This is a genomic window from Desulfarculaceae bacterium, from assembly GCA_020444545.1.
Lineage (GTDB): Bacteria > Desulfobacterota > Desulfarculia > Desulfarculales > Desulfarculaceae > Desulfoferula.
Window position 1 is genome coordinate 112,086 of the sequence record JAHLKT010000004.1, and the last position, 111,442, is coordinate 223,527.

Below are 111,442 nucleotides of genomic sequence, written 5' to 3' on the forward strand. Positions count from 1 at the left end.
ATGAAGTCCTGGGCCGAAACCTCCACCGCGCGGCCGAAGTACTCCGCCGCCCGCTCCATGTTGCCCAAACGGCCGTGGCACACCCCCAGGCTGTTAATCACATTGGGCTCGTCGGCCTGGAGCAATAGCGCCTTCTCGTACTCGGCCACCGCCTCGCTCAGGCGGCCCGCGTTGTACAGGGTGTCGCCGGAGACGTTGAGGCTCACCGCGTCGCAGGCCACCGCCGAGTAAGGCTCCAGATAGCCTGCATGCACCAGGGCCTTGGCCGCGTGGTCCATGGCCTCGCCCTTGGCGAATCCCTCGCGGGGATGGGCCGCTACCCCGGCCCGCACCGGCCGCCCGCCCGAGCTGCGCATGGCCTCCAAGGCCTCGCCGGCGGCAGCCAGGGCCGCCTCCGCGTCCAGGCCCGGAGCCAGCACGGCCAGGGCCTCGGGGGAGTAGCGCCCCACCACGGCCTCGGGCCCGAAGCTCTGGCGCGCCGCCGAGGTTAGGGCGGCCATGAGCGTTTCCGCCCCTACCCGGCCCACCACCTCGGCCATGCCCTCCAGGCCCTCCACGCCCAACACGGCCACGGCCAAGGGTTCCTCGCCCGTGCACAGGGCCGAGTAGGCGGCCATGAGAGAGCGCCGCTCCAAGGCCCCGCTGGCCTGCTCCAGGGTTACGGCCACCTCGCCGCCCCCCAGGGCCAGGGTCTGGCGGCGGCCCGGCTCCTCGGAGGGCGCCTCCTGGGGAGCCAGGCGGTGCAAAACGTCGCCTGGCCGGAGCAGGCTGGCCGGGGAGTTCAGCTCCACCACCTCGGCCAAGGATTCTTCGGAGCCCAGCTTGCTCACCGCCACCGAGGCCTTGGCCTGCTCCGGGCCCTTGTCCGGGTCGCTCACCGCGAAGCGCTCGCCCTCGGTGAGGCCGTGGGCCCGGCCCAGGTTGATCAGCACCCGGTCCAGGGGCATCACCTCCTGCACCCGTCCGGCCCGCGCCGCGATCTGGTAGAAAAAGAGCAATTCCTCCAGCCCGGCCCGCTCCGCCGCCTGGCGGGCGCGCTGCACCCGCAGCTTTAAAAGCGCCCCGGTCTCCACCGCCGGGCGGTTGCCCCGGTGCTCCAGACGCGCCGCGCCCATGGCCAGGCTCACCGGCCACACCGGCCCGCCGTTGCCCTCGGGGCTAAGCTGGGCCGCGCGCCCGGCGATGCTCTCGGCCGCTTCCTGGGCGCGTTCCTCGCCGCCGGGCAGGAGCACGTAGAACACCTCGCCCACCCGGGCGCGCAGGGCCGCCCCGGGCGCCGCCTCCTTGGCCAGGGCGGCCAGGCCCCGGAGCACCTGCTCGCTGAAGCGGCGGCCGTGGCGCTCCTGCCAGGAGGCCAGGCCCCGGGGCGAAAAGGCCAACAGGGTCAGCCCCCCGCCCTCGTCGTCATCCAGGGTCAGGCGGCCTTGGGCGGACGCGGCGGGCAGGCGGGCCACCTCGGTGCTGAGCGCCGCGTCCAGGGCGGCCTCGTTGCCCAGGCCGGTGAGCCCGTCGGTCTCGGCGGCCAGGCGGTAGCGCACCAGGGACAAAGCGGTGTCCACCAGCGAGGCCAGGAAGGGATGCACCTGGCTGGGCAGCTGCTCCAGGCTCACCCCGTTGACGGCCAACAGGCCCAGGGGGCGGCTGCCGTCCAGCAAGGGGATGAGCAAACGGCGGTTGCCGCTGTCGAATACGGCGCGGCCTTTGCCCAGGGCCTCGCTGAGCACCTGGTGATTGGGGTCTTGGGGGCCGGGCGGAGGCAAAAGGTCGATGCGCGCGCTGCCCAGGGCCTTGCGGAAGGGGGGCTTGAGAATCTCCTCGCAACGGGAAAGGTCGCCGAAGCTCAGCTCGGCGGATGGCGCTGGGGGCAAGGGCTTCCTCCTCAGGCGGCCAGGGCGGCCAGGGCGCGGGCAATGGCCGCGGCGTCGCCGTCCTGAAGGGTGCGGGGATCGATGAGCAGGTGTCCGTCTTCCAGGCGGCAGATTATGGGCGGGTCGCCCCCGCGCAGGGCCTGTTCCAGGCGAGTGGGGCTCATGCCCTCCACCTCCACCTGCACCAGACGGGTGCGCGGCGCGGACAGGGGCATGGCGCCTCCGCCCACCCGGCTCACCCCCTCGCGGGTGCTCACCTTGAGCCGCTCCAGGCCCAGGCCCTTGAGCCGCCGGGCCAGGCGCGCGGCCCGGCCCGAGAGGCGCTCATAGGGCGCGGTGATCATGGCCAGGGTGGGTATCTCGGCCAGGGCCTTCTCGGGCTCGCGGTAGAGCTCCAGGGTGGCCTCCAGGGCGGCCAGGGTCAGCTTGTCCACCCGGAGGGCGCGGTTGGTGGGGTTCTTGCGGCAGCGCTCCACGTACTCGGCCTTGCCCAGGATCACCCCGGCCTGGGGACCGCCCAGGAGCTTGTCGCCGCTGAAGGTGACCAGGTCCACGCCCTCGGCCAGGGCCTGCTGCACCGTGGGCTCCTTGGGCAACCCATAGGGCGAGAAGTCAACCAGGCTGCCCGATCCCAGGTCCTCCATCACCGGCAAATGGTAGCGGTCTCCCAGGGCCTTGAGCTCGCTCAGGGAAACTTCCTTGTGAAAACCCACCACCGCGAAGTTGGAGGTGTGCACCTTGAGCAGCAGCGCGGTGTTGGAGGTGATGGCGTTCTCGTAGTCGTGCAGATGGGTCTTGTTGGTGGCCCCGACCTCGCGCAGGATGGCCCCGGAGCGGGCCATCACGTCCGGGATGCGGAAGGAGCCGCCGATCTCCACCAGTTGGCCCCGGCTCACCACCACCTCGCGCCCCGCGGCCAGGGTTTGCAGGCTGAGCAGCACCGCGGCCGCGTTGTTGTTCACCACCAGAGAGGCCTCGGCTCCGGTGAGCTCGCAGAGCAGCCGGTCCACATGTACGTAGCGGCTGCCCCGGGCGCCCTGGGCCAGGTCGTACTCCAGGTTGCTGTAGCCCTGGTTCAGCTCCAGGAGGCGCTCCAAGGCCCGCTTGGTCAGCAAGGAGCGCCCCAGGTTGGTGTGCACCACCACCCCAGTGGCATTGACCACCCCCCGCAGGCTGGGCGCGGCCAGGCACAGGGCCAGCTCGGCCGCAGCCGAGGCCGTGGCCTCCAGCTCCAGCTCGGCCGGAGTCACCTCTTCATCGGCCAGCAGGCGGCCCCGCAGGCCGTCCAGATATTGGCGCACCGCCGAAAGCACCACCGGGCGGGGCACCTGGCCCTCCAGGGATGCAATGCGGGGGTGGACCAAGAGGGTGTCCACCTTAGGCAGACGCGCCAACTGCTGCTGATCCGGCATGGGGCCTCCTAGCCTCCTAAGGGTGCCTTACTACTACAACAAAGGCTTGTTTTGAGCAAGAACTTGTCCCTGGCGAAGCCAATAAAAGCTCAGCGCGGCGATGACGATGCAGTGGTCTATCTCGCCCGAGGCCACCATGTCCGGCAAGCGGCCGGACTCCACCTGGAACACCTCGATGCTCTCGCCGGGGTCCAGGTCCGGCTCGCCGGCCAGCTGGGCGTTCAGGCCCAAATAGGTGTGGCAGGCATTGTCGAAAAGGGCCGGGTTAGGGTTCACCTTGCCCAGGAACTCGAGGTTTTCGACCACATAGCCGGTTTCCTCGCGCAGCTCGCGGACCGCGGCCTGGGCCGGGTCTTCGCCCGGGTCCACCAGGCCGCCGGGTATCTCCACAGCCCAGTCCTCGCTGCCGTGGCGCCACTGCTTGATGAGCACCACGTTGCCTTCCGGGGTGAGGGCCACGATGTTGACCCAATCGCTGGAGTGCAAGGTCACGAAGTCAGCCGTATGGCTGCCCAAACGGCGGCGGCTGCGGGTGACGCTTAGCACCGGATGATCTAGAATCTTGTCGGAATCGAGGATTTCCCATCCTGACATGAACAGGGCTGCCTTTCGGGGGCGATGCGGGGGTGGCGTGGGCCGTCCCTACTGCATGGTCATGGCGTTGCCGATGATCACGCTCATCAGGCCGGAGATGACCACGTTTTGGATGAAGATGATGGCCAGGATCAGGACGACCGGGGCCACGTCGAAGCCGCCGAAGCTGGTGGGAATCCAGCGCCGGATGCGCCAGAGCACCGGCTCGGTGACCGCGAACAAAAAGCGCACGATGGGGTTGTTGGGGTCCGGGCGCACCCAGGTTATCACCGCGGCCGCGATGATGATCCACATGTAGGCTCCCAACAGCCAGCTGATGAATTGCAGGATTTTGACCATAAAAACCATGGCGATGTCCCCAAAGTTGTTGTCAGGGCCGCAGAGGCCGTATCATAACGGTGATCCTGGCCCACGGCCGGGAACTGAGCGGGCGGACTATGCTCTGATAGATACTAGGGATAGTTGCATATTTCAACGACTCCGCCCTATTGAGTTTGTAAATCTAACTTGTTATACTGTTTTCCATTAAACCGAGCAACACATTCCCGCCCCGCCACCCGCCTGTGGAGAGGGGTTTGTGCGCGGCGGGAGGGAGTAATCAACCCATGAAATACAAGAGACTGGCCCTGGTGCTTGGATTGGTTGCCGCCCTGGCTCTGGGGCTTGCCCTGGCCGTACCCGCCGAGATGACCAAACCCGCCGACTGTCAGAACCCGACTCTTTGCGCCGAAAAGATGCGCTTCGGGGAGCAGGCTTTTGCCCGCGGCGACTACGCCTCTGCTAAAACATACTTCAAGCAGGCGGTCCAGGCGGACCCCAAATCGGCTCGAGCCTGGGCCTTCTACGATCTTTCCATCATGTACGACGTGGCCCTGCAAGTGCAGAAGGCCGGCCAGGTGAAGGTCTCCGGCGCTCCGGTGCCCGGCACCGCTCCGGCCGCTTCCGGGGCTCCCGCGGCCGCCGCGCCCCCGGCCCCCAAGCCCTCATCTCCCCAGCCGGTGCTGCAGATTCAGGACGAGGGATGTTAGCCTCTGTCCCAAGCTGATAACCGTCGAGTAATAGTGACGGCCCGGGCCGTTCCCCGGGCCGCCGTCATGCCCAACTAACTTAACCCACTAGATATCCAGACGGAGGTAGGCGAAATGAAGAAATTGGTAGTCATCCTTATGGCCGTGGCTTTTGTGGCCACCATGGCCAGCATGGCCCTGGCCGGCAGCAACCCCCTGAAGGCCAATGAGAAGGCTTTCCACAAAGAGGTGACCAGCTGGATTCCCAAGGACATGTACCGCACCACCGCTCAGCTGCACGCCAAGTGGCTGGAGGTTCTGGCCGGCAAGTCCAAGGCGTACCTGCTGGACGTGCGCACCCATCCCGAGTTCGCGGCCTTCCATATCGAGGGCTCCAGCCACATCCACGCTGGCCACATGTACACCATCCCCAAGAAGATCAAAGATCCCAACGCGGAGATCTGGGTCTACTGCCGCACCCAGCACCGGGCCGGCTACGTGGCGGGCATGCTGTACAAGTACGGCTATAAGAACGTCTACTACGTTTCCAAGGACGGCAAGGTCCCCGGTGGCGTCGTGGGTTGGGCCGCCATGGGCTACCCCTTCGTGAACTACTTCGCCGGTCAGTTCAAGATCACCCAGTACATGAAGCAGGGCTCCTGGTCCGAGCGCAACTGCGGCAACTACATCCGTGAGTTCGCCGGCCAGCGCGGCGAGATCTGCGGCAAGAAGACCATGAAGTAAGCATCGGCTGAAATTCAGCTCCCTGGGGGGGCCGCGGCAACGCGGCTCCCCCTTGTTTTGTTCAATCCCCGGCTGCCTTGTGGTAGCCTGTCGATAAATTGCAACCCCTGGAGAATCGCCTCATGCCCTCCCCTCAGCTTAGAAAAGACGCCCAAGACATAATCGACACGGCCCTGGCCGCGGTGGACCCCTTCCGCGCGGTCAGCCAGGCCCTCAGGCTCGAGGGAGACACCCTCCAAGTGGGCGGCGAGGCCCTGGATCTCAAGCAATACGCCCGCATCATCGTGGTGGGGGCGGGCAAGGCCGGGGCGCCCATGGCCCAGGCGGTGGAGACGGTCCTGGGAGAGCGCATCGGCGACGGCCGGGTGGTGGTCAAGGACGGCCACGGCGGGGAGACCAAGATCATCAATATCGACGAGGCCAGCCACCCGGTGCCCGACGCCCGGGGGGTGGAGGCGGGCCGCTCCATCGCCGATCTGGTGACCGAGCACGCCGCGCCCGACACCCTGTTCCTGTGCCTCCTCTCGGGCGGAGGCAGCGCCCTGTTGGTGGCCCCGGCCGACGGCATCGCCCTGGCCGACAAGCAGGAGACCACCCGCCTGCTCTTGGCCTCGGGCGCGGACATCGGCGAGATCAACGCCATCCGCAAGCACCTGAGCGAGCTCAAGGGCGGCAACCTGGCCCGCCGGGCCGCGCCGGGCAAGGTGATCAGCCTGATCATCAGCGACGTGGTGGGCGACCGCCTGGACGTGATCGCCTCGGGCCCCACGGTTCCCGACCTGAGCACCTGGGGCGAGTGCCGCGACATCCTGACGCGCTACGGCATCTGGGACCAGGTTCCCAACCCGGTGCGCCAGCGCATTGAGCAAGGCCTGGCCGGCGAGCTGCCCGACACCCTCAAACCCGGCGACGCCGAGCTGGCCGGGGTGACGAACCTCATCGTGTCCAGCAACCGGGGCGCGGTGGAGCAGGCGGCGGCCAAGGCCCGCGAGCTGGGCTATGCCTCCCTGGTGTTGGGCACCACCATCGAGGGCGAGACCGCGCCCGTGGCCCGGATGCACGCCGCCATGGCCCGCGAGTGCCTGGCCTCCGGGCAACCCGCCACCCCGCCCTGCTGCCTGTTGAGCGGCGGCGAAACCACCGTCACCCTGGGCGACAGCCCGGGCAAGGGCGGGCGCAACATGGAGTTCTCCCTGGCCGCGGCCATCGACCTGGCCGGGGAGGACGGCGTCTTGGCCGTCAGCCTAGGCACCGACGGCACCGACGGCCCCACCGACGCGGCCGGGGCTTGGGCCGACGGCGAAAGCGTTGCCCGGGGCGCGGAACAGGGCCTCAAGGCGCGGGACTTCCTCACCCGCCACGACGCTTACAATTTCTTCCAGCCCCTGGACGATCTGATCATCACCGGCCCCACCCGCACCAACGTCATGGACCTCCGGCTCATGCTGGTGGCGGGCAAATAAGAGGGCGGCCTTGAACGAAGCCCTCCTGAGCATTGACGACCTGAGCACCGTCTTCGACACGGAGGACGGCCCCATCGTGGCCGTGGACGGCCTCAGCCTGTCCGTGGCCCCGGGGGAGATCGCCGGGCTGGTGGGCGAAAGCGGCTGCGGCAAATCGCTCACCGCGCTCAGCGTCATGGGCCTTTTGCCCCCGCCGGGGCGGGTGGCCGCAGGCCGCATCCTCTTCGAGGACACGGACCTCCTCACCCTGCCCCCCCGCCGAATGCGCGAGCTCAGGGGCGAGGAGATCTCCATGATCTTCCAGGAGCCCATGACCTCGCTCAACCCGGTGTTCACCGTGGGCCGCCAGATCGCCGAGGAGATAACCACCCACCGCGAGGGCTCCTCCGCCGAGGCCTGGCAGCGGGCCATCGCCATGCTGGACAAGGTGGGCATTTCCGAGCCCGAGGCCCGGGCCAAGGCCTACCCCCACCAGCTCAGCGGTGGGATGCGCCAGCGGGTGATGATCGCCATGGCCCTGGCCCTGGACCCCAAGCTCTTGATCGCCGACGAGCCCACCACCGCCCTGGACGTGACCATTCAGGCCCAGATTCTGGAACTGATGCGCCATCTGCAATCCGAGACCGGGGCGGCGGTGCTCCTGATCACCCACAACCTGGCCGTGGTGGCCCAGACCTGCTCGCGGGTCATGGTCATGTACACCGGCCGCCTGGTGGAGGACGCGTCGGTGGACGAACTCTTCGACCACCCCCTCCACCCCTACACCGAGGGGCTCCTGGCCTGCCTGCCCGCCCGCGCTCCCCGGCCGGGCCAGAAGCTGCCCACCATCGGGGGCATCGTGCCCGCCCTGGGCAACCTGCCCCAAGGCTGCGCCTTCAGTGACCGTTGCCCCCGCGCCTTCGAGCCCTGCCGCCAAGCCGAACCCGCTCTGGTGGAGGTGGCCCCTGGCCATTCGGTGCGCTGCTATTTGCACCATGACCAGGCCCGGCGGGAGCGGAGGATCGCGGCATGAGCCAGGGCAGCGGCCTGCTGGCCCTGGAAGGCCTCACCAAGCACTTCCGGGTGGGGGCCGGCTTCATGGGCACCAAGCGTCAGACGGTGCACGCGGTGGACCAGGTTAGCCTGGAAGTGCATGAGCACGAGGTGCTGGGCCTGGTGGGCGAGAGCGGCTGCGGCAAGTCCACCCTGGGCCGCCTGGCCCTGGGGCTGATCAAGCCCACCACCGGCCGGGTGCTCTTCGAGGGCCGCGACGTGACCTCCCTGGACCGGGCCGGGTGGAAGGAACTGCGCCGCCAGATGCAGGTGGTGTTCCAGGACCCGGCCACCTCGCTCAACCCGCGCCTCAACGTGGGCTCCATCCTGGCCGAGCCCTTGGTGATCCACGGCATGGCCAAGCCCGAGGCCCGGGCCCGGGTGGGCGAGCTGTTGGCCGAGGTGGGCCTTAGGCCCGAGCACGCCCGGCGTTATCCCCACCAGTTCAGCGGCGGCCAGCGCCAGCGCATCGGCATTGCGCGGGCCCTGGCCCTCCGGCCCCGCCTGGTGGTGGCCGACGAGCCGGTGAGTGCCCTGGACGTGTCCATCCAGGCCCAGGTCTTGAACCTGCTCATGGAGCTAAAGAAAAGCTTCGGCTTAACTTACATCTTCGTGGCCCACGACCTCTCCGTGGTGCGCCACGTGTCCGACCGGGTGGCGGTGATGTATCTGGGCAAGGTGGTGGAGCTGGCCCCGGCCGAGGTCTTTGACGCCCCGCCGCGCCACCCCTACACCGAGGCCCTGTTGGCCGCCGCGCCGGTGGCCGACCCCCACCGGGCCATGCAGCCCCCGCCGGTCAAGGGCGACGTGGCCAGCCCGGTGAACCCGCCCTCGGGCTGCCGTTTCCGCACCCGCTGCCCAGAGGCCCAGGACATCTGCGCCGTCGAGGAGCCGCCCCTCAAAGAGATTGGCCCGAGGCACCGCTGCGCCTGCCACTTCCGCTAGGCACCGGCTTGGCCAGTCACCCGCACAAAAAAAGCGCCGGCCCGAAGGCCGGCGCTGCTTGTTTTTGGATTAATGTCTACTACTGGTCCAGATAGCCGGCTTCCCGCGCCTGCACCAACTGAGTGAGCGTCTGGTTGACCGGGGTGGGCAGGCCCACCTGCTCGCCTTGGCGCACCACCGCGCCATTGATGTAGGACACCTCGGTACGGCGGGACTTGCGCACGTCCTGGAGCATGGAGCTGATGTTGGCCGCGGTGCGGTGGGCCACCTCCTGCACCGCCCGGAGCATGTCCTGGTGCAGGAACTTGACCCCAATGGCCTGACCCACGCTCACCGCCTCGGCCACGGCCGCGGCCATGACCTTGCCCGCGGGGGGCAGCTCCAAAAGGCGGCCGTTGGGCACCTCCAGGATGGCGGTCAGGGAGTTGATGCCCACGTTGATCACCAGCTTGGTCCAGATGAGGTTCTGCACCCCCTCCACGCCCTTGGTGTCGAAGCCCGCCGCGTTGAGTAGCTGCACCACCTGCTGGCAGTAGGCGTCCACCGGCCCCTGGGCGGGTCCGATGTGGGTCTGGCCCCGTCCGGCGTGGCGCACCCGGCCCAGGCCCAGGAGCGTAGCGCCCTCGCTGGTGATGCCGCCCAACACCCTGGCCGGCCCCAAGGCCTCCACTAGGGTCTCCACGTTCTCGGCCCCGTTTTGCAGGGTCAGGACGCGGGCTTCGGGGGCCAGGTTGGCCCTGAGCACCCGGGCCACACCCTGGGTGTGGTAGGCCTTGGTGCACACCACGGCCAGGTCCACGGAGCCCAGGACCGTTGGGTCGGCGGTGGCCTCCACGGCCAGGCGCTCGCTGCCCTCGGGATGCTCCAGGGACACCTGTTGCTCATTGATCTTGGCGGCCCGTTCCGGCCGGTAGTCCAACAGGACCACCTCGGCCCCGGCCTTCTTCAGGCGCGCGGCCAGCATGAGGCCCATGGCCCCGGGCCCTATAACGGCTACTTTCATCTCGTCCCTCTACAGCTTGAGCTGATCCACCACCGCCTGGTCGATGGCAAAGCCATGCTCCTCGGCGGGGAAGGCGCCGGAGGCCACTTCCTCCACGTAAGAGGATACCGCCTTTTCCAGCTGGGGGAAGAGGTTTACGTACTGCTTGGCCATCTTGGGGGGCTTGCGCTCGGCCAGACCGATGAGGTCGTGCACCACCAGCACCTGGCCGTCGCAGTCCGGCCCGGCCCCGATGCCGATGGTCACCAGGGGAGTGTTGGCGGTAATGGCCGCAGCCAGGGCCGAGGGGATGCACTCGAACACGATGAGGCTGGCCCCGGCTTCGGCCAGGGCGCCGGTGTCGTCGATGAGCTTCTGAGCGCCGGCCAGGTCCTTGCCCTGCACCTTGTAGCCGCCTAACTGGGCCACGCTCTGGGGGGTCAGGCCGATATGGGCGCAGACCGGTATGCCCGCGTCCACGATGGCCTTGACCGTGGGGGCCATCTCGGTGCCGCCCTCCAGCTTCACGCAGTCCACCCCGCCCTCTTTCATGAAGCGCCCGGCGTTTTTAACCGCCTGCTTGCGGCTCACCTGATAGCTCATGAAGGGCAGATCGCCGATGAGCAGGGGATAGGTGAGACCCCGGCGCACCGCCTTGATGTGGTGCAGCATCTCGTCCATGGTCACCGGCACGGTGGACTCATAGCCCAGCACCACGTTGCCCAGGCTGTCGCCCACCAGCACCGAGTCCACCCCCATCCGGTCCATGGCCCGGGCGGTGGGGTAGTCGTAGGCGGTGAGCATGGTCACCTTTTGGCCGTTTTTCTTTTTGGCGATGAGGTCAGGGATGTTGATCTTCTTGCGGTCCATAGTCCTCTCCTAACAGTTGGTAGAAGCCGTGGATAAAGGCCCAACCCTCGCCCGGCGTCAGCGGCCGTCCAGGTCCTCCTCCAGATCCCAGCAGCCTGGCCACGCGGGGGCCGGTATGTGCCCTCATTAGGTATAGGACCGGCCTCCCCCTGTCAAGCATTGGCCGGCCCTCCCAGGTCCAGAAAAATATTGACAGCTTTGGCCCTCTATGGTGTGTTGGGGGGCGCCGGCCCCGTCCGGCATCACCACAAAATCAGACCAGTCTCGACGACTTAAACAGGATCAATACCGTTTGTATGAAAGGAGTGGGCCATGGCGGCTGAGTTGATTAAAGGCTTGCCCATCGCCAAAGCAATCCGTGAAGAGATCACGGCCGAAGTGGACGGACTCAAGGCCAAGGGCGTGGAGCCCACCCTAGCCGTGCTGTTGGTCGGCGACGACCCGGGCAGCGTGTGGTACGCCAAGTCCAAGGTGGGCGTGGGCGAAAAGCTCGGCATCAAGGTGGACCTGCACACCATGGCCGCCGACACCAGCCAGGAGACGGTGCTGGAGCAGATCAAGGGCTGGAACATGGACCCCAAGGTGCACGGCATCCTGGTGGAGCTGCCCTTGCCCAAGCACCTGGCCAAGGAAGAGATCATGGAGTCCATCGACCCCAAGAAGGACGTGGACGGGGTGCACCCGGTCAACCGCGGCTACCTTCTGGGCGGCCAGGAGCACCTGGCCCTGGTGCCGGCCACTCCGCTTAGCTGCATCGCCCTGGCCGAGCGCGCGGGCATCGACTTCAAAGGCAAGAAGGTCACCCTGGTCGGCCGTGGCGACACCGTGGGCCGCCCCCTGGCCAGCCTGCTGATCAAGCGCGATGCCACCATCACCGTCTGCCACACCAAGACCGTGGACCTGGCCGGCGAGTGCAAGAACGGCGAGATCGTGGTGGCCGCGGCCGGCTTCGCCGGCCTGGTCAAGAAAGACATGATCTCCCCGGGCACCGTGGTCATCGACGCGGGCGTCAACGAGGTCAAGGACGAGGCCACCGGCGAGAGCAAGTACGTGGGCGACTGCGAGCCCGACGTGGCCGATGTGGCCAAGGCCCTGAGCCCGGTGCCGGGCGGCGTGGGCAGCCTCACCACCACCATCATCATGGGCAACGTGCTCAAGGCCCTGAAGCTTCAGGGCGCCGACAAGTAGGGAGGACGGACCATGGCGCAGCAAGTTTATGAAATGACCCTGAACGATTTCATCGAAATCGCGGCCTCCAAAAGCCACACCCCCGGCGGCGGCAACGTGTCGGCGGTGGTGGCCACCCTGGGCGCTTCCATGGTGGCCATGGTGGGCAACCTCACCCTGAGCAACAAGAAGTACGAGGAGCACAAGGACCAGGCCCAGGGCTGCGTGGACCGGGTGATGGGCCTCATCGAGAAGCTCAAGGAGCTCACCATCAAAGACATGGAGGCCTTCGACGCCTACATGGGCGTTTTCAAGATGCCCAAGGAGACCGACGCGGACAAGGCCGCCCGCAAGGAGGCCATGGAAAAGGCCGCCAAGCAGGCCACCCTGGTGCCCCTGGAGATCTGCCAGACCTGCCTGAGCATCGTCGAAGAGGCCGAGGAGCTTTCCAAGTACGGCAACCTCATGGCCATCAGCGACGTGGGCGTGGGCGCCATGGTGGCCGAGACCGCCATGCGCTCCTGCATGCTCAGCGTGGACATCAACGTGCCTTCCATCAAGGACCAGGACTTCGTCAAGGACGTGCTGGCCGAGAAGGCCCGTTTGTTCACCCAGGCCGAGAAGCTCAAGATGCTGGCCATGGCCCGCGTCACCGAGAAGATGGGCGGCTAAATCCCGCTCGCTCTTTTGCGTTTCGCGGCGGGGGCCCTTCGGGGCTCCCGCCTCTTTTTTGGGGGCCCGGCGTCGCTTGCGGGGTCCAAGGCCCCATGATAAGGTTCAGCCATGCGTAAGGGATTCTTATTTCGCTGGGTGGTCAGCGCTCTGGGCCTGCTGTTCGTATCCTGGTTGTTCGATGGCATCCGGGTGGACGGCGTGGGTTGGGCTTTCGTGGCCGCCCTCTTCTTGGGGGTGTTCAACGCCCTCATCCGGCCCATTCTCATCCTGCTCACCCTGCCCATCACCGTCTTGACCATGGGCCTGTTTATCCTGGTGATCAACGCCCTGATGCTCAAGCTGACCGGCTGGCTCTTGGCCGGTTTCCACGTGCAGGGATTCTGGACCGCCCTGGGCGGGGCCGTGGTCTTGGGGCTGATCAGCCTGGCGGCCAACAGCCTGGTGAACGACCGGGGCAGCTTCGAGGTGATCGAGATGAACCGGGGCCAGGGCGGCCGCTGGGAACGGAGAGGCTAGAGCCGTGGAACACAGCTCCCTGCAACTTAGGGTGGACTCCTGCCAGGAGGTAATCGACGACATCTCCCGCCGCCTCTCGGCCGAGGAGGTGAACCCCCGCATCGTGGAGCAGCTGGAGCGCTTGCGCGAACTTCTGACTATGCTGGACCATCATTTGGTCAGCGAGACCGACCTGTACCGCATCGAGGTCTCCACCAACCAGCTCCTGCGCGAGCTGGGGGTGCTTTTCTCCCAGAAAGAATTCGGCTCGCTCTACGACCACACCTTGCAGTAGCGAGCCGCCATGCCGCTTCGCCTGCTTTCCCTGGCCGCCAACGCAACCATCCTGGCCCTGAACCTGATCGTGTCCGGCCTGGTCATCGGCCTGCTGGTCCTGGGGCGTGCCCCCCGCGCCTGATCTTCCGCTAAAATTTGAGTGAGTATGCCTTGGCGGCTCAGGCCAGAGCCTGGCGGTATAGCTCGGCGTAGGCCCGGCACATGGCCTCCAGGGAGAAGCGCTCCTGAACCCGCGCGGCTCCGGCTCGGCCCATGGCTTGGGCTTGGGTTGGGTCGTCCAGAATTTGGGCCAACCCCCGGGCCAGGGCCTGGGGATCAGCCGGGGGCACCAGTAGGCCGGTGTCTCCCGGCAGCACCACCTCGGGGTTACCGCCCACGTTGGTGGCTACCACAGGCAGCTTGGCGGCCATGGCCTCCAGCAGGGCCATGGACACCCCTTCGCTCAGGGAGCTGAGCGCGAACAGGTCGGACGCGGCCAAGAGACGGGGCACGTCCCCCCGCGCTCCCAAAAAGCGCACCGCCTGGCCCAGGCCCAATTCGCGGGCCTTCTGCTCCAGCTTGGACCGCTCCGGGCCGTCGCCCACCAGGAGCAAACACGGCGCGTCCTCCCGGCCGGCCAGCTCACCCACGGCAGCCAGCAACGTGCCGTAGTCCTTTTCCGGTGACAGGCGGCCCACGCTGATGATCGCCGCCTGCCCCGCCTCCAGGCTCAGCCCGTCCCGCGCTGCCTCGCGCTGCGGGGCGGCGGCCGCGATCTCGCCAAGGTCGATGCCGTTGTAAACCAGGCGCAGGCGTTTGGGGTCGATGCGGTCCTGCTCGCGGGCCGCGGCCAGGGCGTCCTGGCTCACGCAGGCTACCGCCGCGCAGCGCCTTGCCAGCCAGCGGCGCAGCTTGCGGTGGCGGGCCGGGCCTTCGTAGTTGGCCCCGTGCAGAGTAGCCAGCACCGGCTTGCGGGTGATAAACCCGGCCATCACCGCATAGAGCAGAGAAAGCGTGTTGTGGGCGTGCAAGACATCGGCCCCGCTGCGGCGCGCCAGGGAGGCCAGGGAGCGGGCCAGGCGCAGGTCCAGGCCAGGCCCCTTGCTCAGCTCCCACAGGGTCAGGCCGTTCAGGGCCAGGCCCGGAGGCGCGGCCTCCCCGGCCAGGGTGACCACCTCGGCGGCGAAACCCTGGGCGGGCAGGCCCTTGGCCAGGTGCAAGACCACCCGCTCCATGCCTCCCACCTCCAGGGACCACACCACCTGGAGCACCTTGGGCTTAGCTGCGCTCAACGAAATCCTCTCTTGCCCCGGCGATCACGGCCCCGGGGCAGCGGCCTGTTCTCCACGTTAACCCCACCGCGCCCGGCAAGCAAGCGGGCTGGTGCGCCGGACCAAATGCTGGCAGAATTGAGACAACCCTTTTGGCGGCGCGGAGGCCTGTAATCCATGTGCGGCATATTCGGCTTTTTCAGCTCCCCCTCGCAGCGTGCCGACCTCGAGGCCTGCCGCCGGGCCACCAACCTCATGGCCCATCGAGGCCCGGACGCGGATGGCGAGTGGTCCAGCCCGGACGGCGCGGTGTTCCTGGGCCACCGCCGCTTGTCCATCCTGGACCTCTCGGACGCGGCCAACCAGCCCATGCTTTCGCCGGGCGGCCGGGTGATCATCTTCAACGGCGAGATCTACAACTTCAGGGAGCTGCGCGACCAACTCGCGGCCGAGGGCATAAGCTGCACCACCACCGGGGATACCGAGGTGCTGCTCAAGGCCCTGGAGCAATGGGGCCCGCCCGCCCTGGAGCGCCTGCGGGGCATGTTCTCCCTGGTGCTGTGGGACCCGGAGCGCCGCCGCGCCCTCTTGGCCCGCGACCCCTTCGGCATCAAGCCGCTCTATATCTGGCAAGGGCCAAGCGGCGAGCTGTCCGTGGCCTCGGAGATCAAGGCCTTCTACGCCCTGCCCTCCTTCGTGCCCGAGCTGGACTCCAGCGCCCTGCCCGAGTACCTGCGCTTCCGCTCCCTGAGCGGGGGCCGCACCCTGCTGAGGGGCGTAAGCAAGTTGCCTCCCGCTAGTTATGCCTGGTTCGAGCCGGGCGGCCGCGTGGAGCCGCATATTTACTGGCGCCTGGCCGACACCGCCCCCGGCGAGATGGCCAAGGACAGCCTGGCGGCCAACACCGCGCGCTTCGTGGAGCTGTTTCGTTCAACCGTGGAGGCCCACCTGATCTCCGACGTACCCCTGGGGGCCCAGTTCTCGGGCGGGGTGGACTCCAGCCTGGTCTCGGCCGTGGCCCGCAAGGACCTGGGGGCCGACTTCGCGGGCTTCTTCTGCCGGGTGGCTCAGGAGGGCTTTGACGAAACGCCCTTTGCCGAGGCGGTGGCCGACGCCCTGGGTATGCGCCTGCACCGCAGCGAGCTGACTGCTGGGGTGCTCTTCTCCGAGCTCCTGGACCGCCTCACCTGGCACCAGGACGACCCCCTGACCCATCCCAACTCCATGGGCATCTTTTTGCTCTCCGCCCTGGCCAAGGGCAAGGTCAAGGTGCTGCTCTCCGGCGAAACCGCCGACGAGATCTTCGCGGGCTACGACGCTCATCGGCGGCTGCTGGCCTTTGCCCGCCTGGCCGGGGTGCCGGACTTCCTCTTGTCCCCGGCCCGCTCCTTGTGCCGCCTGAGCCCCCGCCTGCGCAGTATCGAGCTGCTCCTCAACGAGCGCTTGGGGCACGACCTGGACAGCCTAACCCTCACCCGGCGGCAGTATTTGGACGGCCCCTCCCTGGAGACCCTGCTGGGCCCCGGCGCGGACGCGGCCTCCCTGGCCGGCCGCCGGGCCGAGTTGGAGCCGCTGGCGGGAATGGACGCCCTCACCCGCTTCCAGCTCTACGACGTGGCGGTGTATTTGCCGCCCATCATGGAGCGCCAGGACAAGATGTCCATGGCCGCCAGCATCGAGAGCCGGGTGCCTTTCGCGGACGTGCAGGTGGGGCGCTTCGCTTTTGGCCTGCCACCGGAGCAGCGAGCCACGGTCAAGCGGGGCAAGGTTATCCTCAAGGAGGCCCTGGCCCGCTACGTGCCCGTGGACACGGTAGAGCGGCGCAAGGCCGGCTTCGGCCTGCCCATGATCCTGTGGTTGAATTCCGCCGAAGGCCGTGCGCGGCGCGAGGCCCTGGCCGGGCCGGGCTCGGCCCTGGGCGGCCTGCTGGACCCCGACCGCGTGCGCCCTCTGCTGGCCGATCCCTCCGACGGACCCCGGGCAGACGTGCTCTGGAGCCTCATCGCCCTGGAGGCCTGGGCGCGGATGTTTTTGAACAAGGAGGCGGTGTTGGCTGCCCCCCGCGCCATCCCAATCTGATCTTTAGGTAAGCCCCCGGTGCAGGCCGCCGTCGATGAGGTAGCTGGCCCCGGTGATGTAGCTCGCGCGCTCGGAGGCCAAAAAGGCCACCAAGTCGCCGAACTCGGCTGGATCGCCCATGCGCCCCAAGGGGATGGCTTCTACCACCTGGGCCTTGGCTTCCTCGGGGCTGATGCCCCCGGCCTCTGCCCGCGCGTTGAATAGCTGCTCCACTCTCGCGGTTAGCATCCATCCCGGCAGCACGTTGTTCACGGTGATGCCCGCCTCGGCCACCTCGTCGGCCAGGGTCTTGGCCCAGCCCACCACCGCCGCCCGGATGCTGTTGCTCAGGATGAGCCCGGGCAGGGGCTGCTTCACCGACACGCTGGTCATGTTGACGATGCGGCCCCAGCCTTGGGCCCTCATGCCGGGCAGCAGGGCCCGGGTCATGGCCTGGGCCGAGAGCAGGGTCAACTCCACCGCGCGGCGCCAGGCGTCCTCGCCCAGCTCCTCGAAGCGTCCCGGCGGGGGACCGCCCGCGTTGTTTACCAGGATGTCGATCTTGCCGTAGCGTTTGGCCGCCGCCTCGGCCAGGGCCTGGGCCGCGCCCCGCTCGCTTAGGTCCACGGCCTGGGCCCAGACCTCCACCCCGAACTCGGCCTCCATACGCGAGGCCAAGGTGTCCAGCTTGTCCTGGCTGCGCGCGGCCAGGGCCAGGTTGCAGCCCTCGGCGGCCAGCCCCCGGGCCACGGCCAGGCCCAGCCCCTTGCTGGAGCCGGCCACCAGGGCGGCCCGTCCCTTAATCCCCAGATCCATCGCGCTCCTCCTTTTCCTTGAGCCGTTGCAGGCGCACCAGGCGGGCGTAGAGTCCGTCCAGGGCCATGAGCCCGTCGTGGCGGCCCTGCTCCACGATGCGCCCCTGGTGCATCACCAGGATGTTGTCCGCCCGGCGGATGGTGCTCAGGCGGTGGGCCACCACCAGGCTGGTGCGCCCGGCCATGATGCGGGGCAGGGCCTGTTGGATCAACCGCTCGCTCACCGGGTCCACGCTGCTGGTGGCTTCGTCCAAGACCAGCACCCTCGGCGACCCGGCCACCGCGCGGGCAAAGGCCAAGAGCTGCCGCTGCCCTGCGCTCAGGCGGCGGGCGCCCTCACCCAGGGGCGTGTCCATCCCCTGGGGCAGCCGGGCCACGAACTCGGCCGCCCCGCTCACCGCCAGGGCGCGCTCCAGGGCCTCGTCGTCCACGCCCGCGCGGCCCAGCACGATGTTCTCGCGCACCGTGCCCGAGAGCAAAAATACCTCCTGCGACACCAGGGCCACCCGCCGGGCCACGTCGCCCCGGTCCATGTCCCGAAGATCGATCCCGTCGATCAACACCTCGCCCTGGTCAGGGTCGTAGAGGCGCATGATCAGGTTGACCAGGCTGGTCTTGCCCGCCCCGGTGGGGCCCACCACGGCCCAGGCCTGGCCGGGCGGGATGCTGAAGCTCACCTCGTTGAGCACCGGGCGCTGGGGCTCGTAGCCAAAGGTCACGTCCGTGAAGCGCACCTCGCCGGGCCCGGCTTCGGGAGGCGCGGCTTGCCTGGGCGCGGGTAGGGTCTGTTGGTTGTCCAGCAAATGGAAGATGCGCTCGCCCGAGGCCATGGCCGCCTGCATGATGTTGTACTTCTCGGCCATATCGCGCACGGGCCGGAAAAACATCTGCATGTAGGCGATGAAGGCCACCAGGGTGCCCAGGCTCAGCTGGTCCTGCACCACCCTGCCGCCGCCGTAGAAGATAATCAGGCCCATGGCCAGCGAACTGAGCAGCTCGGTCAGCGGCAGGAACACCGCGAAGACCTTGACCTGACGCATCCCGGCCGCGAAATAGCCGTCGTTGAAGCGCTTGAACTCGGTGCGCCCGGCGGCCTCGGCCCGGAACAGTTTGACCACGGCCAGGCCGTCCAGGGTCTCGCCCAGCCAGGAGTTGATGCGCCCCAAATGCCCCTGCAAGCGCCGGAAGGCGTCGCGGGCCAAACGGGAGAAGGCCCAGGCCAGGCCGCCCACCACCGGGGTGAGGGCCAGGCACACCAAGGCCAACTTGAAGTCCAGCCACAGGAGCACCACCACGATGCCGCTGATCACGAAGAAGTCCTGGAACAGCGAGACCAAGGCGCTACTAAACATTTCGTTGAGGTTTTGCACGTCGTTGGTCAGGCGGGTGACCAGCTTGCCCACCGGGTTGCGGCCGAAGAAAAACTCGTCGCGGCTGAGCAGATGCTTGTAGAGCTGCTGGCGCATAGCCAGCATCATCTCCTGCCCGGCCCGCTCCAGGAGCACGGTCTGGCAATAGCCCAGGAGAAACACCCCGGTGGCGGCGGCCAAAAATACCAGGGCCAGCCGGGCCATGCCCCAGGCGTCCGGCGCGCGCAGGTCGATGAGCTGCTGCGAGGGCAGCTTGGCCAGCTCCGGCGTGGCGATGACCCAGCGCTCCCCGGCCCGGATGAACACCTTGGGGTGCTCCTTGGCCAGCTTGTCCGCCTCTGCCGTGGCCGGAGCCAGGTAGAAGGGATGCTTGCCCACGGCCCCGGCGGCGCGCAGCTTCACGGTGAGGCGCGGGTCCAGGCCGCGCCAGGCGGTCTCGGGCACATACACCGAGGTGCCCCGGCCGGGCAGGAAGGCATCGCCCGCTCCTGTGCGCAAGGCCTTGGCCAGCCCGGGCGGGGCCTTGGCCAAATCCACCTCCAGGGCCTGGCGCACCATGTAATTGTCAATGGCCAGGCGGGTGAGGTAGGGCAGCACCAAATCCAGGCCCGTGGCCAACAGAGTCAGCAGCGCGGCGAAGAGGATGATGCGCAGATGGGGCCGGGAATAGGAGGCCAGGCGCTTGAGCAGGCGCAGGTCATAGGGCTTGCCCAGCTGGTCGCCTTCCATGTAGCCGTAGTCCATGGTGGGAGGCATGGCTCAAGCCCCCATTTCGGCCAGGAGGGCCTGCTCGGCGAACAGGTCGTGGTAGAGCCCGCCCTGGGCCAGCAGCTCGCGGTGGGTGCCCTGCTCGCGCACCCTGCCTTCGGCCAGCACGTAGATGCGCCCCGCAAAGGCCACGCTGCCCAGGCGGTGGCTGACCACCAGGGTGGTGCGCCCGGAACGCAGACGGGCCAGGTTGGCCAGGATGCGGGCCTCGGTGCCGGTATCCACGGCGGAAAGCGGGTCATCCAAGACCAGCACCGCCGGGTCGAGCAGCAGGGCCCGGGCCAGGCAGAGGCGTTGGCGCTGCCCGCCGCTCAGGGTGTGGGCCCGCTCGCCCAGCTTGGTCTCCAGACCCTTGGGCAGGGCCCGCACCTCGTCGGCCAGCTCCGCCGCCTCCAGGGCGGCCCACATGGCTTCTTCCGATGCGTCCGGCTGGCCCAGGGCCAGGTTCTTGGCCACCGTGGCGGAGAACAGGAAGGCCTCCTGAGGCACCTGCACCACATGGGCCCGCAGCTCGGCCTGGGCCAGGGAGCGCACGTCCAGGCCCTCCACCAGCACCGCGCCCTCGGGCGGCTCGTAGAGGCGGCCCAGCAGGCGCAGCAGGGTGGACTTGCCGCTGCCGATGGGCCCCACCAGGGCGGTGAGCTCGCCAGCCGGGGCGCGCAGGCTCACCCCGCTCAGGGTGTCCGTGGCCGCGCCGGGGTAGCGGTAGGTCAGGTCCTTTAGTTCCACCCCCAGCTCGGCCTCTTTGGGCAGATGCTCGGGCGAAGCCGCGTCACGCACCTGGGGCTCGGCCGAGAGCACCTCTCCCACCCGCGCCAGGGAGGCCTTGGCCCGCTGCATCAGGCTGACCACCCAGCCCAGGGCCATCATGGGCCAGGTGAGCATGCCCAGATAGGCGGTGAAGGCCACGAAGTCGCCGGCGGTGATCTTGTTGAACACGGCCAGGGGGCCGCCCATGCCCAGCACCACGGCCAGGCTGAGATTGGTGAAAAAGACCATCAATGGGAAAAACAGGGCCATGATGCGGGCCAGGCCCAGGTTCTGCTCCAAAAATCCCCGGGCCGTGGTATCCAGGCGCTTTTCCTCGGGCCCGGCCAAGGCGTAGCTCTTGACCAGGCGCACCCCGCTGAGCACCTCGCGCACCTGCTCGGTCATGGCCGAAAAGGCCTCCTGCACCCTGTTATAGCGGTGATGGAAGCGGCGGCTCTGCTGGCGGGTGAGGATTACGATGGCCGGCATGGGCAGGATGGCCAAGAGAGCCAACAAGGGGCTGATGTAGAGCATGAAGCCGATGGCGGCCAGGCCCATGAAGGCGCCATCCACCGCCGCCACCAGGCCGATGCCCGTGGCCATGCGGATGTTGTTCAGGTCGTTGGTGGCCCGGGCCATGAGCTCGCCGGGGGGGTTGTCGTCCAAATAGCCCAGGTGCATTTCCTGGAGATGGTCGAACAGGCGGATGCGCAGATCGCGCTCCACCACCCGCGCAAAGCCCATCAAGAGCGGCCGCCACACCATGCGCAACAGGGCCATGCCCACGGCCAGGGCCAGAATGGCTCCGGCGATGGCCAGCAGGCTCTGGGCGTTGGCACGGCCATAGGTCAGGTCGTCCACCGCGTACTTGATCAAGCGGGGGATGTAGAGCTGGAACACGTCCACCAGGACCAGGGCCACGAAGCCCACGGCCAAGCCGCCGGCCTTTTGGCGCGCCAAGCGGCGCACCAGGCCCGGCCCGCTGACCGCCTCCTTGTCTTGCTCCGTGGAGATGGCCCTACCTTTGGTAGGCCGCGCTGCAGGGACGAGTCAGGATGAATTCCCGGCTCCGGGCCAGCACGTTCTTCTGGGGGCCGATGAGCGCGGTGATCCACACCCGCAACTGGCCGCCCGGAGGCAGCTCGGGTATCTGGTCGCAACGCACGAACAGCAGGTAATCGTCCAGGAAGGTGCTGTCTATGCGGTGGTAAAGGCTCTCGGGCTCGCCGCCCCGCACCGCCCCACGGCCAAAGGAGTCCTCGGGCCACAGGTTCACCGCCATCCACAACCCCTGGTCGGTGGGCAGGTCGCTCAGTTCGGCCTTGATACTGAACAACACCCCGGGAACGCCGTCGTTCACGTAGTTTTCGTCCACCATGAGGCCCTTGATGCGTCCCATGGCCACGTCGAAGACCTGGGGCGCGCCTCCGCCACCGCCGCCGCCGGCCACGGGCGGGGCGGCCGGGGCCGGAGGACGGGCCGCCGGGGGCTGCGGGGCCGGGGGCGTGGCCGGCACGGTGCGCGGCTCATTGGTCTCGGGCTGGTCCCAGGAGAACTTCTTGGGCTCCGGGGCGGTCCCGGCGTATTGCCCGCCCACCCCGCAGGCCGAGGCGATGGGGAACTCGGGGCTGGACTCCACCACCCGCTGGTTACTGTTGAGGATGGAGACCTGGGCCCTATAGGCCGAGGTCCCCACCAGGGGCGGTAGCTGGTCGCAGCGCACGAACATCACGAAGTATTCCAGGGACACGTCGTCGATGCGCAGGTAGAGCGTCTTCACCGGTCCGCTGCCGCCCTGGATGTTCAGGGCCAGCCACAGGCCGCGCACGCTGCGCTGGTCGGCCACGTCGGCCACCACGTGAACGTTGAGGCCCTTTTGGCCGTCCACCAGCTCGTTGCCGGTCACCCACAGATCGATGAAGCGCGACTGGCCAGGCTGGCGGCGCTGGGTGCGGGCCGCCTCGGGCTGGGGATTTCTGGCCGCGGCCAGATAGGGCCCCACCGCGGCCATGAGATGGGGCCGCGACACCGGCCCCTCGAAACGGTGCATCACCCGCCCCTGGGGGCTGATGATCAGGGTGGTGGGCAACACCCGCACCCCGGCGTTGGCCTGGGCCCAGTCCACCTGACCCAAGACCACCGGCATCTGCAAACCCAGGCGAGCCACGAAGGGCTTGACCGCCTGGCGACCTCCCTGGTCCACGCTGAAAGCTATGGCGCTGACCCCCCGCCCGGCGTATTCCTTGGCGAACTTGTCCAGCTTGGGCAGGGCCCGCCGGCAGGGCTTGCACCAGGTGGCGAAGAACTCCAACACCACCACCCGCCCCCGGAATTGGGACAGGTTCAGGTTGCCTCCGTCCAGGGTGGGCAGGTCGAAGTTCAGGGCGGGAGGCGGCGCGGCTTGAACACCCACGGCCGCTAGGGATATGAGGAGGCAGATTAGCAACGCGGACAGGGCCTTGGCCATGTTCACTCCTTGGCGGTTAGCTCTAACAGATAATACCATTTGGCCGCGCCGGGGCAAGTTGACACCCTTGGATGCCCCCGGTAGACTGGTCTACCCAATTCCCGGCGAAAGCTAGCAATCATGTCTGACCCCATAGGCCACCTGGTCGAATTCATCGAAAAGAACCGCGTGGAGCTGGGCCTGGTTTTGGCGGCCAAGAAAAACCGCCTCAACCTGCTCACCGTGGCGGGCCGCCAGGCGTCGCTCTCCACCAGCCGGATTCTGTTGATGTCCCCGGCGGCCATGGGCCCGGACGCCCCCCGCGCGGCCCAGCAGGAATACCTGCAAAACCTGCAGGAGCGGCGCGAGGAGCTGGCCGCCCAGGTGGACGTGGCCGAGCTGTGGGAGCTGGTGCACGAGGAGGATGAGCCCCTGCCGCTGAAGGACCTGGCCGAGCTGGCCTTCGGTCCCTCCCTGGATCATGACCAGACCTCGGCCGCCCTCAGGGCCCTGTTCAACGAGCGCACCCACTTCCGTCTGGCGGGCAACCAGTTCTTGCCCTTCAGCGTGGAGCAGTTGGAGGCCAAGGCCCTGCAAGCCGAGCGCGAGGCCGAGCGCCAGGCCCAGGTTGACCAGGCGGTTGAGTTCCTCAAGTCCCTGCCCGACAGCGGCCCCTGCCCCGAGCCTCCGGCCGAGCTGGCTGATCAGCTCCGCGACCTTTTGGTGTTCCAGGAAGACAGCCCCAGCGTCAAGCTGGCCAAGGAGGTGGTGAGCGCGGCGGGCATCGGCGGGCCCAAGGACCTGTTGGCCTTGCTGGTGCGCCTGGGCGTCCTGCCGCCCCATGCCAACCTGGAGCTGTTGCGCCAGGGATTCAGGGCCGACTTCCCGCCCGAGGTGATGGAGCAGGCCCTGGCCCTGGACCCGGCCCAGGCCGGGCCGGAGCGCAGCGACCTCACCGGGCTCTACACCTTCACCATCGACGGCGCCTTTACCACCGACTTCGACGACGCCCTTTCCTTCGAGCCCGACGACAGCGGCGGAGCCACCCTGGGGGTGCACATCACCGACGCCGGGGCCATCATGCCGCTGACCGGGCCGCTGGAAGACGAAGCCCGCGCCCGGGCCACCTCGCTCTATCTGCCCGATGACCGCCTGCCCATGCTGCCCCCGGCCCTCAGCGAGGACCAGCTTTCGCTCAAGCAAGGCCAGGTACGCCCCGCCCTGTCGGTGCTGGCCCGCCTGGACGCCGAGGGTCGCCTCATCGAGTACCGCCTGGAGCGCAGCGTGATTCAGGTGCACCAGCGCCTGACCTACGACGAGACCGACGACATGCTCGACAGCGACCGGCGCATGGCCGGGATGCACCGCATGTGTCATGCCCTGCGCTCGCGGCGCATGGAGGCCGGAGCCTACTTCCTGCCCCTGCCCGAGGTGCTGGTGGGAGTGGACCCGGCCACCCAGGAGGTGTGGGTGCGGCGTATCGACCGCAACGGCCCCAGCCGGGAGATGGTGGCCGAGACCGCTATCCTGGGCAACTGGCTCTTTGCCCTGTTTTTGGCCGAGTCCGGGGCCCCGGCCCTGTTCCGCACCCAGGGCAAGCCCTCCGAGCCCATCGAGGAGCGCGACCCCAGCGACATCTACCATCACTTCAAGCAGCGCCGCCTGCTGAACCGGGTGGACATAACCACCAAGCCCGGCCTGCACTCCAGCCTGGGCATCCATCCCTACACCCACGCCACCAGCCCCATCCGGCGCTACCTGGATTTGGTGATGCAGCGCCAGATCGGCAGCGTGCTCTGCGGCGGCCCGCCGCTCTACAGCAAGCAGCAGCTCAAGGAGCTGGCCATGGAGCTGGAGCCCACCGTGCGGCGAGCCATGAAGGTGCGCCAGGCGCGGCAGCGCTACTGGCTCCTCACCTGGCTCAAGGCCCGCCAGGACCAGGCCCATCCGGCCGTGGTAATGGAGCGCCAGACGCGCCGCTGGCAGATTCTGCTCACCGACATCATGATGCTGGTGACCATACCGGCCAACCAGGGCAAGAACCTGGCGCCCGGCATGGAGGTGGAGCTGATGATCGAGCGCATCGACCCCTTTGACGACATCCTCAGGGTGAAGCTGGCCTAGCCTTTACCCGTTTGTCTTGCCTGCGAGGTGGTATATCTCGATGGCCAGCACGGCCACCATGCGCACCTTTTCGGGCAGCATTTGTTCGCCCGCGCCATGGCCGCAGTGCTTGGCGATCGCCTCTAGCCCGGCCAGCTTTTCGGCCTGGTCCTCCACCACCCGGCAGGCGCCCAGGCCCACCACCGAGCGGTAGCGGGTGTCCCATTCGCAGGGCTGCTCGGCCTTGACGAACTCCACGCCCTCCATGACCGTGAAGCTCACCCTCGGGTTGGCGGCCAGAATCTCCATCTTCAGGCCCTTGACCCCGGTGTGCATGTAGATGCGGCCATCATGCAGGCCGTAGTTCATGGGCACCACGTAGGGCTGGCCATCGGAGCACAGAGCCAGGCTGAGCAGGTTGCCCCGCTCCAGAATGCCCATGACCAGGGCCTCGTCAGTGATGTGCATCTTTTCCTTGCGGGGAGCGCGCCGCATCTTCAGCCTCCCTTGATGGTTTGCTCGATCATCTCGCGCCAGGCCGGGGCCTGGGCCTGCCAGGTGTAGCTTTCGGCCAGGCGACGCCAGTCCCCGCGCCGCGCCGCCTGGGGATCAACCGCCAAGTCGCGCAGAGCCGGACGCAGGCCGCCATGGCCGTAGCGCAGCTCTGGAGAATAAAGCTCGGGGTAGACCAGGGCGTCGGGCACCAGGGGGCGGCAACCGGCCCACACCGCCTCGGCCACGGACATGCCGAAGTACTCCTGCTGGGCCGTGGAAACCGCCACATCGGCCCAGAACAGCCAGCGCCAGTATTCGCGCCGATCGTCCACATGACCCCACTGCTTGACGCGCGCGCCCAGGCTCTGCCGCGCGGCCACGAACACGGCGGGCGGCTTGGCCGGGGCGGGCCCCAGCACGGCCAGCTCAAAGGCCAGGCCCTCGCTGGCCAGCGCGTCCAGGGCCGCGAAAAAGCGCTTCGGGTCCTTGTCTTGGGCCCAGCGGTGGTTCCACAGGATACGCAGGGGCCCCTCGCGCGGCTCGCGTTCCAGGCCCGCCGCCTCGCCCGGGTCGATGGGCATGGGCAGGGCCGCGCTCTTAGCCGCGATCTCATCGGCCAAGCCCAGGGGCCGCATGTCGGGCAGGCGAGTTTCCAGCTCGCGGGCGGCAGCCAAAAACTCGTTGCGATGAAACTGGGAGTTGAACACTACCCGCCGGGCAGCCTGGGCCGTGGTCAGGTTGCTGAAGGCCAGATACAGGTCGCGCTCTTGCAGCGAGGCTCCGGCCCGGCCAGGCGCGGGATAAGCCAGCTGGTTCTCGTGGAACACCACTAGGGCAGGCACCGTGGCCAGAGAGGGGACCAGGCCCCGCAGCTCGGCCAGTCCCAGCATGTCCGAGCAAACCAGGCCGTCCCAGGGCCGGGCCAGCTCTTCAGCCGCCGCGCGGGCCAGGTAGGCCGCCGCGCCGCGCATGCGCCAGCGCCAGTGGCGGCCGGGCAGGCCCAGGGCGCTCCAGCGGGCGGGCGCGTGGGCCATGAGCCCGCGCATGAAAGCGGCGTGGCTGGCCGTGAGGTAGGGCTCCACAAAAAGCAGGCGCGGGCCTTGTGAGCCCGCGCGCAGGATGGTCAGGTCCGCTGCCACCTCAGCGGATCACGCTCTTGGCCTTGTGGAAACCGGCGGGCACGCTGGTGCAGGGGGCCACCAGACTGCCCCGGCCTAGAACGGTGCCCGGGTTGGTCACGCTGTTGCACCCGGTCTGGCAGTCATCGCCCATGATGGCCCCGAACTTGCGCCGGGCCACGTGATACACCGTGTCCCCGGCCTTGATGTGATAGGGCCGCTCCACGATCTTGAGGTTGGCCAGCTTGGTGCCCGCGCCCAGGTTTACTTCCCGGCCCAGGATGGAATCGCCCAGGTAGGCGAAGTGCCCGGCCTTGGCCCCGTCGAGCATCACCGAGTTTTTCATCTCCGTGGTGTGGCCCACCACGCAGCCCACCCCCACCAGACAGGCTCCGCGCAGATAGGCCCCCTGGCGCACCTCGGTGCCCGGCCCGATGTAGGTGGGGCCCTTGAGTAGCGCGCCGGGTTCCACCACCGCGCCCGGAGCGATGTGCACCTGATCGTCCATGAACACCGCGCCCGCATAGACCACGGTGGCGTCCTCCACCTCGCGGTCTCCCAGGAGCACCCGCATCTGGCCTTTGGTGGGGTCCCCGCCCAGTAGCTTGAAGTCGCTGTCGAACACCCGGCCGTGATGCAAGACCACGGTGCGGGGCACCGTCTCGCCGCTGCCGCGCAGCAGGGCCCCGGTGCGGCCCGCGTCGTCCACCAGGGCGGCGGCATAGGCCTTGATCTTGTCCAGCGCCTCCCACACCGCCTCGGCTCCCTGGAACAGATCGGCGAAGGTGGCCCCGTCCAAAGCGAACAGGTCTGACGCGGATACCATGGCTGCCCCCTACCAGTATTTGCGGACCAGCACGCCCTCTCCGGCCAGGTGGTCCTTGATCTCGGCCACGGTGTAGTGGCCGTAGTGGGTCATGGAAGCGATGAGCGCGGCGTCGGCCTTGCCCTTGGTGAGCACCTCGGCCAGGTGCTCCGGCTTGCCCGCCCCGCCCGAGGCTATCACCGGGATGGACACGTGGGTGGAGATCAGCTCGGTGAGCGTCATCTCGTAGCCCTCCTGGGTGCCGTCGGCGTCGATGCTGTTCAAGCATATCTCGCCGGCCCCCAGGCGCTGGGCCTCCTGGGCCCACCACAAGGCGTCGAGGCCCATGTGCTTGCGGCCGCCGTGGATCACGATCTCGTAGCCGCTGGGGATTTGCTCGCTCACCGGCACCTTGAGCACATCCATGCCCAGCACCACGCACTGGGAGCCGAAGGCCTCGGCCCCCTGGCTGATGATCTCGGGGTTCTTCACCGCCGCCGAGTTCACGCTGATCTTCTCGGCCCCGGCCAACAGCACCGCGCGCATGTCTTCCACATTGCGCAGGCCGCCGCCCACCGAAAAGGGCATGAAGATGCGCTCGGCCACCCGGCGCACCACGTCCAGCATGATGTCGCGGGCCTCGTGGCTGGCAGTGATGTCGTAGAACACCAGCTCGTCGGCGCCTTGCTTGTAGTAGAACTCGGCCATCTCCACCGGATCGCCGATGTCCACGTTGCCCTTGAACTTGATGCCCTTGGTCAGCTTGCCGTCGCGCACGTCCAAACAGGGGATGATTCGCTTAGAGAGCATCGGCGCCCTCCTTACCGTCCCAGGCCACGAAGTTCTCCAGAATCTTGAGCCCCGGCCGCCCGGACTTCTCGGGGTGGAACTGCACCGCCACCAAGGAGCCTTTGGCCACGGCCGAGCAGAAGTCGAAGCCGTAGTCCGTCACCCCGGCCACCAGCGCTTCATCGGAGGGTTGCAGATAATAGGAGTGCACGAAGTAGTACTCCGCCTCTTCGGGCAGCCCGGCGAACACCGGGTGGCTGGTCTTCCAGCTCACCCCGTTCCAGCCCATGTGGGGCACCTTGAGCGCCTCGCCGGTCTGGTCGCGGTGGTCCACCGGGAAGCGCACCACCTTGCCGGGCATCAGGCCCAGGCAGTCGGTGAGGTCCTCCTCGGAGTAGTCGAAAAGTATCTGGGTGCCGAAGCAGATGCCCAGGAAGGGCTTGCCCTGGGCCGTGGCCTGGGCCAACACCTTGTCCAGGCCCATGCGCCGGAGGCTGGCCATGCCGCTGCCCGCGCGGCCCACCCCGGGCAGGATGACGCGCTCGGCCTTGGCGATGAACTCCGGGTCCCGGCTGATGGCGCAGGGCGCGCCCAGGGAGTTCAGGGCCCGCTCCACGCTGGTCAGATTGCCGGCGTCGTAGTCTATGATGGCGATCACGGGTGCTCTCCTTATGGCCCGCCGGGCTACTTGCCCGGCGCGGCGCTTAAGGAATATATCATACCCTTACACCGTGGCCAGCGCCTCCGGCTCGTGGCCTGCTTCCACCGCCCGGGCGGCGGCGAAGAACATGCGAACCATGACCACGCCGGAAAAAATAGCGGCCAACAGTCCCACTATCATGCAAGCTGCCAGCAAAACGTAAATGACCCCAGCCCACATGCCCGGGCTCGACCTGGTGAAGAGCCCGATCACCATGATTGCGATTGACACCAAAACCATGATGCTGAACGAGGTGGAGGCGGTCAACGAGCCGAGGGCCAACTTCCTCTGGTAGCCGAACAGCTCCGCCGGCCCCTTGAGCACCGCGAAGCCCAGGTAGTAGGCCAGGATCATCATGCCCAGCCCCAGCCCCAGCTGCACCAGCTGAGGCCAGAGCACGAGATGGGCTGGGTTCAGCACCAGCTTCATGGCCGCGTAAACGATGTAACAGACGATCAGCAGGCTTATGCCCTTGTCGAGCTTGGCGCAGCCGAACCACTCATTGAGCAGCATCCGGAATACCACCAGCAAATAAACCGCAATGGCGGTTGAGGCCACCAGGTAGGCCTTGAACCAGGGGGCGTCGGCCGCCCGCGCGGCCGGGCCCAACCCGCCTGGTTTCAGCAGGGTGGCGAACAAAACCGAGGCCAGGGCCATGACCCCCAACAAAACAACCAGCCATCCGGCGGCCCTCAGCTTGCCGGCTGTCAGCCTCATGCGCCCCCCTGGTGAACCGTGATGCCTAGTACTGGTAGAAGCCCCGCTTGGTCTTGCGGCCCAGCCAGCCCAGGTCCACGTATTTACGCAGCAGCGGGCAGGGGCGGTACTTGCTGTCGCCCAGGTCGCGGTGCAGCACCTCCATGATGGCCAGGCAGGTGTCCAGGCCGATGAGGTCGGCCAGGGCCAGGGGGCCCATGGGGTGGGCCATGCCCAGCTTCATGATCTCGTCGATGTCCTCGGGTTTGCCCACGCCCTCCACCACGCAGTAGATGGCCTCGTTGATCATGGGCATGAGGATGCGGTTGGCCACGAAGCCGGGGTAGTCATTGGCCGGCACCGGAATCTTGCCCAGGGCCTTGGACAGGTCCATGACCGCCTTGAAGGTCTCGTCGTCCGTGGCTAGGCCCTTGATCACCTCCACCAGCTTCATCATGGGCACCGGGTTCATGAAGTGCATGCCGATGACCAACTCGGGGCGCTCGGTCACGCCGGCGATCTTGGTGATGCTGATGGAGCTGGTGTTGCTGGCCAGGATCACGCCCGGCCGGCAGATGCCGTCCAGCTTGCGGAAGATGTCGAGCTTCAAGTCCACCCGCTCGGTGGCCGCTTCCACCACCAGGTCGGCCGGGGCCATGTCTTCCAGTTTGGTGGAAGGCACGATGCGCCCCAGGGCCGCGTCCATATCGCCCTTGCTGATCTTGTCCTTCTTCACCAAACGGGCCAGGCTGCCCTCGATGACCTCCAGGCCCCGGTCCACGAACTCCTGGGCGATGTCGTTGAGGATCACCGCGAAGCCGTTCATGGCCGCCACCTGGGCGATGCCTCCGCCCATCTGTCCGGCGCCGATCACGCCGATGGTCTTGATCTCCATGAGCCTTCCTTCCTATTTGGCCGGGCCGCCGGTTTCGCGGCCTGGGTCGTACATTCCTCGGAACCAGTTCACGTAGTACATGGCGCTGGCCACCGCGCCCAGGGCCAGGGCGCTCCAGGCGCACATCCAGGCCAAGGCCAGCAGCCAGGTCCAGCCCGTCCAGGTGGCGATGATCATGAAGCCCAGGCCGCAGGCCAGGCCGAAAGTCTTCACCTTGCCCGCCTGGCTGGGGGTCACCTTGGGCGCGGGCCACACCGGCTGGCGCCTGATCGACTGCCGCAGGATGTGCATGAGGGGGATGAGCACCGCGTGGGCCTCGATGGCCAGGATGGCGATCACCATGGGCCAGCCGATGACCCCGCGCTCCAGCACCACGATGGTGGCGGCCAGGGCCAGGATCTTGTCGCCCAGGGGGTCCAGGAAGGCCCCCAGCTTGGTCACCTGTCCCCGCTGCCGGGCCACGGCCCCGTCCAAGAGGTCGCTCATTCCGGCGGTGAAGCCCAAGAGCACCACCCAGCCCAGGCTGGCCCCGCTCATAGACACCGGCACCATGGCCAGGGCGCAGGCCAGGCGGAAAAAGCTGATGTGGTTGGGAGTGACGGCCTGGGGCACCAGGCGCACCACGCCCGAGGGGCGGCGCGGGGTTGCTTCAGCGGTCAGGGCGGCTTGCGGCGGCAAAGGAGCTTACTCCCCCTGGCTTGGGCCGCGAGGACTTAAGCCAGGCATAACACGGCCTTATACACGGCCCGGACTATAGCGCGGAAGCGGGCGGGGGGCAAGGGCTTAATCCCGGGCCCCGGCCTGCTCCCGGCGGTGCAAGACCAGCTGCAACACGGCCAGGGCCGCCGGGGTCACCCCGGATATGCGCGCCGCCTGGCCCAGGGAGGCGGGGCGCACCTGGCTGAGCTTCTGCTTCACCTCGTGGCTCAGGCCCTCGATGTCCTGGTAGTCCAGGTCCGGTGGCAGGGCCACCGCCTCCTTAGCCCGGAAGCGCTCCACCTGATCCCGCTCGCGCTGCTCATAGCCCGCGTACACCGTCTTGATATGGACCTGCTCGGCCGCGTCGGCCGGCAGGGCGGCCAGCTCCTCCAGGGCCGGGTGCAGGGTGGCCAAGGAGGCCAGGTCCATGCCCGGCCGCCGCAACACGTCCCCGGCCGGATGGGGCCGCCTGAGCGGCGCGCTGCCCAGGGCCTGCAAGCGGTCGTTGGTTTCGCCGGTGGGGTTGAGGCGCACCTCGGCCAGAAGGGCCAGGGCCCGCTCCACCGCGGCCCGCTTGACGCTGAAAGAGGCCCAGCGCGCGTCGTCCACCAGGCCCAGCTCGCGGCCCAGGGGGGTCAGGCGCAGGTCCGCGTTGTCCTCGCGCAGGGTCAGGCGGAACTCGGCCCGCGAGGTGAACATGCGGTAAGGCTCCTTGGTGCCCTTGGTCACCAAGTCGTCGATCAAGACCCCGATGTAGGCCGAGGAGCGGTCCAGCACCAGGGGCTCCTCGCCCCGCGCCCCACGGGCGGCGTTAATGCCCGCCCACAGGCCCTGGGCCCCGGCCTCCTCGTAGCCGCTGGTGCCGTTGATCTGTCCGGCCAGGAACAGCCCGGCCAGGAGCTTGCTCTCCAGCCAGGGGGTCAGTTCGCGGGGATCGGAGTAGTCGTACTCGATGGCATATCCCGGCCGGGCGATCACCGCCCGCTCGCAGCCGGGCAGGGTGCGCACCATCTGGGCCTGCACCTCGGCCGGCAGGCTGGTGGGGATGCCGTTGGGATAGAACAGCGGCGAGTCCAGGCCCTGGGGCTCCAGGAACACCTGGTGCGAATCCTTGTCCGGGAAGCGCACCACCTTGTCTTCCAAAGAGGGGCAATAGCGCGCGCCTACCCCGGTGATCACCCCGGCGTACATGGGCGCCTGGTCCAGGTTGGCTCGGATCAGCTCGTGGGTGGCCTCGGTGGTGTGGCTGAGCCAGCAGGAACGCTGGGGCAACACCGGCTCGCTATTGAGGAAGCTGAACATGCGCGGGTGCGCGTCGCCGGGCTGCTCGGGCAGGCCAGCCAGGTCCAGGCTGTTGGCCTCCAGGCGCGGCGTGGTGCCGGTCTTGAGCCGCCCCAGGCGCAGGCCCAGTTCCCGTAGCTGGTCGCTCAGCGCGTCGGCCGGGGGATCGCCAAAGCGCCCGCCGCGCGACTGGTTCAGGCCCACGTGGATCACCCCGCGCAAAAAGGTGCCCGTGGTGAGCACCACCGCCCGGGCCGCGATCTCCCCTCCCCTGCCCGGCCGGATGCCCGCCACCCGGCCCTGCTCGACCACCAGGCCCTTGACCTCGTCGTCCAGGAGCCAAAGGTTGGGCTGGGCCGCGCAGACTCGGGCCATGCGCGCGGGGTAGCGGTCGATGTCCACCTGGGCCCGGGAGGACCACACCGCCGGGCCCTTGCCCTGGTTGAGCAAACGGAACTGGATGCCCGTGGCGTCGGTGTTCAGGCCCATCTCCCCGCCCAGGGCGTCGATCTCCTTGACCAGATGCCCCTTGGCCAGGCCGCCCACGGCCGGGTTGCAGCTCAGGGCCGCGATGTGCTCCAGGTTGATGGTGGCCAAGAGGCATTTGGCCCCCAGGCGGGCCGCGGCCAGGGCCGCCTCGCAACCGGCGTGGCCCGCGCCCACCACCACCACGTCGAAGCTATGGGGGAATGGCGCGCTCAACTCAGCCCCAGATAGGCGTGGTCCAGCTCATCGGTGGCCAGCACCGCGCCGCTCCGCCACACCGCGCCCATCGGCTCGGCCAGGAAGAGTTCGTGATCACCGGGGCGGGTGCTGGAAAGAATGCGGCAGCACAGCGCTCCCGGGCCCTCGGCCAGGATGGGCAGGCCCAGTTCGCATTCGGCCAGGGCCACGCCCGCGAAGCGCTGCCCGGCTGGGCGGGCCAGGGCGCGGGCCAGGTCCATGTCACCCGAGGGCAACAGGTTTATGGCGAACTTGCCTTGCTCGGCCAGCGTGGGCAACAGGGCGCGATTGTGGCGCACGCCGACCTGAACCAACGGCGGTGCACAACTCACCTGGCTAACCCAGGAGACCAACATGCCCCGGGGCTCATCCAGGCTGCCGGTGGTGAGCAGATACAGACCGTAGACCAGGCCGCCCAAGGCGCCGGCCATGGCGGGCGGCGGGGCGGAAGCGCGCTCGAGCATCACGGGTTGACTCCTCGCGGGCTGAGGCCCACCGACTGCCTGAGGCGCAGCCAGACCAGGCCCAGGTATTCGTAAAAAGCTTCCTCGCTGCCCTTGAGCCCCCCGGCCTGGGGGATGAAGGAATAGAAGCTCAGTCGGTAATCCCGCGTGCGGAAATCGGCCGGCGCGGGCAGCGGTTCCATGCCGTAGGAGCGGAACAGGGCCAGGGAGCGGGGCATGTGGCTGGCCGAGGTGACCAGGGCAAAAGGCCGCCGCCCCAGCAAGGAGCGCAGCTGTTGGGCCTGCTCCTCGGTGTCCCAGGATTTGGTCTCCATGATCATGGCCTTGGGCGGTACCCCCAGGGCCAGGGCCATCTCGCCCATGGCTTGGCCCTCGCTCATTTCGCCGCCAAAGCTGCCGCCGGTGAGCACCAGCTTGGCTCCGGGCATTTGCCGCCAGAGGCGCACCCCCTCCAGAAGGCGCTTGAGGGTGGCCTGGGACAGGCGGTCGGCCCGGCTGGCCGAGCCTTCACTAAAGCCGCCGCTGAGCACCACCACCGCAGCGGCCCCCTGCTGCCTGAGGGCGGCCGGATTGGCGTAGCGGTAATTGCGCAGCTCCAGTTGGTGGAGCAGCAAGGTGCCGGTGATGGGCAGGGAAAGCACCAGCAGCCACAGCCCCCCGGCCAGCATGAGCAGCGGGCCCAGGCGGCGCTGGGGACGCCGCCACCAGATCAGCGCGCCCGCCAGCCAAAGCAGCAGCACCTGACCCACCGGGAACAGCAGCCGGCCGATCACCTTCTTGGCTATGAACAAAACTACGGCCATGCGACTCCTTGCCGCCTCAGGAGCGGCGCCCTAATTATGCCAGGCCGGGCCCGGACGCGAAAGCGGCGGCCATGGCCGCGATCCGGCCCTTGCATCGCCGCGCCGAGGCCCGCAAGCTGTAGGAGAGGAACCCGAAGCCAACCCCTCCTCACGGGAGGCACCCAAGGAGCGCCCATGGACCAGCCCCAGCTGCTAAAGAACATCGCTTTTGCCCAGGCCCTGGATCTGGACGGCCTGGTGGACTACGCCGAGGGCCAGGTGGTCAGCCGCACCCTGGCCCAGAACAACGCGCTCAGCCTGACCCTGTTCGCCTTTGACCAGGGCGAGGGCATCAGCGCCCACACCGTGCCCGCCGACGCCCTGGTGCTGGTGTTCGACGGCACGGCCTCGGTGGAGATCGACGGCAACAAGATGAAGGTGACCGCCGGCCAGGTGGTGGCCATGCCCCAAGGCAAGCCCCACGCCCTCACCGCAGAGGAGCGATTCAAGATGCTCCTGGTGGTGGTGCGCGCCCCGCAACAGCTACAGCTCTAGGGCTTGCCGCCCCGCTTGGCCTGGGCCAAAGCCGAGGCCAAGTGTTTCACCTTTATGCCCGAGCCCCGCTGATCCAAGCCGCCCTCCAGCTGCAACACGCAGCCCGGACAGTCGGTGACCAGGATGTCCGCGCCGGTGGCTTCCACCTGGTCCAGCTTGCGCTTGAGCACCGCCGCCGAGAGCTCGGGGAACTCCAGGGAGAAGGACCCGCCAAAACCGCAGCACACCTCCTCGTCCTCATAGGGCGCGTATTCCAGGCCCGCCTGCTCGATGAGCTCGCGCGGGGCCTGGTGCACCTCCATGCCCCTGCAGAGGTGGCATGGCGCGTGATAGGCCGCCTTTAGCCCAGGGGCGGCATCGCCTTCCAGGCCCACCACGTCTTTCAGGAAGCTGGCGCAGTCGATGACCTTGGCCGCCATGGCCTGGGCGCGGGGCTCCCACACCGGGTCGCCGGCCAGCAGGCGGGGATAGGCGTTCTTCAGGTGGCTGGCGCAGGAAGCGCACAGGGTGAGCACGTAGTCATGGTGCTCCGCGTCCAGGGCCGCGAGGTTCTGCCTGGCCACCTCGCGGGCGGTCTCTTCCTCGCTGGCCATGGCCGCGGGTAGGCCGCAGCAGGTCTGGTCCATGGCGAAGTCGAGCGAGATGGCCTGGCCCTCGAGCAGCTCCAGCAAGGCTTCGCCCTGCTCGGGGTACACGAAGTCCACCAGGCATCCGCCGAAAAAGGCCACCTTGAGCTTGGGCGCGTCCGGGCGCGGGGCCAGCTCGGACCAACGGTCGCGCAGGGGCCGGGCCGCGACCACGGGCAAGGAGCGGAAGCCCTGCTCATCGCCGAAGAAGCTGGGCAAATGGCGGATGAGCCGGCCGCCCTGGGCCAGGGGTTTCTGGGCCAGATAGGCCCGGCGCAGCAAAAAGTGGAACAAGCGGCGGTTGGTCATCACCCGGCGCATGAGCTGGTTCTTGAGCGGCGCGCCTTCCTGCTGGTTCACCCGCCCGGCCACGCCCTTGATGAGCTGAGGCAAATCGATGCCCGCCGGGCAGTTGACCTTGCAGGCCTGACAGTTGAGGCAGTTCTTGGCCAGCTCCCGGGCCGCCTCCACCCCGTGATAGAAGTAGGTCAGCACCAGGCCGATGGCCCCGATGTACACATGGCCGTAGGTGTGGCCCCCCACCTGGCCCCAGATGGGGCACACGTTGGCGCAGGAGCCGCAGCGCACGCAGCGCAGTACCTCGGAGAACACCGGGTCCTGGGACAGGGCCAAACGGCCGTTGTCCAGGAACACGATGTGCAGTTCCTTGCGCCCCGAGGCCGCGGCGGCGCATTCCACCGCGCCGGTGATCCAGGTAACGTAAGTGGCGGCCAGCTGGCCCACCGCGCTGCGGGGCAGCACCTTGAGAATCTTCAAGGCCGTGTTCAGGTCGGGCACCAGCTTTTCCAGGCCAATCAAAGCCACGTGCACCGGCGGCAGGGTGGTCACCAGCCTCGCGTTGCCCTCGTTGGTCACGGTGGCAAAGGTGCCGGTCTCGGCGATGGCGAAGTTGGCCCCGGTGATGCCCAGGTCCGCCGAGAGCATCACCTGCCTGAGCTCCTGGCGGGCCACCTCCACCAGGGAGGCGATGTCCTCGGGGTCCTGCTCCTGGCCGGTGACCTCGCTGAACAGCTCGGCCACCTCGGAGCGCGAAAGATGAATGGCCGGAGCCACCATGTGGCTGGGGCCCTCGCCCCGGAGCTGGATGATCCACTCGCCCAGGTCGGTCTCGGTTACCTTGAGGCCTTGGCCCTCCAGATAAGCGTTGAGATGAATCTCCTCGCTGGTCATGGACTTGGACTTGATGATGCTCCGGGAGCCGGTCTGGGCGGCGATATCGGCGATTATCTCGCGGGCCTGGGCCGCGTCCACGGCCAGGTGCACCTTGGCCCCGGCCGCCTCGGCCGAGGCCTTGAACTGCTCGTACAGCTCGGGCAGATGGGAGATGGCCGCGTCCTTGGCCTGGGCCACGTCTTGGCTGAGGGCGGCGAAGTCCAGGCCCGCGAAGCCCGCCGCGCGCGAGGCGCGGTAGTGTTTTTGGAAACGCTTGAGGGTCTGGCCCAGGAACTCGTTGTCCAGGGCGGCGTGCAGGCGGGCGTGATACTGACGGCGGGAGGCGCGGCTCATGAGGCGTCCTCCAGGAGCAGGATGTGCAGTTGGCGCGGGCCGTGCGCCCCCAGGGTGAGCACCAGTTCGATGTCCCCGGTGCGGCTGGGGCCGGTGATGTTGGCCATGTAGCCCGGCGCGGCGGCCAGGATGGCGGCCATCTCGCTCTCCAGGGCAAAGAGGTCCTCGCGCAGGTTGGCCTTGGGCAGGATTGCCACGTGGGTCTCGGCCAGCATGGAGGCCAGGCGCACCTGCTCGTCATGCGAATCCACGATAATGGTGCCGGTCTCGGCCACGCCCCACTGGGCAGTAGTTAGGCCGGTATGGAAGCGCCCCACCTCGGCGCGCAGGCCGCTGGTTATCAGCTCCACCCCGGCGTGGGCGCAGGCCTCGCCAAGGGCCTGGTGGTGCTCCATTTCCCAGCCGGGCGCGGCCAGGCAGGCCCCGCCTTGGCTCGCGGTGAGCCCGGCGGCGTAGGCAAAGGCCTCGGCCAGGTCGGCCGCCGGCCTGACCACCGCGGCCACCGCCTCGGCCCGCTGGGTGAATCGCGCAATCAGATCGTCCATGATCCCAATGCCTCCAAGGGTCGGTGAGGCCTCAATTTTATCAGATCGCCCGAGTGATTTAATGGTTCACCGGAATCATTGGCAAATCGTGCCGGGCAGCATATATTAGGGAGCGGCCCATCCCCCGCTAAAAAAGCCAAGCCTGGAGCCAGGATGATCGCCCCAGCCCTGCAAAAAGAGTTCGCCCGCCTGGTGGGCGAGGATAACGTCTTCAGCGACGCCTCGGACCTGCTCACCTATTCCTATGACGCGGCCCTGTTGCCCCACCAGTCGCCCGGCCTGGCCGTGCGCCCCACCAGCCTGGAGGCCCTGGGCCAGGTGGTGGCCCTGTGCAACCAGGAGGGCCTGCCGCTGACCATCCGGGGAGCCGGCACCAACCTCAGCGGCGGGGCCATCCCCCGGGGCGAGGGCGTGGTGGTGGTGACCACCGCCCTGAACCGCATCGTGGAGATAAACCCGGCGGACATGTACGCGGTGGTGGAACCGGGGGTGATCAACCAGAAGTTATTCGACGCGGCCATGGCCCAGGGGCTTTTCTACCCCCCCGATCCGGGCAGCCAGGCGGTGAGCACCCTGGGCGGCAACGTGGCCGAGAACTCCGGCGGGCTGCGCGGCCTCAAGTACGGGGTCACCCGCGACTACGTGATGGGCCTTAGCTTCTTCGACACCGAGGGGCAGCTGGTCAAGACCGGCTCGCGCACCGTGAAATGCGCCACGGCCTACAACCTGGCCGGGCTCATGGTGGGCTCCGAGGGCACCTTGGGGGTGTTCGGCGAGATCACCCTTAAGCTGATCCCCCCTCCCCAGGCCAGCCGGGCCCTGCTGGCAGTCTACGACTCCATGGAGCCGGCCAGCCAGACCGTGGCCGAGATCATCGCGGCCAAGATCGTGCCCGCCACCCTGGAGTTCCTGGACAACTTCACCATCCGCACGGTGGAGGATTTCTCCGGGGCCGGCCTGCCGGTGGAGGCGGCGGCCATGCTGCTCATAGAGGTGGACGGCCATCCGGCCCAGGTAGCCGACGAAGCGGCCAAGGTGGAACAAATCTGCCGCGCCCAGGGGGCCACCGAGGTGCGCCCGGCCCGGGACGCGGCGGAGCGCGACCGTATCTGGACCGCGCGGCGCTCGGCCATCCCCGCCCTGGCCCGGCTAAAGCCCTCGGTGGTGTTGGAAGACGCCACGGTGCCCCGCAGCCAGGTGCCCGCCCTGGTGCGCTTCATCCGGGGCCTGGCCCAAAAGCACGACCTGACCATCGGCACCTTCGGCCACGCCGGGGACGGCAACCTGCACCCCACCATCGTCTTTGACCAGCGCGACGACGCCCAGTTCGCCCGGGTGCGGGCCGCGGTGGAGGAGCTGTTCGACAAGGCCCTGGAGCTGGGCGGCACCCTGAGCGGCGAACACGGCCTGGGCCTGACCAAGACCCGCTTCCTGGTCAAGGAGGTGGGCTCGGCCACGGTGGAGTGGTCGCGGCGGCTCAAACGGGCCATGGACCCCAAGGGCATCCTTAACCCCGGCAAGATCGTGGAGGAAGCGTAATGGCCGGCGTGGCCCAATTGGCCCGGTTGTTGGGCGAGCTGGAGGAACAACTCCTGGCCTGCATGCGCTGCGGCTTTTGCCAAAGCGTGTGCCCCCTGTACAACCAGACCGGCCGCGAGGCCGACGTGGCGAGGGGCAAACTGGCCCTATTGGATGGCCTGGCCGCCGAGATATTAAAGGACCCCCACGCGGTGCAGGAGCGCCTGGAGCGCTGCCTGCTCTGCGGCTCCTGCGCGGCCAACTGCCCCTCCGGGGTCAAGGTGCTGGATATCTTCCTGAAGGCCCGGGCTATCCTCAGCGGCTATCTGGGTCTGCCCCCGGCCAAGAAGCTGGTGTTTCGCCAGCTGCTGGCCCGGCCCGCCCTGTTCAATCGCCTGCTCAGCCTGGCCCCTCGCTTCGAGCGGGTCTTCGCCTCGCCGGTGGACGATCTGTTGGACACCTCCTGCGCCCGTTTCTTTCCACCCCTGGGCGAGCGCCACTTCAAGCGCCTGGCCCGGGTGCCCCTGCACCGCACCATCCCCGAGCGCCACAGCGCGCCGGGAGCCTCGGGCATCAGGGTGGGCTTTTTCACCGGCTGCCTCATCGACAAGCTCTACCCATCCGTGGGCCAGGCCGCGCTAAAGGTGCTGGAGCATCACGGCGTGGGCGTGGAGATGCCCGCGAGCCAAGGTTGCTGCGGCATCCCGGCTCTCTCGGCCGGAGACAGCGAGACCTTTACCAAGCTCCTGGCCTACAGCCTGGACCGCTTCGACCCGGAGAAGATCGACTATCTGGTGACCGCCTGCGCCACCTGCGCCAGCACCATCGCCAAGATGTGGCCCCTGATGAGCGGGGGCCTGGACGCGGCGGGCCAGGCCAAGGCCGCCGCCCTGGCCGCCAAGACCCGCGACCTGGGGCAGATGCTGGTGCAGACCGGCCTGATCAGCGGCGAAGCGCCCGCCCCGGCCGAGGGGGCCAAGACCGTCACCTATCACGACCCCTGCCACCTGAAAAAATCCCTGGGCGTGTCCGCCGAACCACGGCGGCTCATCGCGGCCAATCCCAACTGGCGGCTGGTGGAGATGAGCGAGAGCGACTGGTGCTGCGGCCTGGGAGGCAGCTTCAGCATCCAGCACTATGATCTCTCCAAGCAGATCGGCGGGCGCAAGCGGGAGCACATCGAGCAGAGCGGGGCCGCGGCCGTGGCCACCGGCTGCCCGGCCTGCATGCTCCAGATCAGCGACATGCTCTCCCAGGCCAAGGACCAAATCGCGGTCAAGCACGCCATCGAGATCTACGCCGAGAGCTTGTAGGGAGCCGGAAGTAACACGTTTTGACAAGCAAACGGCCGGTGACCCCGAGGGGCCGCCGGCCGTGGTTTTTTCTTTTGCCTAACCGCTAGCTCTTCAGCTCTGCCAAGTCGGCGTAAAGCTCCAGGGCCTCGGGGTTGCTCAGGGCGTCCTTGTTCTTCACCGGCAGGCCGTGAATCACGTTGCGCACCGCCAGCTCCACCTTCTTGCCGCTGATGGTGTAGGGGATGTCGGCGATGGGGATCACCTTGGCCGGCACGTGGCGCGGAGTGCAGTTGGTGCGGACCAGGGTCTTGATGCGCTTGACTAGGTCGTCGTCAAAGTCCACCCCCGGATTGAGCCGCACGAACAGGATCACCCGCACATCGTTGTCCCAGTCCTGGCCGATGACCAGGCTGTCGGCGATCTCGTCCATGTTCTCCACTTGGCGGTAGATCTCGGCCGTGCCGATGCGCACCCCGCCGGGGTTGAGCGTGGCGTCGGAGCGGCCGTACATCACCACCCCGCCCTCGGCGGTCACCTCGCAGAAGTCGCCATGGAACCAAACGTTGGGATACACCGCAAAGTAGGCGTCGTGGTATTTGGTGCCGTCCGGGTCGTTCCAGAAGCCCACGGGCATGGTGGGCCAGGGCTTGACGCAGACCAGCTCGCCCTTCTCACCCACCACCGGCTTGCCATAATCGTCCCAGGCCTCCACGGCCATGCCCAGCTCGCGCACCTGGAGCTGGCCGGCGTACACCGGGCCGATGGGGTTGCCCCCGGCGAAACAGCCCACCAAGTCCGAGCCGCCGCTGATGGAGGACAGGCACAGGTCCTGTTTGATATCGCGGTAGGCGTAGTGGAAGCTCTCGATGCTCAGGGGCGAGCCGGTGGAGAGCACCGCCTTGAGCTGGCTCAGGTCGAACTGCTCGCCCGGCTTGAGGCCCTCGTTCTCGATGGCCGCCAGATAGCGGGCGCTGGTGCCGAAGATGGTGATCTTCTCCTCGGCCGCATACCGCCAGAGCACATCCGGGCCGGGGTAGAAGGGCGAGCCGTCGAAAAGCATCAGGGTGGCCCCCAGGGCCAGGGAGCTGACCAGCCAGTTCCACATCATCCAGCCGCAGGTGGTGAAGTAGAAGATGCGGTCCTCGCGTTTGAGGTCGCAGTGCAGGCTCAGCTCCTTGAGGTGCTGCAAGAGCACGTTGCCCGCGCCGTGCACCATGCACTTGGGCACTCCGGTGGTGCCCGAGGAGTAGAGGATGTACAGGGGGTGATCCGGCGGGAGCTGGGCGAACTCCATATCCGGGGCTTCGCGCTTGGTCAGCTCGGTGAACAGCACCGCGCCGGGCACCTCGTCCAGGTCCGGGTCTCGCCGGGTGAAGGGAACCACCACCACCTGCTCGATGCTGTCGATCTCGGACTTGACGTGGGCCACCCGGGCCAGGGAGTCGAAGGTCTTGCCGTTGTAGTAGTAGCCGTCCGCAGTGAACAGCACCTTGGGCCGCACCTGGCCGAAGCGGTCCATCACCCCCCGGAAGCCGAAGTCCGGGCTGCACGAGGACCAGGTGGCCCCCAGGCTGGCCGTGGCCAGCATGGCCACGATGGTCTCGGGGATGTTGGGCATGAAGCCCACCACCCGATCGCCCACCGTGACCCCCATCTCCCGAAGGGCGGCGGCCAGCGAGGCGGTCTGGGCATACAGCTCGGCGTAGGTCAGGGAGTGCTGGTAGCCGGTTTCCGAGCGGAAGATTATGGCGGTTTGCTTGTCGCGGAAGCGCAAGAGGTTCTCGGCGAAGTTGAGCCGCGCACCGGGGTACCACTTGGCCCCTGGCATCTGGTCCGAATCGGCCACCACCTGGTCGTAGGGCCGGCTGTGGATCACCTCGAAGAACTCCCAGACCGCTCCATGAAAGGCTTCCAGCTCACTGAGCGACCACTCATAGAGCTCGGGGTATCCGCTGAAAGAGGTGCCGTACTTGCCGTTGACAAAGCTGATGAACCGGGTGAGGTTGGCGTCGGCGATCCTGGCGGGCGATGGCTTCCACAACATCTCGGCCATTAAACGAGCTCCCCTTTTAAAGCGGGGCGGGCCCATGCCCCGCCCTTCCGGCTTGTAGGCATCATGCCGGGACTGGCTATCAGTAGCCCAACTCCGTGGTGACGAGTTGGTTGTCCACCGCGCTCACGCCGGGATGGGCCAGCGCGATGTCCTCGGCGTGCTTGCGCGCTTGCTTGTCCTGCACCGCGCCCTGAAGGACCAGGCGGCCGCCCCCCTGGTTGAGCACCTCCACCTCGCGCACCGGCACAGTGACCACTTTTTTCTTGATGGCCGCTTCCACGGCCTTGGCCAAGGCCAGGCCGGCGTAGGCGGTCTTTTGCTCCGGGCCCACCGGCCCGGCGGCCTCGGCGGCCAGGCAGATAAGCTTGCTCACCAGCTCCACGCCCAGGTCCTTGGTGTTGAGCACCATGTCATATAAAGACCAATCGCTCAAGTCTTTATGGAAGATGCTCTCGATCAGGGCCCGGCGCTGGCGGTCATGACGGCCTAGGAAGCTGGCCGCGTCGTCCAGGCTGAAGCCCTGGCGCTGGGACAGGCGCTCCACCCTGAGCTGGCGCGGGGCCACCACCCGGACCCGCAGCACCTTGGGGTCGTCGGCCATGACGATCTGCGCGCCCCGGCCCAGGATCACCGCGTCGCCCAGGGCGGCCTCGGTGTAGACCAGCGAGGCGAACAGGCTGGTGTTGGCCGGGTGGCGCATGAAGAGGCGCTCGAAGAACCCGGCGGGTTTCTCGGTCTCGAAGGCTCGGCACTCCTTGGCGAAATCCTCGTCGCACTCCTGGGCCTTGGCATGGAAATGATCCCCGCCCACCAGGCGGGCCCCCAAGTCGCGGCACACCTGCTGGGCGATCTCGTCGCCCCAGCTACCGATTTGGCGGGAAATGGTAACTATGGCCATGAAGCTCCTCCTTGCATTTAGGGCGCACTCCCCGGAGTTGTCGTCGCGCCCCCCCTCAAGGCCGTCACCGGTGGCGCTACCAAGCCATGATAGCAAAACCGCGCACTTTTGGGGGCCGAAGCCGAGCCCCCCGCCGGGGCTTGGGGTCTGGCTTAGGATGTGCTAATTTGCCATCAGGGGGAGTTATAGATTACCGCCATCCATTTTGTTGCTGGAGGAGTCCCAATGGATCTGATGGAAGCCATCCGCGAACGTCGCAGCATACGCAAATATGAGGACAAGCCCATCCCCCAGGAGGTGGTGGACCAGCTCATGGAGGCGGTGATGTGGTCGCCTTCCTGGGCCAACACCCAGTGCTGGGAGCTGGTGAAGGTGGACGACCCCGCCGTGCGCGAGGCCTTGCAGGCCAGCATGGGCAAGGGCAACCCGGCCACCAAGGCCATTGTGAGCGCTCCGCTGCTGTTCGTGATCTGCGCCCGCAAGGAGGCCTCGGGCTACTACAACGGCGTGGTGACCACCAAGCACGGCGATTGGATGCTCTTTGACCTGGGCATCGCCTGCCAAAACCTGTGCCTGGCCGGCCATGGCCTGGGCCTGGGCTCGGTGGTGGTGGGCATGTTCGATCACGACGCCGCGGGCAGGGCGGTCAAGATGCCCGAGGGGTACGAGCTGGTGGCCATTGTGCCCATGGGTTACCCCGCCCAGCAGGTGAAGGCTCCCAAGCGCCGGCCGCCCGAGGAGTTCCTGACAGTGGACCATTTTTAGGCGCTCTGCTTTATAATTTAGCCAGAACGACATAACCGCAACGCCCCGCGTCCGGCGGGGCCTTTCCGGAAAGGCCAAAGCCATGTCCGCCGACTATGCCCGGGATTTCGCCCAGGCGCTCTCCATAGGGCGTCCGCCCAACATCACCCGCCTGTTCCCCAACTCCAAGGCCCTCCTGGTGAGCGGCAAGGTCATCGACCGGGCCCTCCTGGCCAAGGGCAAGGCCATGACCATCGCGGCCAACGGGCGCAACCACTTCGTGATCCGGGGAGCCTTGCGGGCGGCGCAAAAGGCCAACGCCTGCCTGATCCTGGAGATCGCCAAGAGCGAGGGCGGGCGAAGCGCCTACTGCGCGGTGAACTACTGGAACCTGGCCCGCCAGGCCGACCAGGTGATCAACGAGCTGGGCATCACCGTGCCAGTGGCCATCCACGCCGACCACTACGGCATCAAGGGCGACCAGGACGTGGCCGAGGCCAAGGTGGAGATACCCTCCATGTTCGAGGCGGGCATCACCTCCATCGCGGTGGACGCCTCCCACCTGCCCGACGACCAGAACCTCCTGGCCAGCCTGGAGATCAACCAGTACATCCCGGCCTGGGCCTGCCTGGAAACCGAGGTGGGCGAGATCAAGGGCAACGAGGGGCTCTCCACCCCGGAGGACGCCCTGTTCCTCATCCAGGGGCTCAACGCCCACGGCATCTTCCCTGACTGGATCGCCCTGAACAACGGCACGGCCCATGGCATCCAGACCTCGGACCAGGGCATCCAGGTGGAGCTGACCGCCGAGGTCCACAAGGCTTTGGCCCCCTACAAGGTCTCGGGCGCCCAGCACGGCACCAGCGGCAACACCTCCGAGCGCCTGCGGCGCATCGCCCAGGAGACCCAAACCACCAAGGCCAACGTGGCCACCGCGCTCCAGATGATCTCCTGGGGGGTGAAGGTCAACGAATTCGGCAACGCCGAGCTGGACGAAAACGGCGACTTCATCAAGTTGCCCGGCCAGGGCGTCAGCGATGAGATGTGGGCCGAGATGCAGGCCTACGCCGCGGACAAGGGCTGGAAGAGCGGCAACTACAAGAAGCTCAACCTGCCATTCGAGAACAAACTCTTGGCCCAGCCCGCCTCGGTGCGCGCCCGCATGGTCCAGGCGGTGGAGGACTTCGTCTACGAGCTGTTGACCAAAGTGTTCAACGCCCAGGACACCGCGCCCCTGGGGGTGGAGGCCATCCTGAAGGCCGGCGGCTACGACCTGGGCCCCAAGGGCCAGCAAATGGAAGATCCGGCCCAGTGGACCCCGGAGCTGATCCACGCCAAGGCCCAGAACCTGGACAGCGACAAGGGCCCGGCCGGCGACTTCGACGACTAGGCCCGCGCCCCGCGCTAGCATCGTCCCGCCGGGAGCTCTTCCCGGCGGGACGCTTTTTTCCTCGGCCCGGCGGACGGACAAAAAATTTCTCGAAGGCGCGGGCAAGGCTTGGCCGGGCACAGCCAGAAGCCGGAAGACAAGGCGCCGGCAAGCGACGGACGGAGATTTAGCCCGTCCTGCAGCGAGTCCGGAGCGCGGCCCGGCAACGCCGTATTCCGGATTCTGGCGAAGCCCCGTGTTGACAGGTTTGGGAGCCGGGGCCATAATAACTATTCCGGTTCGGCATGGGCCCATAGCTCAGTTGGTAGAGCCTCCGGCTCATAACCGGATAGTCCCTGGTTCGAGGCCAGGTGGGCCCACCAAATCTTTAGCGGGAGAGCACCTTATGACCGCGTGGTTCTTGCCCGGGCATCGAGCCGGGGCGGGAAAACGCTCCATCGTGAAGGGCTCTGCAACGGGCGCCCCCGATCAAGGGGTGCCCGCTTTATTGGGTTTATGAGCAAGCAAAGCGCACAAGCCACTGTCGGCCAGGTAATGCAGTTGATGGAGCAGTGGGCTCCGGCATCGGCGGCCGAGGAGTGGGACCGGGTGGGCCTTCAGGTGGGCCGCCCCGCCGCTCCGGCCGAGCGCATCTGGACCGCCCTGGAGCTGGACGACACCTGCCTGGACGCGGCCTTGGCCGCCGGGGTGCAGATGCTCCTGGTGCACCACCCGCCCATCTTCAAGCCGCTGGGCTCCCTGCGCGGCGACCGCCCGGAAGCCGCCCGCCTGATCAAAGCCGCGGCCGCGGACATGGCCATCTTCGCCGCCCACACCAACCTTGACTCCGCCCCCGGCGGAGTCAACGACGTTTTGGGGAGGCGTTTGGGCCTCACCGGCCTGGCGCCCCTTACCCCTGGGCGTTCCGGCGGCCTGATCAAGCTGGTGGTGTTCACCCCGGCTGAGGCCTTGGACCAGGTATCGGCCGCGCTGTTCGCCAGCGGGGCGGGCCGGGTGGGCGACTACAGCGAATGCTCCTTTGCCGGCTTGGGAGTGGGGGCCTATCGCGTGCCCCCCGATGGCAAGCCCTATGTGGGAAGCCCGGGCCAAAGGGAGATGTTGGAGGAGTTGCGCCTGGAGGTGCTCATCCCCGCTTCCGCCGCGCCCCGGGCCTTGGCCGCCCTGAGCCAGGCCCACCCTTACGAAGAACCGGCCGTGGATCTGTATCCCCTGGAGCAGTCCCCGGCTGGTTTTGGTTTGGGCCGGGTGGGTGAGCTGGCCGCGCCGGTGGAGGCCGGGGCCTTTGCCCGCCGCGCGGCGGCGGAGCTGAAGGCGGGCTGGGCCCATATGGGCGGCGCGCCGCCCCAGAGAATTTCACGGGTGGCCGTGGTGGGGGGCTCGGGCGGCGACATGCTGCCCGCCGCCGCCGCCAGGGGCGCCCAACTGCTTATAACCGGCGAGGCCCCGCACCACGCCGCCCAGCAAGCGGCCGATCTGGGCCTGGGCATCCTGTGCCTGGGGCACTACCAGACCGAGGTGGTGATCGTGGAGCCCTGGGCCGCGCGCCTGGGCCGCGAGCTTAGCGGGCTTGGCCTCGACTGCACCGTTGAACCGTACACCGGAGGGGTGGACCCCTGGCATCCGGTTGTCCATAAGGAGGAATAACCTTGCTCGAGCAGCTCCGTCTTTTGGTAAGGCTGCAAGCCACCGACAAAACCATGTTCGACCTGAGCCAAGAGCGGGACGCCATCCCCGCCCGCCTGGCCGAGCTCACCCGAGGCGAGGAGACTCTGGGCGCCGAGCTGGCCCGCGAGCAGGCCCAGCTGGACGAGCTGCTGGGGCGGCGCGCCGCCCTGGAAGAGATCGCCGACAACATCCGCACCCGCCTGCGCCGGGCCGAGAACCGCCTCATGGGCTCCAAGACCCCCAAGGAGTATCAGGCGGCCAACGCGGAGATCGACGACAACAAGGACGCGCTCAAGGACAACGACAATCAGCTCCTGGAGCTGATGGAGTTTGTGGAAGCCCTGGAGCAGAAGGTGGCCGGTCTGAGCGAGCGCCTGAGCGCGCTCAGCGCCGCCTCCAAGGACGAGCGGGCCCAGCTGGAGGAGCGCTACCTCAGCCTGGAGGCCGAGGTGCGCCGCCTGGAGGCCAAGCGCGGCAAGCTGACCGGCGACGTGGACTCCAAGCTGATGAAGGACTACGACTTCATCCGCCAGGCCCGCGACGGCATCGCCATCGCCGCGGTGAGCGAGGGCAGCTGCAACGCCTGCCACATGGGCATCCCGCCGCAGCAGTTCAACGAGTTGCAGCGCATGGACAAGATCATGACCTGCCCCTCCTGCCGCCGGCTCATCTACTGGGCCGACGCCCCGGGTTTCGAAACGGACGAGGCCAAGGCCAAGAAGGCCGAGGCCGCGGAGGCGGAGGCCGAATGAGCCCCGAGGCGCTCTCGCTGACCCTGCAAGCCGACGGCGGGTCCCGGGGCAATCCCGGCCCGGCCGGCTCCGGGGCGGTGCTCTACGACAACCAAGGCAACGAGGTGGCCGCGCTGAGCCGCTATTTGGGCGTGGCCACCAACAACGAGGCCGAGTACCAGGGCCTGATCATGGGCCTGGAAGAGGCCAAGCGCCTGGGAGCCAGCGAGCTTAACATCAAGCTGGACTCCGAGCTGATCGTCCGCCAGATCGAGGGGCGCTACAAGGTCAAGGCCCCGGGCCTCAAGCCGCTGTTCGCCAAAGCCAAGGGCCTGTTGCAATCCTTCGCCAAAGTGAGCATCTTACACGTACCTAGGGCCCAGAACGCCCGCGCCGACCAGTTGGCCAACCTGGCCATGGACCGGCGCGCCTAGGGCGCTTGGGTTATACTTCCTAGTACCGGAGCGGAGCCGGCCGGATGGCCGCCGGCCCTAACTTTAGGGCGGGAGGAAAGTCCGGGCACCGCAGGGCAGGGTGCTGGCTAACGGCCAGGGGGGGCGACCCCACGGAAAGTGCCACAGAGAAAAGACCGCCTCCGCTTGTTAAGCGGCGGTAAGGGTGAAACGGCGAGGTAAGAGCTCACCGCTGGGGCGGCGACGTCCCAGGCACGGCAAACCCCACCCGGTGCAAGACCAAATAGGGGAGCGACACGAGGGCGGCCCGCCCCATGCTCCCGGGTAGGTCGCTGGAGGCGGCGGGCAACCGCCGCCCTAGATGAATGGTCATCGTCCGGCCTTTTTGGCTGGGAACAGAACCCGGCTTACACGCCGGCTCCGCTCCGGTTCTTCCCTCACCTTGGCGAGGTGCGCGCCTTGAACCGTCCCCTGGTGGCCATAGGCCGGCGACTGGCCCGCTTCCCCCAGATCACCACCCTGGGGCCGCGCCCCAACCTGGACGACTATTCCCCCGCAGAGCTGGAGCTGATCCGCGCGGCGGATACGATCTATTACCCCACCGCCGCCCTGGCCCCCCAGTTGGCGGCTCTGGGCAAGCGTCTGTTTCCCTCCCTGGCTTGCCATCTGCTGGAGGGCGACAAGATCAAGCAGACCACCCTGTTCAAGCTGCTGGGCCTGCCTCATCCCCGCACCCGGGTGTTTTATGGCAAGCAGAGCCGGGGCATTCTGGATCACTTCAGCTTCCCCTTTATCGCCAAGCAACCCCGGGCGTCCTCCCAGGGGCGCGGCGTGTATCTCATCGAGAACCAGGCCCAGCTGGAGGCATACCTTGCCGAGAACAAGGTGGCCTATATCCAGGAGCGCCTGCCCATTGACCGCGACCTGCGGGTGGTGGTGATCGGCTATGAGCCGGTGTGCGCCTACTGGCGGCTGCCGCCCGAGGGCGAGTGGCGCTCCAACGTGGCCCGGGGCGCCTCGGTGAGCTTTGACGACGTGCCCCCGGCGGCGGTGGAGCTGGCCGTGCGCGCGGCGCGGGCCGGGGGCCTGGACGAAGCGGGCTTTGACGTGGCCGTGGTTTCGGGTGAGCCGCTGCTGCTAGAATTTAACGTGATGTACGGACGCCGGGGACCGGCCCTGGCGGGCATCGACGTAGTTGAGTATGTGGCCCGGGAGATTCTGGCCGGGCGCCTGCCTTGCCCAAGGAGCGAGCCATGAGCCGCTGGATGCAGATACGGGTGCACGTGGACCCGGTGTACAAGAAGAGCTTCGCCAAGGAGTTCCCCAAGCTCTATCGGGTGGTGACCGGTCTGGACAACAGCCTGATGGACACCAACCCCACCTTCATGGACCTGGTGCCCCTGGTGGTGCGTCTGAGCCACGAGCATGAGCTGGAGCCCGGGCTCTCCAGGGCCATCGAGCACTACGGCCCCAAGATCGTGGAGCTGCACCAGAAGATCACCGAGGCCATCGGCGGCTGGAAGCTCTCCGAGGCCGAGACCCTGCTCTACGAGCTGGAGGATCTGTTCGTGGCGTTCGAGAAGGAGCTGGGCTAGGGAGATAAAGAAGCGGATAAGGCCCAGGCAACGCCCTGCCCTGCCCCGGCACTATCGCCTCATCAAAAGCGGCCGTTTCGTTACCAGGCCCCCGCGCGCCAACCGCCGGGGGCCGCGATGTCTGGGCGGAGCGCATCGTCCCGATGACCCGTCCCGGTCCCGCCGCCGTCGGGGCTAGGCAACGTTATCTCCCGGCTCTCCGCCCGCTTTCTTTTTTTCCAAACCTCTTTATCAGCCCCCTCCGCAAGCAGCCCCCCCGCGCACCTAGCGCTGGAGGCCGCATCGTTTAGGGCGGCCACGCTTGCCTATCCCCTTTCCCATTATTCCCAACTCTCTTTTCTCTTCCCCCCCAAAGCAAACGGAGGGAAGCAACGCTCCCCTCCGTCAAGATCGGAGAATTATGTCGGCCGCGGCTTAGAAGGCCCAGGCCACGCCGAACTGCACCTGGTTGGAGGTCACGCCGTGGTTGCGATCATCCAAGCCCGCGTTGGAGATGTGGCGCAAACGGTAGCCGACCTCCAGGCTCATGTTGTTCTTGAGCGGGAAGCGCAGACCCACCCCGCCGTAGGACAGGAAGTTGAAGCCGATGCCCAGCTCCTGGATGTCCAGGCTGTTGTAGGAGGGGCCGATGCCGCCTTCGATGTAGGGCTGCACCGCCATTTTGCCCACGTACAGGCGCAGGGCCGGGATGATGCCCACCTCCACGCCATTGCCGTAATCCCAGAAAGCACCGAACAGGCCCTCCACCCGGAAGTCCAGGCGGATGTCGGAGTTGTTCACCAGGGGCATGGCCACGTGGCCGATCACACCGGCCTCGTAGAGGTCCGCGTTGTCGATGTCCATGCTCAGGTTGCCGAAGGCGGTGAGGCCCCATTCCTGGAAACGCAGGCCGTCGGCCTGGGCCGGCACGGCCAGGCCCACAAGAAGCAGTACCATCAGGGGCATGATCAGGCGTAAACGTTTATGCACGGTTTCCTCCCGGATACCCATTGGGGTTCAGTGTCATGAAACCGCCCCGGGGCCGTAGCCGCCACAGGCGCACTGCCCAAAATATTGCCGATAAAATCGCTTCGGTGTCAAGTATACAACGCTGGGGCGTGGGTTTGACTTTGGGCCGGGATTAGCGTATCTCTAAGCGGTAATTGAAGTTCACCCGCCTGAATGCAGACGAGGAGACCTCGATGACTGAGGCGCACCTGGAAGAGAACCCCCAAAACATAACCTCGGCCGAGATGGTGGTGGCCATCCCCTCCTACCGGGAGGCCAAGCTTATCGCTTATCCCACCACCCAGGCGGCCCAAGGGCTCAAACGCTACTTTGGCGACAAGAGCTGTGTAATCATCAACTGCGATAACAATTCCGATGACGGCACCAAGGAGGCCTTTTTCGAGGCCGACACCGAGGACGTGCCCCAGATCTACCTCTCCACTCCACCGGGGGTGAGAGGCAAGGGCAACAACTTCCAAAACCTGTTCCGCAAAGTGGTGGAGCTGGGCGCCCAGGCGGTGGTGGTGGTGGACGCGGACCTCAAGTCCATCACCCCCCAGTGGATCCGCCACCTGGGCGAGCCCCTGTTCAACGACTTCGGCTACGTGGCGCCCCTGTACGTGCGCCACAAGTACGACGGCACCATCACCAACGCCATCGCCTATCCCTTCACCCGCGCCCTGTACGGCCGCCGGGTGCGCCAGCCCATCGGCGGAGACTTCGGTTTCTCCGGCGACCTGGCCCGGGTCTACCTGGCCAGTCCCACCTGGTCCGAGGCGGTGAGCCAGTTCGGCATCGACATCTGGATGACCACCCTGGCCATGAACAACAACGTGCCCATCTGTCAGGCCTTCATGGGCCGGCCCAAGATCCACAAGCCCAAGGATCCGGGCAGCGACCTGGGCCCCATGTTCAGCCAGGTGGTGGGCACCATCTTCGACCTGATGCGCCACAGCGCGGGCTACTGGATGCGGGTGAAGTGGTCCAAGCCCACCTCCATCTACGGCTTCGGCCTGGGCGAGGTGGAGATGCCGCCCCCGGTGAAGGTGACCCAGGAGAAGCTGGCCGAGAACTTCCGGGAGGGCATGGGCAAGTATCGTGACGCCTGGCAGGAGATTCTCACCGAGCCCATCTTCGCCAAGGTGGAGGAGGTGGCCGGGCTGCCCGAGGACATGTTCGATTTCCCCACCCAGACCTGGGCCAAGCTACTGTTCGATTACGCGGTGGCCTATAATAAAGGGGTAATGGACAGCCAGGCCCTGCTGGATTCGCTGATTCCGCTGTATTTCGGCAAGACGCTCTCCTATGTGCGCAAGACCGAGCGGATGAGCGTTCAGCAGGCCGAGGAGTACATTGAGACTGAATGCATGGTCTTCGAGGAGACCAAGCCCTACCTGGTGGATCACTGGGTGGCCTAGCGATCGTAAGAGGTGATCATGGCCAAGATACTGATCGTTGACGACGAAGAACACATCCGATTCCTGTACTCCGAGGAGCTGGCCGACGAAGGCTACGAGGTGATCACCGCGGACAGCGGGTATCAGCTTCTGGAGCGCATTGAACAGGAGAAACCGGACCTGGTGGTCTTGGACATCAAGATGGTGGACTACAACGGGCTGGACCTGTTGCAGGACATCCGCAACAAGTACTACGACCTGCCGGTTATCCTCTGCACCGCCTACGACACCTTCAAGGAGGACATGAAGTCCATCGCGGCGGACTTCTACGTGATCAAGTCCTTCGACCTCACCGAGCTGAAGAACAAGATCAAGATGGCCCTGGAGACCAAACTCCCCGAGGAATAAGCCGCACCCAAGCCCGAAACATGGCCGCGCCCCCTGGTGATTTCCGGGGGGCGCGGTTCTTTGTTTGGCAAAGAAAAAGCTAGTGGGTTACGGTGTCCACCCCCAGCTCGCCCTTGAGCCAGGCCTCGATCTCCGGGGTGAGGCCGTAGAGGCCCTTGTGCCCGTTCCAGTACTCCTGGAAGCGCTGCTTGAGCTCCTCGGGCAGCTCGATCACGGCCAGCTCGTCCACCCCGGCGGTGTCGCGGCGCAAGAAGTGCAGCACCGGGCCGTCCTCCCAGGAGTAGACCACGAAGTAGTAGGCCTCCTGCTCGGGGCTGCGCACCATGCGGCCCAGGTGATCCCAGCCGTTGCCCCACTCAAGGTATTGCGACACGGCCAGCTCGGGGGTCATTTCCCAATCGATCTCATTGACCAAGCGCTGATCAGCGCGGATTTCCTGCAAGGTCAACACGGCAACCTCCATTAGCATTAGTAACTATTCCTGAATATATTGTAAGGCCGTGGGCCCGGAAAGCAAGCCCAATCAGAACGCGGATTGTTTGGCTGGAATTACAGTTGTTTGCGGGCCGGGCCGCCTATTGCTTGACGTGGGTGAACATCAGCACCCCGAACAGGCCGAAAATTAGGTTGGGCAGCCAGGCGGCCAGCACCGGCGGCAAGACCCCGTCGTAGCCGAAGATGGATTTGCAATAGCTGAAGCCCACCCAATAGAACAGGGCCACGCCCAGGCCGATGATCACCGCCGCGGGCAAAAAGCGCCCCTTTTCCTTGAACAAGGCCAGGGGTATGCCGATCAGGGCCATGATCAGGCACACGAAGGGGAAGGATAGCTTGGCTTGCAAATCCACCCGCTGCCGGAGCGGGTCGAAGCCCTTGGCTTCCACCTTGGCCACGTAGCGGGCCAGCTCGCCCAGGCTCATCTCCTCGGAGGGCTTGGCCAGGCGGTTGAAGTCGCCGGGCTTCTCGGGCAGGGACATTTCGAGCTGTTTGAATATCTGGGTGCCGTAGCCCCCGCCGGGCACCCGCTTCTGATAGAGCCCGTCGAAGAAGATCCACTTGCCGCCCAAATAGCGGGCCCGCTTGGCGTCGATGCGCTCACTGAGCACGAAATCCGGGCCGAAGCGGTAGAGGCTCACGTCGGACAGGCTCTGGCTGTCAGGCTGGTAGAAGCCCACCTGGTAGATGGAGCCCGTGCCTTTGTACCAGAAGCGCTCCTTTTGATAGAGCTTGCCCGGCTGCTTCTCCACCCGCACGTTCCAGATGAAGTTGGTGCGGGTCTTGGTGATGGGCAGCACCACCTCGTTGATCAGGGCCACGGTAAGGGCCAACACCAGGGACAAGAGCACGATGGGCAGGGTGAAGCGGAACATGCTGATGCCGCTGGACTTGACCGCCACGATCTCGTTCTTCTTGGCCATGAGCCCCAGGGAGAGCACCGAGGCCATGAGGATGGCCATGGGGATCATCAAGGCGGTGATCTCCGGCACCTGCAAGATGAAGTAGCTCATCATGGTGGAGGTGGGCACGCCCGCCTCCAGGAAGTTGTCCACCTTTTCGATGAAGTCGAACAGGGTGAAGATGGCCACGAAGCCGATGACCAAAAAGCTGAACAGCTTTAGAAACTCGCGGGAGGCGTATAGCGAGAGGATGCGCAACTCAGGCCTCCGGCGCGGCGGGCTTGGAGCGCAGGGCCCGGATACGGGCCAGCAGCAGGGGCAAACGCTCCAGCAGGTTTAGCAGGGGGTTGGGCTTTTCCTTGAGCTCCTGACGGAACATGAACGCGCCCAAGAGGCCGAACACGATATTGGGCACCCACATGCCCACCACCGGCGGATAGAAGCCGCTCTCGCCCAGGGACCAGGCGGTGGAGAGCAGCAGGTAGTAGGACAAAAACACCACCAGGGCCACGGCCACGCCCCAGGAGCGCCCCGAGCGCGAGTGGATGCCCAGAGGCAGCCCGATCAGGGCCATGACCAGGCAGGCGAAGGGCAGGCTGAACTTCTTCTGCAGCTCCATGTCCACCAGGTAGTAGCGCTTGGAGTCGGGCGGGGCTTTTTTCAGCTCGGCCAAAAGCTCGGAGACGTACATCTCCTTTTCGTGCTTTTCCTTGCGCTGCTGGGCCACGAAGGCCCCGGCGTCCAGGGTCACGTCGTAGGTCTCGAAGTCCGCGGTCTGGGACGAGCGACGGTCAGGGCTCACCGCGTAGATGCCGCCCTCGTAGAGCCGAAGGGTGAGCTTGCCACCCTTGGCCGGGAAAAACTTGCCCCGCTTGGCCACGATGGTGTGCTGCTTCTCCGGGTCGCGCTGGTCGACGATGAACACGTCCTTGAGCACCCCGTCGCCGGGCAGCTTGTCGATGTAGATGATCAGGTGGGGGAAGGTGTCGATGAAGGAGCCTTCCTTGAGGGCCAGCTCGGCCTGGGAGGATGCTACCTTGTACACCAGGTTCTCAAAACTGTTGTTGCCCCAGGGCAGGGCCCAGAAGGCCAGGGCGCTGGTGACCGCCCAAGAGAACAAGGCCAGGGTGGCCACCGGGGGCAGCAGCTTGCTCAGGCTGATTCCGGCCGCCTTGATGGCCACGATCTCGTTGTCCGAGGATAGGCGCAGGAAAGCGATGAGCACGCCCAGCAAGGTGCCCATGGGTATGGTGAAGACCAGGAAGTATGGCATGGTGTAGAGAAGGAGCCGCCCCACCACGTCCAGGCCCACGCCCCGGCTGACCACCAGGTCGGTGAGCTCCATGATCTTGGCCATGAGCAAGACAAAGGTAAACACCCCCAGGGCCACGAAGTATGGCCCCAGCATCTCGAAAAAGAGATAACGATGGATTATCCTTGCCTTGGGCATGCCAGGGAGTCTAAAGGTTGGGGTGGCTTTTGTAAAGGAGGCAGGCATGAACCTACGCGAGCAACGGGAGCAACTGGAAGAGGCCATGTTGAGCCCCTACGCCACGCGCTCGGCGGCCAGCCAGGGGCGGCAACACCCCGAGCCCGAATGCAGCATCCGGCCGGCCTTTCAGCACGACCGTGACCGCATCCTCTATTGCAAGTCCTTTCGCCGCCTTAAGCACAAAACCCAGGTATTCCTGGCCCCTACCGGCGACCACTACCGCACGCGCCTGACCCACACCCTGGAGGTGTCCCAGATCGCGCGCACCGTGGCCCGCGCCCTGCGCCTTAACGAAGACCTCACCGAGGCCATCGCCCTGGGCCACGATCTGGGGCACACCCCCTTCGGCCACGCCGGCGAGTCGGTGCTGCATCGCCTGTTGCCCGGCGGCTTTCACCACCACGACCAGTCGCTGCGCGTGGTGGATGTGCTGGAAAACGACGGCCAAGGCCTGAACCTGACCTTCGAGGTGCGCCAGGGCATCGCCGGGCACTCCAAGGGCAAGGGAGCCTTTTTGCCCAAGCGCGGCGAGAAGACCCGCCTGACCCTGGAGGGCCAGGTAGTGCGCGCGGCCGACGTGGTGGCTTACATCGCCCACGACACCGAGGACGCCATCCGGGGCGGAGTGATCGAGCGGGCCGAGCTGCCCAAGCCGGTGGTGGAGGTGTTGGGGGCCAAGCTCTCGCGCCAGATCGACACCATGGTGCGCGACCTCATCGCGGCCAGCCTGGCCAACGGCGGCAAGGCCCTGGCCATGAGCCCCCGAGTGGAAGAGGCCATGGTGGGGCTTCGGGAGTTCCTCTACCAGCGGGTGTACGAAAACATGGAGGTGCACGAGGACTTTGAGAAGGCCTCCAAGGTGGTCAGGGAGCTGTTCGAGCGGCTCTGCGAACCCAAGTACGACGAAACCTACCGTAAATACCTGGGCGGGGACCCACCCAGCGACATGGGCCTGCGCCAAAAGGCCGCGGCCGACTACATTGCGGGCATGACCGACCGCTACGCCTTGCACCTGTACGACGAGGTGTTTTTGCCCAGGCCGTGGGGGAGGATGTAGGGGCTGGGTTAAGGCAGGGGAGAAGGAAGAGGTAGGTAAGGAAAAAGGGCATGGCTTTTTCTTGGGGGGATTGGGCGAAGAGCAAGGCTGATATTGCTTTGGCGCTAAATGAGGGGGGATGCGGGTGCGGTTATAGCGAGGCCGCACTTATTCTGTGTGCTGCGATAAGTGCTATGGCGGCGGAAGCGTGGCCGGGAAGAGGGATAGATAAAAAGCGTTTTGTGGAAGTATTAATCCATTTCGCAAAAGCCACTGACCTCCCGGCCACAATCAGTGTGCCTCTGTTAATTGAATCATTAGAACAAAAGCGAGAACGTGAGGTTTTAAAAAAGACTTTCTTAAATTTTTCCTATGGACGAATCCTGCTGGGGCCTGACGTTGACCAATCTGAATCGGTGATAAGGGACATCTGTCCTAGCCTGACCCCGGAAAAACTGCGCCCTTTCAGCTATGCTAATCTTCTGTACAAACTAATTCGCTCAGCATATGCGCACGAATATATGCCCGATAAAAATGCTTGTCCCTTCCCTATGACCAAAGATGAATCGGTGGGAGTAAGTTATGTAAATAGACTAATTTCGCTAGAACCACATGCGGGTTATCGTCATCTTATTTATTTCCACACATCATGGTTGTCAAATTTGGTCTCGGACCTGGGACAGACCATTGACGCACAGAACTTGTCTTTCCCTTTAACAACTCCCACAAAGTGGTGGGTTGAGGGATAGACCGCCTCGTAGGCCGCTATATTCGTTAACTGCCCTCCCCTACTTCTTCTCCGGCACCCGCGTGAACAGCCCGCCCGCCTCGTTGGCCAACACGCTCATCACAAAGCTATCCACCACCCCGTCGCCGTTGTTCATGAAGTTCACCTGGCTGAAGGGCTCGGTGGGGTCGATGATGTCCATGGCCACGAACACGTCGCGGTCCCAGGGCTTGAGCTGCATCTCCACCTTCTTGGGGCCCATCAAGAGCACCAGATCCTTGCCCCGCACCTTCACCACGGTCTTTTTGTAGACCGGGTTGCTGTACACGCCCGCGTAGTTTTTGAGCGGCTGGGGCGGCAGAGCGTTCTTGGGGCGCGGCGGCAGGCCCGCTTCCTTCTCGGCGGCCAGCACCTTCTTCAACTCATCGCCGGCATAGTCGCCCGGCTCCTGGCCAACGTAGAGGTCAAAGAAGTAGTGAGCCAGGCGGTCCATCAGGTTGACCCCGCCCAGGTTGGAAAGCATTACGATGCCCACCTTGCGGCCGGGCATGAAGGCCATCATGGTGTGGTTGGCCGTGGTGTCGCCGTTGTGGAAGATCATGGTGTAGGGGGCTGCGTAGCGCACGTAGACCCAGCCCTGGCAATACTGGTATAGCTCGCCCTCGCTTATCTTGGCCATGGCCGGAGTGGCCGGGGTGTGCAGGAAGTCCACCGTCTCGGGCTTTATGATCTCTTTGCCGTCCACGGTGCCCCGGTTGATGTGCAGGCGCAGCCACTGGGTCATGTCCATCACGTTGGAGCAGATGCCCCCGGCCGCGGCGAACTGGTAGGTCCAGTCCGAGAAGGCCCAGTCCTTGGCCAGCATCACCACCTTGCCGCCGTGGCGCTGGTGCAGGCGGGTGACGTTCTTGCCCTTGGTCAGGCCGCTCTTGGGCACGCTGGTGCTCTTCATGCCCAGGGGGGTGAAGATCAGCTTTTGCAGGTCAGAGGCATAATCCCCGCCGGTGTAGCGGTTGACCATGGCCGCGCCTACCAGGAAGGGGATGTTCTGGTAGGCAAAGGCCGAGCGGAAGCTGGTGATGGGCTCCATGTATTGCAGGGAGTCGATCATCTGCTGGGTGGTGAAGCCCAGGAAGGCCTGGGTCTCCCCGGCATGGGGGGCCAGGCCGGTGTGCTGGGCCATCAGGTCTTTGACCAGGAAGTTGCGCGTGACCCAGGCGTCGTGCATGAGGAAGCCGGGGTAGTGCTTGATCACCGGATCATCCCAGGAGAGCTTGCCCTGGTCGGCCATGATACCCACCAGCCCGGCGGTGAAGGACTTGGAGGCCGAGCCGATCTGGAAGATGGTCCGGGGGTTGACCGGCGCACCGCCCTTCAGGGCGGTGCTGCCCAGGCCCTTGGACCAGATCACCTTGTCATCGGCCACCACCGCAATGGCCATGCCCGGCACGCCAAAGGCCTTGCGGTTCTTCTCGGCATAGGCCTCGAAGCGTTGGAAGAGCTTGGCGAGCGCCTCGCCCTGGGGCGCGGTTGCTCGGGCCGGGGCGGCCAGGGCCAGGGACAAGCAAAGCAAAAAGCAGGCAAGGGCAACACGGCTTAGACGACTGGCAAGCATGACCGGACTCCCGATTGGGGGATGGAATAAAGGCGAAGGGCCTATATCCACTATAAACCGGATGCACTGTCGGAAATAGGGCTTTTCAAGCCAGGCGCAGCAGCTCCAGCAGGGTGCCGGCGGCGACCATCTCCCGCTCGCCGCTGGTGAGCGGCAGGTCCTCGAACCATTCGCGGAAGGCCACGGGCTCGCGCCAGGGGGCGTCGGTGCCGTAGATGACCCGCTCCGGGCCCTTGCTGCGGATGATCTCCATGACCGCGTGGGGTTCCAGCAGGCCGTTGACATAGGCCAGGTCGAAATACACGTTGTCCAGGGCCAGCAGCTCGCCCAAATGGGGCCAGCCGTAGAGGCTGCCCATGTGGGCCGCGATGATGGGAAGCTCGGGGTTGGCCTTGGCCAGGGCCGCGATCTGGTGGGGCTGGCAGCCCATGAACCCGAAGAACTTGAGCACGTCGCGGAGGTGGGGCTTGGCCGCGAACAGGCCCTCCATGTGGATGGTGTCCAACAGCACGGGCAGGCGCTCCCCGGCCAGGCGGCGGAACAAGGCCGCCGCCTCGGGGCGGTCCAGGTCGATGCGCTGGATGAAAGGATGCAGCTTCACGCCCTTGAGGCCCAGTTCCAAAAGCTGGGCCAGTTGGCGCTCGGGCTCGGCCGTGGGGTGCAGGGTGCCGAAGGGGATGATGCCGGGATGGGCGGCGGCGGTGGCCGCGGCCCAGCGGTTCAGCTCGCCGATGCGGCCCTTGGAGCCGGTGACCGGCAACAGAACGTAGCGATCGGCCCCGCAGCGCTCCATGGAGGCGGCCAGGGCCTCGGCGGTGCCCCCGGCGTGGATCTGCCATTTGTTGGGGTCTTTGGCCCCCAAATCGCTGTCCAGCATCTCCAGGCGCTCGCCCAAGACCTCTAGGTCCTCGGGCAAAAAGGCGTGAGTGTGCGCGTCGACCAGCATGGCTCCCCTCCCTGGGACGCCCCCAGCATTGGCCATGAAGCTGCCTCAGTCAAGTACCCCGCCGCACCGGGGGAGCGGGTTTACAGGTGTGCGGCACTGTGGTAAAAATCGCCATACGTCCCGCCGAAGCGGGCGTTTTTCTTGAGCAAGGGGCACCGGGCCCGCGCGCCCGAGGCCAGCAAGGCATCAGCATGGAACAAAAGCAGCTACGTTACGATCCCCACGCCATCGAATCCCGCTGGCAAGACCGCTGGGACTCCGACCGGGTCTTCGCGGTGGGCGAGGATTCTGACAAAGAAAAATATTACCTGCTGGAGATGTTCCCCTATCCCAGCGGGCGCATCCACATGGGCCACAGCCGGGTCTACACCATCGGCGACGCCTTGGCCCGTATCAAGCGAATGCAGGGCTTCAACGTCTTGCACCCCATGGGCTGGGACGCCTTCGGCATGCCCGCGGAAAACGCGGCTATTGCCCGCAAGACCCACCCGGCCAAGTGGACCTACGAGAACATCGACTACATGCGCTCCCAGCTCAAGAAGCTGGGCTACTCCCACGACTGGAGCCGGGAGTTCGCCACCTGCGACCCCAGCTACTACCGCTGGGAGCAGCTGGTTTTTTTGAAGATGTGGGAAAAGGGCCTGGTCTACCGCAAGAAGTCGCTGGTCAACTGGTGCGACACCTGCCAGACCGTCTTGGCCAACGAGCAGGTGGAAGCGGGCAACTGCTGGCGCTGCGACAACCCGGTGGCCCAGCGGGAGCTATACGGCTACTTCTTCAAGATCACCGAGTACGCCGACGAGCTCTTGGACTACCTGGACAAGCTGGACGGCTGGCCCGAGCCGGTCAAGGTGATGCAGCGCAACTGGATCGGCAAGTCCTACGGCGCGGAGATCCACTTCCAGCTAGAGGGCCGCGACGAGGTGGTGCGCGTGTTCACCACCCGGGCCGACACCCTGTGCGGGGCCACCTTCATGAGCCTGGCCCCGGAGCACCCCCTAGCCCTGGAACTGAGCGCGGGCACCGAGCAGGAGCAGGCGGTCAAGGATTTCATCGCCAAGGTCAAGCGCCAGTCATTCTCCGAGCGGGCCGACGACAAGACCAAGGAAGGCGTGTTCACCGGGGCCTACTGCGTCAACCCCATGACCGGTCGGCGCATGCCGGTGTACGTGGCCAACTTCGTGCTCATGGAGTACGGCACCGGCGCGGTGATGGCCGTGCCCACCCACGACCAGCGCGACTTCGAGTTTGCCAAGGAGTACAACCTGGACCTGGTGGAGGTGATCGTGGGCCCGGACGGACCCATGGGCGTGGAGAACATGACCCAGGCCTTCACCGACTACGGCACCCTGGTCAACTCCGGCGAGTTCGACGGCATGAGCTCCGACGAGGCCAAGCGGGCGGTGGCCGCCGCCCTGGAGGCCAAGGGCCAGGGCCGCGAGACCATCAACTACCGGCTGCGCGATTGGGGCATCAGCCGCCAGCGCTACTGGGGCGCGCCCATCCCGGTGGTGCACTGCCCCAAATGCGGCGAGGTGCCGGTGGCCGAGAAGGACCTGCCGGTGGAGCTCCCCTTGGAGGCCCAACTGTCCGAGACCGGCGGCAGCCCCCTGCCCCACCTGGAAAGCTGGCTCAACACCACCTGCCCCTCTTGCGGCGGCCCGGCCCAGCGCGAGACCGACACCATGGACACCTTCGTGGAGTCCTCCTGGTACTTCGCGCGCTACGCCTGCCCGCACTACAACCAGGGGCCCCTGGACCCCGGCCCCACCGATTACTGGATGCCCGTGGATCAGTACATCGGGGGCATCGAGCACGCGGTGCTCCACCTGCTCTACAGCCGCTTTTTCACCAAGGTGCTCCGCGACCTGGGCTATCTCAAGGTAGACGAGCCTTTCACCAACCTGCTCACCCAGGGCATGGTGATCAAGGACGGGGCCAAGATGTCCAAGTCCAAGGGCAACGTGGTGGACCCGGACCACATGGTGGACAAGTACGGCGCGGACACGGTGCGCCTGTTCATCCTCTTCGCCGCCCCGCCCGAAAAGGAGCTGGAGTGGTCGGACCAGGGGGTGGAGGGAGCCTCGCGCTTCCTGGGCCGTTTGTGGCGTTTGGGGCTGAGCGTGGCCGAGCAGGCCGAGGGCGTGGCGCCCTACAGCGGCGGCGAGCTGGCCCCGGGCCTGGCCGCCCTGCACGCCAAGACCCACGAGACCATCAAGAAGGTGAGCCAGGACGCGGGCGACAAGTTCCAGTTCAACACCGCCATCGCCGCGGTTATGGAGCTGGTCAACGCCATCAGCCTGGCCGAGCAGGACGAGGCCCTGGCAGGGCTCCCCGGCCGCGAGGCGGCCCTCAGGGAGGCGGTGGAGACCGCAGTGATCCTGGCCAGCCCCATGGCCCCGCACATCGCCGACGAGCTGTGGCGGCGCCTGGGCCACGAGGGCTACCTCGTCGACCACCCCTGGCCCTCCTGGGACGAGGCCGCCCTGGTGCGGGAGGAGAAGACGGTGGTGGTGCAGGTGCAGGGCAAGGTGCGCTCCAAGCTGACCCTGCCCGCCGAGGCCGGCGACGCCGAGCTGGAGGCCGCGGCCCTGGCCGATGAAAAAGTGCAGAAATTCATCGACGGCAAGCCGCTTAAAAAGGTAATAGTAGTCCAGGGCAAGCTGGTCAATATAGTGGTGTAGGCCCGACGAAAGGAACGTGTCGTGAAGAGCAAGCTTTCGGTGACGGCGATCCTGATTCTGGCGGTGTTGGTGGCGGCCTGCGGGTATGAGTTCCGCGGCAAGCAGAACAACCTGCCCTCCGACGTGAGGAGCATCGCCATCCCGGTCTTCAAGAACAAGACCAACGAGATTCGCATCGAGCAGATCTTCACCGACGCGGTCATCTTCCAGTTCACCCGCAGCCAGATGGTGCGCGTGGTTTCCGAAGGCCAGGCCGACGCGGTGCTTTCGGGGACCGTGGAGCGGGTGGAGATCGTGGACGTGGCCCTCACCTCCGGCGACACCAGCCGCCAGCGCCGCATCACCATCTGGGTGAACGCCAAGCTGGTCCGCAAGAAGGACGGCAAGGTGCTGTGGCAAAACAAGAGCCTGTGGCAGAACGCCACCTACAACGTGAGCAGCAGCACCACGGCCACAGAGTCCAACAAGCGCGCGGCCATCACCGCCTTGGCCAAGACCATGGCCCAGACTCTGCACGACAGCGTTTTTGAGAACTTCTAGATAACGGAGCGGCCGTGGCTTCGCCCGGCAAGCGCAACACCGACCCCGGCGATCTGCCCTGGCCCGAAGTGGCCGGCGGAGCGCCGGGGCCGCTTTATGGCCTATTCGGCGAGGAGGACTTCCTGGTTTCGGCCGGGGTGGCCGCCTTTATGGATTCGCCCGGGTTCAGCGAGAATCCCTCGCTCAACGTGGAGCGCTTTCTGGCCGCCGAGACCGGCGCGCCCAAGGTATTGGACAGCGCCCGCACCCTGCCCTTTCTGGGCAGCCGCCGCCTGATCATCGTCAGCGAGGTGCACCTGTACAAGGCGGACCAGGCGGCCGAGTTCATCACCTACCTGGAGGACCCAACCCCCTCCACCACCCTGCTCCTGACCGGCGCCAAGCTGGACGCGCGCACCAAGTTCGCCAAGGCCCTGAACAAGGCGGGCAAGGTGCACACCTTCAAGAAGATGTACGCCCGCCAGATCGCCCCCTGGCTGCAAGGCCGGGCGCGCCTTCGGGGCAAGAAGCTGGCCCCGGCGGCGGCGAGCTATTTGGCCGAGCTGGCCGGGCTGGGCCTGGGGGCCCTGGACTCGGAGGTGGAGAAGCTTTCGCTCTTCGTGGGCAAGGCGCCGGCCATCGACCTGGCCACGGTGCAGGAGCTTTTGGGCGGGTCGCGGCTCTACAGCATCTTCGACTTCACCGACGCGGTGGCCGCCCGCTCCCTGGCCCGGGCCCTGAGCTCCTACAACCAGCTCGACTCCCTGGGCGAGCCGGCGGTGCGCGTCTTGGCCATGCTCACCCGGCTGTTCCGGCAGCTATTGGAGACGCGGGCGGTGCTGGACCAGGGCGGCGATCAGGGCGCGGTGCAGCGCACCCTGCGCACCCCGCCCCAGGCCACCGAGACCCTGGTGAAGCGGGCGCGGCGCGAGAGCGCGGCCAGCCTGGCCAAGGCCCTGAAGCTGGTCTTGGCCGCCGACGTGGCCCTGAAGTCCTCGCCCGGCTCGGACCGGGTGATCATGGAACGCCTGGTTTTGGATATATGCGCCTAGGGGTGGCGTCAGAATGGCAAAACAACGGCCTGGACCGGCAAATGCCGATCCAGGCGCGTAAATCGTCGATTAAGAGCGCCGAGAGGCTAGAGGCCCGCTACCTGGCTGGACAGGCGGGAAACCTTGCGCGAGGCGTTCTTCTTGTGCAGCACGCCCTTGCTGGCGGCCTTGTCGATCACCGGCACGGCCTTGCTCAGAGCGGTCTGGGCGGCCTCGGCGTCGCCGGCCTCGATGGCCTGACGGACCAGTTTGACCACCGAGCGCACGCGGGTGCGGTAAGCCTTGTTGCGAGCGTTGCGCTTAAGGTTTTGGCGGGCCCTTTTAAGGGCCGAAGCATGGTTAGCCAACGGTACTTCCTCCGAATAAGTTCAGGCTCCGGGCGTTTAGGGCCCATCGCCCCGACAGACCCAAACTTTTAACGGTAGCCGGGCGTACTGTCAAGAGGTTTTGATGGAAAAAGGCAGCGAACAGCACAAGATGACCCGCGCCGCTGGGGTGGTGGGCCTGGCCACCCTGGCTTCGCGCGTGCTGGGTTTCGTGCGCGACGTGGTCATCGCCTATTTCTTCGGGGCCGGGGCTGCGGCGGACGCCTTTTTCGTGGCCTTCCGCATCCCCAACCTGCTCCGGCGGCTGTTCGCCGAAGGCACCCTGACCATCGCCTTCATACCCGTGTTCACCGAGGTGCTCAAGAAAAAAGGGCGCGAGGAGGCCTTTCTCCTGGCCCGCTCCACCCTTTCGCTCCTAGCCCTGAGCCTCTTGATCGTAACCGTCCTGGGGGTGGTCTTCGCGCCCGAGGTGGTGCGGGCCATCGCGCCGGGCTTCACCCCCGGGGCGGGCACCTTCGGCCTGGCCGTGGAGCTGACCCGCTGGTGCCTCCCCTACATATTCTTCATCAGCCTAGTGGCCCTGGCCGGGGGGGTGCTCAACTCCATGGGCCACTTCTTCGCTCCGGCGGCGGCCCCGGCTCTGCTCAACCTTTGCATCATCGCGGCGTCGGTGGGGCTCTCGGGCTATGTGGACCCGCCGGTGTTCAGCCTGGCCCTGGGCGTGATCCTGGGTGGGGCGGCCCAGCTTCTGATGCAGCTGCCCTACCTCCGGGCCAAGGGAGTGCCCTTCCGGCCCGCCTGGGACATCAAAAACCCGGCCCTCCGGCGCATGTTGCGCCTCATGGTCCCGGCCATCTTCGGGGCGGCGGTGTACCAGGTGGCCGTGCTCATGGACACCATCCTGGCCTCGTTTTTGCCCAGCGGCACGGTCAGTTATCTCTACTACGCCGACCGGCTGATCCAGTTCCCCCTCGGCATATTCGCCATCGCGGTGTCCACGGCCATCCTGCCCAGCCTCTCGCGCCAGGCGGCGGACAACGACCAGGCCGCGCTGCTGAACACCATGCGCTACGGCCTCAGGCTTATCCTGTTCATCACCGTGCCAGCCATGGTGGGGCTATTGGTCCTGGCCCGGCCCCTGGTGGTGTTGCTGTTCATGCGCGGCGAGTTCACCCTGGACACGGCCAGCCAGACCGCCGGGGCGGTGATGGGCCTGGCCACGGGGCTGTGGGCCATCGCTGGAGTGCGGGCCGTGGTACAGGCCTTTTACGCCAAGAAGGACATACGCACCCCGGTGATCGTGGCCGCGCTGTGCCTGGTGGTCAAGCTGGTGCTCTCCCTGGCCCTGATGTGGCCGCTCAAGCAGACCGGCCTGGCCCTGGCCACCTCGGCCTCGGGCATCACCAACCTGATTCTCCTGCTGTTCCTATTGCGGCGCAAGCTGGGGCTCCTGGGCGGGCGCAGCCTGCTGCGCTCGGGCCTGGGCACCTGCGCGGCGGCGGCCTTCATGGGCCTGGTGGTGGGGCTCATCGCCTTTGGTCCGGACTGGGGCGCGGAGAGCGGGGCCCTGTGGCGCTGGGCCCGTCCGGCCGCGGCCCTCCTCGCCGGGGTGGGGGTCTACTTCCTGGCCGCCAAGCTCATGCGCCTTCGGGAGCTGGGCGAGCTGTGGCAGGTGTTTCGCGGCAGGCGGGCGTAGGGTTTAGGGAAGAAAAAAGAAGTAGGTAATAGAAAGAAAGACGCGGGAAAATCTGCCCGCTGGGGTGTGGCCTAATATGACCCAAGGGCGGCGCCGCCCTGGTGGAGCGCCCCGCCCCCGCCATGATAGAGGCTACCGGCTGGTAGACCAGGGGCCAGACAGCGCCCCGCCCCGGAACCAACTCACCGGCTTTCCTTTTTCAAAACTCTTTCTGGATTTTTGGCCTGCCATAACCCAGCGGCAAACCGCAGTGCGGCGGACCGGCCCCTTACTGGGCCGCCGGCCCCTCGATGCGCTCCAGGATCTTGCCGTTCTCATCCACCAGGTAGAGGCTGAACCCGTCGTCGCGGGCGGCCTCGCCGATCTGTTCGCGGTGCATGGCCTCCACGGTGCGTTGCACGTCCGGGTCCACGGGCAGGCGGCCCATGAGGATCAAGGCATGGTCCTTCTCGGCGGTCACCGGGATGAAGCGCTCGCCCGCCTCGTCCTCCAGGCCCAGGAAGTTCTCGTAATCCTTGCCGCGCTGGGTGATCACCCAAACGTACTTGCTTTCGTCGGTCTTATCGCTCATGGCTCTCTCCGGGCCGAAATTGTCGTGTGCCTAAAACTTAGGGTCTGAGAAGCTTCCCGTCAAGGCGGGGCTTGCGCGGGGGGTGCGTGGCGGCCATTATTAATCCATGTGCACCTGCCGGGAATACAAAGAGCCCTACCGCCCGCCCAGCCCGGGCGGCGCGGCCCGCCGCCGGGCCCTCTTGGCTGCTAGCGCGGCGGCTTGCCCGGGCCCCGGCTCCCCGAAGCAACCCGAGGATACGCCCCAAGGCAGCGCCTCCCTTGCGCGCCCCGCCCGCCCGCGCTAGAGTAGCCCCTCCACACGCTGGAGAAAGGCAATAAGCGCATGGGACTGCTCAAGGGACGGGCCAGCATCACCCGCTACAAGGTCAGCGGCGAGCCGCCCGCCGGCTTCTGGGACTTCATCGACCGCCGGGTGAAAGCCCACGTCTTTAAGGACATCGAGAACAGCACCGAGGAGATCTCGGTGGGCTGGTGTTCCATCAACGATTTCCTGGACACCGAGTTCGCCTTCATGGCCTACGCCATGGAGCCCTACGTGCTCTTGGGCCTGCGGGTGGACCAGCGCAAGGTGAGCGCTTCCCTGCTCAAGAAATACCACCGCCTGGAGATGGACAAGGCCCTGAGCTTCATGGACGAGGGCCGCAAGCTGGGCCGGGTGCGCCGCGAGGAGCTAAAGGACAAGGCCCGCTTGGGCCTCTTGGCCCGCATACCGCCCGAGACCAAGCTCTACGAGGTGATCTGGGACACGGCCAGCAATGAACTGTGGCTGGGCGCGGGCAGCCGCAAGGTGCTGGACCTGTTTGAGGAGCATTTCGTGGCCAGCTTCGGCCTGGAGCTGACCCCCCGCCTGCCCTTCCTGGTGGCGCGCGACCTGCTGGCCGGTAGCCTGGACCTGGCCCGCCTGGAAGAAGCCCGCCCCTGGGGACCCCTGGCCGTGGAGGCGTAGCAGATGGACCTGATGGAGCTGCTCAATCAGAAGGTTTTCCTGGGCCAGGAGTTCCTTACCTGGCTGTGGTACTTGGGCGAAAACGAAGGCGGGGCCGACCTGGGCGAGCTGAACTGGGTGGAGGTGGCCCTGGGCGAGCGCTTGGTGCTGGGCCCGGCCATGGGCGCTGAGGGCTCGCGGGTGACGGTCAGCGGAGCCGAGGGCTCCCTGGCCGAGGCGCGCGAGGCCCTGCGCCAGGGCAAGCTGGTGGAGTCGCTGCGCCTCAACCTGGAGATTCACGGCGAGGAGTATGCGCTCAGCCTGGACGCGGCCGAGCTGGCCGTGAAGAGCCTGAAGCTGCCCAGCGCCGGCCCGGCCGGCGAGGAGCCGGATGGGCTGGAGGGCCTGGCCCTGGAGCGGGTGGCGCTCATGGAAAGCGCCCTAAAGGCGGTGGACGGCCTGTTCAAGATGTTCCTGGCCCAGCGCCTGGACAACATCGAAGGGCCCCAGCTGCGCGAAACCCTGACCGCCTGGGCCGCCGAGGAGGGCTAGCCCCTCCCGGCCGCGGCGTGGGCCTCGCGGGCCCGCGCCAGGCAATAGACGCCCAGCTCCGGGTCGTCGCCTTCCACGTCGAAGCAGAAGCCGTCTCCGCCGTACATGCCGTCCGGAATCAGATTGCCCAGCTCCTCGGGGTCGTTGACCTCATCCCCGAAAAAGCAGATGGAGAGCATCAGCTCGTCGGCGCCCAGGGGCACCACGTCGGCCATGGCGAACAAGGGCCGCTCGCGCCCGGCCGGCCGCTGGGCCAGATCCCAGCGCAGGCTGTAGCTCACCCCCGGGCGGGGCAAAAAGGTCTCTTTTACCCCGGGAAGCGCGCGCACGCCCGCCAGGAAGCTCTGGTATATCCCCTTCAGGGCTGCCTGCTCGCCGGGCCACTCCGCCAAAAACTGCTCCAGGGTCATATCGCTACCGGTGTCGCTCATGAGTCGCATCCTCGGGTTGATCAAGGTATGGCCGACACATAGCACAAAGCGGCCCGCCTGGCCACAAAAAGCCCTACATTCATCAGGTTTTTATCGGGAGACTAGGGTTCCAGGTGGTGCAAATGGGGGCTCCGCTCCAGGATGGCGCGCAGGGAGCGCTCGGTGCGGCGCAGGTGGGCCAGGTTGCGGATGATCAGAGTAAGGCCCAGGCTGATGAGTCCCAGGCAAACCGCGATGAGCGGGGCCAGGTAGCCGATGTTGTCCCAGAAGTGATAGAGCCGCGAGGTCACCACCAGCAGCGAGATGATGCCCATGGGCACGGCCAGCACCGCCAGGCCGGTGCGCACCGCCGCCAGCAGGGTGCGCTTCTGGGCCAGGAGGAACTGGGCCTCGTTGATGAGGATGCCTTCGGGCTCGGGCTGGGTGGTCTCTTCCAGGGGCAAGGCTTTCTCCCCGGCGACCTAGCGCCGCCGGCGGCGCACCCAGGCCACCAGGCCCACGGCCGAGGCCAACAGCAGGCCGCTGGCCGGCTCCGGGGTGCCCGCGCTGGGGGTGGTTTTGTCGAAAAACACCGAATTGATCTGGATGTTGGCGTCGCGCACCGGGCTGTAGTTGGAGCCGTACTGGTCGTTGAGCCAGGAGAAGCGGATGGTGTAGAGGCCGTCACTGAATATCTGGGCGGTCTGCTGGCCCACATAGGCCTTGTCGTCGCTGGCCGGGATGTACATGGTCTGGCCGGTGATGGACTCCTTCACGTGGAAGGCGCTGTACCAGTTAGTGCCCAGGTAGCCGCGGTTGATGACCTCCAGGCCGTAGGTCCACTCCCCGGCGGTGAGGTAGACCTCGTACTCCACCCACCCGCTCCAGGCGGTATAGGTGGCCCCGCCGGCCAGGTCGGTCCAGCCCTTGCCACTGGAGCCGCTGGCGCTGTAGGCCGAACCGGCCAGGATCAACTCGGCCGAGTCGAAGTTGTCAGCCCGGGCCGTATGGGCCGAGGCCCACAACAGACCCAGGGCCAACAGGCAGGCCAGGAGGCTATGTGACCAGGAAAATCGCATACGCGGATAGCTTCCCACAAATTGATTGTTTTAATTGTAATGGGAAAATCGTCTGGAGGCCAGGGGGTTTCCGGAGCATGGGGCAGCGGGGCGGCGAGAAATAAGAGGTTGGGAATAAGGAAAGAGGGGTGGTGGCTGATGTTGCTAATCCGCCAAGACCACATCTTGTCGTACGCAAAAAAAGGCCGCTACGGCTTGCCGTTAAAGCGAACGGCGTCTCCACTGCAAGTCACACTTGACCAACAATTAGTACCTAAGTTGGTCCCGAGAGAGTCACAAGCGACATTAACAAACCCGTCCGCACCCTTCCGATAGCCTTTTATTCGCAGTTGCTCAAGAGCATTACCCGTCGTCGCTGCATCATCCCACATCCAGTGCTTGCAAGACGTAGCCTTCATTTGGCCGAGAAACTCTAAAACCGGCGGATATTCATCCGATCCGCGATAAATTTTGATCTTGAAGGCTGCGTTGCGTTCTGCCGGCGGCACCTTATTAACGTCCATGACATCCACAAAGGGGACACAGCCGGCGGATAAAGCCATGAGTAAAAAACAACCAAATGCCAACTTGTTAAAAAACATTTACTTTCCCAACTTCCTTTTTAACCGCAGCAAACTAACATAATCAGGATTCTCTGGGCAAATCATGCTATCAGGGCTTTAATTGTGGTGGGTGCCCGTCGAACACTCACATTCCCACCCTTCCCCTCCCCCACAAAAAAAGGAAGGCCGTGAAGGCCTTCCTCGATGCGATCAAGTTGTGGTGGAGCTGAAGGGACTCGAACCCTCGACTTCCACGTTGCGAACGTGGCGCTCTCCCAGCTGAGCTACAGCCCCACGGAACGAGGCCCGGCTTGGCTTCCGGGCCAGCGTGGGAGGAATATACCGGCGAGGCGGGGCAAAGTCAACCAATGCCCGGCATATCCCACCATGCCTAACAATATACCAGCCCTTACCTAATCGGCCCCGTCCCCCGGCCCCTAGGCTCTCGACAGCCAGGCCCCACCGTGCTAGCATCTCAGGCAAAACGGGCCTTGCGGGGCCCGGGGCGGTGGGGTGTGCCCGCCGTGCCTTTGCGGTGAAGGATTTTAGCATGAGCCGCCGAGCCGAAATTAAACGCGAGACCAAGGAAACCGAGGTCAGCCTGTCCCTGGACCTGGATGGCACCGGCCAGAGCGAAATTTCCACCGGAGTGGGCTTTTTCGACCACATGCTCACTCATGTGGCCTTCCACGGCTATTTCGACCTGAAGCTCACGGCCAAGGGCGACCTGGAAGTGGACCCCCACCACACGGTGGAGGACGTGGGCATCTGCCTGGGTCAGGCCATGAAAGAGGCCCTGGGCGAGCGCAGCGGCCTGGTGCGCTACGGCTCGTCCTTCGTGCCCATGGACGAATCCCTGGCCCAGGTGGTGGTGGACCTGTCCAACCGCCCCCTTTACAAGGGCGTGTATCAGCGCCGCCCCGGCACGGTGGGCGGCTTCGACGGCCAGCTGGCCGAGGAATTTTGGCGGGCCCTGGCGCTCAACGCCGGCCTGACCCTGCACGTGCGCCTTATTTACGGCGACAATGATCACCACATGCTGGAGGCCGCCTTCAAGGCCCTGGGACGGGCCTTGGACCAAGCCACCGCCCGGGAGGACCGCGGTCGCGGCTCTTCCTCTACCAAGGGGGTGTTATGAAAGCCCGGAGTATGGTTTCTCTCCTGGCGGCCGGCGCTTTGCTGGCCGTGGTGGCCCTGGGGCTGGGCTGCGCGCCCCCGCGGGACACCACCATCAACCGCGACCTGACCTGGGTGCCCAAGAAAATGGCGGTGCTGCCTTATCAAAAGGTGCTGCCCAACAAGGAAACCGGCCCCAGCGTGTCCTGCCCCCTCACCGGGTCGGTGTTTACTTGCGGCCAGATCGTGGTGACCGCCGAGAACACGCTCAACGAGCAGCTCAACGAGCAGCTCAAGCAGTTCTCCAAGGTGCCTTTCATCCCTTACCCCCAAGCCGGCCTGACCTATAGCGTGGTGGCCGGGCGCAGCCTTACCGACACGGTCCGCGAAGAGATCGTGGCCACGGGCAAGGAGCTGGGCGTGGACGTGGTGCTCACCGGCTTCGTCTACCGCTACCGTCAGCGCGATGGCGACGCCTACGGGGTGAACAATCCCGCCTCGGTGGCCTTCGACCTGTCGGTGGTCAGGGTGCGCGACGGTTCGGTGATCTGGAAGAACTCCTTTGACCAGACCCAGAAGTCGCTGGCGTCCGACCTGTTCAACCTCGGGCAATACATGAAGCACGGCCTGCGCTGGCTCACCGCCGAGCAGCTGTCGAACATCGGCATGACCCAGATCATGGAGACCTTCCCCTGGCGCAAGGCTCCGCCCAAGAAAAAAGAGTAGAGCCTTGGAGGCAATACCCGCCGTAGACCTGAAGGGCGGCCGCTGCGTGCGTTTGCAGCAGGGCCGCATGGACAAGGAAACCGTGTTCAGCCACGACCCGGTGGCCATGGCGCGCCATTGGGAAGAGGAAGGCGCTCGTCGCCTGCACGTGGTGGACCTGGACGGCGCGGTGGAAGGCCGCCCGGCCAACGCCGCGGTGATCGAGAGCATCTGCTCCGCCCTGAGCATTCCGGTGCAGCTGGGCGGCGGAGTGCGCGACCTGGAGGGCCTCAAGCGGACCCTGGACCTGGGGGTGGACCGGGTGATCCTGGGCACCCTGGCCGCGCGCGAGCCCTACACGGCCTTGCAAGCGGCCGAGCTGTTCCCGGGCCGGGTGGTCATCGGCATCGACGCCCGCGACGGCATGGTGGCGGTGCAGGGCTGGACCGAGGACATGGGCCTGCATTTCCTGGAGGCGGCCAAGCCCTTCGACATTCCCCAGGTGGCGGCGATCATCTTCACCGACATCTCCCGCGACGGCATGCACACCGGGCCCAACCTGGAAAGCACCGCCCAGCTCTGCCGCTCGGTGGCCGTGCCTATCATCGCCGCGGGCGGGGTGCACGACCTGGACGACGTGCGCCGCCTGATGGAGCTGGCTCCCGCTGGCCTGGCCGGGTTCATCACCGGGCGGGCCATATACGAAGGCACCCTGGACCTGGCCGAGGCCATCGCGCTGGCCGCCTCGGCCTGACCCCGCCCCAGCTGGAGATCGTGGCAATTTGGTGAAACCCTTGCGGGGCGCCCCGGCCCCGGCCAGAGTATAGGCAGGCAACCCCGTTCAGGATGATCATGTGAAGCCTCCCCAGCCAGCATCCCCGGAACCGGAGACCGCCCCGCCGGCCAAAAAGGGCCCCTCCCGCCTTGGCCTGGTCCTCAGCGTCCTGGGCCTGGTGGCGGTGGTGGTCCTGATGATCGTGTTCTGGAAGCCGCTGATGGACTACACCTGGCAGCTGTGGGAGCTGTTGCAGGACAAGGAGGCCTTCCGGGCGCGCATCGAATCCTACGGGGCCTGGGCCCCGGCGGTCTTCATCGTCTTCCAGATATTTCAGGTGCTGGTCTCGCCCATACCCGGCGAGCTGGTGGGCGCGGCCGGAGGCTATGTCTTCGGCTGGCTGCCCTCGCTGATCTACTCCACCATCGGGCTTTCCGTAGGCTCCTGGATCAACTTCTTCGCCGCGCGCCTTTTGGGCAAGGAGTTGGTGGAGCGGATGATTCCGCCCAAGTTCCTGGCCAAGATCTCCTATCTCATGGAGCGCCAGGGGGTCATCGCCAGCTTCATCTTCTTCATCATCCCCGGCTTCCCCAAGGACTACTTCTGCTTCGCCCTGGGCCTGTCGCCCATAAGCTGGCGCATCTTTCTGGTCATCAGCTCCATCGGGCGCATCCCGGGCACCCTGATGCTCTCGCTGCAAGGCGCGGCGATCTACAACGAGAACTACTGGAGCTTCATCGTGCTGGGGATACTCAGCGTGGGCTTCATCATTCCGGTGTGGATCTGGCGGGAGCGCATCTATCAGATGCTTTATCGCCTGGACAAGGACCGGGGCCCCCTGAACGGGGACAACGAAGAGCAATAAGCCCTAGCGGCGCAGGGCCAGGGGCATGAACAGCACCTTGCCGGCGCCCTCGCCGGCGGCGCGCTGTGCCGGGCCGCGCCACAGGGAGCAGGGCTGGCAGGTGAACGAGGGCCAACGCCGCTTGACCACCACCTCCAGGCACATCCCGTAGAGGCCGCAGGTCATGTTGCGGTGTTCGCGCACCTGTTCGAAGGTCAGCGGCCGGTCCCAGAAGGCCGGCCCGTGGGGCCTGTGATTGCGAGGACGCATCTTCAACGCTGCCTTTTTCACCGGGTTGGTGGAGCAAATTTAGCACACCGACGCGGCCCAAGCCAACCCCGCTCAGTGCTTGCCCCGGCCGCCAGGGAGCGATATTCTTATAGGAATGGATCGAATCTTTGAAGCGGCCGAGGCCAAAAAGTACGAACGCTGGCTGGAGAGCGGCCAGGGGCGGGACTACGTCCGCCTGAGCACCACCCTGCTGGACCGCGCCCTGGACTTCCGCCCCGGCTGGCGGGTCTTGGACGTGGGCTGCGGCCTGGGAGTGCACCTGGCCCATCTGGCCAAGCGCGGGGCCCTGACCTGGGGCCTGGAGGCAGGGCCGGTTACCGCGCGCATGGCCGCCGGGCGCCTGGGGCCCAAGGCCGAGGTGGAGCTGGGCGACGCCCATGAGCTGCCCTACGAGGACAACAGCTTCGACGCGGTGATCCTGGTCAACACCCTGGAGTTCACCGAACGCCGGGCTCAGGTGGTGGCCGAGGCGGCTCGGGTGGCCTCCAGCCGTCTGTGCCTCATCTCGCTCAACCCTCTTTCGCCCTGGCAGTGGCTGGCCCGGCGGCCCGGCTCGGCCCACCCCTTCGCGGACGCGGCCCTGTTGCCGCCCTGGTCCTTGTTCCGCCTGGTGCGCGAGGTGCTGGGCCCGGTGCCCCGTTCCTGGGCGGGCAGCCGGCCCTGGCCGGGATCGAGCCTGCGTCACTGGCCCCTGGGGAGGCTCTTCGCGGTGTGCGCGGCGGTCACCCCCATCTACCGTACCCGCCCCCTGACCGTGAAGGCCCACCACGGCGGGCAGCAGGCCCAGCCGGTGGCCGGGCACGGGCGGGTTAGCGTTTTGCAGCGTGTCAAATAGGGATGGCATAAACATGGACCCAAGCGACGCCCGAGGACTGCACCCCATGCCCCCGGTTCCCCCCGCCGACCAGGTGGAGGCCCTGGTGGCCGCCTCTTCCCGCGCCCACGGGCACCTCTGCCCCGGCCAGGTGATCGGGGTGCGCATGTCCATCCTGGGGCTAGGCCTGTTGGGCTATCCCTGCCCCCTGCCCTACCCGGAGATAAAGAACATCATCGGGGTGGTGGAGATCGAGCGCTGCCTGGCCGACGCGGTGGCCAGCTCCACCGGCCTGCGTTTTGGACGCGGTTCGCTCAAGCTGATAAATTTGGGCCTTTTGGCCGCCACCTTCGGCGAGATCTCCAGCGGCCGGGCGGTGCGGGTGGTCTCCAAGGACTCGGCCCGCGATTTGGCCCGGCGCTACGCCCCAGGGGCGGCCAACGATCATCAGGCCCAGACCGAGGCCTATGCCGTAATGCCCGACTCCGAGCTGTTCGACGTAGCCCGGATCGAGCTGAAGATCCCGGCCGATCAGATGCCGGGAGTGCGCCCGGAAAAGGTGCCCTGCGCCCAGTGCGGCGTGTTGGTGCGCAGCGGACAGGCCAGGCTTCGCGAGGGGCGGAGCCTGTGCGCGGTCTGCGCCGGGGATGCTTATTTCGACTTGGGAGAGGTAGTGGAGCTGTGATGGAATTCGACTGCGGCGACCAGTGCGCCGCCGGGCCGGTGGGGAGGCTGGTCACCCTTGACGATGCGGTGGGCCTGGTCTTGGCCCACGACATGACCGAGATCGTGCCCGGCAAGAGCAAGGCGCCCGCCTTCAAGAAGGGCCACGTGGTGCGCCCCGAGGACCTGGAGCGCCTGGCCCGCATGGGCAAGCGCCACCTCTACGTCCTGGACATCGCCCCGGACCAGATGCACGAGAACGAGGCCGCCGAGATGCTGGCCGAGGCCCTGTCCGGCCCGGGCATCGAAAAGAAAGGCCCGCCCTCGGAGGGCAAGATCGTGCTCATCGCGGCCCATGACGGGCTGTTCGACCTGGATGTGGAACGCCTGACCCGCTTCAATCTGAGCAGCGAGGTGATGTGCGCCACTATCCACCGCAACTCCGTGGTGCGCAAAGGCCAGGATCTGGCCGGCACCCGGGCCATCCCCCTGGTGGTGGCGCGCGCGGCGGTGGAGGAGGCGGCCGCCCTGGCCGCCCAGGACGGCGGCTTGCTCAAGGTGCTGCCCTTTAGCCCGCTAAAGGCCGGGGTGGTGGTCACGGGCAACGAGGTGGCCCACGGGCTCATCGAGGACCGCTTCGCGCCCATCGTCACCGCCAAGCTGGAGGCTCTGGGGGCCTCGGTGATGGGGGTGGAGGTGGCCCCGGACGACAAGGCCGCGGTCATGAACGCCATCAAGAGCCTGGCCCGGCGCGGGGCGGAGATGATCATCACCACCGCGGGCATGAGCGTGGACCCGGACGACGTGACCCGCATGGCCATCGCCGAGGCCGGGGGCAAAAACCTGCTCTACGGCACCCCGGTGCTGCCCGGCGCCATGTTCCTGGTGGGCGACCTGGCCGCCCCCCAAGGCGACATCCCCATTTTGGGGGTGCCGGCCTGCGCCCTGTTCCACCCCACCACCATCCTGGACCTGATCCTGCCCCGGGTGCTGGCCGGCGAGCGCTTCACCCGCGCCAGCATCGCGGCCCTGGCCCATGGCGGCTATTGCCAAAACTGCGCCGACGGCTGCCGCTTCCCGGTGTGCGGCTTCGGGCGGGGCAACTAGGAGCCTGCTCTTGGCCCAGCTCCCCACCAGCCAACGGGAGCGGCTGCCCTGGGTGATCCTGCGCCTGGGGCGGCACCATCTGGCCCTATCCACCCGGCAGGTGCGCGAAATGACCGCCATGCCCGCCGTGACTCCGGTGCCGGGCGACAGCCCCCTGCTGCGGGGCATGATCGACCTGCGCGGCGAGTTGCTGCCCCTGATGGACCTGCGCCGGGTGCTGGGCCTGCCCTCCCTGGAGCAGGAGATGGCCCGGATGGACGAGCTATTGGCCCGGGGCGAGCGCGAGCACCGCGCCTGGCTGGAAGAGCTGACCTCGGCCGCGGACCAGGGCCGCCGCTTCGCCCAGCCCCTGGCCCCGGAGGAGTGCGCCTTTGGCCGCTGGTACGCGGCCGCCTCGCCGGATGATCCCTTCCTGATCTCCCACATGGCCGCCTTGGACGCGCCTCACTGTCAGGCCCATGAGGCCGCCGCCGAGGTTTCCGAGCTGTTGGCCCTGGGCCTATACGGCCAGGCGCGGGAGCTGCTGGCCCGGCACCAGGCCCTGGCCTTGTCGCGTTTGCCCCGGCGCATCCAGGCCGCCCGCCAGGCCCTGCGCGAGGCGGGCCGCGAGATCGCGGTGGTGGCCGACAATCCCGGCGGAGGGCCCCTGGCCCTGGCCGTGGACGAGGTGGTGGCCGTGGAGGAGGTGAGCGCCGGGACGGCGCGCCTGGAGCAGGCGGACCTGGGCCCCCTGAACCGGCGGCTCCTGGCCGGGGTGGGCCAGCGGCCCGACGGCGAGATGGTGTTCTTGCTGGAGGCCGATCAGCTATTGGCCCAGGGCCGCGCCCTGGCCGCCCAAGCTTAGCCCCCCTTTTCACCCCAACCAAGGTGGCCCATTAAACCGCTTGCAATTTTTAAAAAAGTGCTAATATTTCTTAATAGAGCTAGTGCAACGCGACCAAATAACCCTGCCCCGGGAGATGTGAGGGTCCGCATGAGAATTATTAGGTTTGTCATAGTGTTGGCTGTGACCATGCTGCTGCTGGGCAGCGGATCGGCCATGGCCGACACCATGAACGTGGCCTATCGAGGCAACAGCAACGTGCAGGTATGGGTTGACGGTCAGTCGCGCAACGCCATCACTGCCGAGTTTTACACGCCCACCACCTATCAGGACGCAATCTGGTTCGGCTACTGCGTGGACCCGCTGCAGAACTTCAAGAACCCCATCACCCCGGGCGACCCCAACCTGTGGTCCGGGCCGGAGATCAGCCCGCCGGTGACCAACTACGACTGGCGCGAGGTGGCCTGGCTCATGGAGAACTACGCTCCGGGCGCGGACTGGGTGAGCGACCCCGGCTCGGTGAACTACGGCTCGCCCGCGGTGAAGCTGGCCATCCAGGCAGTGCAGTTGGCCATCTGGGAGGTGGTGCTGGATCACTCCACCACCTACACCTCGGGCAGCGTCACTGACACCAACAGCCGCTTCTACACCCTTAGCGGCACGACCGCGGCCATGGCCGGCAGCTACCTGGTGGCCCTGAGCGAGTACAAGACCGCCAACAACGGCAACATCTCGCTCACCGGACAGTACCTGATCAATGACCAGAACGACCGCCAGGACCTGACCATGGGCACCGGCGGCGCGGCGGGCACCCCGGAGCCGGCCACCATGCTGCTCATGGGCAGCGCTTTGGCCGCGGGCGCGGGCTTCTTCCGCCGCCGCCGCAAGAGAAGCGCCAAGGCCCCCGCCTAGAACGTCCCACGAAATAATAAGGCCCCGCCGCATCGCGCGGCGGGGCCTTTTGCTTTGCTCTGGGGCCGGTTGGTTCTAGGCCATCTCGTCGAGCATCTTGCCCAGGGCCTGCAAATGGCCCAGCTCCTCGTCGCCCAGGGCCAGGAACACCTTTCGGCTACCGGGCTGCTCCATGCGCGAGGCCAGGCGCAGATACAGGTCCATGGCCTGGGTCTCCAGGCCCATGGCCAGCATCACCGTCGAGGCGGGGTCCGCCCCCTGGCCGCCGTGCTTGGCCAGGTAGTCGGACACTTCCCAGCCACCTTCCATGCGCAGGGACCCGCCGCCGCTTTTCAGCTCCACGCCTTGCTGCTGCTCCGGGGGCAGCTCGGCCAGGGCGGCGCGCAGGCGCTCCATGTGCTTGTCTTCCAGGCCGGCCAGGCGCTGGTACAGGGTGCGCAGCTGTTCGCCTGCGGCCTGTTGGGCCAGGCCCTGGTAGCAGGCTTGCAGGCCCCGCTCCAGGCCGTAGGCCGCGGCAATGGCCTGTCCCGGGCTCTCGCCCGGCTCGGCCAGCTCCAGGCCCCAGCTCTCCGGCCCGGCGGCCACTTCGCCGTCCCAGGCCTTGATGCCCCCGCTGAGGTTGTAGACCTCCTTGAAGCCCTGGCCTTGCAGGTATTGGGACGCGGCCCGGCTGCGGCCGCCCACCGCGCAGTAGGCGACCACCGGCTTGTCCCGGTCCACCTCGTCCAGGCGTTCTTTCAGCTCGGGCAAGGGGATCAGCTCCGCGCCGGGCAGATGCTTTTCCCGATATTCCTTGGGCTGGCGCACGTCCAGCAGGGTCCAGCTTCCGGCCGGGTGCTCCCGGCGGAAGGTTTCCAACTCCTCCGGGCTCATGCCCGGAGCGGGCCGCAACAGCGACCCCAGGTCCATCTTGGCCATATTCTCCCTGTATCGCGGGCCGGGGCCGGACTTAGCCGGCCAGCTCGGCCTTAGCCTTTTTGTAGGCCTCTTGCAGGTTCTTGAGCGCCTCTTCCAACTCCTGCTTGGCCTTGACATAGGCCTCGCCGGTGGAGGTCTTGAGCGCCTCCCACTTTTGCTTGACCACTTCCTGCTTGGCTTGCAGGTCGGCCAGCGCCTCCTGGGCCTTGGCCTGGCCCTGGGCCGCCTTCTGCTTGGCCTGCTCCATGAGCTGGGCGCTCTCCTGCTCCCACTCCTGGTACTTGGCCTTGGCCTTGTTCATGTACTCTTCGTGCTTCTGCTTGCTGTAGGCCACGGCGGTGTCCACGGCCTCCTTGGCCTCTTTTTTCACCTGCTCGGCGGTGATCTTCTGATCGCCGTCGTCGCTGCAGCCGGCCATGGCCAGCATCATCAGTAACGCCAGCGCCAGGGCGGCCACTAGACTTCTTCTCATGCTTGCGCCTCCATCCAAGAGAGTGTTCATGCCTAGGACAATCGCGAGGCGGCGTCGTCCAGGGCGGCCTTGAGGTCGTCCGCCGCCTTGGAAAACCCGCCTTTGAGGTCGCTCCAGGCATCCTGGCCGGCCTTGTTCAGCTCGGCCAGCCGCTCCTGGGCCGCGTCGCGCTTGGCCTTGAGGTCTTTGATCTGCTGCTGGAGGTCTATCTCCCCCTGGGCCTCTGCCTTGGCGGCCTTGGCCTTTAGCTCGTCCAAACGGGCCTGCATCAGGTCCAAATCGGCTTGCGCTTTTTTCTCGTATGCTTTCTTCTCGTCCATGATGTCTCCTTTTCTATTCAGCCAAGATCAATTGCCGGGGTCAAGCCCCTGCCTCAGGGACGCGGTGCGCGCCCCCGCGCGACAAGCCCGGCGATGAGGGCCACCAGGAAGAAGATGATAAAGGCGAAGAACAGGATCTTGGCGATTCCCGCCGCGGCCGCCGCGATGCCGCCGAAACCGAAAAGGGCGGCGATCAAGGCGATGACCAAAAAAATGACAGCCCACTTAAGCATCGTTGTCTCCTTTAGAGGTCAGGTTGTCCATGAATGGGCAGGCGGAGGGGATACTTAATATTGTGGGCGAGCGGAGGGGCTCAAACCATACTGAAAAGTTAGTAATAATCCCTGCGAACTCGGAGCAGGCGGGGCTCAGCGCCGCTGGTAGGGCGCTTGCCAGGGGGTCTGGCGCTTGGCGCAGGCGTCGCGCAGGGCCTCGCGCAACACCTCCACGGCCATCTCGGCGCAGTGCATGTGGGCCGCGTCCAGGCCGCCCAGCTCGCGGCTGATCTCCTCCGGGCCCAAGGCGGCGGCCTGCTTGAGGTCCTTGCCGCGAGCCAGGGTGGCCAGGGCGCTGGCGCAGGCCACGGTATGCAGACAGCCCTCGGCCAGGCAACGGGCGTCGCTCAGCACCCCGCCCCGGATGCGTAGGAAAAGCTCGATGGCGTCGCCGCAGTCCGTGGCCCGGCGGGCATAGCCCTCGGGCTGGGAGATGAGGCCCACGTAGCTGGGGGTGAGGCCGTGGTTCCAAAAGGCCTCGGGCAGGGCGGGGCCCTGGTCCTGGGCGGCGTTTTCGGGGTCTGTGGGCGGCGTGGCCATGCAATGCCTATTGATTCGGGTGTGGATAAATACTACCCAGGCGGCGCCAAGGCTGCGAATTTTTTTAGCGCGCCGGGCCGGGCCAAGCAAGTCTCTCCCCGGGGACACCACCATATCATGCCGTAATTACAACTCTATTTAACAACAGCTTCCCGCCGGCATGTATGGCACGACCCGTGCTTATTAACGCCGCGATGCCGAGGTGTCGGCCGTGTTGACATACGAACGTTTGTTTGATACAAACGTTCGTATTCAGAGAGGTGAGAATGAAGCCGGAAACCACCCACAATCCCGACGACACCCGGGAGCGCATCCTAGACGAAGCGGAGCGCCTGTTCGCCGAGAAGGGCTACAGCGCGGTGACGGTGCGCGAGATAACCTCTTCGGCCGGGACCCATCTGGCGGCGGTTAACTATCACTTCGGCAACAAGGAAAACCTCTATTTGGAGGTGTTCCGCGCCCGTTGGCTGGAGAGGGCCCGCAGGATAAGCCTGCCCCTAATGGAGCTGGAAAAGAGGGGGAGCTTCAGCCCCGAGGAAATGGTGAGCACCATGGCCCACGCCTTTTTGGGCGAGACCTTGACCGCCGATGAGCGCCAGCGACACCATCAGCTCGTCTCCCGGGAGATGGGGCAGCAGTCCCGGGTCTTTCAATTGCTGGCCCAGGAGGCCCTGGTGCCCTTCATGGACTTGGCCACCCGCATGTGGCAACGCTGCCTGCCCCACCCCGTGGACCCCGAGCGCCTGAAACTCATCGCGATCTCCATCTTTGCCCAGGTCATGTACTTCAACTTCGCCCGGCCGGTGGTCAGCCTGGTCACCGGGCGGCAATACGACAACGAATTCGTGGAGCAACTGGTGGAGCACATCACTACTTTCGCCCTGCACGGGCTGAATGGAGACAAGGTGCAATGAGGCTCCGTCCCGCAAGGACCATCCTGGCCCTGCTTCTGGGCGGGTCGCTGGCCCTTGGCACGGCGGGTTGCATCAAGGTGGGCCCGGACTACCAACGTCCCGAGTTCGCCTTCAAGATGCCGCCCGGCTACGACCAGGTCAAAGCCAAGGCCAAGGCCAAGTCGCCCTATGCCAACTTGGACAAGTGGTGGGAGCAGTTCGGCGACCCGCAGCTCAACCAGGTGGTGAGCGAGGTGCTCAAGCAGAACCTGGACCTGGAAAAGGCCGCCGGCCGGGTGCTGGAGCTCAAGAGCGCCTTTGTGGTAAGCCGCTCGCAGCGCTACCCCACCGTGACCCTGGACGGCACCGGCCAGAAGCAGCGCTCGGTGACCTCGCTGAGCCTGCCAACCACCCAGGTCCTCTCCGACGAGCGCGACAGCTTCAACCTGTCCCTGGCCGCCACCTTCGAGGTGGACCTCTGGGGCAAGCTGGCCCGGTCCGAGGCTGCGGCCAAGGCCGACCTGTTGGCGGCCGAGGAAAACCGGCGCACCGTGGCCCAGACCGTGGTGGCCTCTGCGGTCACCGGCTACTTCAAAGTGCGGTCCATCCAGCGCCGCCTGGCGGTGAACCAGCAGAGCATCGAGGCCTACACCACCAGCGTCACCGTGGTTGAGGGCCGCTATGAGCGGGGCCTGATCAGCGTTTTGGACCTCCGGCAGGCCCGGCGCTCCCTGGCCCAGGCCAAGGCCCAACGGCCTGCCCTGGAGCAGGAGTTGGGCCTGGCCAAGCAGCAGTTGGCGGTGCTGTTGGGGCGCTACCCCACCATCAAGCCCGATCCGGACAAGGGAATCGACTATCTGGCCCGCATGAAGCAGGTGCCCCCGGGCCTGCCCTCGGACCTGCTGCTGCGCCGGCCGGACCTGCGCTCCGCCGAAGCCACCCTCACCTCGCTCAGCGAGAAGATCGGGGTGGCCCGCGCGGCCCGCTTCCCCACCATCAGCCTCACCGGCGGCTTCGGCTACACCAGCAGCGCACTGGACAAGCTGTTCACCCCGCAAAACCAGCTGTGGAACCTGGCCCTGGGCATCAGCCAGCCGGTGTTCAACGCCGGGCGTTTGGCCGCCCAGGAAAAGGCGGCCCGGGCTCGCTATAGCCAGGGCGTGGCCGACTACGCCAAGACGGTGCTCACCGCCTTCGGCGAGGTGGAGGGCGCCCTGTTGACCCGCAAGCAGCAGCAGGACCGCCGCCAGCGCCTCAAGGACGCGGTGCAGGAGGCCGAGGCCACCCAGAGCACCGCCCAGCGGCGCTATTTGCGGGGCTTGCAGGACTACCTAACCGTGTTGGAGGCCCAGCAGACCCGCTACAGCCTGGCTGATCAACTGGTGCTCAACGAGCAGGCAATTTTGACCAATCGCGTAACCTTGCATCGCGCCCTGGGCGGCGGCTGGGCCAATCCCCCGGCCCTGGCCCAGGCGGAAAAGTAGATCGTCATGCCTCGGAACAAGAAAGCCCTCTGGCAGATCCTGGTAGTGGTGCTCATCCTGGCCGCCGGCGCGGCGGCGCTCACCGCCTTCGCCCTGAGCAAGAAGCCGCCCTCGCGCAAAAAGGCGGTCAACCTGAGCCCCCTGGTCAAGGCCGTCGAGGTGGACAAGGGGCCCCGCCAGGTGCTGGTGCACGGCGAGGGCACGGTCACCCCCTTCAGCCAGGCCAAGCTGGCCGCCGAGGTGGCCGGGCAGGTGGAGTACGTCTCGCCCAAGCTGGTGGCCGGCGGCGCCTTCAACAAAGGCGACCTCTTGCTGCGCATCCAGCAGAGGGACTATCAGCTCGCCCTGACCCTGGCCGAGGCCAAGGTGAAGGCGGCCCAGACCAACCTGCGAACCACCGAGGAAGAGTCGGCCGCCGCCCGCGACGAGTGGAGGCTCCTGGAAAAAGATGACGGCAAGAAGCGGGGCGAACCCCCGGCACTGATGGTCAAGGCGCCCCAGCTGGCCCAATTCAAGGCCAACATGGAAGCAGCCCTGGCCGAGGTGGAGCAGGCCCGGTTGAACCTTAGCCGCACCGAGATCCACGCGCCCTTTGCCGGCCGGGTGGTCAGCGAAAACGTGGACCTGGGCCAGTACCTGGCCAAGGGAGCCAACGTGGCCACGGTGTTCTCCATCAAGGCGGCGGAAATCAACGTCTACCTGGAGGACCGGGACCTGGCCTGGATCAAGGTGCCCGGCCTCACCGTGCGGGGCCAGGAAGGCTCCCCGGCCGTGGTCAGGGCACAGTTCGCGGGCCGCGAGGGCTCCTGGCGCGGCCGGGTGGTGCGCGCCCTGGGCACGGTCAACCAGAGCACCCGCCTGGTGGGCGTGGTGGTCCAAGTCGAGGAACCCTACGCCACCCTGCCGCCCCTGGCCATGGGGGCCTTCGTGCGGGTGGAGATCATGGGCCGCACCCTGCCCGAGGCCAGCCTGTTGCCCCGGGCCGCCCTGCGCGAGGGAGACGTGGTCTGGGCCGTGGGGCCCGGGGGCAAGCTGGTGTTCACCAAGGTCAAGGTGGCCCGCGTGCAAGGCACCGAGGCCCTGCTCAGCCCGGGCCTGCCCGACGGCACCAAGGTGGTGACCACCAACCTCCGCGAGGTCAGCGACGGCATGAAGGTGCGCCTGGCCGGGCAGGAAGGCTAGGACCATGAAGAGCGTAATCTCCTGGTTCGCGCGCAACCACGTTGCCGCGAACCTGCTGATGATCTTCTTCGTGCTTGCCGGCGCGGTCACCGCCCTCACCATGAAGCTGGAGGTGTTTCCCGAGACCAGCCTGGACACCATCACCATCACCGTGGAGTATCGCGGCGCCAGCCCCTCGGAGGTGGAAGAAGGCGTAATCCAGAAGATCGAGGAGAACATCGCCGGCCTGGCGGGCATCCGCCGCATCGATTCCAAGGCCACCGAGGGCATGGCCATGATCATCGTGGAGGTGGTCAAGGGCTGGGATCTGCAAAATCTCCTGGACGAGATCAAGAGCGAGGTTGACCGCATCACCACCCTGCCCGACGAGGCCGAAAAGCCGGTGATCCGCGAGACCACCCGGCGCACCCAGGTGCTCTGGGTGGCCGTGTTCGGCCAGGTGTCCGAGGCCACCCTCAAGGCGGTCACTCAGCGCCTCAAGGACGACATCACCACCCTGCCCGGGGTGACCATGGCCGACCTGTTCGGGGTGCGCAACAGCGAGATTCACATTGAGGTGTCGGAGCAGACCCTCCGGCGCTACAACCTGACCCTGCAAAGCGTGGCCAACGCGGTGGCCAGGGCCAGCCTGGACCTGCCCGCGGGCAGCATCAAGACCGAGGGCGGCGAGGTGCTGGTCAGGGCCAAGGGCCGCAAGTACCGCGCCGTGGAATACTCCGAGGTGCCGGTGATCACCCGCACCGACGGCTCCAAGGTGACCCTGGGCCAGATCGCCAAGATCACCGAAGGCTTCCAGGATGACCAGGAGCTCTTCGCCCGTTTCAACGGCGAGCCGGCCAACCTGATCCAGGTCTACCGAGTGGCCGACCAGAACGCCCTGGACGTGGCCAGCGAGGTCAAGGAATACATCGCCAAGGTGGGCCCGGAGCTGCCGGCCGGCATCAAAGTGGACTTCTTCGCCGACCGCTCTAAGGTCCTCAAGAGCCGCATCGACCTGCTGCTCAGAAACATGATCCAGGGCCTTATCCTAGTGGTCATCATCCTGGGTTTGTTCCTTAGCCCCAAACTATCCTTCTGGGTCACCCTGGGCATACCCATATCCTTCCTGGCGGCCATCTGGTCCCTGCCCTATTTCGACGTGTCCATCAACATGATCAGCCTGTTCGCCTTCATCATGGTCTTGGGTATCGTGGTGGATGACGCCATCGTGGTGGGCGAGCAGGTCTTCACCCTGCGCGAAGACGGCATGAAGCCGATGAAGGCCTCCATCGAGGGCGCCACTCTCATCGGCAAGCCGGTGATCTTCTCGGTGCTCACCACGGTGGCCGCCTTCATGCCCTTGATGATGGCCTCGGGCATGATGGGCAAGATCATGCGCAACATCCCGGTGGTGGTCATCGCGGTGTTGATCGCCTCGCTAATCGAGTCGCTGTTCATCCTGCCCTCGCACCTGGCGGGCTCCAAGGACAAGCCGCGCCCCAAGGGCAAAGAGAAGTTCACCGCCCGCTGGCTGCAAAAGGTCATCCGCGGCCCCTACGCCAAGGCTCTGGACCTGTGCCTGCGCTGGCGCTACGCCACCCTGGCCGCGGGCATCGCGGTGCTCTTGGTCGCGGTGGGCCTGTTCATGGGAGGATTCGTCAAGTTCACCCTGTTCCCGGTGGTGGAGGGCGACATGCTCACCGCCAACCTGGAGCTGCCCGCCGGGGCCCCGCCCGAGGAAACCACCAAGGTGGTGAGCCAACTGGAGGACGCGGCCAAGCAGTCCCTGGCCGAGGCGGACCAGAAGCGCCCCAAGGGCTCCGAGCCCCTGCACAAGTACACCGTCAGTCTGGTGGGGATCAGCACCGGCGGCCGCGGCAGCCACAGCGGCGGCTCGGCCAGCGCCGGCGGCCATATGGCCACGGTGTTCGTGGAGGTCCTGGAGGGCGAAAAGCGCAACATGAGCACCAAGGAGATGGTCAACGGCTGGCGCCAGAAGACCGGCCCGGTGGCCGGTGCCGAGTCGCTCACCTTCACCGGCGAGCTGTTCAGCGCAGGCAACCCCATTGAGGTGCATTTGTCCGCGCCCAACGAAGACGAGCTGGTCCGGGCTTCGGACGAGTTGAAGGAAAGGCTGGCCACCTACACCGGGGTGTTCGACATCGCCGACAGCTTCACCCCGGGCAAGTGGGAGATGCAGCTGGAGCTCAAGCCCGCCGCGCGCAGCCTGGGCCTGACTTTGCAAGACCTGGCCCAGCAGGTGCGCTACGCCTTCTACGGGGCCGAGGCCCTGAGGTTGCAGCGCGACCAGGACGAGGTGCGGGTGCTGGTGCGCTACCCCGAGAGCGAGCGCCGGGCCATCACCGACGTGCAGAACATGCGCATCCGCACCGCGGGCGGCGAGGAGGTGCCTTTCAGCCAGGTGGCTCTGGTCAAGATGACCCGGGGCTACACCAGCGTGGACCGGGCCCAGCGCCGCCGGGTGATCAAGGTGACCGCCGACGTGAACCCAGACCAGGCCAACGCCAGCGAGCTTCGGCGGTGGCTTGAAAAGAGCGTGCTGCCCGAGCTGATCGCCAAGTATCAGGGGCTGCGCTACACCATCGAGGGCGCGGGCCGCGAGGAGCGCGAGTCGCTCTCCGACGTGCTCAACGGCTTCGTCCTGGCCCTGTTCCTCATCTACGCCCTCTTGGCCATACCCTTCCGCTCCTTCAGCCAGCCCTTCATCGTCATGGCCGCCATCCCCTTCGGGCTGGTGGGGGCCCTGGCCGGCCACTTCATCATGGGCCTGGGCACCAGCCTGCTGAGCCTGTTCGGCATGGTGGGCCTCACCGGCGTGGTGGTCAACGACTCGCTGGTCTTGATAGACGCGGCCAACCGGCTGCGGGCTGCGGGCATGAGCCCCGGAGAGGCGATACGCGAGGCCGGGCCCATGCGCTTTAGGGCCATCATCCTGACCTCGCTGACCACCTTCGGCGGCCTGGCGCCCATCATCTTCGAGCGCAGCCTACAGGCGCAGTTCCTCATCCCCATGGCGGTGAGCCTGGGCTTCGGCGTGCTCTTCGCCACGGGCATCACCCTGCTCTTGATTCCCAGCGGCTACCTGATATTGGACGACATCCACAACATCATAGACCGCATACGGGGCCGCAAGGGCAAGGAGGCGGAGCTGGCCGAGGAGCTCTAGACGCTCCGCGAGGACTCCAACTTGGGATTGAAATAGCCGTGCTTGAGCGCCCGGAAACGGAGCTTGAGCGCGGCTATCATTTGGGGGATGCCCATGCGCTCGGTGGGCGGCTGGAGGCCCAGGGTCTCCAGATACACCTCGGGGTCGATGTTGAGGTTGCGCCACTGGATCAGGTCCAGGCCGGTGTCGGCCACCACCTGGGCCAGGGCCTCGAACTCCTCGGGCCGGTCGGTGACCCCGGGCATGGTCAGCAGGTTAAGCGAGGTGTGGCCTCCGGCTGCCTTGACCACCTTGATCGACTCGATGGCGTCCTGCAAGGACCAGCCCCGGGGCTGGTAGTAGGCCTGGTGGCGCTCGGGCACCAGGCTGTTCACCGAGACCCGGATGGAGCTGAGCCCCGCCTCCATGAGCCGCGAGACCACCCCGGGCAGCGACCCGTTGCTGTTGAGGTTCACCGTGCCCTTGGGCTCCTTGGCCCGGATCAGGCGGATGGACTCTTCCAGGAGGTCGCCCTGGGTGAGCGGCTCGCCCTCGCAGCCCTGGCCGAAGCTGACCAGGGGATCACGGCCCGTGGCGAAGTGGTGCAAGGCCACCTCGGCCACTTCCTCGGGATAGGGCGTGAAGGTGATGCGCTCCTGGGTGACCGGGAAGACGCCCTCGGGCTGGCTGGAGATGCAGCCCAGGCACCCGGCGTTGCAGGCCGAGGCCGTGGGCAGGGGGGCCTCCCAGCGGCCCAGCATGAGGTTGCGCGCCGCCGGGCAGCCGTAGCCCATGGCGCAGTGCCCCAGATGCTGCATGAGGCGGTTGTCGCCGAAGCGCCGCAGGATGCGCTGGGCGGCGGATTGCAGGCGCTGGGGCGGGGGGAAGCGCTCCGGGTCCTGGCGGGGCAGCGGGTCCACCCGGATGGCCGTGGCCAACATGCGCCCTCGCGCGAAGCCTACCGCCGCGTAGGCGAACAGGGGCAGGTTGGGCGCGTCGGGCAGGCGGTCATAGGCCGCCCACAGGGTGGCGGTGTGGGCCGGGGCCACGAAAGCGGCCACCGCGCTCACCGGACCGTCGCCGCCCGAGGGATCCTCTGTCACCACCTCGAAGCCGCCGTCCGGGTTCACCCCCACCGGCCTGCGGCCCGGCAGCAAAAACAGCTCGCTGCCCGGAGGCAGGGGGATGCACTGCTTCTCGTCCACCGTCTCCCAGCGGCCGCCGGCCGAGCCGGCCAGGGCCAGGCCCGGGTGGTCCAGGATGTTGCCGTCCTGGTCGGCGTACAGCAGGTGGACGATGCTCATGTTTCGGCTCCGGGTTGAGTATGGGGCATGTTTAACACGCCGGGTGCCCAGCGGCAAGGCAGGCGCTTGTTAGGAGGGCGGCTGCCGTGATAAAAAGCGGGCCTATGGACGCGCGCTACGATGTCATGGTGGTGGGTTTGGGCCCGGCCGGGGCGGCGGCGGCCCGCGAGCTGGCCGGGGCGGGCTTGCACGTGCTGGCCCTGGACGGGGCCGGGGAGCGGGCCAAGCCCTGCGGCGGCTGCCTGTCCTCGCGCGGCCTGGAGGCCCTGGCCTGGCTGGAGCCGCCGGAGTGGCTCAGCGCCCATCCGGTGCGCCGCCTGTGGGTGGGCTATCCCGGCAAGTCGGCGGTGGACTACGTCTCGGCCCGGGTGGGGGCCTATCTGGTGGAGCGCGCCCGCCTGGACGCCTGGCTGGCCGCGAAAGCCCGCGAGGCCGGGGCCGAGGTGGTCGCGGCCCGCGCCCGGGCCCTGCGCCAAGAGAGCGGCCTCTGGGTGGCCCAGGGGCGGGAGGGCTCCTGGCGGGCCCCCTGGCTGGTGCTGGCCGCCGGGGCGGGCTCCCGCTTGGTTCCCGGCCTGGGCCTGGAGCCGGGGCATTGGCGCTTCGCGGCCTTGGTTCAGGAGCGGCCCCTGCCGCTGGGCCTGCAGCCCTGGCTGCGCGACGCCGCCCTGTTGGAGCTGGGCGGAGTGGCCGGCGGCTATGCCTGGGCCTTTGGCCGGGGCGAGGTGCTCAACCTGGGGGTGGCGGGCCTGGTGCAAAACGACCAGGGCGGTCCCGGGGGGCTGCGCCGCCGCCTGGCCGCCTTCACCCGCCGCCTGGGCCTGGAGCCCGAAGGCACGCCTCGGGGGGCGGTTATCCCCTGCCCTCATTGCCGCCGTTTGAGCTTGGTGAAAAACCGGGCCGCCCTGGTGGGCGACGCGGCCGGTCTGGCCGACCCGGTGCTGGGCGAGGGCATCGCCCAGGCCGTGGCCAGTGGGCGCATGGCCGCCCAAGCCATCCTGGCCGGAGACCTGGGGCTCTACCAAAAGCGGGCCGAGGACACTTTGCTCCGGGACCATCACCACGCCCGCCTGCTGGGCCGGCTCATCTACCGCGCGCCGGGGTTTTTCCACCACCTGGCCCGCACCCACCCCCACGGCCTGGAGCTGGGTTTCGCCTGGCTGCGGGGCGAGCTGGCCCCGGGAGACATGTGGGGCGCCCTGGCGCGGGGGCTCGCGGGCCTTTCGCCCCACCTTGCGCGCGGAGCGGGCGCATACTATAGTTCACCCCTGGATTAGTCCCTGGCCGGAGGTAGGCATGGCCCCCAAGCAGCGCGCCCGCTACTGGTGGCCCCTGATACTGGCGGGGGTGGCGCTGCTGTGCGGCCTGGTCATCTGGCGGGGGGCGGCCAACCTCTCCCTGCTCCGGAGCGAGTTGGAGCAGGTGCGCCAAACCAACCAGCGCCTGGACAATGACAACCGGGCCCTGTATCGCCAGGTGCAGCGCCTGCGCCAAGACAAGGCCGCCCTGGAGCGCGCGGTGCGCCAGGAGATGGGCCTGGTGGGCGACGACGAGATTGTCTACACCTCCCCGGGCAAGAAACCGCCCGAGGGGGGTGCTAAAAAATAGTGAGTTTCCGGAGGTATTCATGTACAGCACGGCAGAGTTTCGCCGCGGTTTGAAGATCGAGATCGACGGCAAGCCCTACACCATCGTGGAGTTCCAGCACGTCAAGCCCGGCAAGGGCGGCGCCTTTGTGCGCACCAAGCTGAAAAACCTGGAGACCGGCCAGGTGCTGGAGCAGACCTTCCGCTCCGGGGCCAAGGTGGGCATCCCCGACCTGGAGGAGAACCACACCCAGTTCCTCTACCAGGACGGCGACCAGTACGTGTTCATGGATAACGACACCTATGACCAGCTTTTCATCGTCGAGGAGTACCTGGGCGACGCAGTGAACTTCTTCAAGCCCAACATCGAGGTGAGCGTGCTGTTTTTCAACGGCAAGCCCATCGGCGTGGACCTGCCCATCACCGTGGAGCTGGAGGTGACCGAGACCGAGCCCGGCGTGAAGGGCGACACCGCCACCGGCGCCACCAAAATCGCCACCCTGGAGTCCGGGCTCACGGTGCAGGTCCCCCTGTTCATCGAAGAAGGCGACGTGCTCAAGATAGACACGCGCACTGGAGAATACCTGGAACGTGCCTGAGGATTTTGCGCCCCAATTCATGGCCACGGGCATAGGCACCCTGCCCCACCCCGGCCCGGCCGAGGCGGTGGCCGACGTGCTGGCCCGGCTTACCGAAATGCCCTATTGGCCCCAGCTGCCCCAGCGGAACCCCTGCGAGGACATGGCTCCGCAGTACGTCACCGCCCTGGCCCCCCTGGTCAGCGGCCAGGCGGGCTCGCGCGAGGTGAAGGCCTTTGGCGGGCTGTCGCGCGAGGAGGCCCTGGCCGCCTTTTACGAGCGGCTCATGGGCGCGCCCCTAAGCGACTTCGCCCCGGACCCGGCCTGCGCGGCCGGATGGGGCGTGTTCCTGGAGAGCATCGGCGCGGCGCGGGGGGATCAGTTCCCCTGGCTCAAGGGTCACGTCACCGGCCCCATCACCATGCTCTTGAGCGTGCCCGGGGACGACGGCAAGTCCCTGCTCTATGACGACGAGGCGGCCGAGGCCGTGGCCCGGGGCCTGGGCGTGGCCGCCGGGGCCCAGGCGGCACAGCTGGCCGCCCTGGGGCGGCGCCCCCTGGTCTTCATAGACGAACCCGCCCTGAGCGGCTTTGGCAGCGCCTTCACCCCGGTGAGCCGGGAGACGGTGCTGAGTCTCTTGGGCGCGTGCATGGAAGAGGCGCGGGGCCGCTGCGAGGTGGTCCTGGGGGTGCATTGCTGCGGCAACACCGACTGGTCCTTGCTGGTGGACTCCGGGGCCGACGTGATCAACCTGGACTCGGCCGGGTTCGGCGACCACCTTTTGCTCTATCCCGAGTCCGTGGCCGAGCTGATGGGGCGCGGCGGGGCCGTGGCCTGGGGCGCGGTGCCCACCCTGGAGTACAAGGGCAAGGAGACCGCCGAGGGGCTCTGGGCCGGGCTCAAGGAGCTCTTGGCCGCCTTCGAGGCCAAGGGCATCTCCAAGGAGCTCCTGGCCAGCCAGTCCCTGGTCACTCCGGCCTGCGGCATGGGCTCGCTGAGCCTGGAGAGCTCCCTGGCCATCCTGGAGCTCACCGCCGGGGTGAGCAAGCTGGCCCGCGAGGAGTACCTCTAGGAAGCCTTTCGTCTGAACCAACTACGGAGCCGCTCCAGCCACGAGGCCGGAGCGGCTCTTTTTTGCTTGGGAGGCTTGGGCCAGCGCCGCCGGATGGGCGCGTCGCGGCACACGATGCGGCGGCCCATGGCCGGGCCTAGCCCTGTTTTTTCTGCTGCTTCTTTTTCTTCTTGGCCGCCCGCGCCGCCGCGGCGGCCTCGCGTTTGGCCGCCTCCACGATCTTGGCCCAGGAGTCCTTGAGAGTCACGATGCGGTTGAACACCGGCTTGCCCGGCGCGCTCTCCTTGGGGTCCACGTAGAAGTAGCCCTTGCGCTCGAACTGGTAGCGGGCCTCCGGCGCGGCCTCGGCCAGGCTGGGCTCCAGCACCGCATTGGGCATCACCACCTTGGACTCGGGGTTCAAGAACTCCTTGTAGTCGCGGCTCTTGTCCGCGTCCGGGTTGGGCACGGTGAACAGGCGGTCGTAGAGGCGCACCTCGGCGGGCACGCCGTGCCGGGCCGAAACCCAGTGGATGGTGCCCTTCACCTTGCGGCCGTCCGGGGCGTCGCCGCCCTTGGTGGCCGGGTCGTAGGTGCAGCGCAGCTCGATGATGTTGCCTTCCGCGTCCTTGACCACCTCCTGGCAGGTGATGAAGTAGGCCCAGCGGAGGCGCACCTCCTGTCCCGGAGCCAGGCGCCAGAACTTCTTGGCCGGCACCTCCATGAAGTCGTCGCGGTCGATGAACAGCTCGCGGCAGAAAGGCACCGCCCGGCTGCCCATGGCCGGCGGGTCGTCGGGGTAGTAGGGAGCCTCGAAGAACTCCTCTTCGCCCTCGGGGTAGTTGGTGAGTACCACCTTGACGGGGTCCAGCACGCCCATGACCCGGGGGGCCTTGGTGTTCAGATCGTCGCGCACCGCCTTTTCCAGCCAGTACATGTCGATCCAAGACTCTTTTTTGCCCACCCCGATGCGCTCGCAGAACAGGCGCACCGACTCCGGCGTAAAGCCCCGGCGGCGCATCCCCCGGATGGTGAGCATGCGGGGGTCGTCCCAGCCGTCCACGTGGTGGTCCTTGACCAGCTCCAGAAGCTTGCGCTTGGACATCACCGCGAATTCCAGGTTGAGCCGGGCGAACTCGATCTGCTGGGGGTGGTAGATGTCGAGCTGGTTCAAGACCCAGTCGTACAGGGCGCGGTTGTCCTCGAACTCCAGAGTGCAGATGGAGTGGGTGATCTTCTCGATGGAGTCGGAGATGCAGTGGGTGAAGTCGTACATGGGGTAGATGCACCACTTGTCGCCGGTGCGGTGGTGGATCACCCGGCGGATGCGGTACAGGGTGGGGTCGCGCATCACCAGGTTGGGGTGGGCCATGTCGATCTTGGCCCGGAGCACGCGGGAGCCGTCCGGGTACTTGCCCTCCTTCATGCCGGTGAACAGCTCCAGGTTCTCCTCCACCGTGCGGTCCCGGAAGGGGCTGTTCTTGCCCGGCTCGGTGAGGGTGCCCCGGTGGGCCCTGATCTCCTCGGCGCTCAGGTCGTCCACATAGGCCTTGCCGTCCTTGATCAGCTTGAGGGCGAACTCGTAGAGCTGCTCAAAGTAGTTGGAGGCGTAAAAGAGGTTCTCGCCCCAGTCGAAGCCCAGCCAGCGCACATCGTCCATGATGGAGTCGATGTACTCCTGCTCCTCCTTGGCCGGGTTGGTGTCGTCAAAGCGCAGGTGACAGTGGCCCTGATAGTCGCGGGCCAGGCCGAAGTTCAGGCAGATGCTCTTGGCGTGGCCAATGTGCAAATAGCCGTTGGGCTCGGGCGGGAAGCGGGTAACCACCCGGCCCTCGAAGCGCCCATTGCGGTTGTGCTCGTCGATGATGTTGCGGATGAAGTTGGTAGGAGCGGGGGTTTCGGCCGCGGCCATTTTGGGGCTCCCTTTCTGGGTTGAATCTCGCGGAGCCACCTTCAATGTGGCTCAGCGCCATTTTTTAACACGTGGCCGGGCAAAAGGCCACCTGCCTTAAATAAAACGGTTTCGCCGAATTGGGGCTATGCGGGGGGATAGGCGGGCTAGGCCGCCTGTTGGTCGTAACGGCCTTGCAGGCGCAGCCAGAAGTTCACGGCCAGGCCGTAGTGCTGGGCCAGCTTGTGGGCCAGGGCCAGGGACATGGAGCTTTCACCGGAGATGACCCGCCGGAGCATACCCAAGGGCACACCCAACTCACCGGCCAGACCGTTGAGGGTCTCGCGGCGCGGGACCATGAACTGGTCTCGCAACACGTCCCCAGGGTGCAACGGCTGAAGGTCTTCCCGACTCATAATTCTTCTACTCCTCTTGATGCTCATAGTACCAAATATTGTGCCTCCACGGCAACAAAATACCACATGTCGCGTTTTTTACGTTTTTTCAGGCGGTTGCCCGGCCAGACCACGGCAAGGCCGCGCGGGGCCCGGGCAGGAGGCGGGGCTACTGTTGGCCGTAGGTGGCGAACTTGGCCAGCACCTTTTCCATCTGCTTGCGAGAGAGGAGCTTGGGCTCGCCCACCGTCTTGGCCTGGTAAAAGACCCGCGCGGCGAACTCCACTTCCTCGGCCACGGCATAGGCGCGGGGCAGGCTGGGGCCCACGGCCACCAGGCCGTGGTTGGCCAAGAGAGCGGCGTTGAAGCCTTGCATGGTTTTGACCACCGCCTGGGCCAGCTCCGGGGTGCCATAGGTGTGGTAAGGGGCCAGGGGAACCTTGTGCCCCGCGAAGCCCACCAGATAGTGGGCCGGAGGCAGCTCCCAGCCCAGGCAGGCCAGGGTGGTGGCATAAGGCGAATGGGTGTGCACCACTGCTCTGGCTTCGGGCCGTTCCCTGTACAGGGCCAGATGAAAGCTCAGCTCACTGGAAGGGCGGCCGGGTCCGTCAACCTGTTTGCCGTCCAGGTCCACCAGCACCACCTGGCCCGGGGTCATCTCGAAGTAGTCCACCCCGCTGGGGGTGATGGCCGCCAGGGTGCGGGCCGGGTTGAGCAGGCTGATGTTGCCTCCCGCGCCGGTGGTGAGTCCGCTGCTCACCATCTTGCGCCCAAACTCCACCACCAGCTTTCTTTCCTCGAGCATCCGCATTCTGTTTCCTCCCTGGCAATGGAGCCCAATATAACACGCCCGGGGCGCCTGGGCATTTGCGGCCCGGGCCGTGGGCCTGTTATGTTTCGCCCATGGGAACCCGCCCCAGGAGGAAAGCCGTGCCGCGCCCAAGCTTGTCTCTGCTCTTGATAGCCACCCTGCTGTTCATCGCCGCCCCGGCCCTGGCCGCCGCGCCGCCCCAGGGCCTGGTGGACGCGGCCAGCGTGGTGCCCGGACTGGTGCTGGACATGCGCTACGCGGGGCCGCACAACTTCGTGGGCCGTCCGGTGAATGGCTACCAGGCCCCCCGCTGCCTGCTGACCCCCCAGGCGGCCCAAGCCCTGGCCGCGGTGCAGGCCGAGCTCAAGCCCCTGGGCCTGGGGATCAAGGTGTATGACTGCTACCGTCCTCAGCGGGCGGTGGACCATTTCGTGGCCTGGGCCAAGGACCTGGAGGACCGCCTGACCCAGGCCGAGTTCTATCCCACCGTGCCCAAGGACCAGCTGTTCAAGCAAGGCTACATCGCGCAAAAATCCTCGCACAGCCGGGGCAGCACCGTGGACCTCACCGTGGTGCCCCTGCCCACGCCCACGCAGGCGGCCTATCGCCCCGGCCAAAAGCTGTCCCCCTGCTTCGCCCCGGCTGCTCAGCGCTTCGGTGACAACGGCCTGGACATGGGCACCGGCTTCGACTGCTTCCACGCCCTGAGCCACACCGCCAACCCGGCCATCGACCCCCAACAGCGGGCCAACCGCCTGCTGCTCAAATCGCTCATGGAGCGCCACGGCTTTGTAAACTTCGACCTGGAATGGTGGCACTACACCCTCAAGGACGAGCCCTTTCCCCAGACCTATTTCGACTTCCCGGTGCGCTAGCCGCCCCCCGCGCGGCCACGCTTTTGCGCGGCGTTTCCCTGGCCCGGCCGCGCCCGCCCGCGCTATACCCGAGGGCATGTCTTCACCATTATCGTCATTACATACAAATTTGTCGTTGACCTTAACGGCAAGGCTTGCTATTTGTGGGAGGTCTAAGTCTTCAGCGTCGATACTGGACCAGCCGCGCGGAGCCTGCTCCCGGCCGGCCAGAACCACGCCATTAGCTTACAGGCTGACGCATCGCGGACCCCTTCGGGGGCGGGGGCAACCCCCGTCCCGGGGACGGGCCCCGTCTCGGATGGACGCGGAAGACCCCGGACACGGGCCGGGCTTTCCGGCCCGGGCGGCGCCCCTCGCCTTCTGATTCACGCGGCTGCTTCCACCGCCGGCGGCCCTTCGGAGATTGAGTTCTAAACATGAAGCTTGACGATCGCTATACCGGCTTTGACTACCGCCCCGTGACCCTAAAAAACTTGGCCGACACCCCCCAGTGGAGCCGCCTGAGCCCCGAGCAGCAGCAGGGCATCCTGACCGTGGCCCAGGTATATCCCTTCCGGGCCAACCGCTACGTAATGGACGAGCTGATCGACTGGGACGCGGCGCCCGACGACCCCATCTTCCGCCTGGTCTTCCCCCAGCCGGAGATGCTCTCGCCGCGAGAGCTCTCGCGCCTGGCCGAGGCCATGGGGCGGGGCGACCGGGCCCGTCTCAAGCGCGAGGTGAACGACATCCGCAACGGCCTAAACCCTCACCCCGCCGGCCAGCTGACCCACAACCAGCCCGAGCTGAACGGCAAGCCCCTGCCCGGCTTGCAGCACAAATACGACCAGACCGTGCTCTTCTTCCCCAGCCAGGCCCAGACCTGCCACGCCTTTTGCACCTTCTGCTTCCGCTGGGCCCAGTTCGTGGGAATGCCCGGCCTGAAGATCGCCTCCAAGGAAGTGGAGCACCTCACCGCCTATCTACGGGCCCACCAGGAGGTGAGCGATGTGCTCATCACCGGGGGAGACCCCATGTTCATGGGCGCGGCCGCCCTGGCCCGCTACTTGGAGCCCCTCCTGGAACCGGAGCTGGAGCATCTGAGGAACATCCGCATCGGCACCAAGAGCCTGGCCTACTGGCCCATGCGCTACTTCTCCGACCCGGACGCCGACCAGGTCTTGGAACTGTTCGAGAAGGTGGTCAAGGCGGGCAAGCACCTGGCCCTCATGGCCCACTTTGACCATCCCCGCGAGCTGGAGGCCCCGGCCGCCCGCGAGGCCCTCAGGCGGGTGCGGGCCACCGGCGCGGTGGTTCGGGTGCAGGCCCCTCTACTCCGGCGCATCAACGACGACGCCCGCCTCTGGGCCCGGCTGTGGCGCGCGGCGGTGAGCCAGGGCGCGGTGCCCTATTACATGTTCGTGGCCCGCGACACCGGGGCCCAGGAGTACTTCAAGGTGACCCTGCACCGGGCTTGGCGCATCTACCGCTCGGCCATCGAGCAGGTCTCGGGCCTGGCCCGCACGGTGCGCGGCCCTTCCATGAGCGCCCACCCGGGCAAGGTGCGCCTGCTGGGGCTCAGCAAGCTGGGCGGCCGCCGGGTGTTCGTGCTGGACTACCTCCAGGCCCGCGAGGCCGAGCTGGTGGGACGGCCCTTCTTCGCCCGCTTCGATCCCGAAGCCATCTGGTTCGACGAGCTGGAGCCCGCCTCGCCCGACGACGAGCCCTTTTTCCCGGACCTGGACGACGGGCTGCGCCTGGCCGCCGGCTAGGCAATTGGCCCTAAGTTGTCTAATGATATGAACAATCGAGATGGCCCTGAAAATTGACTTGCCCCGCGAAGCCCGGTAATATGGATAAATTTGGATCAAGGAATCTCTTGGCCGCAACCTCGGGCGCGGGGGAGAAGCGCCGGGGCCATGCCCGCCGCGCCCCGGCCATGCGATCATCGATCGCTGCGCCGGGGTAAGAGCCACACCTGAAATAGAGCTTGCTAGTTTTTCATGCGGCCCCTTCGGGGGGCCAGGAGCCGGCTGATGAAGTTTTGGCGTGAACCGCTGGACGTGGGTGACATCAAGGTGACCCGTGGCAAGGTGACCGTGGTGGAGGATCGTTGCAAGGGCTGCGAGTTCTGCATCTCCTATTGCTCCCGCGGCGTCTTGGCCATGAGCCAGACCTTCAACCGCAAGGGCTACCACTTCCCCGAGGTGATCGCGCCCAAGCTTTGCGTGAACTGTCATTTCTGCGAGGTGATCTGCCCTGAGTTCGCCATCTTTTCGCAAGAGGACGAAGGGAGGGCGTAATGGCCAACAAGGCGGTGCTCACCGGAACCCACTTCATGAACGGCGACGAGGCCTGCTGCGAAGGCGCCCTGGCCGCGGGCTGCCGTTTCTTCGCGGGCTACCCCATCACCCCGGCCACCGAGGTGGCCGAGCGCATGAGCCGCCGTCTGCCCCAGGTGGGCGGGGTGTTCATCCAGATGGAGGACGAGATCGCCTCCATGGCCGCCATCCTGGGCGGCTCCTGGGGCGGCGCCAAGTCCATGACCAGCACCTCGGGCCCGGGCTACTCCCTGATGCTGGAAAACATCGGCCTGGGCCTGTGCACCGAGACCCCCTGCGTGGTGTGCAACGTGCAGCGGGCCGGGCCCAGCACCGGCCTGCCCACCCTGGTGGGCCAAGGCGACATGATGCAGGCCCGCTGGGGCTCCCACGGGGTTTACGAAGTGATCGCCGTGGCCCCGGCCTCGCCCCAGGAGATGTTCGACTTCACCATCAAGGCCTTCAACCTCTCCGAGGAGTTCCGCCTGCCGGTGACCATCCTGGCCGACGAGGTGGTGGGCCATATGAACGAACGGGTGGTGGTTCCCTCGCCCGAGGAGATCGTGGTCTTTGACCGCATCAAGCCCACGGTGCCCAAGGAAAGCTATCTGCCCTTCCAGGCCGGTCCCTCCGGCGTGGCCCCCATGGCCACCGCCGGCGACGGCTATTACATGCACGTGACCGGCCTGACCCACGACGAGCGGGGTTATCCGGGCATGGACGCGGCCACCCAGGTGCAGATGACCACCCGGCTCATCGACAAGATCCACAACAACCTGGACCGCATCCTTGACTACGACACCGTGATGCTCGACGACGCCGAGGTGGCGGTGGTGGCCTACGGCATCAGCGCCCGCTCGGCCCGGGGCGCGGTGTTGGCCGCCCGCGAGCGGGGCCTCAAGGTGGGCCTGGTCAAGCTCAACGTGGTGTGGCCCTTCCCCGAAGAGTTCATCCGCGAGCTGGCCGGACGCATGAAGGCCCTGATCATGCCCGAGATCAACCTGGGGCAGATGGTGCTGGAGATGGAGCGGGTGGCCGGCGGCCGCTGCCCGGTGGAGCTGGTGTCCCACCCCGGCGGAGCCATCATCACCCCGGACCGGATCATCAAGGCGGTTGAAGCCGCCCTGGAGGACTAAGCCGTGAGCGCCCAAGTTCAAGCCATACCCCAGGCGGCCCACCCCCAGGACGAGCTGCTGCGCACCGACCGCATCCCGCACATCTGGTGCTCGGGCTGCGGCATCGGCATCGCCTTCGGCTCGCTCATGGCGGCCATCGCCAAGTGCGACACCCCCCGCAACGACATTTCGGTGGTCTCGGGCATCGGCTGCACCGGCCGCCTGGCGGGCTACATCCATCTGGACAGCTTCCACACCACCCACGGCCGGGCCATCCCCTTTGCCACCGGCCTGCATCTGGTACGGCCCCAGAACAAGGTGATCGTGGCATCGGGCGACGGCGACCTTTTGGCCATCGGAGGCAACCACTTCATCCACGCCGCCCGGCGCAACGTGGACCTTACCGTCATCTGCGTGAACAACTTCAACTACGGCATGACCGGCGGGCAGCTGGCGCCCTCCACGCCTTTCGGGGCCAAGACCACCACCACCCCCATGGGCAGCCCGGACGAGCCCTTCAACTTCTGCGCCCTGGCCGCGGCCTGCGGGGCCACCTACGTGGCCCGCTGGACCGCCCTGCACATCCGGCGGCTGACCGTGGCTATCAGCGAGGCCATGAACAAGAAGGGCTTCAGCTTCGTGGAGGTGATTGCCCCCTGCCCCACCGCCTTCGGGCGGCGCAACAAGATACGGCGCTCGCTGGACCTCTTGAAGTTCTACTACGAACGCTCGGTGGTGAAGAACCACCTGGCTCCGGGCGAGGCCACCATCGACTTTGACAACAAGCTGGTGGTGGGCAAGTTCGTGGACATCGAGCGGCCCACCTATCTGGATCAGTACGACATGGTCAACCGGGGCGAGCTGGAGGCCTGGCCGGCCACCAAGGTGGACTCCTCGGGAGCCGGAAAGCGCAAGGCGGGGTAAGCGGCATGAGCGATAACAAGCAGCGCGAGGTGGTGATCACCGGCTTCGGCGGCCAGGGCATCATCCTCACCGGCAACATCCTGGGCAAGGCGGCCACCATCGGCGACGGACGCCACGCCACCATGACCCAGTCCTACGGCCCCGAGGCCCGGGGCGGCTCCTGCTCCACCCAGGTCATCGTCAGCGACGGGGAGATCGCCTTCCCTTACGCCGAGCACCCCCAGCTTCTGGTGTGCATGAGCCAGGAGGGCTACGAGAAGAACCAGGCCGCCCTGGTGGATGGCGGGATAATCGTCTGGGACACCGACCTGGTGGAGACCGGCGAGCTCGACCCCGCCTGGACCGCCTATCATGTGCCCGCCACCCGCCTGGCCGAGGAGCTGGGCAACAAGATGATGGCCAACATCGTGATGCTGGGCTTCGTCTCGGCGGTGAGCGACGTGGTGGGCGTGGCCTCGCTCAAGGAGGCCATGCTGGGCTCGGTGCCCCCGGCCACCAAGAAAAAGAACGACGCGGCCTTCGAGCGCGGCCGCGAGTACGGCCTGGCCATACTCAAGAGCCGGGCCAAGCAGGAGTCGTCGCCCTCGTGAGCCCCAAGGCCAAGCAAGACCCGGCCTCCGGCGTGCTGGTGGTGGGCTCGGGCTACGGCGCGCTCAAGGCGGCCGAGGACCTGTCCCACGCGGGCATCCCGGTGATCTGGGCCACCCGCTCCTCGCAGTTTTTGGCCCTGCCCGAGGGTGTGGAGCCTTTCGAGCAATGGCCCGAGGACCTGAACTTCCAGTTCCGGCCTCTTTATCTGCGTGTGACGCGGCACCCCCTGGTGACCCCGCTAACCCAGACCCGGCTGGAGGAGCTGAGCGCCAACGGCCAGGGCTGCGCGGCCCGCTTGCGGCAAGACCCGGTCTACGTGGACTACGACCTGTGCACCGGCTGCTCGCGCTGCATGGAGCTGTGCCCCCTGAACGAGGGCGACCACCCGCCCCTGCAACGCAGCCCGGCCTTCTGCCCCTCGCGGGCGCTCTTGTTGGACAAGCGGCCGGTGAGCCCCTGCCGTCAGGCCTGCCCCCTGGGAGTCAACGCCCAGGCCTATTTGGCCCTCACCGCGGCCGAGCGCTACGACAAGGCCCTGGCCGTGGTGCGGCGCGACAACCCGCTGCCCGGCGTGTGCGGCTACATCTGCTCCCACCCCTGCGAGGGGGCCTGCCGCCGGGGCGAGCTGGACGAGCCCCTGGCCATCCGCGACATCAAGCGCTTCCTCTTTGACCACGAGGCCGAGCTGGGCGCGGCCGAGCTGCCCCAACCCCAGGCCGAGCCGCGCGGCAAGAAGGTGGCCGTGGTGGGGTCGGGCCCGGCGGGCCTGAGCGCGGCGCATTTCCTTAATCAAGAGGGCTTCGCGGTCACGGTACTGGAATCCGCCGAGCAAGCCGGGGGAATGTTGCGTCGGGGCATCAACGCCTTCCGTTTGCCCCGCCCGGTGCTGGACGCGGAGATCGCGGCCCTGGAGCGTAGCGGGGTGAAAATCATCACCGGCACCAAGGTGGAGTCGGTGGAGCATCTGTTGGCCCAGGGCTTCGACGCGGCGCTTCTGGCCGTGGGCACCCAGCGCGATTTGCGCCTCAACCTGCCCGGCGAGGAGCTGGACGGGGTGGTGCACTGTTTGGACTTCCTGGGCGCGGTGAACCTGGAGCAAGGCGGCTCGGTGGGACAGCGCACCGTGGTCATCGGCGGGGGCAACTCAGCCATGGACGCGGCCCGCACGGCGGTGCGCCTGGGCGCGCGCCAGGTGACCGTGGTGGCCATCGAGACCCAGGAGGAGCTGCCCGCCTCGCCCCGCGAGGTGGCCGAGGCCGCCGAGGAGGGCATCCAGTTCCGCCTGGGTTACGCGCCGGTGGAGCTACGCGGCGAAGGCGCCATCGCCGAGGTGGCCCTGCGCAAGGCCCACTGGGAGCGTCCCGAGGGCCAGCCGCCGCGCATCGAGTTCGACAGCGAGGAGCTGGAGGTCGTCGAGGCGGACACGGTGATCGTGGCCATCAGCCAGGGCACCGATTTGGGCGACAGCTCCCTGGGCCGCGAAGTAGAGCTGGCCCGGGGAGGCCGCCTGGCCGTGGACGAAGAACTGGCCACCTCGCGGCCCGGCGTGTTCGCCGCCGGCGACGCGGTTAGCGGGCCTTCCACCGTGGTGCAGGCCATGGCCGCGGGCCGCCGGGCAGCAGCGCGCATCCAGAGCCACCTCACCGGCGAGCCCTCGCCCTGGGTCGAGCTGGACCAGACCAGCCACGGGGTGGGCGAGCATCTGGACATCTCCGAAGACCGTTTGCGCGAGCCCCGCCAGCGCATGGCCCAGCGCCAGCCCAAGGTGCGCCGCCGCGACTTCGAGGCCGTGGACCTGGGGCTCACCGTTAGCCAGGCCAAAGCCGAGGCGGAGCGCTGCTTGCAGTGCGCCTCTTGCTGCGAGTGCCTGGAGTGCGAGGCCGCCTGCGAGATGGTGGGAGCCATCGACCACAACCGCGAGGGCAAGGCCATCTCGGTGCAAACCCCGGCGGTGGTGTGGGCCGAGGGCGGCGAGCCGCCCTGGAACGGCGCGGCCGCTCCGGAGCGGGTGTTCGCCGTCGACCCGGAGAGCTACAGCGCGGACCTCATGGACGTACTCATGATGGGCAGCGCGGCCGCAGGCCTGGCCATGGCCCCGGCCGCCAAGCTGCGGGTGCCGGTGGTGCCCGTGGAGGCCCCACCCCGCCCCCGCGCGGCCAGCGGGCGCATCGGCTTCTTCCTGTGCGCCTGTAACGAGTCCATGGCCCCGGCCCCGGCCTTGGAGCGTATCCTGGAGCTGGCCCGCGCGGTGCCCGACGTGGCTCACAGCGCCACGGTGTTCTCGGCCTGCCACCCCAAGGGCGCGGACCAGATCGCCGAGGCGGTGGAACGCCACGGCCTGTCCCAGATCATCCTGGCCTCTTGCGTGTGCTGTCCGCTCAACTTCCAGTGCATAAGCTGCAACGACCAGCGTACCCGCGCCCGCCTGCATCTGTTCGAGCGTTTGGGCTTGGACCGGGGCATGGTGGAGACGGTGAACCTGCGCGACCATCTGCACGCCGGGCAGTTCGGCGAGGACGAAATCGTGCAGCGGGCCCGGGCCATGCTGCGCCCGGCCTTCATCCGGGTGCGCCACCAGGGCCCCCTGCGCATGGGCGACACCGAGATCAAGAAACGGGTGCTGGTCCTGGGCGGCTCCCAGGTGGGAATCAGCGCGGCGCGCAACCTGGCCCTGCAAGGCCTCAGCGTGCGCCTGGTGCACCGGGCCTGGCCCAGCGGCCAGGAGCTGCCCGAGGACATTGCCTCGCGGCCCCTGGATGAGAGCCTGGAGCCGGGCATTACGGCCGTGGAGGCGGCGGAGATCGAGGGCATTCACGGCGTGCTGGGCGACTTCAGCGTAAAGGCCAAGGTGGACGGCCGCTGGCGCACCTGGAGCGCGGACGTGGTGTGCCTCACCGACGAGAACCTCATCGGCCTCTCGCTCTATGCCGGCCAGACCGGGCTCAAGAAGTTCTACCGCTACGACTTCAGCTTCTTCAACACGCCGCACACCGGGGTGTACCGCATGATGCCGGTAACCCTGGAGCGGGTGGACCCCTGGCAGGCCGGGGCGGCCCTGGCCGGCGAGGTGGCCACCACCGCGGCCAAGGCATATCTGCTGGACCACCAGCTCAGCCCGGTGGTGGACCCCACCCGATGCCGGGGCTGCGGCCGCTGCGCCGAGATCTGCCCCTTCGAGGCCATGGCCCTCAAGGAGAACCCGGACGGCAGCTTCACCTCCCAGGTGTTCCGCCACAACTGCGTGGGCTGCGGCGGCTGCGTGGGCCGCTGCCCGGTCTCGGCCCTGGACATCCCCTACTTCTCCAACCAGCTCCTGGAGCAGATGGTGGCCGGCACCATGGGAAGGGAGGCGTAGCCGTGGCCAAGGTGAACATCCTGGGCATCGCCTGCAACTGGAGCCCCTGGGCCTGCTACAACGCGGCGGGCCAGGCGGGCCTGGAGCTGCCCTCCAACTTCAAGATCATGCGGGTCATGTGCATCGGGCGCATCAACCAGGCGCTGATCCTCAAGGCCTTCGAATACGGGGCCGACGGGGTGATCGTCCTGGAGTGCGAGGATGCCGACTGCCGCTACGGTCCCGGCCCGGAGCTGGGCCACTCCAACGTGGCCCGGGTGCGCCGCCTCTTGCATTACCTGGGCATCGGCCAGAAGCGCCTCAAGGAGATGACCTTCCAGGCCGACCAAAAGCAGGAGCTGGTGGACGCCCTGTGGGACTTTGCGGCCCACATCGAAAAGATGGGCCCCAACCCCGGCAAGCCCGAACTGGAGCGCGAGGCATCGTGAAGCTGGACAGCCCGGAAATAAAGCGGATCATCAAGGAGCGCTCCCTGTACATGTGCCTGGAGTGCGGCAAGTGCTCCGCTTCCTGCCCCCGCCTGCTGGCGGGCAAGGAGTACTCGCCCCGCCTGCTGGCTCACAAGCTCATCGCCGAGCCGGAGGACGCGGCCTACATCCAGAACGCGGTGTGGGAGTGCCTCACCTGCGGCCTGTGCGAGGAGCGCTGCCCCTCGGGGGTGCAGTTCAGCCAGGCCATCCTGGACCTGCGCGCCGAGCTGGGCAAGGCTCTGGGGCTCACCGGTTTCCGGGCCCACGACGGGGCGGTGCACTCCTGGATGCGCATCATGACCTCGCCGCGCCTGGAGCAGAACCGCCTGGACTGGATCACCCCGGAGCTCAAGGTGGCCACGGACGGGCCGGTGGCCTTTTTCACCGGCTGCGTGCCCTATTTCGACGTGTTCTTCTCCAACCTGGAAGTGGACACCCTGAGCCTCTCGGCCGACGCCATCCGCCTGCTGAACTTCCTGGACATCGAGCCGGTGGTGCTGGGCAACGAGCGCTGCTGCGGGCATGATCTCCTCTGGACCGGCGACCGCGAGAACTTCGCGGCCCTGTGCCGCCTGAACTACCAGGAGTTCAAGGACCACGGCGTCAAGGAGATCATCACCAACTGCCCAGAGTGCTACCAGGCCCTGGCGGTGCACATGCCCTCGGTGATCGAGGGCTTCGACCTCAAGGTCACGCTGTTGATCGACCTTTTGGAGCGCGAGGTGAACAAGGGCGGCCTGAGCTTCAGGCCCCTCAACCAGCGCGTCACCTATCAGGACCCCTGCCGCCTGGGGCGCGGGGCCGGGCGCTACGAGGAGCCGCGCAACCTCCTAAAGCGAGTGCCCGGCCTGGAGCTGGCCGAAATGGCCAACAACCGGCACAGCGCCCTGTGCTGCGGCAACAGCTCCTTCATCAACTGCGACGCCTTTTCCAAGCGGGTGCAGATGACCCGCCTGGCCCAGGCCCGGGCCACCGGCGCCGAAACCCTGGTCACCGCTTGCCCCAAATGCATGATCCACACCTCCTGCGCCCTGCGCGACCCGGTGGCCGGCCTGGAGGCCCCGCTCAAGGTGCGCGGGCTGGTGAGCATCCTGGCCGAGCAGATCGAGTGGGCCCAGGACGAGACCCCGCGCCGCAAGTCCGGCGCCGAGGGCAACTGAGCGAATCCGGTTTAACGCCCCCGCCGCAAGGCCGGGGCCAGCCGCAAGGGAATATAGATGAGCGAGCAAAACCAAAACGTCGAGCCCCGGGTGGGGGTGTATGTCTGCCACTGCGGACTGAACATCGCCGGGGTGGTGGACTGCGAGGCGGTGGCCGATTACGCCGCCGGCCTGGACGGGGTGGTGGTGGCCCGGCACGACGGCTACTGCTGTTCCGAGCCGGGCCAGAACCGCATCCAGCAGGACATCGCCGAGCAGGGGCTCAACCGGGTGGTGGTGGCCTCCTGCTCACCGCGCCTGCACGAGACCACCTTCCGCCAGTGCCTTTCCGGGGCGGGGCTCAACCCCTACCTCCTGGAGATGGCCAACTTGAGGGAGCAGTGCTCCTGGGTGCACGGCGCCGAGCCGGACGCGGCCACGGACAAGGCCCGCGACCTGGTGCGCTCGGCCGTGGCCCGCACCCGGGGCCTCACCGTGCGCCACGAGATCGAGGTGCCCATGGCCAAGTCCACCTTGGTCATCGGCGGCGGCGTGGCAGGAGTGCAGTCCGCCTTGGACCTGGCCGACGCGGGCTATCAGGTAACCCTGGTGGAGAAGGAGCCCAGCATCGGGGGCATGATGGCCCGGCTGGACAAGACCTATCCCACCATGGACTGCTCCATATGAATACTCGGGCCTAAGATGGCGGATGCCGGTCGGCATCCAAACATAACGCTGCTCACGGGCAGCCAGGTCGAGTCGGTTAGCGGTTATGTGGGCAACTTCACCGCCCGCATCCTCAAGAAGGCCCGCTTCGTGCGCGAGGACCAGTGCACCGCCTGCGGCGACTGCGTTGAGGTTTGCCCGGTGGTGGTGCCCGACGAGTTCAACGTGGGCCTTTCCTCGCGGCGCGCTATCTATCAGCCTTTTCCCCAGGCCGTGCCCTCGGCCTATGTGTTGGACCAGGCCAACTGCCTGGGCCACGACCCCATCAAGTGCGGCAAGTGCGCCGAGGCCTGCCAGAAGAACTGCATCGACTTCGACATGAACGACGAGGAGATCGAAGTCGAGGTGGGCACCATCATCGTGGCCACGGGCATGGAGGTCTACGACCCCACCGTCTTGGACGAATACGGCTACACCCGCCACCAGAACGTGCTCACCTCTTTGGAGCTGGAGCGCCTGATCTCCTCGGGCGGCCCCACCCAGGGCGAGGTGGTGCGCCTCACCGACCGCGAGCGCCCCAAGTCGGTGGCCTTCATCCAGTGCGTGGGCTCGCGCTCCCAGCGGCGGGGCAACCCCTATTGCTCCAACATCTGCTGCATGAACACCATCAAGAGCACCTTGCAACTCAAGGAGCACTACCCGGACATCGAGCTCAAGGTCTTTTACATCGACATCCGCGCCTTTGGCAAAGGCTTCGAGGACATGTTCCGCCGCTCCCGCGGCGAGGGGGTGCACTTCATCCGGGGCCTGCCCGGCGAGATCCAAGAAGACCCGGACACCGGCGACCTGATCCTCACCGTGGAGAACACGGCCACCAACCAGCTGGAGGAGCACCGGGCCGAAATGGTGGTGCTGGCCACAGGCGTGCATCCGCCCGAGGAGATGCACATCGTCCAAGAAATGCTGGCCCTGCAAAAATGTTCGGACGGCTTCTACCTTGAGGCGCATCCCAAGCTGCAACCAGTGGACTCGGCCACGCGGGGCATCTTCTTCGCAGGCTGCGCCGAGGGGCCCAAGGACATCAAGGAATCGGTGACTCAGGCTTCGGCCGCGGCCGCCCGGGCCATGCGCCTGATGACCCCGGGCCGCCTGCTGGTGGAGGCCATCACCGCCGAGGTGAGCCCCGAGGGCTGCACCAAGTGCGGCATCTGCGCCAAGGTCTGCCCCTACAACGCCATCGTCTTCGACAAGAAGTCCGGCAAGCCGGCAATGGTCACCGAGGCGGCCTGCGCCGGCTGCGGCACCTGCGCGGCCGAGTGCCCCTCGGACGCCATCCACATGCACCACTTCACCGACGACCAGATCAACGCCCAGATCGACGCCATCCTGGAGAACGACCCCTCCGGCGTCATCCCGGTGTTCGCCTGCAACTGGTGCTCCTATGCCGGGGCCGACTTCGCGGGCGTTTCGCGTTTGCAATACCCGGCCAACACCCGCCTGATCCGCACCATGTGCTCGGGCCGGGTGGACGAGGACTTCATCTGGCGGGCCTTCTCCCAGGGCGCGGCGGTGGTGCTGGTGAGCGGCTGCCACTTCGGCGACTGCCACTACATCGACGCCAACCACTGGACCGACAAGCGCATCAAGCGGATGCACCGCAAGATGGAAAAGCTGGGCATCCGGCCCGAGCGGCTGCAACTGGAGTGGATCAGCGCGGCCGAAGGCGTGCGCTTCCGCGATGTGATGCAGGGCATGGAAACCCTGCGCGCCGGGGTCAGCGCCGAGGAGATCGAGCAGACCCAGCGCATCCTGGCCGAGCAGGAGAAAAAGAAAAAGTAGACCGCCCCGAGCGGAGCGCCCCTCCCGGCCGCGCGGCTGGGAGGGGCTTTTGTTTGGCCCAATGTGTCACCCAGCGCGACGCCGCGATTTTAGGCCCGCCGGGACTTGCCCAATCGAGCCGCTTGGGTCATGCTTCTATGTGGGTGGGCATGAAGTATGTCCCACGCCCGGCCGACCGCACGGCGTGCTTAGTCAACCAGAGAACGCAACTACCTTGTCCAAGCTTCCCGAATACAAAGCAGTGGTTTTTGCCGGCGGCGGGGCGCGCTGCTTTTGGCAGGCCGGCTTCTGGGAGGCGGTGGGCCCCGCCCTGCCCAAGCCGCCCGAGGTGGCCACCGCGGTGAGCGCCGGAGCCAGCACCGCTTGCCACGCCCTGGGCGGCACCTCGGCCGAGGCCCTGGCCTACAGCCTGGAAGGCCACGCCGCCCGCCGCGCCAGCGGCTACCAGCGCAGCCCATATAGCCTCAAACCGGACCGCGCCAGGGTGGCTTTTTACCGCGCATCCTTTGAAGAACTGCTCAGGGGTGAACCCATGGAGCGCCTGCGCTCCGGGCCCGAGTTGCGGGTGCTCATGGCCGCGCCTCCGCCCTGGGCTCCGGGCAGCCTGGGCATCCTGGCGGGCTTTTTGGCCTACACCCTGGAGAAGGCCATCAAGAAGCCGCTGCACCCCACCTGGGCCCAGGCCCTGGGCTTCTCGCCGGTGGTGGGCCTGGCCAACCGCTGCGCCAGCAGCGAGGAGGTGGCCGACCTGGTGCTGGCCTCCTCCTGCGTGCCGCCCATCATGGAGCAGGCTTTCTGGCAGGGCCGCGCGGTGCTGGACGGTGGGCTCATCGACAACGCGCCGGTGGCCCTGCTCTCCCCGGCCGAGCGCCCCGCCCTGGTCCTGCTCACCCGGCGCTACCCGCCCGAGCAGCTCAAGGGCCACCACGGCCTCACCTACGTGCAGCCCTCGGCGCCGCTGCCCATCTCCAAGTGGGAGAGCGCCGACCCCGAGGCGGTGCAGCGGGCCGTGGACCTAGGCCAGGCCGACGGCTACCGCTTCCTGCGCGCCTGCCGGGCCTAGGCCCCCCGCGCCCTAGAACGCCTCCTCGGGCAGCTCCACCGCGCTCAGGTCCTCTTGCTGCAAGGCCACGTAGCGGCCGAACACCTCGGTGAGCATGTTGCGGCAGAAGAACTGGGCCGAGGCCACCTTTCCCTGATAGAAATAGCACTCCGAATCGCTCAGGCCTCCGGCGGCCAGCTTGTCGCGGGCGATGAGCCCCTGCTCCAAGAGCAGGTTGGCCAGGACCGTTTCGGCAAAGCTGTCCAGGAAGCGGGTGGCGTAGAGCGGCACCAGGGACACCCGCCCCTCTTTGAAGAACTCCCCGAAGCGGCGGCCGGTGTCGCCCACCATGCCCGCCGCCTTTTCCAACAGCTTGCAGTCCTGGCCGAACTCCGGGTCATCGGCGTGGGCCTGGGCAAAGCCTACCACCTCCAGGATCCACTCCTTGAAGGCCGCGCCCTTGGCAATGCCCAGCTTGCGGCCCACCAGGTCCAGAGCCTGGATGTAGTTGGTGCCCTCCCAAATGGAGAGGATCTTCACGTCACGGGCGTACTGCTCCACCGGGAAGTCGCTGCAATAGCCCGCCCCGCCCAACACCTGGATGGCGTCGCGGGTCAGGTTGTAGCCCAGGTCGGTGTTGTAGGCCTTCACCAAGGGAGTGAGCATCTCCATGCGGTGGGAGGAGCGCTCCCGCGCCTCGGGGTCCGGGTCGTGCTTGGCCACGTCGGCGTGGAAAAGCAGATAGGCCACGAAAGCGCGCATGGCCTCGGAGCCGGACTTGAGCTTCAGCAGCATGCGGCGCACGTCCTCGTGGTGCACGATGGTCACCGCCGCGCCGTGGCGGTCGGCCAGGGGCGCGCCCTGCACCCGCTCCTTGGCGTAGACCAGGGCCATGTCGTAGGCGCTGGCGGTCACCCCGCAGGCCTGGGTGCCGCAGCCGATGCGGGCCTCGTTCATCATCTGGAACATCTTGGCCATGCCGCTGTTTGCCTCGCCCAGGAGGATGCCCCGGCAGCCGCCGTTCTCCCCGAAGCTCAGGGAGCAGGTGGGCGAGCCGTGGATGCCCATCTTGTGCTCGATGCCCGAGCAGAACACGTCGTTGGGCTCGCCCAAGGAGCCGTCGGGCTCCACCCATATCTTGGGCACGATAAACAGGCTCAAGCCCCTGGTGCCCTCGGGCGCGCCCTCGATGCGGGCCAGCACCAGGTGGATGATGTTCTCGGTCAGGTCGTGCTCGCCGCAGGTGATGAAGCGCTTGGTGCCCTCGATCTTGAACAAGCGGCCGCTGGGGTCGTCGGCCAGGGGCACGGCCTTGGTGCGCGAGGCGCCCACGTCCGAGCCCGCGTCGTTCTCGGTCAGGCACATGGTGCCCCCCCACACCCCGCCGTACATCTTTTCCACGAACAGCTCGCGGTCCTGGTCGCTGCCGAAGTTTTCGATGAGGTGCCCCGCGCCCACCGCCAGCCCGGCGAAGGTCATGAAGGCCATGTTGGCCGAGTTGTGCAGCTCGCGGATGATCCCGCCCACCATTTGGGGCAGGCCCTGGCCGCCGAACTCGGGGTTGGAGGTGGCCCCGATCCAACCGTTCTCTCCCAGCACCCGCCAGGTCTGCTTCCAGGAATCCGGCGTGGTAACCACCCCGTCGTCCCAGACGCAGCCGATGCGGTCGCCGTCTTGCAGGCCCGGGGCCAGCACCTCGCGGCCCACCTTGAGCCCCTCCTCCACCATCATCTCCACGTCCTCGGCGGTGAAGTCGGC

The 111,442-nt window shown here is 66.8% G+C and carries 109 protein-coding genes, 2 tRNA genes and 1 other RNA gene (2 of these 112 only partly in view); 62 read left to right on the forward strand and 50 right to left on the reverse strand.

Features of this window, described 5'->3' with window-relative positions:
* The 4 genes in view from KQH53_12370 to KQH53_12385 are tightly spaced (at most 48 nt apart) and all read right to left on the reverse strand, a layout consistent with a single transcriptional unit that may run on beyond the window.
* Positions 1-1,868 carry the 5' portion of a tetratricopeptide repeat protein gene (locus tag KQH53_12370; GenBank protein ID MCB2227465.1) on the reverse strand. It extends 565 nt beyond the left edge of the window, so only the first 1,868 of its 2,433 coding nucleotides appear in the window; the start codon lies at positions 1,866-1,868; its stop codon lies off the left edge, out of view.
* A gap of 11 nt (positions 1,869-1,879) precedes the next feature.
* The gene (gene selA, locus KQH53_12375) at positions 1,880-3,280 is read right to left on the reverse strand and encodes an L-seryl-tRNA(Sec) selenium transferase (GenBank protein MCB2227466.1); all 1,401 of its coding nucleotides are present in this window, start codon (positions 3,278-3,280) and stop codon (positions 1,880-1,882) included.
* 33 nt (positions 3,281-3,313) lie between these two features.
* The gene (locus KQH53_12380; protein MCB2227467.1) at positions 3,314-3,874 is read right to left on the reverse strand and encodes an NUDIX hydrolase; all 561 of its coding nucleotides are present in this window, start codon (positions 3,872-3,874) and stop codon (positions 3,314-3,316) included.
* 48 nt (positions 3,875-3,922) lie between these two features.
* Positions 3,923-4,222 carry a YggT family protein gene (locus tag KQH53_12385; GenBank protein MCB2227468.1) on the reverse strand — a complete coding sequence of 100 codons (300 nt, stop codon included), beginning with the start codon at positions 4,220-4,222 and terminating at the stop codon, positions 3,923-3,925.
* 257 nt (positions 4,223-4,479) lie between these two features.
* On the opposite strand from KQH53_12385, the gene KQH53_12390 reads away from it, so the two are divergent.
* From KQH53_12390 to KQH53_12410, 5 genes are all read left to right on the forward strand, one after another.
* Complete coding sequence (locus KQH53_12390; protein MCB2227469.1) at positions 4,480-4,902, forward strand: hypothetical protein; 423 nt, start codon at positions 4,480-4,482, stop codon at positions 4,900-4,902.
* Between the two features lie 114 nt (positions 4,903-5,016).
* Complete coding sequence (locus tag KQH53_12395; protein ID MCB2227470.1) at positions 5,017-5,625, forward strand: rhodanese-like domain-containing protein; 609 nt, start codon at positions 5,017-5,019, stop codon at positions 5,623-5,625.
* 122 nt (positions 5,626-5,747) lie between these two features.
* Positions 5,748-7,088 carry a glycerate kinase gene (locus tag KQH53_12400; protein ID MCB2227471.1) on the forward strand — a complete coding sequence of 447 codons (1,341 nt, stop codon included), beginning with the start codon at positions 5,748-5,750 and terminating at the stop codon, positions 7,086-7,088.
* A gap of 10 nt (positions 7,089-7,098) precedes the next feature.
* A complete protein-coding gene (locus tag KQH53_12405; protein MCB2227472.1) occupies positions 7,099-8,100 on the forward strand; it encodes an ABC transporter ATP-binding protein in 1,002 nt (333 codons plus the stop codon).
* Positions 8,097-9,065 carry an ATP-binding cassette domain-containing protein gene (locus KQH53_12410; protein MCB2227473.1) on the forward strand — a complete coding sequence of 323 codons (969 nt, stop codon included), beginning with the start codon at positions 8,097-8,099 and terminating at the stop codon, positions 9,063-9,065. Before KQH53_12405 ends, KQH53_12410 begins: the two co-directional genes overlap by 4 nt.
* Positions 9,066-9,144: 79 nt before the next feature.
* Here the strand turns inward: KQH53_12410 and KQH53_12415 are convergent, their stop codons facing one another.
* A complete protein-coding gene (locus tag KQH53_12415; GenBank protein ID MCB2227474.1) occupies positions 9,145-10,068 on the reverse strand; it encodes a 2-dehydropantoate 2-reductase in 924 nt (307 codons plus the stop codon).
* A 9-nt stretch (positions 10,069-10,077) separates the two neighbouring features.
* Positions 10,078-10,917: a 3-methyl-2-oxobutanoate hydroxymethyltransferase gene (panB, locus tag KQH53_12420; protein ID MCB2227475.1), complete on the reverse strand. Its 840-nt coding sequence runs from the start codon at positions 10,915-10,917 to the stop codon at positions 10,078-10,080.
* A 312-nt stretch (positions 10,918-11,229) separates the two neighbouring features.
* Between panB and KQH53_12425 the strand changes: the two genes are divergently transcribed.
* The 4 genes from KQH53_12425 (at position 11,230) to KQH53_12440 (ending at position 13,549) form a co-directional block, all read left to right on the forward strand.
* Complete coding sequence (locus KQH53_12425) at positions 11,230-12,105, forward strand: bifunctional 5,10-methylenetetrahydrofolate dehydrogenase/5,10-methenyltetrahydrofolate cyclohydrolase (GenBank protein MCB2227476.1); 876 nt, start codon at positions 11,230-11,232, stop codon at positions 12,103-12,105.
* A gap of 12 nt (positions 12,106-12,117) precedes the next feature.
* Positions 12,118-12,756, forward strand: a complete 639-nt coding sequence (locus tag KQH53_12430; GenBank protein MCB2227477.1) for a cyclodeaminase/cyclohydrolase family protein — start codon at positions 12,118-12,120, stop codon at positions 12,754-12,756.
* Positions 12,757-12,867: 111 nt separating this feature from the next.
* Positions 12,868-13,275, forward strand: coding sequence for a phage holin family protein (locus KQH53_12435; GenBank protein MCB2227478.1), 408 nt, complete (start codon positions 12,868-12,870; stop codon positions 13,273-13,275).
* Between the two features lie 4 nt (positions 13,276-13,279).
* A complete protein-coding gene (locus KQH53_12440; protein MCB2227479.1) occupies positions 13,280-13,549 on the forward strand; it encodes a hypothetical protein in 270 nt (89 codons plus the stop codon).
* 160 nt (positions 13,550-13,709) lie between these two features.
* Here the strand turns inward: KQH53_12440 and KQH53_12445 are convergent, their stop codons facing one another.
* Positions 13,710-14,822: a glycosyltransferase gene (locus tag KQH53_12445; protein ID MCB2227480.1), complete on the reverse strand. Its 1,113-nt coding sequence runs from the start codon at positions 14,820-14,822 to the stop codon at positions 13,710-13,712.
* Between the two features lie 156 nt (positions 14,823-14,978).
* Here KQH53_12445 and asnB point away from each other — a divergent pair, with 156 nt between their 5' ends.
* Positions 14,979-16,880 carry an asparagine synthase (glutamine-hydrolyzing) gene (gene asnB / locus KQH53_12450; GenBank protein ID MCB2227481.1) on the forward strand — a complete coding sequence of 634 codons (1,902 nt, stop codon included), beginning with the start codon at positions 14,979-14,981 and terminating at the stop codon, positions 16,878-16,880.
* Between the two features lie 3 nt (positions 16,881-16,883).
* Here asnB and KQH53_12455 read toward each other — a convergent pair whose 3' ends face one another.
* The 4 genes from KQH53_12455 to KQH53_12470 are packed head-to-tail and all read right to left on the reverse strand — an operon-like array spanning position 16,884 to position 23,029.
* Positions 16,884-17,675 carry an SDR family oxidoreductase gene (locus KQH53_12455; GenBank protein MCB2227482.1) on the reverse strand — a complete coding sequence of 264 codons (792 nt, stop codon included), beginning with the start codon at positions 17,673-17,675 and terminating at the stop codon, positions 16,884-16,886.
* Positions 17,659-19,800 carry an ABC transporter ATP-binding protein/permease gene (locus KQH53_12460; protein MCB2227483.1) on the reverse strand — a complete coding sequence of 714 codons (2,142 nt, stop codon included), beginning with the start codon at positions 19,798-19,800 and terminating at the stop codon, positions 17,659-17,661. Before KQH53_12460 ends, KQH53_12455 begins: the two co-directional genes overlap by 17 nt.
* 3 nt (positions 19,801-19,803) lie before the next feature.
* On the reverse strand, positions 19,804-21,522 hold the full coding sequence (locus tag KQH53_12465; GenBank protein MCB2227484.1) for an ABC transporter ATP-binding protein/permease: 1,719 nt from the start codon (positions 21,520-21,522) through the stop codon (positions 19,804-19,806).
* 58 nt (positions 21,523-21,580) lie between these two features.
* Positions 21,581-23,029, reverse strand: a complete 1,449-nt coding sequence (locus KQH53_12470) for a TlpA family protein disulfide reductase (GenBank protein MCB2227485.1) — start codon at positions 23,027-23,029, stop codon at positions 21,581-21,583.
* A gap of 120 nt (positions 23,030-23,149) precedes the next feature.
* Between KQH53_12470 and KQH53_12475 the strand changes: the two genes are divergently transcribed.
* Positions 23,150-25,132, forward strand: a complete 1,983-nt coding sequence (locus KQH53_12475) for an RNB domain-containing ribonuclease (protein MCB2227486.1) — start codon at positions 23,150-23,152, stop codon at positions 25,130-25,132.
* 3 nt (positions 25,133-25,135) lie between these two features.
* On the opposite strand, the gene KQH53_12480 is transcribed toward KQH53_12475, so the two are convergent.
* From KQH53_12480 to KQH53_12530, 11 genes are all read right to left on the reverse strand, one after another.
* Positions 25,136-25,606, reverse strand: a complete 471-nt coding sequence (locus KQH53_12480) for a pyridoxamine 5'-phosphate oxidase family protein (GenBank protein ID MCB2227487.1) — start codon at positions 25,604-25,606, stop codon at positions 25,136-25,138.
* 2 nt (positions 25,607-25,608) lie between these two features.
* Positions 25,609-26,745, reverse strand: coding sequence for a DUF3524 domain-containing protein (locus tag KQH53_12485; GenBank protein ID MCB2227488.1), 1,137 nt, complete (start codon positions 26,743-26,745; stop codon positions 25,609-25,611).
* 1 nt (position 26,746) lies between these two features.
* Entirely contained in the window at positions 26,747-27,550 is an 804-nt protein-coding gene (locus KQH53_12490) for a hypothetical protein (protein ID MCB2227489.1), read from the reverse strand.
* A gap of 9 nt (positions 27,551-27,559) precedes the next feature.
* Positions 27,560-28,339, reverse strand: a complete 780-nt coding sequence (hisF, locus tag KQH53_12495; GenBank protein MCB2227490.1) for an imidazole glycerol phosphate synthase subunit HisF — start codon at positions 28,337-28,339, stop codon at positions 27,560-27,562.
* Positions 28,329-28,976, reverse strand: coding sequence for an imidazole glycerol phosphate synthase subunit HisH (gene hisH, locus KQH53_12500; protein MCB2227491.1), 648 nt, complete (start codon positions 28,974-28,976; stop codon positions 28,329-28,331). The genes hisF and hisH overlap by 11 nt, the downstream gene beginning before the upstream one ends.
* 66 nt (positions 28,977-29,042) lie before the next feature.
* On the reverse strand, positions 29,043-29,735 hold the full coding sequence (locus tag KQH53_12505) for a hypothetical protein (protein ID MCB2227492.1): 693 nt from the start codon (positions 29,733-29,735) through the stop codon (positions 29,043-29,045).
* A gap of 25 nt (positions 29,736-29,760) precedes the next feature.
* On the reverse strand, positions 29,761-30,609 hold the full coding sequence (locus KQH53_12510) for a 3-hydroxybutyryl-CoA dehydrogenase (protein MCB2227493.1): 849 nt from the start codon (positions 30,607-30,609) through the stop codon (positions 29,761-29,763).
* A gap of 12 nt (positions 30,610-30,621) precedes the next feature.
* On the reverse strand, positions 30,622-31,287 hold the full coding sequence (locus KQH53_12515) for a CDP-alcohol phosphatidyltransferase family protein (protein ID MCB2227494.1): 666 nt from the start codon (positions 31,285-31,287) through the stop codon (positions 30,622-30,624).
* 105 nt (positions 31,288-31,392) lie between these two features.
* Positions 31,393-33,291: a tRNA uridine-5-carboxymethylaminomethyl(34) synthesis enzyme MnmG gene (gene mnmG, locus KQH53_12520; protein MCB2227495.1), complete on the reverse strand. Its 1,899-nt coding sequence runs from the start codon at positions 33,289-33,291 to the stop codon at positions 31,393-31,395.
* Complete coding sequence (locus tag KQH53_12525) at positions 33,288-33,779, reverse strand: flavin reductase family protein (protein ID MCB2227496.1); 492 nt, start codon at positions 33,777-33,779, stop codon at positions 33,288-33,290. The genes mnmG and KQH53_12525 overlap by 4 nt, the downstream gene beginning before the upstream one ends.
* A complete protein-coding gene (locus KQH53_12530) occupies positions 33,776-34,579 on the reverse strand; it encodes a YdcF family protein (GenBank protein MCB2227497.1) in 804 nt (267 codons plus the stop codon). The genes KQH53_12525 and KQH53_12530 overlap by 4 nt, the downstream gene beginning before the upstream one ends.
* A 174-nt stretch (positions 34,580-34,753) precedes the next feature.
* Here KQH53_12530 and KQH53_12535 point away from each other — a divergent pair, with 174 nt between their 5' ends.
* Positions 34,754-35,113, forward strand: coding sequence for a cupin domain-containing protein (locus tag KQH53_12535; protein ID MCB2227498.1), 360 nt, complete (start codon positions 34,754-34,756; stop codon positions 35,111-35,113).
* Here KQH53_12535 and KQH53_12540 read toward each other — a convergent pair.
* Both KQH53_12540 and KQH53_12545 read right to left on the reverse strand, forming a co-directional pair.
* Positions 35,110-37,266 (reverse strand): LUD domain-containing protein, encoded by a 2,157-nt coding sequence (locus KQH53_12540; GenBank protein ID MCB2227499.1) that lies wholly within the window; start codon positions 37,264-37,266, stop codon positions 35,110-35,112. The two genes, KQH53_12535 and KQH53_12540, sit on opposite strands and share 4 nt — an antisense overlap.
* A complete protein-coding gene (locus tag KQH53_12545; protein MCB2227500.1) occupies positions 37,263-37,811 on the reverse strand; it encodes an LUD domain-containing protein in 549 nt (182 codons plus the stop codon). Before KQH53_12545 ends, KQH53_12540 begins: the two co-directional genes overlap by 4 nt.
* Before the next feature lie 153 nt (positions 37,812-37,964).
* Between KQH53_12545 and KQH53_12550 the strand changes: the two genes are divergently transcribed.
* Positions 37,965-39,350 (forward strand): FAD-binding protein, encoded by a 1,386-nt coding sequence (locus KQH53_12550; GenBank protein ID MCB2227501.1) that lies wholly within the window; start codon positions 37,965-37,967, stop codon positions 39,348-39,350.
* Positions 39,350-40,642: a (Fe-S)-binding protein gene (locus tag KQH53_12555; protein MCB2227502.1), complete on the forward strand. Its 1,293-nt coding sequence runs from the start codon at positions 39,350-39,352 to the stop codon at positions 40,640-40,642. The genes KQH53_12550 and KQH53_12555 overlap by 1 nt, the downstream gene beginning before the upstream one ends.
* Positions 40,643-40,727: 85 nt before the next feature.
* Here the strand turns inward: KQH53_12555 and KQH53_12560 are convergent, their stop codons facing one another.
* Both KQH53_12560 and KQH53_12565 read right to left on the reverse strand, forming a co-directional pair.
* A complete protein-coding gene (locus KQH53_12560) occupies positions 40,728-42,677 on the reverse strand; it encodes an acetoacetate--CoA ligase (GenBank protein MCB2227503.1) in 1,950 nt (649 codons plus the stop codon).
* 79 nt (positions 42,678-42,756) lie between these two features.
* The gene (locus KQH53_12565; GenBank protein ID MCB2227504.1) at positions 42,757-43,575 is read right to left on the reverse strand and encodes a cytidylate kinase family protein; all 819 of its coding nucleotides are present in this window, start codon (positions 43,573-43,575) and stop codon (positions 42,757-42,759) included.
* A gap of 225 nt (positions 43,576-43,800) precedes the next feature.
* On the opposite strand from KQH53_12565, the gene KQH53_12570 reads away from it, so the two are divergent.
* From KQH53_12570 to KQH53_12610, 9 genes are all read left to right on the forward strand, one after another.
* Complete coding sequence (locus KQH53_12570) at positions 43,801-44,340, forward strand: nitroreductase family protein (protein ID MCB2227505.1); 540 nt, start codon at positions 43,801-43,803, stop codon at positions 44,338-44,340.
* An 82-nt stretch (positions 44,341-44,422) separates the two neighbouring features.
* Positions 44,423-45,709: a class II fructose-bisphosphate aldolase gene (locus tag KQH53_12575; protein ID MCB2227506.1), complete on the forward strand. Its 1,287-nt coding sequence runs from the start codon at positions 44,423-44,425 to the stop codon at positions 45,707-45,709.
* Between the two features lie 286 nt (positions 45,710-45,995).
* A tRNA-Ile gene (locus KQH53_12580) sits at positions 45,996-46,071 on the forward strand.
* A 133-nt stretch (positions 46,072-46,204) separates the two neighbouring features.
* Positions 46,205-47,353, forward strand: a complete 1,149-nt coding sequence (locus tag KQH53_12585; GenBank protein MCB2227507.1) for a Nif3-like dinuclear metal center hexameric protein — start codon at positions 46,205-46,207, stop codon at positions 47,351-47,353.
* 2 nt (positions 47,354-47,355) lie between these two features.
* Positions 47,356-48,126 carry a hypothetical protein gene (locus KQH53_12590; GenBank protein MCB2227508.1) on the forward strand — a complete coding sequence of 257 codons (771 nt, stop codon included), beginning with the start codon at positions 47,356-47,358 and terminating at the stop codon, positions 48,124-48,126.
* Positions 48,123-48,539 carry a ribonuclease HI family protein gene (locus KQH53_12595; protein ID MCB2227509.1) on the forward strand — a complete coding sequence of 139 codons (417 nt, stop codon included), beginning with the start codon at positions 48,123-48,125 and terminating at the stop codon, positions 48,537-48,539. The genes KQH53_12590 and KQH53_12595 overlap by 4 nt, the downstream gene beginning before the upstream one ends.
* Before the next feature lie 32 nt (positions 48,540-48,571).
* An RNA gene (rnpB, locus tag KQH53_12600) (RNase P RNA component class A) lies at positions 48,572-48,944 on the forward strand.
* A 33-nt stretch (positions 48,945-48,977) separates the two neighbouring features.
* Positions 48,978-49,775: an ATP-grasp domain-containing protein gene (locus KQH53_12605; protein ID MCB2227510.1), complete on the forward strand. Its 798-nt coding sequence runs from the start codon at positions 48,978-48,980 to the stop codon at positions 49,773-49,775.
* A complete protein-coding gene (locus KQH53_12610) occupies positions 49,772-50,113 on the forward strand; it encodes a hypothetical protein (GenBank protein MCB2227511.1) in 342 nt (113 codons plus the stop codon). The genes KQH53_12605 and KQH53_12610 overlap by 4 nt, the downstream gene beginning before the upstream one ends.
* Positions 50,114-50,527: 414 nt before the next feature.
* Here the strand turns inward: KQH53_12610 and KQH53_12615 are convergent, their stop codons facing one another.
* Positions 50,528-51,082, reverse strand: a complete 555-nt coding sequence (locus KQH53_12615; GenBank protein ID MCB2227512.1) for an acyloxyacyl hydrolase — start codon at positions 51,080-51,082, stop codon at positions 50,528-50,530.
* Positions 51,083-51,294: 212 nt separating this feature from the next.
* Here KQH53_12615 and KQH53_12620 point away from each other — a divergent pair, with 212 nt between their 5' ends.
* Together KQH53_12620 and KQH53_12625 are read left to right on the forward strand one after the other, a co-directional pair.
* Positions 51,295-52,518, forward strand: coding sequence for a glycosyl transferase (locus KQH53_12620; GenBank protein ID MCB2227513.1), 1,224 nt, complete (start codon positions 51,295-51,297; stop codon positions 52,516-52,518).
* A gap of 18 nt (positions 52,519-52,536) precedes the next feature.
* Positions 52,537-52,905 (forward strand): response regulator, encoded by a 369-nt coding sequence (locus tag KQH53_12625; protein MCB2227514.1) that lies wholly within the window; start codon positions 52,537-52,539, stop codon positions 52,903-52,905.
* A gap of 79 nt (positions 52,906-52,984) precedes the next feature.
* Here the strand turns inward: KQH53_12625 and KQH53_12630 are convergent, their stop codons facing one another.
* The 3 genes from KQH53_12630 to lptF form a co-directional block, all read right to left on the reverse strand.
* Complete coding sequence (locus KQH53_12630; protein MCB2227515.1) at positions 52,985-53,356, reverse strand: hypothetical protein; 372 nt, start codon at positions 53,354-53,356, stop codon at positions 52,985-52,987.
* A gap of 124 nt (positions 53,357-53,480) precedes the next feature.
* A complete protein-coding gene (gene lptG / locus KQH53_12635) occupies positions 53,481-54,560 on the reverse strand; it encodes an LPS export ABC transporter permease LptG (GenBank protein MCB2227516.1) in 1,080 nt (359 codons plus the stop codon).
* 1 nt (position 54,561) lies between these two features.
* The gene (gene lptF / locus KQH53_12640) at positions 54,562-55,752 is read right to left on the reverse strand and encodes an LPS export ABC transporter permease LptF (GenBank protein MCB2227517.1); all 1,191 of its coding nucleotides are present in this window, start codon (positions 55,750-55,752) and stop codon (positions 54,562-54,564) included.
* Between the two features lie 46 nt (positions 55,753-55,798).
* On the opposite strand from lptF, the gene KQH53_12645 reads away from it, so the two are divergent.
* Together KQH53_12645 and KQH53_12650 are read left to right on the forward strand one after the other, a co-directional pair.
* Positions 55,799-56,851, forward strand: a complete 1,053-nt coding sequence (locus tag KQH53_12645) for a deoxyguanosinetriphosphate triphosphohydrolase (GenBank protein ID MCB2227518.1) — start codon at positions 55,799-55,801, stop codon at positions 56,849-56,851.
* A 50-nt stretch (positions 56,852-56,901) separates the two neighbouring features.
* Positions 56,902-57,579: a hypothetical protein gene (locus tag KQH53_12650; protein MCB2227519.1), complete on the forward strand. Its 678-nt coding sequence runs from the start codon at positions 56,902-56,904 to the stop codon at positions 57,577-57,579.
* 39 nt (positions 57,580-57,618) lie between these two features.
* Here the strand turns inward: KQH53_12650 and KQH53_12655 are convergent, their stop codons facing one another.
* Both KQH53_12655 and KQH53_12660 read right to left on the reverse strand, forming a co-directional pair.
* On the reverse strand, positions 57,619-59,172 hold the full coding sequence (locus KQH53_12655) for a serine hydrolase (GenBank protein MCB2227520.1): 1,554 nt from the start codon (positions 59,170-59,172) through the stop codon (positions 57,619-57,621).
* Positions 59,173-59,257: 85 nt separating this feature from the next.
* Entirely contained in the window at positions 59,258-60,118 is an 861-nt protein-coding gene (locus tag KQH53_12660) for an amidohydrolase family protein (GenBank protein MCB2227521.1), read from the reverse strand.
* 191 nt (positions 60,119-60,309) lie between these two features.
* Here KQH53_12660 and leuS point away from each other — a divergent pair, with 191 nt between their 5' ends.
* From leuS to holA, 3 genes are read left to right on the forward strand one after another with little or no spacing between them, the layout of a single operon-like run.
* Positions 60,310-62,802, forward strand: coding sequence for a leucine--tRNA ligase (gene leuS / locus KQH53_12665; GenBank protein MCB2227522.1), 2,493 nt, complete (start codon positions 60,310-60,312; stop codon positions 62,800-62,802).
* Between the two features lie 21 nt (positions 62,803-62,823).
* The gene (locus tag KQH53_12670; GenBank protein ID MCB2227523.1) at positions 62,824-63,342 is read left to right on the forward strand and encodes a hypothetical protein; all 519 of its coding nucleotides are present in this window, start codon (positions 62,824-62,826) and stop codon (positions 63,340-63,342) included.
* 14 nt (positions 63,343-63,356) lie between these two features.
* Complete coding sequence (holA, locus tag KQH53_12675; protein ID MCB2227524.1) at positions 63,357-64,373, forward strand: DNA polymerase III subunit delta; 1,017 nt, start codon at positions 63,357-63,359, stop codon at positions 64,371-64,373.
* 86 nt (positions 64,374-64,459) lie between these two features.
* Here the strand turns inward: holA and rpsT are convergent, their stop codons facing one another.
* Positions 64,460-64,720: a 30S ribosomal protein S20 gene (gene rpsT / locus KQH53_12680; protein ID MCB2227525.1), complete on the reverse strand. Its 261-nt coding sequence runs from the start codon at positions 64,718-64,720 to the stop codon at positions 64,460-64,462.
* A gap of 103 nt (positions 64,721-64,823) precedes the next feature.
* Here rpsT and murJ point away from each other — a divergent pair, with 103 nt between their 5' ends.
* Positions 64,824-66,395 carry a murein biosynthesis integral membrane protein MurJ gene (gene murJ, locus KQH53_12685; GenBank protein MCB2227526.1) on the forward strand — a complete coding sequence of 524 codons (1,572 nt, stop codon included), beginning with the start codon at positions 64,824-64,826 and terminating at the stop codon, positions 66,393-66,395.
* Between the two features lie 268 nt (positions 66,396-66,663).
* Here the strand turns inward: murJ and KQH53_12690 are convergent, their stop codons facing one another.
* Positions 66,664-66,966 (reverse strand): hypothetical protein, encoded by a 303-nt coding sequence (locus KQH53_12690; protein MCB2227527.1) that lies wholly within the window; start codon positions 66,964-66,966, stop codon positions 66,664-66,666.
* 324 nt (positions 66,967-67,290) lie between these two features.
* Between KQH53_12690 and KQH53_12695 the strand changes: the two genes are divergently transcribed.
* Together KQH53_12695 and KQH53_12700 are read left to right on the forward strand one after the other, a co-directional pair.
* Positions 67,291-67,914 (forward strand): recombination-associated protein RdgC, encoded by a 624-nt coding sequence (locus KQH53_12695; protein MCB2227528.1) that lies wholly within the window; start codon positions 67,291-67,293, stop codon positions 67,912-67,914.
* 3 nt (positions 67,915-67,917) lie between these two features.
* On the forward strand, positions 67,918-68,445 hold the full coding sequence (locus tag KQH53_12700) for a hypothetical protein (protein ID MCB2227529.1): 528 nt from the start codon (positions 67,918-67,920) through the stop codon (positions 68,443-68,445).
* On the opposite strand, the gene KQH53_12705 is transcribed toward KQH53_12700, so the two are convergent.
* The 5 genes from KQH53_12705 to KQH53_12725 form a co-directional block, all read right to left on the reverse strand.
* On the reverse strand, positions 68,442-68,876 hold the full coding sequence (locus tag KQH53_12705; GenBank protein ID MCB2227530.1) for a hypothetical protein: 435 nt from the start codon (positions 68,874-68,876) through the stop codon (positions 68,442-68,444). The two genes, KQH53_12700 and KQH53_12705, sit on opposite strands and share 4 nt — an antisense overlap.
* A gap of 101 nt (positions 68,877-68,977) precedes the next feature.
* A complete protein-coding gene (locus KQH53_12710) occupies positions 68,978-69,319 on the reverse strand; it encodes a hypothetical protein (GenBank protein ID MCB2227531.1) in 342 nt (113 codons plus the stop codon).
* Positions 69,320-69,337: 18 nt separating this feature from the next.
* Positions 69,338-69,934 carry a PEP-CTERM sorting domain-containing protein gene (locus KQH53_12715; protein ID MCB2227532.1) on the reverse strand — a complete coding sequence of 199 codons (597 nt, stop codon included), beginning with the start codon at positions 69,932-69,934 and terminating at the stop codon, positions 69,338-69,340.
* Between the two features lie 188 nt (positions 69,935-70,122).
* A complete protein-coding gene (locus KQH53_12720; GenBank protein MCB2227533.1) occupies positions 70,123-70,515 on the reverse strand; it encodes a hypothetical protein in 393 nt (130 codons plus the stop codon).
* A gap of 179 nt (positions 70,516-70,694) precedes the next feature.
* Positions 70,695-70,770, reverse strand: a tRNA-Ala gene (locus tag KQH53_12725).
* A gap of 256 nt (positions 70,771-71,026) precedes the next feature.
* Here KQH53_12725 and hisB point away from each other — a divergent pair.
* The 4 genes from hisB to KQH53_12745 all read left to right on the forward strand — a co-directional run bounded on the left by hisB (position 71,027) and on the right by KQH53_12745 (position 73,937).
* Positions 71,027-71,614, forward strand: coding sequence for an imidazoleglycerol-phosphate dehydratase HisB (gene hisB / locus KQH53_12730; protein ID MCB2227534.1), 588 nt, complete (start codon positions 71,027-71,029; stop codon positions 71,612-71,614).
* Positions 71,611-72,318, forward strand: coding sequence for a hypothetical protein (locus KQH53_12735; GenBank protein ID MCB2227535.1), 708 nt, complete (start codon positions 71,611-71,613; stop codon positions 72,316-72,318). Before hisB ends, KQH53_12735 begins: the two co-directional genes overlap by 4 nt.
* A 4-nt stretch (positions 72,319-72,322) precedes the next feature.
* A complete protein-coding gene (gene hisA, locus KQH53_12740; GenBank protein ID MCB2227536.1) occupies positions 72,323-73,051 on the forward strand; it encodes a 1-(5-phosphoribosyl)-5-[(5-phosphoribosylamino)methylideneamino]imidazole-4-carboxamide isomerase in 729 nt (242 codons plus the stop codon).
* Between the two features lie 100 nt (positions 73,052-73,151).
* Positions 73,152-73,937 (forward strand): TVP38/TMEM64 family protein, encoded by a 786-nt coding sequence (locus KQH53_12745; GenBank protein MCB2227537.1) that lies wholly within the window; start codon positions 73,152-73,154, stop codon positions 73,935-73,937.
* 3 nt (positions 73,938-73,940) lie between these two features.
* Here KQH53_12745 and KQH53_12750 read toward each other — a convergent pair whose 3' ends face one another.
* Positions 73,941-74,186, reverse strand: coding sequence for a hypothetical protein (locus KQH53_12750; protein MCB2227538.1), 246 nt, complete (start codon positions 74,184-74,186; stop codon positions 73,941-73,943).
* 115 nt (positions 74,187-74,301) lie between these two features.
* Here KQH53_12750 and KQH53_12755 point away from each other — a divergent pair, with 115 nt between their 5' ends.
* The 5 genes from KQH53_12755 (at position 74,302) to KQH53_12775 (ending at position 78,526) form a co-directional block, all read left to right on the forward strand.
* Complete coding sequence (locus KQH53_12755) at positions 74,302-75,042, forward strand: class I SAM-dependent methyltransferase (GenBank protein MCB2227539.1); 741 nt, start codon at positions 74,302-74,304, stop codon at positions 75,040-75,042.
* A gap of 13 nt (positions 75,043-75,055) precedes the next feature.
* The gene (locus tag KQH53_12760; protein ID MCB2227540.1) at positions 75,056-75,706 is read left to right on the forward strand and encodes a hypothetical protein; all 651 of its coding nucleotides are present in this window, start codon (positions 75,056-75,058) and stop codon (positions 75,704-75,706) included.
* Positions 75,706-76,791 carry a molybdopterin-binding protein gene (locus KQH53_12765; protein ID MCB2227541.1) on the forward strand — a complete coding sequence of 362 codons (1,086 nt, stop codon included), beginning with the start codon at positions 75,706-75,708 and terminating at the stop codon, positions 76,789-76,791. The genes KQH53_12760 and KQH53_12765 overlap by 1 nt, the downstream gene beginning before the upstream one ends.
* Before the next feature lie 10 nt (positions 76,792-76,801).
* Positions 76,802-77,635 (forward strand): chemotaxis protein CheW, encoded by an 834-nt coding sequence (locus tag KQH53_12770; protein ID MCB2227542.1) that lies wholly within the window; start codon positions 76,802-76,804, stop codon positions 77,633-77,635.
* A 129-nt stretch (positions 77,636-77,764) separates the two neighbouring features.
* The gene (locus tag KQH53_12775; GenBank protein MCB2227543.1) at positions 77,765-78,526 is read left to right on the forward strand and encodes a PEP-CTERM sorting domain-containing protein; all 762 of its coding nucleotides are present in this window, start codon (positions 77,765-77,767) and stop codon (positions 78,524-78,526) included.
* A 75-nt stretch (positions 78,527-78,601) separates the two neighbouring features.
* Here the strand turns inward: KQH53_12775 and KQH53_12780 are convergent, their stop codons facing one another.
* The 5 genes from KQH53_12780 to KQH53_12800 all read right to left on the reverse strand — a co-directional run bounded on the left by KQH53_12780 (position 78,602) and on the right by KQH53_12800 (position 81,051).
* Positions 78,602-79,444: a hypothetical protein gene (locus KQH53_12780; protein ID MCB2227544.1), complete on the reverse strand. Its 843-nt coding sequence runs from the start codon at positions 79,442-79,444 to the stop codon at positions 78,602-78,604.
* A gap of 31 nt (positions 79,445-79,475) precedes the next feature.
* On the reverse strand, positions 79,476-79,916 hold the full coding sequence (locus tag KQH53_12785) for a hypothetical protein (protein ID MCB2227545.1): 441 nt from the start codon (positions 79,914-79,916) through the stop codon (positions 79,476-79,478).
* Positions 79,917-79,948: 32 nt separating this feature from the next.
* Complete coding sequence (locus KQH53_12790) at positions 79,949-80,236, reverse strand: hypothetical protein (GenBank protein ID MCB2227546.1); 288 nt, start codon at positions 80,234-80,236, stop codon at positions 79,949-79,951.
* Between the two features lie 53 nt (positions 80,237-80,289).
* The gene (locus KQH53_12795; protein MCB2227547.1) at positions 80,290-80,469 is read right to left on the reverse strand and encodes a DUF1328 domain-containing protein; all 180 of its coding nucleotides are present in this window, start codon (positions 80,467-80,469) and stop codon (positions 80,290-80,292) included.
* Between the two features lie 135 nt (positions 80,470-80,604).
* Entirely contained in the window at positions 80,605-81,051 is a 447-nt protein-coding gene (locus KQH53_12800) for an iron-sulfur cluster assembly scaffold protein (GenBank protein MCB2227548.1), read from the reverse strand.
* A 266-nt stretch (positions 81,052-81,317) separates the two neighbouring features.
* Here KQH53_12800 and KQH53_12805 point away from each other — a divergent pair, with 266 nt between their 5' ends.
* From KQH53_12805 to KQH53_12820, 4 genes are read left to right on the forward strand one after another with little or no spacing between them, the layout of a single operon-like run.
* Complete coding sequence (locus KQH53_12805; GenBank protein MCB2227549.1) at positions 81,318-81,965, forward strand: TetR/AcrR family transcriptional regulator; 648 nt, start codon at positions 81,318-81,320, stop codon at positions 81,963-81,965.
* Positions 81,962-83,428, forward strand: coding sequence for an efflux transporter outer membrane subunit (locus KQH53_12810; protein MCB2227550.1), 1,467 nt, complete (start codon positions 81,962-81,964; stop codon positions 83,426-83,428). Before KQH53_12805 ends, KQH53_12810 begins: the two co-directional genes overlap by 4 nt.
* Before the next feature lie 6 nt (positions 83,429-83,434).
* Positions 83,435-84,610 carry an efflux RND transporter periplasmic adaptor subunit gene (locus tag KQH53_12815; GenBank protein MCB2227551.1) on the forward strand — a complete coding sequence of 392 codons (1,176 nt, stop codon included), beginning with the start codon at positions 83,435-83,437 and terminating at the stop codon, positions 84,608-84,610.
* Positions 84,611-84,614: 4 nt separating this feature from the next.
* Positions 84,615-87,776, forward strand: coding sequence for an efflux RND transporter permease subunit (locus KQH53_12820; protein MCB2227552.1), 3,162 nt, complete (start codon positions 84,615-84,617; stop codon positions 87,774-87,776).
* On the opposite strand, the gene KQH53_12825 is transcribed toward KQH53_12820, so the two are convergent.
* Positions 87,773-89,059 (reverse strand): radical SAM protein, encoded by a 1,287-nt coding sequence (locus KQH53_12825; protein MCB2227553.1) that lies wholly within the window; start codon positions 89,057-89,059, stop codon positions 87,773-87,775. The two genes, KQH53_12820 and KQH53_12825, sit on opposite strands and share 4 nt — an antisense overlap.
* A gap of 86 nt (positions 89,060-89,145) precedes the next feature.
* Here KQH53_12825 and KQH53_12830 point away from each other — a divergent pair, with 86 nt between their 5' ends.
* The 4 genes from KQH53_12830 to KQH53_12845 are packed head-to-tail and all read left to right on the forward strand — an operon-like array spanning position 89,146 to position 92,292.
* Complete coding sequence (locus tag KQH53_12830) at positions 89,146-90,333, forward strand: FAD-dependent oxidoreductase (protein ID MCB2227554.1); 1,188 nt, start codon at positions 89,146-89,148, stop codon at positions 90,331-90,333.
* Between the two features lie 19 nt (positions 90,334-90,352).
* A complete protein-coding gene (locus KQH53_12835) occupies positions 90,353-90,664 on the forward strand; it encodes a septum formation initiator family protein (protein ID MCB2227555.1) in 312 nt (103 codons plus the stop codon).
* Between the two features lie 19 nt (positions 90,665-90,683).
* A complete protein-coding gene (gene efp / locus KQH53_12840) occupies positions 90,684-91,241 on the forward strand; it encodes an elongation factor P (GenBank protein MCB2227556.1) in 558 nt (185 codons plus the stop codon).
* Complete coding sequence (locus tag KQH53_12845; protein MCB2227557.1) at positions 91,234-92,292, forward strand: hypothetical protein; 1,059 nt, start codon at positions 91,234-91,236, stop codon at positions 92,290-92,292. The genes efp and KQH53_12845 overlap by 8 nt, the downstream gene beginning before the upstream one ends.
* Positions 92,293-92,428: 136 nt before the next feature.
* Here the strand turns inward: KQH53_12845 and KQH53_12850 are convergent, their stop codons facing one another.
* The 3 genes from KQH53_12850 to KQH53_12860 form a co-directional block, all read right to left on the reverse strand.
* A complete protein-coding gene (locus KQH53_12850) occupies positions 92,429-94,183 on the reverse strand; it encodes a glutamine--tRNA ligase/YqeY domain fusion protein (protein ID MCB2227558.1) in 1,755 nt (584 codons plus the stop codon).
* Positions 94,184-94,329: 146 nt separating this feature from the next.
* On the reverse strand, positions 94,330-94,578 hold the full coding sequence (locus tag KQH53_12855; GenBank protein ID MCB2227559.1) for a HigA family addiction module antidote protein: 249 nt from the start codon (positions 94,576-94,578) through the stop codon (positions 94,330-94,332).
* A 148-nt stretch (positions 94,579-94,726) separates the two neighbouring features.
* Positions 94,727-95,362, reverse strand: a complete 636-nt coding sequence (locus KQH53_12860) for an L-fuculose-phosphate aldolase (protein MCB2227560.1) — start codon at positions 95,360-95,362, stop codon at positions 94,727-94,729.
* A gap of 125 nt (positions 95,363-95,487) precedes the next feature.
* Between KQH53_12860 and KQH53_12865 the strand changes: the two genes are divergently transcribed.
* From KQH53_12865 to KQH53_12920, 12 genes are all read left to right on the forward strand, one after another.
* The gene (locus KQH53_12865) at positions 95,488-96,243 is read left to right on the forward strand and encodes a M15 family metallopeptidase (GenBank protein ID MCB2227561.1); all 756 of its coding nucleotides are present in this window, start codon (positions 95,488-95,490) and stop codon (positions 96,241-96,243) included.
* Positions 96,244-96,659: 416 nt separating this feature from the next.
* Positions 96,660-97,994 (forward strand): hypothetical protein, encoded by a 1,335-nt coding sequence (locus KQH53_12870; GenBank protein MCB2227562.1) that lies wholly within the window; start codon positions 96,660-96,662, stop codon positions 97,992-97,994.
* 264 nt (positions 97,995-98,258) lie between these two features.
* The gene (locus tag KQH53_12875) at positions 98,259-98,525 is read left to right on the forward strand and encodes a 4Fe-4S dicluster domain-containing protein (protein MCB2227563.1); all 267 of its coding nucleotides are present in this window, start codon (positions 98,259-98,261) and stop codon (positions 98,523-98,525) included.
* Entirely contained in the window at positions 98,525-99,679 is a 1,155-nt protein-coding gene (locus KQH53_12880; GenBank protein MCB2227564.1) for a 2-oxoacid:acceptor oxidoreductase subunit alpha, read from the forward strand. Before KQH53_12875 ends, KQH53_12880 begins: the two co-directional genes overlap by 1 nt.
* 3 nt (positions 99,680-99,682) lie before the next feature.
* Positions 99,683-100,582 carry a 2-oxoacid:ferredoxin oxidoreductase subunit beta gene (locus KQH53_12885; protein MCB2227565.1) on the forward strand — a complete coding sequence of 300 codons (900 nt, stop codon included), beginning with the start codon at positions 99,683-99,685 and terminating at the stop codon, positions 100,580-100,582.
* Between the two features lie 5 nt (positions 100,583-100,587).
* The gene (locus KQH53_12890) at positions 100,588-101,172 is read left to right on the forward strand and encodes a 2-oxoacid:acceptor oxidoreductase family protein (GenBank protein ID MCB2227566.1); all 585 of its coding nucleotides are present in this window, start codon (positions 100,588-100,590) and stop codon (positions 101,170-101,172) included.
* Complete coding sequence (locus KQH53_12895; GenBank protein MCB2227567.1) at positions 101,169-104,528, forward strand: FAD-dependent oxidoreductase; 3,360 nt, start codon at positions 101,169-101,171, stop codon at positions 104,526-104,528. Before KQH53_12890 ends, KQH53_12895 begins: the two co-directional genes overlap by 4 nt.
* A 2-nt stretch (positions 104,529-104,530) precedes the next feature.
* Positions 104,531-104,956, forward strand: coding sequence for a hydrogenase iron-sulfur subunit (locus tag KQH53_12900; GenBank protein MCB2227568.1), 426 nt, complete (start codon positions 104,531-104,533; stop codon positions 104,954-104,956).
* Positions 104,953-106,158, forward strand: coding sequence for a (Fe-S)-binding protein (locus tag KQH53_12905; protein ID MCB2227569.1), 1,206 nt, complete (start codon positions 104,953-104,955; stop codon positions 106,156-106,158). Before KQH53_12900 ends, KQH53_12905 begins: the two co-directional genes overlap by 4 nt.
* 57 nt (positions 106,159-106,215) lie before the next feature.
* Positions 106,216-106,824: an FAD-dependent oxidoreductase gene (locus tag KQH53_12910; GenBank protein MCB2227570.1), complete on the forward strand. Its 609-nt coding sequence runs from the start codon at positions 106,216-106,218 to the stop codon at positions 106,822-106,824.
* Positions 106,825-106,839: 15 nt separating this feature from the next.
* Positions 106,840-108,642, forward strand: coding sequence for a hydrogenase iron-sulfur subunit (locus KQH53_12915; GenBank protein ID MCB2227571.1), 1,803 nt, complete (start codon positions 106,840-106,842; stop codon positions 108,640-108,642).
* Positions 108,643-108,856: 214 nt separating this feature from the next.
* Positions 108,857-109,705 (forward strand): patatin-like phospholipase family protein, encoded by an 849-nt coding sequence (locus tag KQH53_12920; protein MCB2227572.1) that lies wholly within the window; start codon positions 108,857-108,859, stop codon positions 109,703-109,705.
* A 12-nt stretch (positions 109,706-109,717) separates the two neighbouring features.
* Here the strand turns inward: KQH53_12920 and KQH53_12925 are convergent, their stop codons facing one another.
* A protein-coding gene (locus KQH53_12925) for an acyl-CoA dehydrogenase (GenBank protein MCB2227573.1) crosses the window boundary here: on the reverse strand, positions 109,718-111,442 show its 3' portion. It continues 96 nt past the right edge of the window; the window shows 1,725 of its 1,821 coding nt (coding positions 97-1,821); its start codon lies off the right edge, out of view — the gene reads right to left on this strand; its stop codon occupies positions 109,718-109,720.

What these genes read in the sequence shown, in the direction of transcription:
- selA (MCB2227466.1), bottom strand. Translation starts at nt 3,280, where the DNA reads ATGCCGGATCAGCAGCAGTTGGCGCGTCTGCCTAAGGTGGACACCCTC.
- KQH53_12380 (MCB2227467.1), bottom strand. Translation starts at nt 3,874, where the DNA reads ATGTCAGGATGGGAAATCCTCGATTCCGACAAGATTCTAGATCATCCG.
- KQH53_12385 (MCB2227468.1), bottom strand. Translation starts at nt 4,222, where the DNA reads ATGGTTTTTATGGTCAAAATCCTGCAATTCATCAGCTGGCTGTTGGGA.
- KQH53_12390 (MCB2227469.1), top strand. Translation starts at nt 4,480, where the DNA reads ATGAAATACAAGAGACTGGCCCTGGTGCTTGGATTGGTTGCCGCCCTG.
- KQH53_12395 (MCB2227470.1), top strand. Translation starts at nt 5,017, where the DNA reads ATGAAGAAATTGGTAGTCATCCTTATGGCCGTGGCTTTTGTGGCCACC.
- KQH53_12400 (MCB2227471.1), top strand. Translation starts at nt 5,748, where the DNA reads ATGCCCTCCCCTCAGCTTAGAAAAGACGCCCAAGACATAATCGACACG.
- KQH53_12410 (MCB2227473.1), top strand. Translation starts at nt 8,097, where the DNA reads ATGAGCCAGGGCAGCGGCCTGCTGGCCCTGGAAGGCCTCACCAAGCAC.
- KQH53_12415 (MCB2227474.1), bottom strand. Translation starts at nt 10,068, where the DNA reads ATGAAAGTAGCCGTTATAGGGCCCGGGGCCATGGGCCTCATGCTGGCC.
- panB (MCB2227475.1), bottom strand. Translation starts at nt 10,917, where the DNA reads ATGGACCGCAAGAAGATCAACATCCCTGACCTCATCGCCAAAAAGAAA.
- KQH53_12425 (MCB2227476.1), top strand. Translation starts at nt 11,230, where the DNA reads ATGGCGGCTGAGTTGATTAAAGGCTTGCCCATCGCCAAAGCAATCCGT.
- KQH53_12430 (MCB2227477.1), top strand. Translation starts at nt 12,118, where the DNA reads ATGGCGCAGCAAGTTTATGAAATGACCCTGAACGATTTCATCGAAATC.
- KQH53_12435 (MCB2227478.1), top strand. Translation starts at nt 12,868, where the DNA reads ATGCGTAAGGGATTCTTATTTCGCTGGGTGGTCAGCGCTCTGGGCCTG.
- asnB (MCB2227481.1), top strand. Translation starts at nt 14,979, where the DNA reads ATGTGCGGCATATTCGGCTTTTTCAGCTCCCCCTCGCAGCGTGCCGAC.
- KQH53_12455 (MCB2227482.1), bottom strand. Translation starts at nt 17,675, where the DNA reads ATGGATCTGGGGATTAAGGGACGGGCCGCCCTGGTGGCCGGCTCCAGC.
- KQH53_12460 (MCB2227483.1), bottom strand. Translation starts at nt 19,800, where the DNA reads ATGCCTCCCACCATGGACTACGGCTACATGGAAGGCGACCAGCTGGGC.
- KQH53_12470 (MCB2227485.1), bottom strand. Translation starts at nt 23,029, where the DNA reads ATGGCCAAGGCCCTGTCCGCGTTGCTAATCTGCCTCCTCATATCCCTA.
- KQH53_12475 (MCB2227486.1), top strand. Translation starts at nt 23,150, where the DNA reads ATGTCTGACCCCATAGGCCACCTGGTCGAATTCATCGAAAAGAACCGC.
- KQH53_12480 (MCB2227487.1), bottom strand. Translation starts at nt 25,606, where the DNA reads ATGCGGCGCGCTCCCCGCAAGGAAAAGATGCACATCACTGACGAGGCC.
- KQH53_12490 (MCB2227489.1), bottom strand. Translation starts at nt 27,550, where the DNA reads ATGGTATCCGCGTCAGACCTGTTCGCTTTGGACGGGGCCACCTTCGCC.
- hisF (MCB2227490.1), bottom strand. Translation starts at nt 28,339, where the DNA reads ATGCTCTCTAAGCGAATCATCCCCTGTTTGGACGTGCGCGACGGCAAG.
- KQH53_12505 (MCB2227492.1), bottom strand. Translation starts at nt 29,735, where the DNA reads ATGAGGCTGACAGCCGGCAAGCTGAGGGCCGCCGGATGGCTGGTTGTT.
- KQH53_12510 (MCB2227493.1), bottom strand. Translation starts at nt 30,609, where the DNA reads ATGGAGATCAAGACCATCGGCGTGATCGGCGCCGGACAGATGGGCGGA.
- KQH53_12530 (MCB2227497.1), bottom strand. Translation starts at nt 34,579, where the DNA reads ATGGCCGTAGTTTTGTTCATAGCCAAGAAGGTGATCGGCCGGCTGCTG.
- KQH53_12535 (MCB2227498.1), top strand. Translation starts at nt 34,754, where the DNA reads ATGGACCAGCCCCAGCTGCTAAAGAACATCGCTTTTGCCCAGGCCCTG.
- KQH53_12540 (MCB2227499.1), bottom strand. Translation starts at nt 37,266, where the DNA reads ATGAGCCGCGCCTCCCGCCGTCAGTATCACGCCCGCCTGCACGCCGCC.
- KQH53_12545 (MCB2227500.1), bottom strand. Translation starts at nt 37,811, where the DNA reads ATGGACGATCTGATTGCGCGATTCACCCAGCGGGCCGAGGCGGTGGCC.
- KQH53_12550 (MCB2227501.1), top strand. Translation starts at nt 37,965, where the DNA reads ATGATCGCCCCAGCCCTGCAAAAAGAGTTCGCCCGCCTGGTGGGCGAG.
- KQH53_12555 (MCB2227502.1), top strand. Translation starts at nt 39,350, where the DNA reads ATGGCCGGCGTGGCCCAATTGGCCCGGTTGTTGGGCGAGCTGGAGGAA.
- KQH53_12560 (MCB2227503.1), bottom strand. Translation starts at nt 42,677, where the DNA reads ATGGCCGAGATGTTGTGGAAGCCATCGCCCGCCAGGATCGCCGACGCC.
- KQH53_12565 (MCB2227504.1), bottom strand. Translation starts at nt 43,575, where the DNA reads ATGGCCATAGTTACCATTTCCCGCCAAATCGGTAGCTGGGGCGACGAG.
- KQH53_12570 (MCB2227505.1), top strand. Translation starts at nt 43,801, where the DNA reads ATGGATCTGATGGAAGCCATCCGCGAACGTCGCAGCATACGCAAATAT.
- KQH53_12575 (MCB2227506.1), top strand. Translation starts at nt 44,423, where the DNA reads ATGTCCGCCGACTATGCCCGGGATTTCGCCCAGGCGCTCTCCATAGGG.
- KQH53_12585 (MCB2227507.1), top strand. Translation starts at nt 46,205, where the DNA reads ATGAGCAAGCAAAGCGCACAAGCCACTGTCGGCCAGGTAATGCAGTTG.
- KQH53_12595 (MCB2227509.1), top strand. Translation starts at nt 48,123, where the DNA reads ATGAGCCCCGAGGCGCTCTCGCTGACCCTGCAAGCCGACGGCGGGTCC.
- KQH53_12610 (MCB2227511.1), top strand. Translation starts at nt 49,772, where the DNA reads ATGAGCCGCTGGATGCAGATACGGGTGCACGTGGACCCGGTGTACAAG.
- KQH53_12620 (MCB2227513.1), top strand. Translation starts at nt 51,295, where the DNA reads ATGACTGAGGCGCACCTGGAAGAGAACCCCCAAAACATAACCTCGGCC.
- KQH53_12625 (MCB2227514.1), top strand. Translation starts at nt 52,537, where the DNA reads ATGGCCAAGATACTGATCGTTGACGACGAAGAACACATCCGATTCCTG.
- lptF (MCB2227517.1), bottom strand. Translation starts at nt 55,752, where the DNA reads ATGCCCAAGGCAAGGATAATCCATCGTTATCTCTTTTTCGAGATGCTG.
- KQH53_12645 (MCB2227518.1), top strand. Translation starts at nt 55,799, where the DNA reads ATGAACCTACGCGAGCAACGGGAGCAACTGGAAGAGGCCATGTTGAGC.
- KQH53_12650 (MCB2227519.1), top strand. Translation starts at nt 56,902, where the DNA reads ATGGCTTTTTCTTGGGGGGATTGGGCGAAGAGCAAGGCTGATATTGCT.
- KQH53_12655 (MCB2227520.1), bottom strand. Translation starts at nt 59,172, where the DNA reads ATGCTTGCCAGTCGTCTAAGCCGTGTTGCCCTTGCCTGCTTTTTGCTT.
- KQH53_12660 (MCB2227521.1), bottom strand. Translation starts at nt 60,118, where the DNA reads ATGCTGGTCGACGCGCACACTCACGCCTTTTTGCCCGAGGACCTAGAG.
- leuS (MCB2227522.1), top strand. Translation starts at nt 60,310, where the DNA reads ATGGAACAAAAGCAGCTACGTTACGATCCCCACGCCATCGAATCCCGC.
- murJ (MCB2227526.1), top strand. Translation starts at nt 64,824, where the DNA reads ATGGAAAAAGGCAGCGAACAGCACAAGATGACCCGCGCCGCTGGGGTG.
- KQH53_12690 (MCB2227527.1), bottom strand. Translation starts at nt 66,966, where the DNA reads ATGAGCGATAAGACCGACGAAAGCAAGTACGTTTGGGTGATCACCCAG.
- KQH53_12695 (MCB2227528.1), top strand. Translation starts at nt 67,291, where the DNA reads ATGGGACTGCTCAAGGGACGGGCCAGCATCACCCGCTACAAGGTCAGC.
- KQH53_12700 (MCB2227529.1), top strand. Translation starts at nt 67,918, where the DNA reads ATGGACCTGATGGAGCTGCTCAATCAGAAGGTTTTCCTGGGCCAGGAG.
- KQH53_12705 (MCB2227530.1), bottom strand. Translation starts at nt 68,876, where the DNA reads ATGAGCGACACCGGTAGCGATATGACCCTGGAGCAGTTTTTGGCGGAG.
- KQH53_12715 (MCB2227532.1), bottom strand. Translation starts at nt 69,934, where the DNA reads ATGCGATTTTCCTGGTCACATAGCCTCCTGGCCTGCCTGTTGGCCCTG.
- KQH53_12720 (MCB2227533.1), bottom strand. Translation starts at nt 70,515, where the DNA reads ATGTTTTTTAACAAGTTGGCATTTGGTTGTTTTTTACTCATGGCTTTA.
- hisB (MCB2227534.1), top strand. Translation starts at nt 71,027, where the DNA reads ATGAGCCGCCGAGCCGAAATTAAACGCGAGACCAAGGAAACCGAGGTC.
- KQH53_12735 (MCB2227535.1), top strand. Translation starts at nt 71,611, where the DNA reads ATGAAAGCCCGGAGTATGGTTTCTCTCCTGGCGGCCGGCGCTTTGCTG.
- KQH53_12750 (MCB2227538.1), bottom strand. Translation starts at nt 74,186, where the DNA reads ATGCGTCCTCGCAATCACAGGCCCCACGGGCCGGCCTTCTGGGACCGG.
- KQH53_12755 (MCB2227539.1), top strand. Translation starts at nt 74,302, where the DNA reads ATGGATCGAATCTTTGAAGCGGCCGAGGCCAAAAAGTACGAACGCTGG.
- KQH53_12760 (MCB2227540.1), top strand. Translation starts at nt 75,056, where the DNA reads ATGGACCCAAGCGACGCCCGAGGACTGCACCCCATGCCCCCGGTTCCC.
- KQH53_12765 (MCB2227541.1), top strand. Translation starts at nt 75,706, where the DNA reads ATGGAATTCGACTGCGGCGACCAGTGCGCCGCCGGGCCGGTGGGGAGG.
- KQH53_12775 (MCB2227543.1), top strand. Translation starts at nt 77,765, where the DNA reads ATGAGAATTATTAGGTTTGTCATAGTGTTGGCTGTGACCATGCTGCTG.
- KQH53_12780 (MCB2227544.1), bottom strand. Translation starts at nt 79,444, where the DNA reads ATGGCCAAGATGGACCTGGGGTCGCTGTTGCGGCCCGCTCCGGGCATG.
- KQH53_12785 (MCB2227545.1), bottom strand. Translation starts at nt 79,916, where the DNA reads ATGAGAAGAAGTCTAGTGGCCGCCCTGGCGCTGGCGTTACTGATGATG.
- KQH53_12790 (MCB2227546.1), bottom strand. Translation starts at nt 80,236, where the DNA reads ATGGACGAGAAGAAAGCATACGAGAAAAAAGCGCAAGCCGATTTGGAC.
- KQH53_12795 (MCB2227547.1), bottom strand. Translation starts at nt 80,469, where the DNA reads ATGCTTAAGTGGGCTGTCATTTTTTTGGTCATCGCCTTGATCGCCGCC.
- KQH53_12800 (MCB2227548.1), bottom strand. Translation starts at nt 81,051, where the DNA reads ATGGCCACGCCGCCCACAGACCCCGAAAACGCCGCCCAGGACCAGGGC.
- KQH53_12805 (MCB2227549.1), top strand. Translation starts at nt 81,318, where the DNA reads ATGAAGCCGGAAACCACCCACAATCCCGACGACACCCGGGAGCGCATC.
- KQH53_12810 (MCB2227550.1), top strand. Translation starts at nt 81,962, where the DNA reads ATGAGGCTCCGTCCCGCAAGGACCATCCTGGCCCTGCTTCTGGGCGGG.
- KQH53_12815 (MCB2227551.1), top strand. Translation starts at nt 83,435, where the DNA reads ATGCCTCGGAACAAGAAAGCCCTCTGGCAGATCCTGGTAGTGGTGCTC.
- KQH53_12820 (MCB2227552.1), top strand. Translation starts at nt 84,615, where the DNA reads ATGAAGAGCGTAATCTCCTGGTTCGCGCGCAACCACGTTGCCGCGAAC.
- KQH53_12825 (MCB2227553.1), bottom strand. Translation starts at nt 89,059, where the DNA reads ATGAGCATCGTCCACCTGCTGTACGCCGACCAGGACGGCAACATCCTG.
- KQH53_12835 (MCB2227555.1), top strand. Translation starts at nt 90,353, where the DNA reads ATGGCCCCCAAGCAGCGCGCCCGCTACTGGTGGCCCCTGATACTGGCG.
- efp (MCB2227556.1), top strand. Translation starts at nt 90,684, where the DNA reads ATGTACAGCACGGCAGAGTTTCGCCGCGGTTTGAAGATCGAGATCGAC.
- KQH53_12850 (MCB2227558.1), bottom strand. Translation starts at nt 94,183, where the DNA reads ATGGCCGCGGCCGAAACCCCCGCTCCTACCAACTTCATCCGCAACATC.
- KQH53_12855 (MCB2227559.1), bottom strand. Translation starts at nt 94,578, where the DNA reads ATGAGTCGGGAAGACCTTCAGCCGTTGCACCCTGGGGACGTGTTGCGA.
- KQH53_12860 (MCB2227560.1), bottom strand. Translation starts at nt 95,362, where the DNA reads ATGCTCGAGGAAAGAAAGCTGGTGGTGGAGTTTGGGCGCAAGATGGTG.
- KQH53_12870 (MCB2227562.1), top strand. Translation starts at nt 96,660, where the DNA reads ATGAAGCTTGACGATCGCTATACCGGCTTTGACTACCGCCCCGTGACC.
- KQH53_12875 (MCB2227563.1), top strand. Translation starts at nt 98,259, where the DNA reads ATGAAGTTTTGGCGTGAACCGCTGGACGTGGGTGACATCAAGGTGACC.
- KQH53_12880 (MCB2227564.1), top strand. Translation starts at nt 98,525, where the DNA reads ATGGCCAACAAGGCGGTGCTCACCGGAACCCACTTCATGAACGGCGAC.
- KQH53_12890 (MCB2227566.1), top strand. Translation starts at nt 100,588, where the DNA reads ATGAGCGATAACAAGCAGCGCGAGGTGGTGATCACCGGCTTCGGCGGC.
- KQH53_12910 (MCB2227570.1), top strand. Translation starts at nt 106,216, where the DNA reads ATGAGCGAGCAAAACCAAAACGTCGAGCCCCGGGTGGGGGTGTATGTC.
- KQH53_12915 (MCB2227571.1), top strand. Translation starts at nt 106,840, where the DNA reads ATGGCGGATGCCGGTCGGCATCCAAACATAACGCTGCTCACGGGCAGC.